Below are 114,354 nucleotides of genomic sequence, written 5' to 3' on the forward strand. Positions count from 1 at the left end.
GCGTCGAAGGTCGGGAAGCGGACCGGAAGCGGACCGGAAGCGGGCAACAGTGGACCCGAAGAGGGCGGGATCTGTCACTGGTTAGGCGGTTTGGCGGGCGCGCCCGCCCGTGCGGCCTCTCTGGCGAGGGTCTTCTCGTGCTCGGGGTTGAGGAACCAGTTGCGCGCCGAGAGCTGCCACCAGCCGCCCGCGAAGCCCAGGACGACCAGGACGGCGATCGGGGCGTAGTTGAACGTCTCCCAGGTCACCGGGGAGACCTGGGGCAGCATGAACAGGACGGTGATGACGACCACCCATGCGACCGCCACCACCCCGATCGCCTTCGACCAGCGGCCCAGGTGCCACGGGCCCCGCACGAAGGCGTCGCCCTTGCGTACACGCAGCAGCGTCGGGATGACGTACGCGATGTAGAGGCCGATGACGGCGATGGAGGTCACGGCCGCGTACGCGGTCACGTTGATCAGGTAGGGCAGGCCCAGCACCAGCGCGCCGCCCGCCGCCAGCCAGACCGCCGCGACAGGCGTGCGGGTGCGCGGGCTGACCGTGTGCCAGACGTGGGAGAAGGGCAGCGCCCCGTCGCGCGAGAAGGCGTAGATCATGCGGCTGTTGGCGGTCACCGACGCCATCCCGCAGAACAACTGGGCGCCGATGACGACGAGCAGCAGCAGCTTGCCGGCGGTCGCGCCGAGCGCGTCGAGCAGGATCTGGGCGGGCGGCGCGCCGGTCGGCGAGGCGAGGGCGGCGTCGTAGGACTGGATGGCGTACGTGAAGCCGAGCAGAAGGACGAAGCCGGCGATCCACGAGGTCCAGATGGACTGCACGATGCCCTTGGGTCCGGCCGTCGACGCGTCGTGCGTCTCCTCCGTCATGTGGGCGGAGGCGTCGTAGCCGGTGAAGGTGTACTGGGCCATCAGCAGGCCGAGCAGGACGACGTACACCCCGCTGCCCCAGCCCGTGTTGTTGACGAACTCGCCGAACACGAAGGACGTCGACTGGTGCTTGTCGGGGACGAAGGCCAGCGCCCCGACGATGACGCCCACCCCGAGCACGTGCCACCACACGCTCACGCTGTTGAGGAGGGCGACGATCCGGACGCCGAAGGTGTTCAGCAGGCCGTGCAGCACCAGGATCCCGGCGAAGAGCAGGACCGTCCGGCCGGGCGTCACCTCGAAGTCGAACTGGAGGTTCAGGTACGCGCCGAGGAAGGACGCGGCCCCGAAGTCGATGCCGGCGGTCACCGCGACCTGCCCGAGCACGTTGAACCAGCCGGTGAACCAGGCCCAGGCCGCGGCCGAGCGCGGGGGCGCCAGCCGGTGCGCCCAGAAGTACAGGCCGGCCGACGTCGGGTACGCGGAACAGATCTCCGCCATCGCCAGGCCCACGACCAGCGTCATCAGGCCGACGGCCACCCAGCCCCAGGTGATCACCGCCGGGCCGCCGGTGTTCATGCCGAACAGGTACAGCGTCAGACAGCCGGACAGGACCGAGATGATCGTGAAGGAGACCGCGTAGTTGGAGAACGCCGACATGCGGCGGGCGAGAACCTGGGTGTAGCCGAGCTGGGCCAGCCGCTCTTCGTCCGAGAGGTTCCCGGGAGAGCTGCCGCCCACAGTGCCGTCATCTGTCATGCCCCCAGCAATTCCCACACCAGGGGGGTGACACACGTCACAACTTGGCCAGAAAGTGCCCTTGCGGCTCCTGGGCGGAAAACGCCGTGGCCCCCACCGGTCGGTCGGTGGGGGCCACGGCGTTCACTCTGGTGAGCCGGCGTCAGCGGGTGCGTCAGCCGTTGCGCTTCCAGCGCGGCTTGTCGTCGCGGCGGCCGGCGCCGGGCGCGGTGCCGCGGTGGTCGTCACGACGGCCGTACGGACGCTCGTGGCCGCCGGAGCGGAAGCCCGGGCGGTCGCCCTGACGGTCGCGGTTGAACGGGCGGTCGCTGCCACGGTGGGTGGACGGGCGCTCGTCGCGGCGGTCGCGGTTGAAGCCACCCGACTGACGGTCGTCGCGGCGGAAGCCGCCGGAGGGACGCTCATCACGACGGTCACGGTTGAAGCCGCCCGAGGGACGGTCGTCGCGGCGGAAACCACCGGAGGGACGCTCGTCACGGCGGTCGTCGCGACGGTCGCGGTTGAAGCCGCCGGCCGGACGGTCGTCACGGCGCTCGAAGGAACGGCCGCCACGGTCGTCGCGGTTGAAGCCGCCGCGGTCGCCGCGGTTGTTGTCACGGTCACGGTCGCGGTTGAAGCCACCACGGTCGTCCCGACGCTCGAAGGAACGGCCACCGCGGTCGTCACGACGGTCGTCGCGACGCTCGAAGGAACGGCCGCCACGGTCGTCGCGGTTGAAGCCGCCACGGTCACCGCGGTTGAAGCCGCCACGGTCGTTGTCGCGACGCTCGAAGGAACGGCCGCCACGGTCGTCGCGACGGTCGTCACGGCGCTCGTAGTTGCCCCGCTCGTCACGGCGCTGACGCGGCTGCTCGTACGCGGGACGCTCGGCGGGCTGCTCGGCGACCGCTGCCGCCGCGGGCACCGCGGCCTCGGCCGGCGCCTCCGCCACCGCGTCCTGCTCCACGAGCGCCTCGGCGGCCGCGACGACGGCCGCCTCCGGGTCCTCGCCACGCTCACGCGCCGCGCGGGCCACCAGACGGTCGGCCTCCTCGCGCAGCTCGCTCGCCCGGCGCTGCGCACGCTCCAGCTCCTTGGTGAGCTGCGAGACCTCGCGCTCGGCCTGCTGCGCCGCGTTGCCCGCGGACTCGGCCTGGACCTCCGTCATCGACCGGGCGCCGGTGATCTCGGCGACCTCCGGGTCGAAGGCGGCGCCGCCCTGGATGATGTGACGCCCCGCGTCGACGCCCGCGTCCTCCATCAGACGGAAGATCTGACGGCGCTGGTGCGGCAGGGAGAGCGAGACGACCGTGCCGGTGCGGCCGGCCCGCGCCGTGCGGCCCGCGCGGTGCAGGTAGTCCTTGTGGTCGCCGGCCGGGTCCACGTTCAGGACCAGGTCGATGCCGTCCACGTGGATGCCGCGGGCGGCGACGTCGGTCGCGACGAGCGCGTTGACGTAACCGTCCTTGAAGTCGGCCAGCGTGCGGGTGCGCGCGCCCTGGGTCATGCCGCCGTGCAGCGCGTCCGCCTGCACACCGGCGTCGCGCAGCTGCTCGGCGATGCGGTCGGCGCCGAGCTGGGTGCGGACGAAGATGATCGTGCGGCCCTTGCGCGAGGCGATCGCGGAGGTGACCGGCGCCTTGTCCTTGGGCTTCACGATCAGAATGTGGTGCGACATCGTCGTGACGTTGCCCTGGGCGCTGTCGACCTCGTGCGTGACCGGGTCGCTCAGGTAGCGCTTGACCAGCGTGGAGATCTCGTTCTCCATCGTGGCGGAGAACAGCATGCGCTGACCGCCGGCCGGCACCTGGTCGAGCAGCTCGGTGACCTCGGGCAGGAAGCCCAGGTCGGACATCTGGTCGGCCTCGTCGAGGACGGCGATCTGCACGTTCTCGAGGGAGCAGGCGCCGCGGTTGATGATGTCGCGCAGCCGGCCCGGGGTGGCGACGAGGATGTCGACGCCGCGCTCCAGCGCGTAGATCTGGTTGCTCATCGACGTACCGCCGCAGACGACCTTCATCTTCAGGCCGAGGACGTCGCCGTAGGGCTGCAGCGCGTCCGCGACCTGCATCGCCAGCTCACGGGTCGGCGTGAGGATGACGGCGCGCGGCTTGCGCTTCTCGGTGTGCCCGCCGGCCAGCGTGGCCAGGGTCGGCAGACCGAAGGAGAGGGTCTTGCCGGAGCCGGTGCGGCCACGGCCGAGGATGTCCTTGCCGGCCAGGGCGTCCGGGATGGTCGCGGCCTGGATCGGGAAGGGGCTGGTCACGCCGTTCTGCGCGAGCTTGCGCACGACGCCCTCGGGGAGACCGAGGTCGGCGAAGGTGAGTTCGGGGGTCTCGACGGAGGCCTCGGCGGCCTCGGTGACCTCGATCGCCGCTTCGTCGATCGTCGCGCCGTCGTTCTCGGGCATGACGGCGTGATCAGTACTGGAAATGGACATGCGAATGCGAAACCTTCCGGAGTCTCTTCGGCACGCGCCCGTCAACTCCGTGTTCGCATTGCAAGGACCGCCTCTATGCGGTCAGCCACGGCAAGGGAGAGTACGCGCCACACGGCGCGCTCTGCAGTGGCGCCGGGCAAATGGGATCAAACGATCTACTACCATACGCACCCCGGTCGCGGAAGGCAAACCGAGGCCATCGCCGCAGCTCAGCACGGTGCCGACACTGGTGCCGGCGCTGGTGTCGGTGCTGATTCCAGCTGGTGTCGGCGGCCGTGCCGAAGGCCCGGGCCCTGGCCGGCTGGACCATGGCTGGACCGCGACTAGACCGGCACACCGGCCTCCGGGGCGGGCTCCCGGTCCACCAGCTGGGGCGCCGTCCCGTCGCCGCCCTCGTGCGCCGACTCCGAGGGCTCGGCGATCGTCGGCTCCGGCGTGGCGGACGGCGGCTGCGGCGTGGGCGCCGACGGCTCCGGGTCCGGGGACCGGGTGGGCGCGGGCGGCTGCGCCCCGCTCGGCTTCGGCACGCCCGGCCTGTCGCTCCGTCCGGGCCGGACCGCCCCGGGCGAAGCCGCGGCGCTCCCGCCCGCCGACGGCGAGGCCGCCGCGGACGCCGAAGCGCTCGCCCGCCCCTCGGCGCCCTTCCCGTGCCCGTGCCTGCCGTCGCCGCCCGCCGCGCCCACGCCGGACCCGCCGCCCGCGCCCCGCGAGTCGCCGCCCCCCGCCTCACCGCCCCGCCGGTCGGCGGAGTGCGAGGGCTGCGCCCGGCCGCCGTCGTCGTCCCCCACGCTCATACAGCCGGCTGCCGCTGCGACGGTCATGACCGTCGCAGCCAGACGGACGGAAAGGTACAAGGGGCGCACGGGGCCACCTCCGGGGCAGACGTAAAAGAAGTCACGGTGCCCAACTCCCCCCGCCCACAAGAGGACACGCACGGGTCGCGCGCCCCTGCGCCGGACGGCTCAGCCGTACCCGAGGGCGTGCAGCCGGGCGTCGTCGATGCCGAAGTGGTGGGCGATCTCGTGCACCACCGTCACCTCGGTCTCCGCGACTACGTCCGCCCGGGTCTCGCACATCCGCAGCGTCGGCCCCCGGTAGATCGTGATGCGGTCCGGCAGGACCCCGGCGTACCACTCGCCGCGATCGGTCAGCGGGGTCCCCTCGTAAAGCCCGAGCAGCTCGGGATCGTCCGCCGGCGGTTCGTCCTCGACGAACACCGCGACGTTGTCCATCAACCGCGTCAGCTCCGGCGGAATCCGGTCCAGCGCCTCGGCCACCAGTTCCTCGAACTCCTCGCGCGTCATCTCCAGCACAGGCCCATTGTCGGGCACGCCGCCTCCGGGGGGAGCGTGCGAACGGCCCGCATATCCGCGCCCGGACCGGGGCATACGCCACCAATGGTCCGTGTCCGCCTCCCCACCGCAGTCCTCCCCGCCGCAGTCCGGCGACGCCTCGAGCCCGCACGGCGCCGGAACACCGTCCCCGAACTCGCCGCCGCCCCACGGCCGTGGCTGCGCGCCTTCGGCCTGACCGCCGTCGTCCTCGTCGGCGCCTGGCTCGGGCTGCTGATCGTCGGGAACGTCCGCGTCCCCGTCGGCCCCATGGACACCACGATGACTCTGCGCCCCTCCTTCAGCGGAGGGACGAAGATCAACGTCTCCCCGCTGGGCGCGCTCAGCCTGGACAGCCACAACGCGCCGGTCCGCCTCGACGTGAACGTCGACCAGCTCGACCCCGCCCGCTCCCAGGCCCTGGTCGACCATCCCGAACGTCTCTCCGGTCTCCAGGACGAGGTCGCCCGGGACGTCGAGCACGGCACCCTCGACCTCGCGCTCCGCTCCTGCGTCGCCGTCGTCTCCGGCGCCGTCACGCTCGGCCTCGCGGTCTACCGCCGGCCGCGCCGCGCCCTCGCCGCCGGCGGCCTGGCGCTCGCCTTGCTGGCCGCTTCGGGCGCCACCGCCTACGCCACCTGGAACCCCAAGTCGGTGCTGGAGCCCCGGTTCTCCGGCCTGCTCTCCTCCGCGCCGTCGCTCGTCGGCAACGCGCGCAGCATCGTCACCGAGTTCGACGTCTACCAGCAGGAACTCGCCCGCCTGGTCACCAACGTCACCAAGCTCTACGACGTGACCTCCACGCTGCCCGTCTACGCGCCGGACCCGACCACCGTGCGCGTCCTGCACGTCTCCGACATCCATCTCAACCCAGCGAGCTGGAAGATCATCAGCTCGCTGGTGGAGCAGTACAAGGTCGACGTCATCGTCGACTCCGGCGACACCATGGACCACGGCAGCGCGGCCGAGAACGGCTTTCTGGACCCCATCGCCACGCTGGGCGCGCCGTACGTGTGGGTCAGGGGCAACCACGACTCCCTCGTCACCCAGCGCTACCTCGAGCGGATGAAGAACGTGCACGTCCTCGACGGCGGCCGCGCGGTCAGCGTCGCCGGACTGCGGTTCGCCGGCATCGGCGACCCGCAGTTCACCCCCGACCGCTCGACCGCGCCGGGCGCCGTCGTGTCGCAGGAGGTGGCGGGCGCACGGCTGGCCGAGGCCCTGCGCGCGCAGCGGGCGGCCGGCGTCCCGGCCGACGTGGCCGTGGTCCACGAGCCCTCGGCCGCCCGCAGCACCGACGGCGAGGTGCCCCTCGTCCTGTCCGGCCACCTCCACCACGAGCAGACGGAGGTCATGAGGAAAGGCACCCGGCTGCGCGTCGAGGGGTCTACCGGCGGCAGCGGGCTGCGGGCCGTGGAGGGCAAGTACCCCGACCCGATCGAGGCGTCGATCCTCTACTTCGACCGCGGCACCCGCCGCCTACAGGCCTGGGACGAGATCAAGCTCGGCGGTCTGGGCCTGACGACGGCCGAGGTGAGCCGCCACCTCCCGAAGGAGAACCAGCCGGGCGCCGCACCCTCCCCCAGCTCCCCCAGCCCGTCCCCCGGCTCAGCCTCCAGCCCGTCCCCCGGCTCGCCTTCCGGCCCGGCCCCGAGCCCCGCTTCGCGCCCGTCCGCCCCGCCCTCCGCTACCCCCTCCCCGACCCCCTCCGGGACCGCCTCCCGGAAGGCCCCGTAAACCGTTTTGGCGATACCCCCCGGCATCCCATATGCTCATGACGTCCCCGACGCGCTGAGAAGCGCCCAGGCGGGCCGATAGCCCTCATCGTCTAGCGGCCTAGGACGCCGCCCTTTCAAGGCGGTAGCACGGGTTCGAATCCCGTTGGGGGCACGCAACACCGTGTGCGACACTGTCGTACGCAACAGCTTGGTCCTGTGGAGCAGTTTGGAGTGCTCGCCACCCTGTCAAGGTGGAGGCCGCGGGTTCAAATCCCGTCAGGACCGCTGAGGTTTCACGTGAAACCTCGTGGCTGGGTAGCTCAGTTGGTACGAGCGATCGCCTGAAAAGCGATAGGTCGCCGGTTCGACCCCGGCCCCAGCCACCAGAACGAAAAACCCTCTCCGGGCTCCGGAGGGGGTTTTCGTCATAGTGCGCCAGGCCGGGTGCACCGGACGGGGGCGCAAGGCGGGCTGCGCCGGGCGGGCCCGCCCAAAAGCGCTCGCCGCTTTTTCGGCCGGGATGAGATCCTGGACCGCGTATGTCTACGCACCCCGCCCCCGGCGCCTCCGTTCCGGGCACTCCCGCCGCCGATGGTTTCAGCGGCCTCGCCTCCCGCCTGACCGAGCTGTCCCTGCGCGATGCGCACCGGCTCGGGCGCAGGCTCGAAGGCGCGCGCAGGATCCGCAAGCCGGAGGCCCGTGCCGCCGTCCTCGCCGAGATCGGGGCGGAGGTCGCCCGGGTCGAGGAACGGGCGGCCCTGCGACGCGGCCGCGTGCCGGCCGTGTCGTACCCCGAGCAGCTCCCGGTCAGTCAGAAGAAGGACGAGATCGCGGCCGCCATCCGCGATCATCAGGTCGTCATCGTCGCCGGTGAGACCGGCTCCGGCAAGACCACGCAGATTCCCAAGATCTGTCTCGAGCTGGGGCGTGGCGTCCGCGGCATGATCGGGCACACACAGCCCCGTCGTATCGCCGCCCGCACCGTGGCCGAGCGCGTCGCGGAGGAGCTGCGGACCCCGCTCGGCGAGGCCGTCGGGTGGAAGGTGAGGTTCACCGACCAGGTGAACCCGGACGCCACCTTCGTGAAGCTGATGACGGACGGCATCCTCCTCGCGGAGATCCAGACCGACCGCGAGCTGCGCGCCTACGACACGATCATCATCGACGAGGCCCACGAGCGGTCCCTCAACATCGACTTCCTGCTGGGCTATCTCGCCCAGCTGCTCCCCCGGCGGCCGGACCTCAAGGTCGTCATCACCTCCGCCACCATCGACCCGGAGCGCTTCTCCCGGCACTTCGGCGACGCACCCATCGTCGAGGTCAGCGGGCGCACGTACCCGGTCGAGGTCCGCTACCGGCCGCTCCTCGAGGAGGACTCCGAGGACTCCGACCGCGACCAGATCACCGCCATCTGCGACGCCGTCGAGGAGCTCCAGGCCGAGGGACAGGGCGACATCCTCGTCTTCCTCTCCGGCGAGCGGGAGATCCGCGACACGGCCGACGCGCTGGAGAAGAAGAAGTTCAGGTTCACGGAGGTGCTGCCCCTCTACGCCCGGCTCTCGCACGCCGAGCAGCACCGGGTCTTCCAGCAGCACACGGGCCGCAGGATCGTGCTGGCGACGAACGTGGCCGAGACGTCCCTGACCGTCCCGGGCATCAAGTACGTCATCGACCCCGGCTTCGCCCGCATCAGCCGCTACAGCCACCGCACCAAGGTCCAGCGGCTGCCCATCGAGCCGATCTCGCAGGCCAGCGCCAACCAGCGCAAGGGCCGCTGCGGCCGCACCAGCGACGGCATCTGCATCCGGCTGTACGACGAGGACGACTTCGTCGCCCGCCCGGAGTTCACGGACGCGGAGATCCTGCGCACCAACCTGGCGAGCGTCATCCTGCAGATGACCGCGGCCGGCCTCGGCGACATCGAGAAGTTCCCGTTCATCGACCCGCCGGACCACCGCAACATCCGGGACGGCGTCCAGCTGCTCCAGGAGCTGAACGCGCTGGACCCCGCCGAGAAGGACCCGCGCAAGCGGCTCACCGAGACCGGCCGCAAGCTGGCCCAGCTGCCGGTCGACCCGCGGCTCGCCCGTATGGTCCTGGAGGCCGACAAGAACGGCTGCGTCCGCGAGGTCATGGTCATAGCCGCCGCGCTGTCCATCCAGGACCCGCGTGAGCGCCCCGCCGACAAGCAGACGCAGGCCGACCAGCAGCACGCCCGCTTCAAGGACGAGACGAGCGATTTCCTCGCCTACCTCAACCTGTGGCGGTACGTCCGCGAGCAGCAGAAGGAGCGGGGCTCCTCCTCCTTCCGGCGGATGTGCAAGCAGGAGTACCTGAACTTCCTGCGCATCCGTGAGTGGCAGGACATCTATACGCAGCTGCGCACGGTCGCCAAGCAGATGGGCATCCACCTGAACGAGGAGGACGCGCCCGAGCAGAGCGTCCACGTCTCCCTCCTCGCCGGTCTGCTGTCGCACATCGGCATGAAGGATGTGAAGGACGGCACCAAGAACGAGTACCTGGGCGCGCGCAGCGCCAAGTTCGCGATCTTCCCGGGGTCTGCCCTCTTCAAGAAGCAGCCCCGGTTCGTGATGTCCGCCGAGCTGGTGGAGACGAGCCGGCTGTGGGCCCGCGTCAACGCGAGGATCGAGCCGGAGTGGGTCGAGCCGCTCGCCGGGCATCTGCTGAAGCGGACGTACAGCGAGCCGCGCTGGGAGAAGGACCAGGCGGCCGTGATGGCGGACGAGAAGGTCACGCTGTACGGCGTCCCGATCATCGCCCAGCGCAAGGTCAACTACGGCCGGATCGACCCGGAGACCTCCCGCGACCTGTTCATCCGCAACGCGCTCGTCGAGGGCGACTGGCGCACGCACCACAAGTTCTTCTCCGACAACCGCCGGCTCCTCAGCGAGGTCGAGGAGCTGGAGCACCGCGCGCGGCGCCGGGACATCGTGGTCGACGACGAGACGCTGTTCGACTTCTACGACCAGCGGGTGCCCGAACACGTCGTGTCGGGGGCTCACTTCGACTCGTGGTGGAAGCACGCACGGCACGAGCGGCCCGACCTCCTCGACTTCGAGCGGGAGATGCTCATCCGGGAGTCGGCGGAGGCGGTCACCAAGGCCGACTATCCGGACTCCTGGCGGCAGGGCCCGCTGAAGTTCCGTGTCACGTACCAGTTCGAGCCGGGCGCGGACGCGGACGGCGTGACCGTCCACATCCCGCTCCAGGTGCTCAACCAGGTCACGGACGAGGGCTTCGACTGGCAGATCCCCGGGCTGCGGGAGGAGGTCGTCACGGAGCTGATCCGTTCCCTCCCCAAGCCGATCCGGCGCAACTACGTGCCCGCCCCGAACTTCGCGAAGCGTTTCCTGGACCAGGCCGTCCCGTTGCAGGAGCCGCTGACGGCTGCCATGGCCCGAGAGCTCAAACGGATGGTCGGCGTCCCCTTCGAGGCCGACGACTTCGACTGGTCGAGACTCCCCGACCACCTGAAGATCACCTTCCGGATCGTCGACGAGCGGCGCCGCAAGCTGGCCGAGGACAAGGACCTGGAGTCCCTGAAGCTGCGGCTGAAGCCGAAGGCCAGGCAGGCCATCTCCCAGGCGGCAGCGGCCACCGCCGAACGGCAGGGCGGCGAGTCCCTGGAACGCTCGGGCCTGACGGACTGGACGATCGGCACCCTCACCCGCGTCTTCGAGACCCGCCGCGCCGGCCAGCCGGTCAAGGCGTACCCGGCACTCGTCGACGACGGGCCGACGGCGAACACCGTCTCCGTACGCCTCTTCGACACGGAGGCGGAACAGGCCGAGGCCATGTGGAAGGGCACCCGCCGGCTGATCCTGCGGTCCATCCCGGTCAACCCGGCAAAGTTCGCATCCGAAAAGTTGACGAACGTTCAAAAGCTCGCGATGTCCGCGAATCCGCACGGCTCCGTCCAGGCGCTGTTCGACGACTGCGCGATGGCGGCGGCGGACCGGCTGATCGCCGACTTCGGCGGCCCCGCCTGGGACGAGGAGTCGTACCGCAAGCTGTACGAGAAGGTGCGCGCGGAGATCGTCGACACGACCGTGCGGGCGGTCGCCCAGGTGCACCAGGTCCTCGCGGCCTGGCAGGCCTGCGAGCGCCGCCTGAAGGGCGTGCGCAGCCCCGTGCTGCTCGCGAACCTGGCGGACGTGCGGGGACAGCTGGACGCCCTGGTGAAGCCCGGCTTCGTGACCTGGGCGGGGCTGCGCCGACTGCCCGACCTCATGCGCTACCTGGTGGCGGCGGACCGGAGACTGCAGCAGATGCCGACCGGCGTGCAACGGGACACCGCGCGCATGGAGAAGGTGCACGAGATGCAGGACGAGTACGCCTGGCTGCTGGAGCAGTTGCCGGCGGGCCGGCCGGTTCCCCAGCAGGTCCTGGACATCCGCTGGATGATCGAGGAACTCCGGGTCAGCTATTTCGCCCACGCGCTGGGCACGGCGTACCCCGTCTCCGACAAGCGGATCGTGAAGGCGATCGACGCGGCGGCACCGTGACGGACCCTGCACGGAGAGTGAGTTCGACCACCGGGCTCACCCTCCTGTACAGTCCTTCTCGCAGCGCAACGCAACATCAAGTGCCGCAAAAGCAAGGTCCTGTGGAGCAGTTTGGAGTGCTCGCCACCCTGTCAAGGTGGAGGCCGCGGGTTCAAATCCCGTCAGGACCGCAGTGAAGGACCGAGGCCCGTTTCCCGACAAGGGACGCGGGCCTCAGCCATGAGACGGACAACCTGCGCGCCACCCCCCACACGGCCCAGCCGGAGGCCGCGCCCGCGGCGGAGCCGCCATCGGAAACAGCAAATCCCGTCAGGACCGCAGTGAAGGACCGAGGCCCGTTTCCCGACAAGGGACGCGGGCCTCACCCATGTGACGGACAACCTCGTTTTCCGCCCACCGGCTGCCGCTACCGCCCTGCGGCGCCCTTGACGGCGTCACATTCGGCCGGTACCCCAGAACTCAGGGCCCGTTCCCCGCGGCGCCCGCGTGGAGGTGGGGCATGACGGCGTCGGTCAGGCACGAGACGCGGGCCCTGCTCCGCGCGCACTTGTCGGCCGCGTCGTCCTACCGGCACCTGACCCGTCACTGCCCGATCTGCCACCGTTTGCTGAAACTGGCGATGGACGGCGCGCCTTGGGGCGTCCAGGCCCCCGCAGGGCCCCCCGAGAGGCTCACGGAGGGCATCGCCGACAGAACCGCCCAGCGGATCACCCAGGAGACCGCCGAGGGCGAGAGCCTCCCGCCCCGCGACACGGACGCGGCGGAGCGGGCCGGCGCAACGAACGCGGCGGACGCCACCGACGCCCGCCCGGTGTGAGTGGTGGGCCGCGGACCGTACCCACGGCCGGACTCCTGTGGCACAGTGAGGTTCAATCGTCTACTAGCGCACGTGACTGGCCGGTAACAAGCCCTTTGGTATGTGACGGGTGTCACTGCATGAGTTTTGAAAACCCGGGTTCTTACCACTCTCCTACAACTGGTCAATTTAATATGTGCAATTGCACCACTCCGGAGGATGCCCCCCGGAACCCTCCCAGAGCCTCCCCAGACTCCGACAAGGTCGCTCACAGAGCCACCTGATACCACCTGGGGAGCGGTCCCAAGCGCGCTCGAGCGCACAAAAAAGATCGCGCCGGACTCCGTGGAGTCCAGCGCGATCGACGACGTCTCCCTATGGGCGAGGGCCCTGTTGGGGCAGGACCCACGTCGCTTGGTGCCTGGTTTCGGGCGTGCGCTCAGGTGGGTGCACCTGGGGATTGCCCGATATGCGGTTGTCAGGCCTCGCTGCGCTGCTGCGGGATACCCGCGAGCAGTGCGCGGACCTCAGCCTCGCGATAACGGCGATGCCCGCCGAGCGTGCGGATCGACGTGAGCTTGCCGGCCTTCGCCCACCGCGTGACCGTCTTGGGGTCGACGCGGAACATCGTGGCGACCTCAGCCGGGGTCAGCAGCGGCTCAGCATCAGGGGTGCGAGCGGTCATGAGCGGCCTCCTCGGGAGAACCGATCGTTCTCGGTTCTTTCCTCTAAATTCTGCACCTTGACCCGCGTTGCCCGAAATGGCGGATGCGGGTCGAGTCGGTTATAGGACGAACGGCTTGTCCTCGGCACTACAACTACACCATCCGTCCAGCCTCGTCGGCCAAACCGATGGAATTGCCCCCCAGGTGTTCATCGGCGACGGAAGCCGATGGACCATGCCATAGCGGACAGTCACACCACTGTGACGATCAGTCACAGGGTGATCGCGAGCCGCCAGACCCCGCAAAGCGTGCAATGCTGAGCTTTCCCCCCACGATGGAGCATAAGTAGGCGGACGGAGTCCTCCCCGGACTCCTTGTCCTATTTTGGCACGAGGAGGGGCAACCGGCGCAAGGGCCGTGTACGTGCGGTCCGTCACCCTTGCGACAAAAGCCCGGATCAGGGACCTACGTCCCGTCAGTTCCGTGAAGTGCCGCCGACCGTACGCTGTTCGACGGCCTCGCGGCCGTGACGTACGTCACCAAATGACAGCGCTGTCGCATCTGTCACATCGTCAGCTCACAGCACGATCGACCCTGGTGCGGTCGGCTCGATCGGCTCGATCGGCTCGATCGGCTCGGCTCGGTCAGTTCGCCGAGCGCCGGTCCCGTACCGACCGCCACCGCTCCACGAGCCGCGCGTACGCCTCGCCCGCCGCCGCGCCGTCCCCGGCCCGCAGCGCCTCGATGCCCTCGGCCACGTCCCTCGCCGAGTGATCTTCCTCGAGATCCCCGGCCGGCAGCATGTGCACCAGGCCGCCGTAATCCAGTTCCACCAGCGAACGCGGATGGAATTCCTCCAGCCAGCGGCCCACGTCCAGCAGGCCCTCGATGAGCGGCCCCTCGTCCATGGAGTCCTTCAGCGTGCGCAGCGACCGGGCCACCCGGCGACGCGCCTGGACCATCGGCGTGCGGTAGCGCAGCACCGGGGCGACCTCCCCGGTCCCCTTCTCGTACGCGCGCTCCTCGTCGGCGACCAGCACGAACCAGTGGAGCGGCACCTGCCAGGCCGCCGTGCGGATCCACGGGCGGGCGTCGGGGTTGCTCTCCAGCCAGCGTTCGTGGTCCTGGGCGGCCTGCCGGCGCACCACCTCGGGGAGCGCCGCCTCCAGCACCGGCCGGGGCAGCTCGTCGTCCACCTCGGCCAGGGCCAGCCAGCCGCGCAGCCGGGTGCGCCAGGGGCAGACGCAGAGCACGCCGTCCACCTCGGTCACGAACGCGTCGCCGCTCTCCTGCACCGGGGCCGCGACCGGCGGGGTGGGCAGCAGTCCGGCCAGCGAGCGGCGCAGCTCGTCCTGGTAGGAGGGCAGCTCGGGACGGCGGGCGTAGCGGGCCCAGTGGGTGCGCTCGGGCTCGGGGAAAGCGGCCAGCGGCTCGTACACGCGCAGATAGACCGCGTACGGGACGATCACCGAGGACACCTTGGGCACGCCCTGTCCCTCCCCTTTCGGCCGACGGGGAAACCCCTGCGAATCGTCCCACGGCGGCACTCCGGGAGAAGGTGATCCCCCGCACTGCGAGATCGGCGGGCCGTGCAGGCTCTACGCTCAGAACACAGGCCCGCCACCCTTACGGTGCCTGTGTCCCGACCGCCGCTAGTCACCCGGGAGTCACCACAGTGACCGACGTATCCGGCGCACCTGCTGATGTACTGCGCACCCTGTTCCACTCGGACCAGGGTGGTCATGAGCAAGTCGTGCTCTGCCAGGACCGTGCGAGCGGCCTCAAGGCCGTCATCGCCCTGCACTCCACCGCTCTGGGCCCCGCCCTCGGCGGCACCCGCTTCTACCCGTACGCGACCGAGGCGGAGGCCGTCGCCGACGCGCTGAACCTCGCGCGCGGGATGTCGTACAAGAACGCCATGGCCGGGCTGGACCACGGCGGCGGCAAGGCCGTGATCATCGGTGATCCCGACACGATCAAGTCCGAAGAGCTGCTGCTCGCCTACGGCCGTTTCGTGGCCTCCCTCGGCGGTCGTTATGTGACCGCCTGCGACGTCGGCACCTACGTCGCCGACATGGACGTCGTGGCGCGCGAGTGCCGCTGGACGACCGGACGCTCGCCGGAGAACGGCGGCGCGGGCGACTCCTCCGTACTGACCGCCTTCGGCGTCTACCAGGGCATGCGGGCCTCCGCACAGCACCTGTGGGGCGACCCGTCGCTGCGCGGCCGCACCGTCGGCATCGCGGGCGTCGGCAAGGTCGGCCACCACCTCGTCCGGCATCTGCGGGAGGAGGGCGCGCAGGTCGTGATCACGGACGTCCGCGAGGACGCGGTGCGCAGGATCCTCGAGCGGCATCCGGAGGGCGTGACGGCCGTCGCGGACACCGAGGCGCTGATCCGGGTCGAGGGTCTGGACATCTACGCCCCCTGCGCTCTCGGAGGGGCGCTCGACGACCACTCGGTGCCGGTGCTGACGGCGAGAGTCGTCTGCGGGGCGGCCAACAACCAGCTCGCCCATCCGGGCGTGGAGAAGGACCTCGCCGACCGCGGGATCCTCTACGCGCCGGACTACGTGGTGAACGCCGGCGGGGTCGTCCAGGTCGCCGACGAGCTGCACGGCTTCGACTTCGACCGGTGCAGGGCGAAGGCGGCGATGATCTTCGACACCACGCTCGGAATCTTCGCACGTGCGAAGGAGGACGGGATTCCGCCGGCCGCCGCGGCCGACCGGATCGCCGAGCAGCGGATGCACGAGGCGGCTCGGGCGCGCGGCTGGTGATCTTCCGGCGGGGCCTCAGGGCGTCCCGTCCGGGGGTTTCGGCGGTACCGGCCGGTGGAAAGTTAGAGAGAACTCTCACTCCTCCCGGCGGGTCGCCCGCCGATAAGTGGTTAAAATCGCCACTGACCAGCGAGGACGGGGCGCTCGAAGGGTGCTGCGCACACGCGCGTGGTACGGGCGACGTACCGTACGGGCGTGGGCTCAGGTACCGTGGGAGCCCTACGACGGGCTCTCCATGGAGAGGCCGTCCTGGATCATGAACGCGTGTCAACCTGGGGCCGTCGAGCCCCGTCGTTGAGGGGGTCGAGCCATGGGGCGCGGCCGGGCCAAGGCCAAGCAAGCGAAGGTCGCCCGCCAGCTGAAGTACAACAGCGGCGGGACTGATCTCTCGCGCCTGGCCGAAGAGCTGGGCGCATCGCCATCGAACATTCCGCCGAACGGTCAACCGTTCGAGGATGATGACGATGAGCAAGACGACGACCCGTACGCCCGGTACGCCGAGCTGTACGGGGACGACGACGAGGATGACGGCGAGGACTCCTCGCAACACCGTCGCGGCGCTTGACCTGGTATTGAGCACTCACCCGGTCGGTGACTTCGGTCGCCGACCGGGTCTTGTGCTGCCCACGTGGTCTCGCCCGCCTTCCGGCGGTGGCGGTCCCCGTGGTCCTGCCGGTCCCCGTGGTCCTGGCGGTCCTGCCAGTCCCAACGGTCCTGGCAGTCCTGCCGGTCCCGCCGGTGCTACGCGGCGTAGTCCCCCACCAGCTCCGCGCCGGTCGGGTGCTCGCCGCGCTCGGTGATCTCGCCGGCGACCCAGGCCTCGACGCCGCGGTCGGCCAGCGTCGCGAGCGCGACGTCCGCCGACTCCTCGGGCACGATCGCCATCATGCCGACGCCCATGTTGAGGGTCTTCTCCAGCTCCAGGCGCTCGACCGAGCCGGTCCTGCCGACCAGGTCGAAGATCGGAGCCGGGGTCCAGGTGGAGCGGTCCACGACGGCGTGCAGGCCGTCCGGGATCACGCGGGCCAGGTTGGCCGCGAGACCGCCGCCGGTGATGTGCGAGAAGGCGTGCACGTCCGTGGTGCGAGTGAGGGCCAGGCAGTCCAGCGAGTAGATCTTGGTGGGCTCAAGGAGCTCCTCGCCGAGCGTGCGGCCGAGCTCGTCGATCCGCGCGTCCAGGGACAGGCCGGCCTGGTTCAGCAGGACGTGCCGGACCAGCGAGTACCCGTTCGAGTGAAGGCCGGAGGCCGCCATGGCGATCACCGCGTCCCCGGTGCGGATGCGGTCCGGCCCGAGCAGCCGGTCGGCCTCCACGACGCCCGTGCCGGCGCCGGCGACGTCGAAGTCGTCCTCGCCGAGGAGGCCCGGGTGCTCGGCCGTCTCGCCGCCGACCAGGGCGCAGCCGGCGAGCACACAGCCCTCGGCGATGCCCTTGACGATGGCGGCGACCCGCTCGGGGTGGACCTTGCCGACGCAGATGTAGTCGGTCATGAACAGCGGTTCGGCGCCGCACACCACGATGTCGTCCATGACCATGGCGACCAGGTCGTGGCCGATGGTGTCGTACACGCCGAGCCGGCGCGCGATGTCGACCTTGGTGCCGACGCCGTCCGTGGCGGAGGCGAGCAGGGGACGCTCGTAGCGCTTGAGGGCGGAGGCGTCGAAGAGGCCGGCGAAGCCGCCGAGGCCGCCCAGGACCTCGGGGCGCTGCGTCTTCTTCACCCACTCCTTCATCAGCTCGACGGCGCGGTCGCCGGCTTCGATGTCGACGCCCGCGGCTGCGTAGCTGGCACCAGTTGTCTCAGACATGACGGTGAGAACTTTCGTGTCGTACGGCGGGTGTGACGGGGTGTGACGTGACATGACGGACTGCGACGGCTGCCGACGGGGCTGCCTACGGACGGCGGATCGCGTCGGACGCGGCCGTGGCGGCCGGACCGGCGGCCAGCTCCGTCTCCAGGAGCTGCTTGCCGAGCAGCTCGGGATCGGGGAGCTCCATCGGGTATTCGCCGTCGAAGCAGGCGCGGCAGAGGTTCGGCTTGGCGATGGTGGTCGCCTCGATCATGCCTTCGAGGGAGATGTACGAGAGGGAGTCGGCGCCCAGGGAGGTGCCGATCTCGTCGATGGTCATGCCGTTGGCGATCAGCTCCGCGCGCGTGGCGAAGTCGATGCCGAAGAAGCAGGGCCACTTCACGGGCGGCGAGGAGATGCGGATGTGCACCTCGGCCGCGCCCGCCTCGCGGAGCATGCGCACCAGGGCCCGCTGGGTGTTGCCGCGCACGATCGAGTCGTCGACGACGACCAGGCGCTTGCCCTTGATGACTTCCTTGAGCGGGTTCAGCTTCAGGCGGATGCCCAGCTGGCGGATGGTCTGCGAGGGCTGGATGAACGTCCGGCCGACGTAGGCGTTCTTCACCAGGCCCGCGCCGAAGGGGATGCCCGACGCCTCGGCGTAGCCGATGGCGGCGGGGGTGCCGGACTCCGGTGTCGCTATGACGAGATCGGCGTCGACCGGTGCTTCCTTGGCGAGCTTGCGGCCCATCTCCACACGGGAGAGGTACACGTTCCGCCCGGCGATGTCGGTGTCCGGACGGGCCAGGTACACGTACTCGAAGACACAGCCCTTGGGCTTCGCTTCCGCGAACCGGGAGGTCCGCAGGCCGTTCTCGTCGATGGCGACGAACTCGCCGGGCTCGATCTCACGGACGTAGGCGGCGCCGCAGATGTCCAGGGCGGCGGACTCGGAGGCGACGACCCAGCCGCGCTCCAGCCGGCCGAGGACGAGCGGGCGGATGCCCTGCGGGTCGCGGCCCGCGTACAGCGTGTGCTCGTCCATGAAGACGAGTGAGAAGGCGCCTTTGACCTGCGGGAGGACCTGGTGGGCCGCTTCCTCGATGGTCAGCGGCTTGCCGTCCTCGTCGACCTGGGCCGCGAGGAGCGCGGTGAGCAGGTCGGTGTCGTTGGTCGCCGCGACGCGCGGCGTGCGGCCCTCCTGCTTGGGCAGGTCGGCGACCATCTCGGCGAGCTGGGCGGTGTTGACGAGGTTTCCGTTGTGACCGAGCGCGATCGAACCGTGCGCGGTGGCGCGGAACGTCGGCTGGGCGTTCTCCCACACGGAAGCGCCGGTGGTCGAGTAGCGGGCGTGACCGACCGCGATATGACCCTGGAGCGAACCGAGTGAGGTCTCGTCGAAGACCTGGGACACCAGGCCCATGTCCTTGAAGACGAGGATCTGCGAGCCGTTGCTGACCGCGATCCCCGCGGATTCCTGACCTCGATGCTGTAGGGCGTAGAGCCCGAAGTAAGTGAGCTTGGCGACCTCTTCACCGGGAGCCCAGACACCGAAGACGCCGCATGCGTCCTGGGGGCCCTTCTCACCGGGGAGCAGATCATGACTGAGTCGACCGTCACCACGTGGCACGCCACCGAGTGTAGGCGAGATCGACCACTGGTCCGAATTGGGGATACCGGCCGGTAACTGGATCATCGGGCGGCCACGGCACCCGTGATCAGCGCGTCCGCCCAGGTCAGGACCGGAATTCGGTGATCCACTCGGGGATCGGACGGGTCCCGGGGGCGGCCCGGCGAGCACCCGTTGCGGGGGTATGAGTGAGCTGTCGCACACCAATAGGGCGGTGGACGGCGGCCGGGTCTCATTTCCTGGTCAGCCGGACCTGGTCGCCGTCGGCCGTGGCGAGGGTCAGCGTGGCGCCGTCGACCTCGGCGGTGAGGGTCCCGTCGGCGAGCGTGCCGGCCAGCGTGCGCTCGAACGCCATGGGCTGCTCCTCGCAGGCCATCCTCGTCGACCGCGCGTTGCTGAACCGCACGCTGTCGCCCGTCACTGCGGCCTTCGCGGTGAAATGGTTGCACCCGTAATTGCCCGCCGCCTTCCCGTCCTCGATCTCGACGTGTGCGCCGGGCGGGGCGCGGTGGACGACCCCGCCGACGGTGACGCTGTCGACGTTCCACCAGACCCCGGTGACGGGCTGCTCTGCGCGCACCGCCCCACTGCCGGGCTGTTCGCCGCCCGCCTTCTCACTCCCGCAGGCAGCGGCGAGCGGGACGAGCACGAGCAGGACGGCGGCGGCCAACGCCGTGCGGCGCCGGGAGCGGTGCGGTTGCGGTTGCGTATCCCCATGTGTGGGGCCGCGCGTGGGGCCGCCGTGTGCGGGGCGGCTGGGCGTGGGGCTGTGCGGCTGCCTGGACATGCCGGTTGGACGGGGCGGGGGGCGTGGTCGGTTCCGCTCCGGCGCCGGGATTCAGGCCATCGGCGGGATCAGGCCATCAGGGGGAGCAGCGCCGTGAGGTCCGCACGCTCGCCGCTCGCCGCGACCTTCGCCTCCTCGACGGCGTCCTGCCAGGTCACCCGGCCGGTCGCCAGCCGGATCCAGGTCAGCGGGTCGGTCTCGACGACGTTGGGCGGGGTGCCCCGGGTGTGCCGGGGGCCCTCGACGCACTGCACGACGGCGTACGGCGGGATCCGCACCTCGGTCGCGCCGCCGGGCGCCCTGGCGGCGAGGGCGTCGGCGAGGAGCCGGGTGGCGGCGGCGAGCGCCTGACGGTCGAAGGGGACGTCCAGACCGGGGACGGCCGCGTTCAGGTCGTCGGTGTGCACGACCAGCTCGACGGTACGGGTGACGAGGTAGTCGGCCAGGCTGATGGCGCCGGTGCGGGTCGCCAGCAGCCGGTCGCCGGGGACGGCGGCGAGGGCGGCGACGACGCGCTCCTCGGTGCGGGCGTAGAGGACGTCCAGGTCGGGGTGGGCCGCGGCGAGCTCCAGGGTGCCCTCGCCGATGTCGGCGGCACGGGCGGCGGTGGCGAACGGCCACTGAAGGAGCGTGAGCTCCGCCTTCGCTGGTTCGTCCCGCTCGATGTTGCGGCTGACGGTCTCCACCGCCATGGTCACGTGAGCGGCCAGCTCCCGCACCGTCCATCCCGCCAGCCGGGTGGGCAGCGCGAGTTGCTCGGGGGTGAGGGAGCCCACGGCCCGCCGTACGTTGCCGAACTGGGCCAGCACCGCGGCACGGGTCCTGACGGGGTCGTAGGCGCGGACGCGCTTCTTGGCCGGAGGCATGACGGCGAGCCTAGTGGCCGCCGGTGACACCGGGCCGTCCCGCCGGCGCGAGGGGGCACCCCCTCGCGCCGGTCACGACGAAGGCCCCGCCCGGGGCACGTGGGAACGTGGGAACGGGCGGAGCCTTCACCGGAGTACGGAGTGCGGGGTACCTGGACAGGTACCCCGGCGACTACGCGAGGAGCGCCGGGATGGTGTCCTCGTGGGCCTTGCGCAGCTCCTCCAGGGACAGCGCGAACTCGCCCTGGAGCTCGACCGTGTCGCCGTCGACGACGCCGATGCGGGTGACGGGCAGGCCGCGCGCCCCGCACATGTCGTTGAAGCGGAGCTCCTCGGACCGCGGGACCGCCACCACGGCACGGCCCGCCGACTCGGAGAAGAGGAGCGTGAAGGCGTCGAGCCCGTCCGGGACGACCAGCCGCGCGCCCTTGCCGCCGAGCAGCGCCGACTCGACGACCGCCTGGACCAGGCCGCCGTCCGACAGGTCGTGCGCGGAGTCGATCATGCCGTCGCGGGAGGCGGAGATCAGGATCTCGCCGAGCAGCCGCTCCCGCTCCAGGTCGACCTTCGGGGGCATGCCGCCGAGGTGGTCGTGGACGACCTGGGACCAGGCCGAGCCGCCGAACTCCTCATGGGTGTCGCCGAGGAGGTAGAGCAGCTGGCCCTCCTCCTGGAAGGCGACCGGCGTGCGCCGCGCCACGTCGTCGATGACGCCCAGCACCGCGACCACGGGGGTCGGGTGGATGGCCGCCTCGCCGGTCTGGTTGTAGAGGGAGACGTTGCCGCCGGTCACCGGGGTGCCGAGCTGCTGGCAGGCGTCGGCCAGGCCGCGGATGGCCTCCGCGAACTGCCACATCACCGCCGGATCCTCGGGCGAGCCGAAGTTCAGGCAGTCGGAGACGGCGAGCGGCTTCGCGCCGGTCGTCGCCACGTTGCGGTACGCCTCGGAGAGGGCCAGCTGCGCGCCCGCGTACGGGTCGAGCTTGGCGTACCGGCCGTTGCCGTCGGTCGCGATGGCGACGCCGAGGCCGGTCTCCTCGTCGATCCGGATCATGCCGGAGTCCTCGGGCTGCGCGAGGACGGTGTTGCCCTGCACGAAGTGGTCGTACTGCGAGGTGATCCACTTCTTGGAGGCCTGGTTCGGGGACGACACCAGCTTCAGGACCTGGTCCTTCAGCTCGTCGCCCGTCTGCGGCCGGGGCAGCTTGTTCGCGTCGTCGGCCTGGAGGGCGTCCTGCCAGTCCGGACGGGCGTAGGGACGCTCGTAGACCGGGCCGTCGTGGGCGACGGTGCGCGGGTCGACGTCGACGATCTTGCCGCCGTGCCAGAAGATCTCGAGGCGGTCGCCGTCGGTCACCTCGCCGATGACGGTCGCGATGACGTCCCACTTGTCGCAGATCTCGAGGAAGCGGTCGACCTTCGCCGGCTCGACGACCGCGCACATGCGTTCCTGCGACTCGCTCATGAGGATTTCCTCGGGCGAGAGAGTCGAGTCCCGCAGCGGCACGTCGTCCAGCGTGACGCGCATGCCGCCGGAGCCGTTGGAGGCGAGCTCGGACGTCGCGCAGGACAGGCCGGCCGCGCCGAGGTCCTGGATGCCGACGACCAGCTTCTCCTTGAAGGCCTCCAGGGTGCACTCGATGAGGAGCTTCTCCTGGAACGGGTCGCCGACCTGCACGGCCGGACGCTTCGACGGCTTGGCGTCGTCGAAGGTCTCGGAGGCCAGGATCGAGGCGCCGCCGATGCCGTCGCCGCCGGTGCGGGCCCCGTAGAGGATGACCTTGTTGCCGGCGCCGGACGCCTTCGCGAGGTGGATGTCCTCGTGCCGCATCACACCGATGGCGCCGGCGTTGACCAGCGGGTTGCCCTGGTAGCAGGCGTCGAAGACGACCTCGCCGCCGATGTTCGGCAGGCCCAGGCAGTTGCCGTAACCGCCGATGCCGGCGACGACGCCCGGCAGGACGCGCTTGGTGTCGGGGTGGTCGGCGGCGCCGAAGCGCAGCGGGTCCACGACCGCGACCGGACGCGCGCCCATCGCGATGATGTCGCGCACGATGCCGCCGACGCCCGTGGCCGCGCCCTGGTACGGCTCGACGTACGAGGGGTGGTTGTGCGACTCGACCTTGAAGGTGACCGCGTAGCCCTGGCCGACGTCGACGACGCCCGCGTTCTCGCCGATGCCCACGAGGAGGGCGTCGGACTGGGGGGCCTTCTCGCCGAACTGGCGGAGGTGCACCTTGGAGGACTTGTACGAGCAGTGCTCGGACCACATGACCGAGTACATGGCCAGCTCGGCGCCGGTCGGGCGACGGCCGAGGATCTCGACCACGCGCTCGTACTCGTCCTTCTTCAGGCCGAGTTCGGCCCAGGGCAGCTCGACGTCGGGGGTCTCGGTCGCGTGCTCGACCGTGTCCAGAGGCGTCCGGCTCATGCGTTGACCAGCTTCTTGAGGATCGAGGTGAAGAAGGGGAGACCGTCGGTGCGGCCGGACCCGATGAGGGGTTCGACGGCGTGCTCCGGGTGCGGCATCAGGCCCACGACGTTGCCCGCCGCGTTGGTGATGCCGGCGATGTCGTTGAGCGAGCCGTTCGGATTGACGTCCAGGTAGCGGAAGGCGACCCGGCCCTCCGCCTCCAGCTCGTCCAGCGTGTGCTGGTCGGCGACGTACCGGCCGTCCATGTTCTTCAGCGGGATGTGGATCTCCTGGCCGGCCGTGTAGTCGGTGGTCCAGGCGGTGTCCGCGTTCTCCACCCGCAGCTTCTGGTCGCGGCAGATGAAGTGGAGGTGGTCGTTGCCGAGCATCGCGCCGGGCAGCAGGTGCGCCTCGGTGAGGATCTGGAAGCCGTTGCAGATGCCGAGGACCGGCAGACCGGCCTTCGCCTGCTCGATGAGGGGCTCCATCACGGGGGAGAAACGCGCGATGGCGCCGGCCCGCAGATAGTCGCCGTAGGAGAAACCTCCGCACAGCACCACGGCGTCGACCTGGTGGAGGTTCTTGTCCTTGTGCCAGAGGGCGACGGGTTCGGCGCCCGCGAGGCGGATCGCACGCTGAGTGTCCCGGTCGTCGAGGCTGCCGGGAAAAGTGACGACGCCAATACGAGCGGTCACTTCGCGGCCCCCGCGACGGCTTCTTCCGACTCGACGCGGACGGTGAAGTCCTCGATCACGGTGTTGGCGAGGAAGGATTCCGCAAGCTCGTGGATGCGGGCGAGGGCGGCCTCGTCGACCGGCCCGTCAACTTCCAGTTCGAATCGCTTTCCCTGACGTACGTCGGAGATGCCTTCGAAACCCAGCCGCGGCAGTGCGCGCTGCACCGCCTGGCCCTGGGGGTCGAGGATCTCCGGCTTGAGCATGACGTCGACTACGACGCGTGCCACTGGCACTCCCGGTGGTGTGGTGCTGAGCAGGCTCCTGCAGGTGTCTCCAACAGGTGTCTTCAGACTACCCGCACAAAATTTCTACGCGAGTAGAGTTGTAGGAAACTACGTGAGCGCCATCACGATCAGGTATCGGACCAGTGCCTTCGTGGAAATTTCAGGGAAAGATCCGGGGTGCGTCCACGTTCCCTATTGCCCCGGGACACGCGGACAGATTTAGTCGGGCTTCACATTGCAATGCCGGGCACTGTACAAATGAATTGTCAATAGCCGATACTTTGCCCCATAACAGGCGAACAGTCGACATCTCCGCGGCGTCCTGGCACGTCATCGCAGAGCTGTCGCACGAAGGGACCGATATTCGTGGCGCAGAAGGTCGTGGTCACTCTCTTTGACGACATCGACGGCTCGGAAGCGGCGGAAACGATCGCCTTCGGGCTGGACGGCAAGTCGTACGAGATCGACCTGAATGAAGGCAATGCCGAGAAACTGCGTAAGGCGCTCGCGCCCTACGTGGACGCCGGCCGCAAGCGGTCGAGGTCCGGCAAGGCGTACAAGCAGACGGAGGTCGCCCCCGACCCCGCCGCCGTCCGCGCCTGGGCCCAGGCGAACAAGATGGACGTGCCGGCCCGCGGCCGTATCCCCAAGAAGGTCTACGAGGCGTTCACCGACGCGCAGTGAGCTGGGCCCCGTGTGCTGGACCCCGAGTGCTGGGCCGACGGCCGGTCACCCGCCCCCGGCGGGAACCGACTTGCGCTGCACCCCTCCCGGTCGGCTAGAGTCTGGAGCACGCCGCCGGGCGAGGCCGAAAGGCCCAGCTCACGGAGTACACGCGGGTGTAGTTCAGTAGTAGAACATCCCCCTTCCAGGGGGAAGGCGCAGTGTGCAATTCCTGTCACCCGCTCCGCATCGCCGATCCGACCACTCTTGTGGATCAGGTAGGCTGGTGCTCGCGCCGATCGGCGGCTGTGCTTGTTAACAGCTGGCGGTCGGAGGCAATGCGGACGTAGCTCAGTTGGTAGAGCGCAACCTTGCCAAGGTTGAGGTCGCGAGTTCGAGCCTCGTCGTCCGCTCGGGAATCAGACCCCGGTCCACTGGGCCGGGGTCTTTTCGTGTGCCCGTGTGCCCGAGTGGCCGAGTGCCAAGTGGCCAAGCCCGAGTGCCTGAGAAGCCGAGCGCCGCGTGTCTGACATTTGTCATACGCGCCGATGACACCTCGCACTGCCGGACCCTCCCCTCCGCGGGGAGGCTCGAGGCATGGACACGAATGAGCACGTGATCGAGGTCACCGACCTCCGGCGTGTGTACGGGGGCGAGTTCGCCGCGGTCCGTGGAATCTCGTTCCACGTGCGCCGCGGTGAGGTCTTCGCGCTGCTCGGCACCAACGGGGCCGGGAAGACGTCGACCGTCGAACTGCTGGAAGGGCTCGCGCGTCCGGACGGCGGCCTGGTCAGGGTCCTCGGCCACGACCCGTACACCGAGCGGACCGCGGTACGGCCGCGCACCGGCGTGATGCTCCAGGAGGGCGGCCTCCCCTCCGAACTGACCGTCGCCGAGACCGCCCGGATGTGGGCCGGCTGCGTGAGCGGCACCCGTCCGGCCGAGGAGGCGCTGGCCCTCGTCGGACTCGCCGAACGGGCCGACATCCGGGTCAAGCAGTTGTCCGGGGGAGAGCGGCGACGCCTCGACCTGGCGCTCGCGGTGCTCGGCGACCCCGAGGTCCTGTTCCTCGACGAGCCGACGACCGGCCTCGACGCCGAGGGCCGGCGCGACACCTGGGATCTGGTGCGCGCGCTGCGCGACGCCGGCACGACGGTCCTGCTGACCACGCACTACCTGGAGGAGGCGGAGAACCTCGCCGACCGGCTGGCCATCCTGCACCGGGGCCGCATCGCCGCCTCCGGAACGCCCGCGGAGGTGACCGGCGCCCAGCCCTCCCGGATCGTCTTCGAGCTGCCCGAGGGGTACTTCGTCGGCGACCTGCCGCCCCTGGGCGAGCTCGGCGTGTGCGGCCACGGGGTCGACGGCCGTGTCGTACGGCTGCGCACGCGGGAGTTGCAGCGGGCGGCGACCGGGCTGCTGGTGTGGGCCGACCGGGCCGGAGTGCAGCTGCGCGGACTGGACGTGCGGTCGGCCTCGCTGGAGGAGGCGTTCCTCGACATCGCCCGCGAGGCGTCGGACGACCCGGAGGGCGACCGGGGCGTCCAGGGCCGCCGGGGCGACCGGGGCCGTCGAGGTGGACGAGGCGCGGAGGTCGCGGCATGAGGGGGCGAACGGCATGGCGGGAGCGAACGGCATGAGCGAGGCGCGCAGGAGCAGCGGGAGCGGCGGGACCAGTGATGTGGGCGGGGCGAGTGGGACGGGCGGGGCGAGCGGAGTGAGTGGGACAGGCGGAGTGGGCGGGGCGAGCGGAGTGAGTGGGACAGGCGGAGTGGGCGGGGCGAGCGGAGTGAGTGGGACAGGCGGAGTGGGTGGGGCGAGCGGAGTGGGTGGGACGGGCGGAGTGGGTGGGACGGGCGGAGTGGGTGGGACGGGCGGAGTGGGTGGGACGGGCGGTATGAGCGGGAGCGGGACGACGGTGGAAGGCGCCGCCGGTCGGGCGGTCCCCCCTGCAGTCACTCAGGCAGCCGCCCGACCGGTCACCACCCCCCTGGGCCGGATGGTCGCCCTCGGGCGGGCCGAGCTGACGCTTCTCGGGCGCAGCAGGAGCACGCTCGCCCTGGCCGCGTTCGTGCCGCTCGTGCTGCCGGCCAGCCTCGCCCAGGTGGTCGACGACATGGACGTGGCGGACGTCGGGCTCACCGCCGGGCTGGTGCTGCTGCCCGCCGCCATCGGGTTCTCGCTGCTGTTCGGGGTGTACCAGGCGCTGTCGTCCGTCTACACCGCCCGTCGCGAGGAGTTGGTGCTGAAGCGGCTGCGCACCGGTGAGCTGAGGGACGCCGAGATCCTCTGCGGATCGGCGCTGGCGGTCCTGGCCACGGGGCTGGTGCAGTCTCTGGTGCTGGTGGCCGGCTGCACCGTCCTGCTCGACGTGCCGGCCCCGAAGGCGCCCCTGCTCGCCCTCCTGGGGCTGTTGTCGGGGCTCGCGATGTGCGCGGCGCTCGCGGCGCTCACCGCGGCCCTGACCCGGACCGTGGACAGCGCGCAGGTCACCACGGCACCGTTCGTGCTGGTGTCGTTGACCGGCTCCGGAATGGCCGTCCCGCTGGAACTGCTCCCCGACCGGCTCGCGTCCGTCTGCGAACTGCTGCCGCTGTCCCCGGTGATCACCCTGATCCGGGGCGGCTGGACCGGAAGCCTGTCCGCCTACGAGGCCCTCGGCGCCCTGGCGACCGCACTGGCCTGGCTCGTGCTCGCGGTGTTTGCTGTACGGCGGTGGTTCCGGTGGGAGCCGAGGCGCTGAGGAGCGGTGGGACGGTGTTCGGCTGGATCCGGGGGTGGCACGGACGCCACTGGTGCGAACGCAGCAAGGCGGAGCGGGTCGAGCTGCAGAGCGTGGTCACCTGGTACCTCACGACCTGGTCCTTCTCCCTGTTCTGGCTGGCGCTGCCGCTGGCGGGCGGGATCGACCGCCGGCCCCTGCCGCTGACCCTCGGCGGCGCGCTGCTCCTCGTGGGAACCCTGCAGTGCGTGGAGGCCAACCGGCTCACCCGGTCGGCCCTCGACCACTATCTGGGGCGGGCCGAACTCCCGCTCCGGGCGCTGCGCCCCGCCGCCGTCCTGCTGGGCCTGGAACTGGCGCTGGCCCTCGCTCTCGCCGCGCTGGGCGGCACCGACGCCGTGGGGGGCAGGCTGATCATCGGCGCGGCGCTGCTGCCCTTCGGGCTGCTGTACGGCCTCGTCGCCCCCGTCCCGGTGTTCCTGCGCCGGTCCGCCGCGCTCGCCGTGGTCCTCATGGCCGCGTTCGCCGGGATCGGGCCGGACCCCTCCGGGATCGTGGCGGTCGGGGTGCTCACCGGGTTCGGTGCGCTGTTCTCACTGCTGGTCGGTCGCTGCGGGGCCTGGAACCTGTCCGTGCTCTGGGAGGCGGAGCGGGCCCGGGAGGTCGAGGCCCGGCTCGCCGTCGCCGAGGAGCGGCTGCGGTTCGGGCGGGATCTGCACGACGTCATGGGCCGCAACCTGGCGGTGATCGCCCTGAAGAGCGAGCTGGCCGTGCAGCTGGCCCGGCGGGGGCGGGCGGACGCCGTGGAGCAGATGATCGAGGTGCAGCGCATCGCGCAGGAGACGCAGCGCGAGGTGCGGGGCGTCGTCCGGGGCTATCGGGAGGCCGACCTCGGGGTCGAACTCGCGGGAGCACAGGGAGTGTTGCGGGCGGCGGGGATAGCGTGCGAGGTGCTCGGGGACGCCGGGGAGCTGCCCGCCGAGGTGCAGTCGGCGCTCGGCTGGGTGGTGCGGGAGAGCACCACGAACGTGCTGCGGCACGGGGACGCCGAGCGGTGTTCGGTGGCCCTGCAAAGGACGGAGGGGTGCGTGGTGCTGACGGTGGAGAACGACGGTGCGCGGCCGGACGCCCCACCGGATACCCCACCGGACGCGCGACGGGGCGACACAGTCCGGCGCGCCGCCAGGGACGACGTCGGCCGGGGCGACGCCGGTGACGACATCGTCGGGGACGGCACGGGCACAGACGGCACGGGCCGGGACGACACCGTCGCGGGCAACGCCGTCGCGGGCAACGCCGTCGCGGGCAATGCCGTCGCGGGCAATGCCGTCGCGGGCAACGCCGACCGGGACGACGTCGGGTCCGGTGGCGCCGGCAGCCGGGTCCTGGGCGGCCTCGTCCCCGGCAGCCGCAGGGGCTCCGGGGCGGGCACGGGCTCCGGGATGGGCACGAAGTCCGGCAGCGGTCCGGTACCCGGCGGCGCGGGCCTTGGCGGGTCGGGGCTCGCCGGGCTGCGGGAGCGGCTCCAAAGGGTCGACGGGACGTTGCAGGCGGGGTTCGTCGGGACGGGCGGGTACCGGGTGGTCGCCCGGGTGCCCCTGAGCGCGAAGAACGCTGTGAAAGAGGTCACTTCATGACGGTGCGGGTGCTGCTCGCCGACGACGAGCACCTCATCCGGGGCGCCTTGGCCGCGCTGCTCTCCCTGGAGGACGACCTGCTGATCGTCGCCGAGGCGGCCACCGGTCCGGAGGCGCTGGCGATGGCCCGGGCCCACCGCCCCGACGTCGCCGTCCTGGATCTGCAGATGCCGGGCGCGGACGGTGTGAAGGTCGCCACATCCCTGCGCACCGAACTGCCCGACTGCCGGGCATTGATCGTCACCAGTCACGGGCGGCCCGGGCACCTCAAGCGGGCGCTTGCGGCAGGTGTGCGCGGGTTCGTCCCCAAGACGGTGAGTGCCCAGCGGCTCGCGGAGATCATCCGCACGGTGCACGCCGGGAACCGTTACGTCGACCCGGAGTTGGCCGCCGACGCGATCTCCGCCGGCGACTCGCCGCTGACCTCGCGCGAGGCGGAGGTGCTCGAACTCGCCTCCGACGGCGCGCCCGTCGCGGAGATCGCCGAGCGGGCCGCGCTGTCGCAGGGCACCGTACGGAACTACCTGTCGTCGGCCGTCTCCAAGCTCGGGGCGGAGAACCGGCATGCCGCGGTGCGGCTCGCGCGGGAGCGGGGTTGGGTATAGTTGGCCTCGCGCCACGGCACGTTAACACCGGCGCGTTGCGGACGTAGCTCAGTTGGTAGAGCGCAACCTTGCCAAGGTTGAGGTCGCGAGTTCGAGCCTCGTCGTCCGCTCCATCGAAAAGGCCCCGGTCATCGACCGGGGCCTTTTCCCGTCAGTCCCAGCCGACGCCCGTGAGGCGCTCGTAGGCCTCGACGTACTTCGCGCGGGTCGCGTCCACGATGTGCTGGGGCAGCGGCGGCGGGGGCTGCTCGCTGTGCCGGTCCCAGCCGGACTCGGCGGAGGTCAGCCAGTCGCGCACGAACTGCTTGTCGTACGAGGGCTGCGCGCGGCCGGGCTGCCACTGGTCGGCCGGCCAGAAGCGGGACGAGTCCGGGGTGAGCACCTCGTCGGCGATGACCAGGTTCTCGTCCTCGAAGCCGAACTCGAACTTGGTGTCGGCGAGGATGACGCCCCGGTCCCGGGCGATGTCGCGGGCGCGCCCGTACACGGCGAGGGTCGCCTGGCGGAGCTGGGCGGCGGTGTCGGCGCCGACCTGACGGGCCACCTCCTCGTAGGAGACGTTCTCGTCGTGCTCGCCGACGGCGGCCTTGGTGGCCGGGGTGAAGATCGGGGCGGGCAGTTCGCTGCCGTCGACCAGGCCCTCGGGGAGGGCGAGCCCGCAGACCGTGCGGGACTCCCGGTACTCGGCGAGGCCCGAGCCGGTGAGGTAGCCGCGGGCCACGCACTCGACGGGGACCATCCGCAGCGACTTGCAGACCAGCGTGCGGCCGGCCCAGTCGGCGGGGGCGCCGGCGGGCAGTTCCGTGCGGAGGACGTGGTTCGGGACCAGGTCGGCGAGCTGGTCGAACCACCACAGGGAGAGCTGGGTCAGGATGCGGCCCTTGTCGGGGATCTCGGTCGGCAGCACCCAGTCGAAGGCGGACGTGCGGTCACTGGCGACCATCACGAGGTCGCCCGCCTCGTTCTGGTACAGCTCGCGCACCTTGCCGGTGTGCAGATGCACCAGGCCCGGCACCTGAAGGGGCTCGGGCTTTTCTACGAATCCGGACACGGTTCCTCCCCGTGGTTCTGTCTCAGTGGCCTGATTGTCCCGTACATCGGGATCAGCCGAGGACAGCGGGGGTGGGGCGGGCGGTGACAAAGGGGTAGGCGGTGACAAAGGGGTGGGCGGGCGAGGCCAGCGGGGCGGGGCGGGGCGAGCGGGCGTCAGGTGTACGGACGTCAGTCGCGTTTGCAGATGCGGTCCAGGAGGTTGGCGGTGGCGCGCTGGATACGGGGGTCCGCGTGGCCGGGGCGGTCCAGGGCCGGGGACCAGGCGAAGGTGCCGGAGGCGAAGACCAGGGCGCCGGAGGGGGCGCGGTAGAGGGAGGTCTCCTGGTGGCGCGGGGCGCCCTTGCTGTCGCGGTACGGGGAGTGGGCGAGGAGGATGCGGTCCTCGTGGGGCGGCAGCGCGGTCCGCGGGAAGTAGCGGTCGGCCTCGCCCGCGACCAGGTGCTCGATGCCGTCGCCTTCGCCCGCCCCGGTCGCCTCCCACAGCCAGTGTCCGGCGTTGCGGACGATCAGCGGGTGCGGCTCGGGCACTCGCCCCGCGTACTGGATGCCGATCAGCTGCTGCTCGGCCCGGTCGATCTCACGCCACAGCACGGGCCGCCCCGGCCCCCTGCGTTTGCGGCAGGTGAGCAGACGGCCCGGAACACCTGCCGGCGAAGGGCCCAACTCGACCTGCCAGTAGAGGGAGTTGGCGGAGAGGAAGACCAGCGAGGTGCCGCTGTCGCGGGCGAGCTCGACGGTACGGCGCATCGGCGTCGACCAGTACTCGTCGTGGCCGGGGAAGACCAGGCCGCGGTAGCGGGTGGGGTCGACGGCACCGACGTGCAGGTCGCGGGCGTCGGCGTAGGCGAGGTCGTAGCCGTAGCGCTCCGCCCAGCGGATGACGTCGTAGGCGTGGCCGACGTGCAGCGGGAGGCCCGCGCCGGCGTACGGGCGGTCGAAGGAGACCGTGGTCGCCGCGTCGGCCTCGCCGAGGAGTCGCCCGTCGTCGTCCCACGCGTGGTAGAGGCTGGCGCCGGTCCGGCCGTCCTCGGGATACAGGTTGTAGGCCTGCCAGGTGACGTCGGGGAGGACCAGCAGCAGGTCGGCGGGATGGTGGTCGCGGACCGTGAAGGGCACGTGCGACCGGTAGCCGTCGACGGTGGTGAGGACGGCGACGTACGCGCCGACGTTCCAGTACGACGGGACCTGCAGTCGCCAGGAGAGCCACCAGTGGTGGCAGGAGACCGTGCGGTCGGCCGTCAGCGGCGGCGGCTGGACGATCCCGGAGAGGCGCGGACTGGTGGTGATCTTGGCCGCGCCGTCGCCGTCGTAGTGGCCGATGCGGTACACGTCGACGCTGAACTCCTGCGGCGGGTCGACCGTGATGTGGAAGTCGACGGCCTCGCCCGGGGCGACCGCGCCGGTGGAGACGAACCCCTTGATCTGACGGCGGACGTCGTCGGCGGACCGGGGAGCGCCGGACCCGGACCCGGGTTTGGCCCCGGGCGCGGTGCGCGGGCCGGGGACGCGGGGGCCGCCGGCGCCCTGTGCCGTGCCGGGGGCCGGGTTCTGGTCCACGTACCAGGGCACGACCTGGCCGGTGTCGTCGAAGTACGTCTCGCTGCCGCGCAGCCAGGGGACCGGGCCCTGGCCGAAGGGGTCGGTCACGGCGTGGGCCAGCGCCCCCGACTCCCATCGGCGGATGTGCTTCGGTTCTGGTCCGGGTCCCATGGTGCTCCCCTCCCCTGCGCCCCGTGGTGGCTCGTACCGATCGTGCCGACTCATGCAAACTCATGCCGACGCGGCGGCCGTCAGCCCATCGCTGTCCGTCCTGCGCCGCTCCTCGGGTGCCCGTCCGTCGCGCGTCCGCCGCGAGCCGTCCTGCGCGCGTCCTCGCCCCGTCCCCTGCGGCTTGTCCTATGTCCCGCGCCCATGCCATGGGCTCGTTCGATCCCAGCACATCACATAACGCGCGCAGACAGTCACGATTCGTTGCGAATTGGCCGAAAGTGGAACCCGGTGCTCCGGTGTGGTCCCGCCGGGCGGGGTGCCGGGCACCTCGCCGCGCAACCGCCCTCAGCCCAGCCGAACCGGCTTCTCGGGGCGTATCCCCAGCTCCACCAGCCAGGTCCGCAACGGGACCGCGTCGCCGTCCTCGACGAGGCTGAGGACCCGGGGGGCGAGGTCCGCCACGCGCTCGCCGTCGACCAGGAGGGCCGGGCCGTCCAGCCAGTCGAGGCCCGGGGTCGCGCCGACGGTGTCCATCGCGGCGCAGCACACCATCGCCGTGACGTGATCGGCGAGCAGCTCCCGGTCGGTGCGCGGCGGCTGGAGGGGGAACAGGGGGAGCGCGTCGTCGTCCCAGAGGGCCGCGTCGGGCCCCTGCCCGGGTGCCGGAGGGCCGACGGGAGCCGCGTCCGCGGTCGCCGCCTCCTCCCTGCCGACCTCGACGCCGATACGCGCGGCGAGGGCGGCGCTGCGGGGGTTGGCGGCCGGCACGTCACCGTCGGGACCGGCCTCGGGCCGCGGGGCCGGTCCCGGGTGCGGAAGCGGCTCGGAAGCGGGCGTGGAAGCGGAGTCGGCGGTGGTTTCGGTTTCGGGAGGGTCGCCCGGCCCCTGGGCACCCTCCGCCGGCGGCAGCGGCAGCGGCGGCAGCGCGAGGGACGGGTCCGCCGACGGGGGCGCGGGGGTCGGGCGGAGGGTGTCCGGTGCGAAACGGCCGTCCGCCGGGGTTGCCGTGTCGGTCAGGTGGTCCAGGACGCGGGCCAGAGTGGGCCCCCCGGCGTGGACGGCGGCCGTGGGGTCGGGGGCCCGACGGACTCCGAGGGCGTCCAGCACCCGGTGGAGGCGGGCCGCGTCGGTGCGCCACTTGCGGTCCACGACCTCGTCCGGATAGTCGTCCCAGGCCACCGGCGACCAGTGCGGGCCGGGCTCGGCGGGACCGCCGTGGAAGAGGCGGGCGGCGAGCAGCGACGCGGCCTCGTCGACCACGCCGGGCTCTTCCAGCAGGTCACAGGCGGGGCGCTCGCCGAGACGGGAGGCGAAGCCTTCGGCCAGGCGGTCGCGGCGGGACAGCTCGGTGAGGGCGGCGACGACTCCCGCGTCCAGCCGGGAGGGCCAGCGGCCCATCCGCCAGGCGGGCAGTGCCACGCGTGTGAGGAGCCGGTCCCAGCCCGCGTACGCCAGGCCGACCTGCTCCTGGGCGACGATGCGCAGCCCGTAGTCCACCGTCTGCGCGCGCTCGGCTGCCGCGGCGGCCACCCCCCGCTCCATCTCGCCGGCGTGCACCTGGCAGCCGCGCAGCATCAGCCGCGCGACCCAGCCGATGCCGGAACAGAAGGGACGCAGGACGGCACTGCGGCCCGCGCGCTCGGCGCAGCCGGCCACCGCGGCGTCCAGCCCGCGCACGTACCGCCGGGCCGCGGCTATGTCGGGATGGGCGGAGGGGCCGGTACCGGCGACGACCGGGGCCAGCACGGCCCGCAGCTCGCCCACCCGCATCCACCACAGGAACGGGGAGCCGATGACGAGCACGGGCGCCGTCGCCGTACGGCGGTGCAGGGGGCCGCGGGAGCCGCCCGGACCGGCTATCTCGTCGGCGCCGCGGGGCGGCGGTGAACCGTGGGCCCGGTGGGTGCGGTCCTCCAGCCAGCTGTCGCAGTCCGGCGTGAGGGCTATCGCGGAGGGCGCCGGCACATCCAGCCGGTCGGCGAGGTCGCGGACCAGCCGGTACAGGTCGGGGGCCGCCTGCTCGGCGACGGCGACCGTGGGGCTGACGGCGGGCCGGGCGCGGGCGACCACGAGCGCGACCGCCCCGGCCGAGAGCAGGACGACGACCGCGACGACGGACACCGCCCAGCGCACGGCGTCCCAGCCCGCGCCCGCGAGATGCCCGGTGGATCCGCCCACGAGCAGGATCACGGCGGCGGCCGCGGGCAGCAGCGCCAGGGCGAGAGCGCGGCTGCGGATACGCAGCACGGCCAGTGCCCGGGCGCGCGCCGCCTGCGCGCCCATCTCCACACCCAGACCGGTCATGACCGGAGCTCACCCCCTCCCTGCAGTCCTGTGTCCCCCGGCTGTCTTCGCAGTGCTCACTCCCCCACTGTGGCACCCGCCACCGACATCGCAATGCCGGTGGGCCAAGTGCCGGAACGACGACCGGGACGCTTGCGCCGCACCCTAGTTGGCACTCCGGCCCCCGTCAGCCGGATAGCTCAGCGCTCACTCGATGGAATGGCTTTGGGGAAAGGTGTATGACACAGGGCAACGATCAGGCCCCGGGTTCCACGGCCCCTCGGTGAGGGGTCCCGTGGAGGCCCGGGGCCTCGGATCAGTCGGCGAGTTGCCTGGTGGGACGCATGGGGGCGCGTGGGGCGGGCAGGGCGCCCGGGGCCGGCCCCGGGCGGAGCGTCACGCGCCCGCCGCCGCCCGCGCGGCGATGTCCGTACGGTGCTGGGAACCGTCGAGTCCGATGCGCGCGACCGCCCGGTACGCGCGCTCGCGCGCCTCACCGAGATCGGCGCCGGACGCGGTGACGGACAGCACGCGCCCGCCTGCGCTGACGACCGCGTCGCCGTCCTGCTTCGTCCCGGCATGCAGCACGTACGCGTGCGGGGCGTCCTCGGCGGCCACCTCGGCAAGGCCCGTGATGGGGTCGCCGGTGCGCGGGGCGTCCGGGTAGTTGTGCGAGGCGATGACGACGGTGACGGCCGCGTCGTCGCTCCAGCGCAGAGGCGGCAGGTCGGCGAGGTCGCCGGTGGCGGCGGCCTTCAGGACACCGGCCAGCGGCGTCCTCAGACGGGCCAGGACGACCTGCGTCTCGGGGTCCCCGAAGCGGGCGTTGAACTCGATGACGCGGACGCCGCGGCTGGTGATGGCGAGGCCCGCGTAGAGCAGCCCGGAGAACGGGGTGCCACGGCGGCGCATCTCGTCCACGGTCGGCTGCAGAACGGTCTCCATGACCTCGTCGACCAGCTTCGGATCGGCCCAGGACAGCGGCGAGTACGCGCCCATGCCGCCCGTGTTGGGACCCTCGTCGCCGTCGAGCGCGCGCTTGAAGTCCTGGGCGGGCTGGAGCGGGACGACGCTCACACCGTCGGTGACCGCGAAGAGGGAGACCTCCGGGCCGTCCAGGAACTCCTCGATGACGACGCGGTCGCAGGCAGCCGCGTGCGCCGCGGCGGCCTCCAGGTCGTCGGTGACGACGACGCCCTTGCCGGCCGCCAGACCGTCGTCCTTGACGACGTACGGCGCACCGAACGCGTCCAGGGCCTCGGCCGCCTCCTCCGGGGTGGTGCAGACGTAGGAGCGGGCGGTCGGCACGCCGGCCGCCGCCATCACGTCCTTGGCGAACGCCTTGGAGCCCTCCAGCTGCGCGGCCTCCTTCGAGGGGCCGAAGACCGGGATGCCGGCCTCGCGCACGGCGTCGGCCACCCCGGCGACCAGGGGCGCCTCCGGGCCGACGACGACCAGTTCGGCGCCCAGCTCGACGGCCAGCGCCTGCACGGCCTCGCCGTCCAGGGCGTCGACCCGGTGCAGCTCGGCGACCTCGGCGATGCCGGCGTTGCCGGGCGCGCAGTGCAGCGCGGTGACGGCGGGGTCGAGGGACAGGGAGCGGCACAGGGCGTGTTCGCGGGCGCCGCTGCCGATGACGAGGACGTTCACGGGGGTCAGCCTAACCGGCGGAGCCCGCGGCGTTTTGTGCGGGCTTCCGAAGAGCGGGGGAGTTCGGGCTTGTGCGTTCCTCCAGGATCCCGCTAGTCGTTGGTGAACTCCTCCACCACCGTCGCGCCAAGCTCGCGCACGATCAGTTCGTAACCCGAGAGGGCCGACTCGTTGAGGTCGGGGTCGTCGTCCTCCGGGGTGTCGTCCTCGGGGGCCACCGGCTCGGGAACGGCCGGGCGGGTCGGCGCGGGTCCGGCGGCGACGGACGCGGGGGCCGCCGCCGAGCCGGGCGCGGACGCCGGGCGAGCGGGACCGCCGGACGCGGCCGTCGCCGGCGCCGGCGACGCGGCCGCGGACATCGCCGCCGACCCTGGCGCACCGCCACCGCCACCGCCGTAGCCTCCCGGACCGCCGGAGCCGCCGTGCCCGCCGGCGTTACCGGTGCCGCTGCTGCCGTAACCGCCCGGGGCGCCGCCGCCCCCTCCGCCGAATCCGCCGCCGAACCCTCCACCGGGCGGGGGCGCCGAACCGCCGGACGGGTCGACGACGGCATCGATCTTCCACTGCACGTTGAACTGCTCGGACAGCGCCTGTCGCAGCACGTCCTCACTGCCGCTGCTCGCGAAGTTGTCCCGGGCGCCGGCGCTGACGAAGCCGATCTGCAGCGTCGTGCCGTCGAACCCGGCGACATGGGCGTTCTGGCTCAGCAGGATCCACGTGAACCGACGGCGGTTCTTGACGGCGTCCAGGATGTTCGGCCAGAGCATCCGGGGGTCGGGACCGCCGGCGGGCACCGCGTACCCGGCGGGCGCGGCGCCCGCCGCGGGCTGCGCGACCGGGGCGGCCGGGGCGGGCGCCGCCGGTGCCGTCGGTGACGCCGGTGGGCGACCGCCGCCGGCGGGCGTGGCCGTGGGCCAGCCGCCGGGCCGGCGTCCGCTGCCCGCCGCGGTGGCGGTGGGCCAGGCGCCGGGGGCGGGCTGGACGGGAGCCTCCTCGACGGGCCGGCCGGCCGGAACCGCCGGAGCAGCGGGCTGGACGGCAGCAGGCGGCGGGGAGGCCTGAACGGGCGCCGCCCCCTGAGCGCCGGTCTCCGGCTCCTGAGGCTGCCCCTGCGCCGGCCCCTGGCCTCGTACGGCAGCGCGGGCCGCCGCGGCCCCGCCGCCGGGCGCGACGGGAGCCCCCGCGGCGACGGCGGGACCGCCGTGCACCTCGGGCCCCGGCACATATCCCATGGCGGGCATGGCAGGCATGGCAGACGCTGCAGGCATGGCAGACGCTGCAGGCATGGCCGGCACTGGCCCCGCCCCCACCCCCGCCTGCACACCGCGCTCGATGCGGTCGAGGCGGGCCATGACCGATCGTTCGTCCCCATAGGCGGCGGGCAGCATCACGCGCGCGCAGATCAGCTCGAGCTGGAGCCGGGGCGAGGTCGCGCCGCGCATCTCCGTGAGGCCCTCGTTGACGAGGTCGGCGGCGCGGCTCAGCTCGGCGGCGCCGAAGACGCCGGCCTGGGCCTGCATACGCTCGATGACGTCGACCGGGGCGTCGATCAGCCCCTTCTCCGCCGCGTCCGGGACGGCGGCGAGGATGACGAGGTCCCGCAACCGCTCCAGCAGGTCGGCGACGAACCGCCGCGGATCGTTGCCCCCCTCGATGATCCGGTCCACCACCTCGAAGGCGGCGGCCCCGTCGCCGGTGGCGAAGGCCTCGACGACGGAGTCGAGCAGCGAGCTCTCCGTGTACCCGAGGAGGGAGGTGGCCATGGCGTACGTCACACCGGCGTCAGCGGCGCCGGCCAGCAGCTGGTCCATGACGGACATGGAGTCACGCACCGACCCGGCGCCGGAGCGCACGACGAGCGGCAGCACGCCGTCCTCGACGGGAATGCCCTCCTGCCCGCACACCTCGCCGAGGTACTCCCGCAGGGTCCCCGGCGGCACGAGGCGGAACGGATAGTGGTGCGTACGGGACCGGATGGTCCCGATGACCTTCTCGGGCTCGGTGGTGGCGAAGATGAACTTCAGATGCTCCGGCGGCTCCTCGACGACCTTGAGGAGCGCGTTGAAACCGGCCGACGTGACCATGTGGGCCTCGTCGATGATGTAGATCTTGTAGCGGCTGCGGGCCGGTCCGAAGAAGGCCTTCTCCCGCAGGTCACGCGCGTCGTCCACACCGCCGTGCGAAGCGGCGTCGATCTCGATGACGTCGATGGATCCCGGCCCGTTCCTGGCCAGGTCCTTGCACGACTCGCACTCCCCGCACGGGGTCGGCGTGGGCCCCTGCTCGCAGTTCAGGCACCGGGCCAGGATCCGCGCGCTGGTCGTCTTCCCGCAGCCACGCGGCCCGCTGAACAGGTACGCGTGATTGACCCGGTTGTTCCGCAGCGCCTGCTGCAGCGGGTCAGTGACATGCTCCTGCCCGATGACCTCGGCGAACGACTCCGGGCGGTAGCGGCGGTACAGCGCGAGGGAAGACACACATACGAGGTTATAGGCGACCACTGACATCGGACCCACGCCCAGCCCCCGGAAAACGCAAGCGCCCCCCACGCACCCGCCAGAGCCGACCTACCCTTGCTGCCTTCCGGCCCTGGGGGAGTTCAGTCAGATAGCGCCGCGTGAGGGGCTTCGCACAGGCTACAGGATCTGAGCGGGGGGAACGAGTTCGCGAGCACTCCTCAACGTCTTGTATTGTTTGCCGCGGAGGATTCGCCTAGTGGCCTAGGGCGCACGCTTGGAAAGCGTGTTGGGGGCAACCCCTCACGAGTTCGAATCTCGTATCCTCCGCCAGTGCCTCACCGGGCACGATGTCGAAGGGCTCCACCGTTCGCGGTGGGGCCCTTCGTCGTGTCTCAGACCTCGTTGTCCTGGTTTTTGTCCACAGCGGGTGTCTCCGGAGTTCCCCAGATGGCTTCGGCGATCTTCCGGGCGACGTCCTTCAGCATGGCGTCCGGCACATGCAGGTACCTCGCTCGCATGCTGTCGGACGTGCCCGGCTCCCACCCCATGATCTGATCAATGACGCGTGCCGGGACACCGAGCAGCATGAGCACGGTGGCGGCCGTGTGCCGGGCGTCGTGCAGCCGGGCGTTCCGGACCCCCGCGTCTTCGAGCAGGCGCTTCCAGTCGTGGTAGTCCGTGTTCGGGCTCAAAGGGCCACCCAGGGGCTTCGCGAACACGTAGTCCGACTCGGTCCACAGGTCGCCGGCCGCCTTACGCTCGCGCTCTTGCGTCTCGGCGTGGGCACGGAGCATGGCGACCAGGGGGCCCGGCAGGGGCACGGCGCGGCGACCGGCGCGGGACTTGGTGTTCTTGGTCTCGCGCCGCACCTGCACCTTGGCCGGGCAGTACCCCGCCTTCCGGCCGCACGGTGAGGCTTCCGGGCATCCGTGCTCGTACCGGGGGCGCAGACGGTTCCGGCGCAGCTTCAAATACTCGTTATCCAGGTCGACGTCAGACCAGCGCAGTCCGAGCGTTTCGCCCTGCCGCAATCCGAGCGCCAGCGCCAGCATCCAACGGGCCGTGTTCCGGCGCTTGTTGGCTTCGAGCAGCAGGCACTGAACCTCTTCCACGGAGTAGGGCTCAACCTCTGATTCGTCCTCTTCCATCCGGGGCGGCTTGGCCAACGCGGCAGCGTTCTTGGCCGCATAGCCACGCCGTACAGCCTCCCCGAGGGCAGTACGGGCGGTGCGGTGAGCCTGGTGAGCAGTACCAGCCTTGCGCGCTCCGTTGGCCTGCATACGGCGATACAGGCTCTCCAGGTGCTCAGGCTGCAAGCGGTCAAGGCGGTGCTTCCCGATACCGGGCACGAGGTGAACCCGAACGGCCACCTCGTAGCCGTCGTACGTGTTCTCGCTGACGGTCGGCTTGGCGATGTTCTCGACCCAGTGCTGAAGCCACTTCTCAACCGTCCACACCTTGCCGGGCTGTTGCGCCGAACCCGCGTCGCGCTGCTTCTCCAGCTTCTTGACTTCCTCGACCAGGTCCTCGCGCGTCTTGCGCGTGAGGTGTCGGCGGTAGGGCTCCCCGTTGTCCTTGTAGCCCATCGGTACACGGGCGTGCCAACGCTCGTCTTTCCCGAAGTAGATCGCGGATTCGCCGTTGGCGCGGCGGGTGCCCTTCTTCTTCTCTGCCACAGGCAGGCTCCTGTTTCTTGGTGTCGGGATGGAGACCGGGGCGGCGGGCTGTCCTGTCCGGGAGTGCCGCCGCACCGGGCGTGGTCAAGCGGCTCGTTTGGCCGCGCGTCGGCGAGCGAGGTATTCGGCGGGTGCGTCTGCGGGGACGCGACGGAGACGACCGATGTCGATGGACTCCAGTTCGCCGGTGCGGATGAGTGCGAAGCACGTGGTGCGCCCGATGCGGAGTCGGCGGGCGGCTTCTTCGACGGTGAGGAGAACCAACGTGGCGTCGTCGTCGGCGGGGGGCGCGAGGGTGCCGTGTTCGTCCAAGGCTCACTCCTGTGGGGCTGAGTTCATGGGCAAGTGCCGCCGCACAAACCGCAAAATCCGCAGAAAAGTCGGGGAGGGTTGCTGACCTGCGGTGATGTGGTGTGCGGGCGGTGGCGGACAGTGCTCCGCAGAAACCCGCGATATTCCGCAAAAATCAGGGGCGGCCAGTGACCGGCCCCGGTGGGTGGGGTGGTGCTCGGTTTTTTGCGGAATATCGCGGGATTGTGCGACGGGCCCCGGCCAGGATGGGGCGAGGGCCGCGTCGCAGGTCAGCGGGGGCGTCCAGGGTTATTGCGGATTTCGCGGTTTGTGCGGGAGGGGTCTGCGCGGGTAGGGGTCACCGGCCGCCGTGGCGCAGGGACGGGTGGGCGGCGAGGCGGGGGGCCGGCGGGCGTCCGCGCTTGCCGGTGCGCTCCGGCTGGTAGGACCGCAGATAGCCGTGGTCTTCCAAGAGCGCGAGGGCCGGTTCGAGATCCGCGACGGTGGGGACCTCGCTGCGGGACAGAACGGTGAAGACATCCCGTCGGCTGACGTCCTCCCATCCGTTGTCCCGCAGCGCTTCCAGCACGCTGCGGGCGCGAGACAGGACCGGGTCGGCGCCCATGACGTCGAACACGGCGAGGGCGTGAGCGGTGTAGTACTCCCCCAGCTCGATCGCCGCGTCCATGGTGGCGGCGGTGACCGGGTGGGCGTAACCGTTGCCACCGTGTTCGGCGAGGTGCAGCAGCGCGGCCATGCGAGCGGTCGCCCCGGCGAGTTTGCCGGCCCAGTTGGAGATGTGGCCCAGCTTGCCGCCACGTGCCTTGAGCTGCGGTTCGATGCGCTGCTGATAGGCGATCAGGGCCGCGTCAGCTTCCGGGGTGAGCTGGATGACGGCCGGGTCGGTCCACTCCGCCAGGGACAGGGTGAGGTCGATGACCCGGGCGGTGTAGGTGGCGGCCGTCTGTTCCGGGACGGGATCGGTGATGATCTGGCGTTCACCGACCGTGGAGGCGGGGAGGGAGTACAGGAACCGGGCCAGCAGTCCGCGCCCCTCGAACCCCTTCACCTTCCCGATGTCGCGCAGCACGTCCGGCTGGACGGCGAGGCCGATGGTCAGGGCGGGGGCGTCGATGTACTCGCGGCGGGTCTGCCGGTTCACCCGCAACCGGTCCCCGGCATGGCCTTTCAGGAAGACTTCCATGTTGGGGGCGCCGGAGTAGCGGCCGGCGATGATGTCGAAGATGCCGCCCTCGGCACTCATCACCGACAGCCGGCCGCCCTGCTCCGCCATGAGCGAGGTGACCGTCTCGGGGGTGGAATCGTCCGCCAACAGGACCGGTTCGGCGGGGACAGTGAGCGTGCCGGCCGTCTGCGCCAGACCGACGGCCGTGGCCACCATCTCCTGCCGCTTGTCGCTGTCGGCGGACGCGGCCTTGGCGGCGGCCTTGTCCGCCGCTTCCTTGGCCAACCGCGCCGTCAGCTCCGCCTCGACAATGACCGGCTGCATCGCGGTCTTGAGCTGTTTCTCCGCCTCGTACAGCGGGTTGGTCAGAAGCGCAAAGACGGCCGACTTTCGGTTGGCGGGCGGGAGCGCCACCACCGTGAAGAGGTTGGTGGGCTCACGCCAGTTGCCGCGCACGTGGACCACCGACCGGCCGCCGGCGGCCGTGGCGAGCACGGCGAGGGCGACCGATCCGGCGAGGTCCACCGGGGTCTGCGTCTCCTCCGCGACAGCCGCCACGTACTCCCCCAGCCAAGCGGGAAGGACGTGGGCGGGGAACGTCGGACGCTCGCGGCGGCCGGTGAGGGGGATGGGGTCTTCCCACACGTCCGGTGCCGTGTCGTCCTCGCCGGGCGGGTCTTCCAGGGTGGGCAGTCCGGCCCACAGGTCGGGACTGTCCACAGGCTGTGGAGTCATGAGGCGGCCCTCCCTTCGGTGGTGGTGTGGGGGCAGATGCCGACAATGACGCGGGCTTGCAGAGCGATGACGGCGGCGCGGCCCCGGGCACGTTCGTGCTCCCCGCAGGCACAGAGCCAGTCCGCGACCGGTACGCCCTGGCACCGGATCTGCAACCCCGGGGTGATGCCGGTGACGGTGACCGTCTGCGGGTCAGAGCCAACGGCAGAAAGGACGCCCTTGCGGGCGACGCCCTTCGGTTCGCCCACGGTCGGCCGTAGCGGGCCCTGTCCGGCGCCCTGAGGGTCGTTCGAGGGGGTTCGGGATGCTTTGCTCATGCCGCACGCCCGGAAGTCGCCTCAAGGCCGTTGGCGACCGCACGGCGGGCGTAGGGCTCGGGGACGCCCACGGCGACGGCGGCGGCCACGACCGCGTCCCCGAGTACGGCCAGTCCGCACGGTCCCGGACAGGCGGTGTGTTGGGCGGCGAGGAACCGCGCGACACCGAACGCCTGTGATCCGGCGCCGGATTCGGTGCGGGCCCGTACGAGGGCGAGGCCGCGTTCGAGACCGGTGCGGACGTAGCGCTCGGTGTGGCGGCACCCGGTGGCCACCGACCGGTCCCACGGGGTGCGGGTCGGAAGGGAAGAGGCCACCTCCCCCGGGGCGGGGGTGGTGTCTTCCTTCACCAGCAGGGCGCGCACGGCCGCCGGGAGGACGGTCATGCGGCTGGTTCCGGGTCCGAGCCAACGGGCGTACTGCATGAGCGACTTGACGTCGACACCGGGCCGGACCGCGTTCGCGGACGGCATGGCGCCCCGGTAGAGCCAGTGCTCACCGCGCGTCGTCGACACGACGCGGGTCGCGGGCAGGCTCTCGTGGGCCCATGCGACGGCCGCCGCGTTGTCCAGGTCGACGACCGTCAGCCCCGCCCCGCCGGGGTGGTAGGCGACGGTCACCGCCTCACGCCATACCGGCGCCCACAGGGGCGAGGTGAGGACGTGCGGGTCGGTGGTCGCGGCGGCCCACGCGTGGCACGGCGCCGGGCACCGGCAGGGGCCCGGCGTCTTCATGTTCGGCCGTCCGCCGCACCGGGGCGGGGTGCCCGCGCAGGTGCGGCAGTTGCCGAACGGGACCTTGCCCGCCCGCAGAGGCAGGACCGGGACACCGGCCGCCGCGAGGGCGAGGGCAACCCGCAGGACTTCGGGCGTCGCGCTCATGCCGCCGCTCCTGACGTCGCCGTGGCGGCGAGGCAGGCAGCACCGATGAACTCGGTGTAGGCGGGCGGGATCGCCTCCGTCAGTTCCTCGCGCACGTCGGTCCACGTGATACCCATGGCCGTCTGGAGTTCCGCCACGGACGGCTTGCCGCCGCCGTTGCCGTACGCCGCGACGTACGGGCCGTCGTAGAAACGGCCGTGCCGGTAACCGCGTACGCGGCCCCGGTGCGGGACGTGCGCCGGCCGCGCGGCCGTCCATCCGCCCAACTCGAAGTTGCGATGCCGAATGACCCCGAGACCGAACATCTCGCCGCACAGCGTCAAGTCCTTGCGGATCTCCGCGCGGCCGTTGGGTTGCTCGATCACGTACGGCAGGCCGGTCCGTTCCAACAGTTCGCGGACGGGGGCGACCAGGTCGACGTGTGCGCGGCCCCATCCCTGTGAGGCGTTGGTGCCGACGGTCAGGGCGCATCCGTGCTGGCACGGCGGGGACGCGTGGACGAACGCGTAGCGGCGGATCTCGCCGGAGGTGATCAGATGGGCGAGGTAGGCGAGGGCGTCACCCCGGTGGTAGGGGAAGGGGTAGTTGGGGCGGTCGGCGATGTCGCAGCCATCCACCGCGAACCCGGCGCGGTGGTAGCCCATGGCGGCACCACCGGCACACGAGAACAGATCCAACAGACGCGGCCGGGGCACTCGCCCCGTTCGGGTGGCAGGCCCCAAGGGGCCCTCGCCGAAAACGCACAGTTCGGTCATGCTGTAGGTCTCCTGTTCTGCTACGTCGGGATAGGGAGACCGTGGGCGGCGGGCTGTCCTTGTCCGGGAGTGCCGCCGCCCACGGGCGTAGCTAGAAGGGCGGTTCGTCGCCATAGCCGCCGGGCCCCCATGGGTCACGACCGGTGTCACGGCGACGCAGCCACCGGGGTCGATGCGGAAGCGGCAGCAGGACCATGCGCCACTCCGTCCAGCAGGGGCAGGGCTCCCACTCGGTGCCCTCGTACTCACCGTCGTAGTGGTTGCCGTAGTCGTGCGGGATGCCGCCCACGCCCTCGCAGTAGGGACAGTCCAGGCGGGGCGTGTCGGTGAGGATGAGCGCGTTGCGGGGCAGCGCGGCGCGCCGGATACGCAGGCGGATCACGGGTGGGCTCCTGTCAGCCGTAGAACTTGTTGCGCTTGATGACGGCCTTGCGGATGTTCACCGTGGTCCCGCCCTTGGCGCCGCCCGCGCTGAACACCTGCACGGCGATCCATCCGCCGAAGACGACAGCGGCGAGAGTGATGAGCTGCGTGATGAGCGCGGTCAGGGCGGTGATGAACGTGGTGAGGATCAGCAGGCCGCCGCACACGGCGAGGAACCCGATGCCCCCGAGGGCGACGTTGACGGCCGCGCGGGAGACGGGCGGCTTGTCGGCGACCGGTTCGGTCTTGGTCGGCTCGATGGCGTAGCCGGTGATGATCCGCCCGTCCGGCAGCACGATGCTCGCCACCGCCGGGATGGTGCCCGGCTGGACGGGCACGAGCGGCGCCGGCGCGACGGGGGCGGGGGTGATGGGGGTGGGGGTGGGGTGGTGGACTTCCACGGCCCGTACGGCGGGTGGGTGGTGGCCTTGCTCGGGGTACATGCGGAATCCCTTCTCGCAGTAAGCCAGGGAGGCGGAGACACCCCCTTGCAGGGGGCCGGTGGAGGGGGTTTCAGGGGTCTGACCTGGGGTGCCTCCCTACCTCCCTGGCTGATCATTTGTGCAGGTCAGGTGCAGGGAGGCGGGCCAGGGAGGGGGTCAGGGAGTTCTCCCTGCCTCCCTGACCCGTCGGGGGCGTGCTCCCTGTCATTCGGCGGTGGAAGCGGAACCTGTCGCGTCGCGGTTGGCGAGGGCACGGGTGAGGCGGTCGCGGCCGACGACCATGCGGCCGTCGGACTTGTACGGCTCAGCGCCGGTGCCGTCCAGGACGCGCTTGAGGTCGATGAACGACCAGCCGCCGTAGGCGTCCGTGTTGAGCGTGGCGAGCCGTTTGAGGACGTCCTGAGTCAGGACGCGGGAGGCGTCGCCGACCACGTTCGCGATGTCGGCGAGCGGGTCACGCTCCTCGCCCCGCTCGATGGCGTGCAGGGTGGTGACGCCGTCGCGCAGCGCCTTGGCCCGGTCGGTGATGGCTTCGGCCGCGTCGTCGTCGATGTAGTGCGTGCGCACGGTGATGGACGACTGTCCGGCCGGGATCGTGATGCCGTCGGAGGCGACGACCAGCGTTCCCCGGTCCAGACCCGGACGGAGCAGGTTCGGTGCCGCCCCGCCGTCGACGGCCTTGTCCCCGAGCGCCATGCGTGCCTGCGACTCGGTACCGAGCGCGAGGGAGGCGCGGGTATGGGCACCCTCGCGAACCAGCTTGGGCAGGTTCTCGTTCGTGGGGTCCTGGGTGCCCTGCCACATCAGCACGTTCACCGCCCGCCCCTGGTTGTGGATCTTCCGCACGGCCATGAAGTACCGCGAATTGGCCTTCGACCCGCCATAGGGGCGCTTGTCGGCGTCCTTGGCCGGGCACATGAACGCCACCTGCGCCTCGTCGACCAGCACGATCAGCGGCGGGAAGGTGGTGCCGGGAGGCGCCTGGATACGGCGGTTCATCTCCTCCACCGCGCCCTCGACCATCTCGGTCACCTGGATCACGTGCTCATCGGTGGGGCCCTGGATCAGGGTGGTGGCAAGGCCGTCGAACATGGCCCAGTCGCCCACGCCCTTGAGGTCGCCCATGAGGAACTGCACCGACTTGTCCAGCGAGAGCCACAGCGCCAGGGAGCGCAGGGCGACGGTCTTGCCCTGGTTGGACAGGCCGGTGATGAGCAGGTGTCGCTGGTAGAGGCTGAGTGCGGCGGCGTCGCCGCGCAGGTCTTGGCCCCACGGGGCGCGGCCCTTGGTGTAGTCGGCGGTCATGGTGTCGTCGGTGACCAGCGGGGACGGGCCGATCGGCTCGTCCAGCGCGCCGGAGTCGGCGACCCACAGCCGGACCGTGCGGGCGGCGGTGGGGATGGTGATGAACACTTCGTGTTCGTGCCGGGTGAGGTTCTCGGCGAGCTTGCGGCGCCGGTTCTGCACTTCGATGGTCGACACCCCCGAGGGAAGGGTGACGTCGACCTCGATGCCGCATCCGGCGATGGTGATCGGTCCGAGCATGGAGGCGCCGGCGTCGCCCATCTCCTTGATGGCGTTGCGCAGTGCGGGGACACCGAGGTCGCGCAGGGCCTTGACGACGATGGACGGGGTGATCGGCTCGCCCTCGCCACTGCGGACGTTCGCGGGAAGTGCCCACTGGGGTGCGGCTTGCTGCTTGCTGCCGACCGTCCACAGGGCGAGCAGGGCGAGGAACGGGCCGATGGTGAGCGCCGGGCCCCACACGATTTGGACGATGCGGATGAGCAGGGCGATGAAGTCGATGGTGGCCGACAGTGGGGTGATGACGTCGCCGATGTCGCCGTTGTTGATGGCCATGACCACCCCGAGGGCGACCAGAACCCCGATGCCCATGCCCGCGCCGACGGCCACGCCCTTGGCGGCCTCCACCGGGGAGTGCAAGAGGTCCATGCGGCGGTGGTGGCGGGCGGCGCGGAAGCGCTGCAACCGCTCCTCCCACTCCTCTGCCGCTTCCAGGTTCCCCGCGGCTTCGGCCGTGCGGATCATCCGCTCGTAGCGGGACCCGGTGCGGCCGTCCCAGGTTCGGCGGGCCACGATCCTTGCCCCGCCCACGACGTAGGCGCCGTGGCGGACGACGACGCGTCCGGTGTTCTTGGTGCGCTCGTCGGTGGCCACCCGCTTCACCGCGCGGCCGGAGCGCACCCACAGCGGCACCGGCCGCGCCGGCGGGGCGTCCGGGACGACGGTCAGCACCGTGGGGGCCGTGTCCGCCACGGGCTCAGCGGCCGGGGCGGGGGTGGTGTCTTTGTGCAGGTGGATGACGTTCTCGGACATGCTGGAACTGCTCCTGACTGCCCCGGCGGGGGCGGGAGGTTGAGGGCGCCCCCGCCCGGCAACCGGGCCGGACGGGGCGGGGATGGCTCAGCGGCCGTGGCGGGCGCGGTTCTCGGCGTGGCTGAGCTGCGAGGCGTCGGTGCGGGGGCCGTCCAGCCAGCAGAAGGGGCGGATGCCGTCGGCGGCCTTGAACACGCGGATGGCCGTACCCGGCACCGCGTGCGGGAGGCCGTAGACCCGCCCACCGGCAAGGGAGGCGAGCAGACGGGCACCGTGGTGCTCGCACCCGTCGGCGCCGGCGCCCCCGGAGTCCAGCACGCTCACCACGACCTCGCCCACGCAAGGGGTGGGGTCTTCCGGGTGCGCAGCCGGGCAACGGTCGTGAGTCATGCTCACCACCAACTCGACTTCTTCTTGGCGGCCTTGGCGCGGGCGGCCTCGGTGATCAGTCGCTGACGCTCGCCGTGCAGCGCCATCAGCTCCGCGTTCAGCCGCGTCTCGGCGGCGGAGCCGATGGAGTCCATGCGGTCCTCGGCGCCGGTCGTGCTGCGGCCCTTGTGGACGCTGCGCGCGCCCCTGGCCATGGCGCGGGTCATCGACAGCCGTTCACGGCTGGTCAGCGGCCACCACTCACCCCGGCGGACCGCTTCCAGCTTCTTCGCGGTCCGCTCGATCTCGCGGTCCAGGCGGCGTATCTCGGAGTTGCCCATGGTCAGTGGCTCCCTTCCGGCCCGTGCGGGTCGGGGTAGGCGCAGGGCACGCAGGTGCCCAGCGAGGTCGGGATGCAGTAGCTGTAGGTGATCCCGCAGAGCGGGCAGGTGCGGCGGGCGAGCATCGCCAGAGCCAGCGCGCCCCACTTGCGCGACGTCATCGGCCGCACCGGCTTGGCGAGGTCGATCCGGTAGAGGTAGGCGACCAGCGGCGGACGGCGATGCCGCCCCCGCATCACCTGAGCGGCCACCGGCTGACCACCCGGACGCAGACCCAGCGCGCGCAGTGCCCGGCGGGTGGCGTAGCCGTCCGGCGCGCACCGCCACGGGTAGGTGGGGATGCCGTAGCGGTCGCCGGTCGGGTCGAAGAACGCGACACGGGCGGCCATCAGGCGGCCTTGGCGGCGCGCTCAGCGAGGATCGTGTCCCGCAGCGTGCGGGCGTTCGCCGGGGACGTGCGGAGCGCGCGGCGGATGCCTTCGGCGGTCACCTTGGCGTGCGGCCAATCGGCCGTCGCCGTGCGTGCCTCGTCCAGGAGTTGAGCAGCGGTCCGGCGCGGCCGGGCCGATCGAGCGACCTCGGGAACCCGACCGGTCGCCCGGCGGGCCGGGGTCGACTCCGCCGCCACCGTCCGCTTCTCGATCGAGGCGACCGGCGCCCGGTCGACCGCCGGGGTGATGACGGGGACGGGCTTGAGCGGAAGGGTCGACTTCGTGTAGTCGACCGCCACCGGATCGGGCACCCGCACCACCGTCGCCGTGATCGGCGGCGGGGTCGATTCCGGCAGGTCAGCCATAGACCGTTTCCTCATGGTCTCGGTAGATTCCTCCGCATTCGTGACCGGTGCGGGAGTCGGGTCGGTGCCGCCGAACATCGACAGGAGCGCGGAGTTCGCACCGGCGGTGACGCGGTCGCGCTGGACGTCCAGCAGCCTCGATCCGAGCGCGGCGTCCCCGACCCCGACCTTGCGGGCGAGCCGCCATGACTTGCGCTCCGACCACTTCTTGACCCGGTCGCTGGGGTGGTGGGCGGCGCGAGCTTGGTGGTAGGCGAGGGCCTGGACGATGTCGGCGGTGCGTCGTTCGTGCTCCGCGTCGCGGCCGTCGGTGTGGACGACGATGCGGCGGGCGAGGAAAGCCATGCCTTCCGCAGAGACGGACATGCCCATCGGGGTGAGGGCGTAGATGACGGTGCGTCCGGGGTCGGGTGCGGCCATGGCGCCCATGACCGATGCGGCGGCCGGCAGCGCCCACAACCCCATCCGCACTATGCGCGGGGACGACTGGCCCAGCATGGTCAGACCCAGCAGCACCAGGGCGAGGACGGCGGTCGCACCCTCGCCGGCGGCCAGCGCCCCCAGCGCGGTGCCCTTGCCGTAGGAGTGCCCGATGTTGCTGTACGTCCCGATGCCGCCGATCACGCCCGTGGCGAGCATGGGCACGAACGCGGCCGACAGCACACCGATCTGAACTTTCGTAAGGGGCTTGCGGGTCCCGCTCATGCCGCACCTCCCAGGGCGAACACGACGGACAGGATGAGCAGGGCGCCGCCCGCGCACGTCAGGTCGACCGCGCGACGCAGGCAGGTGAACTTGGCGACCGCCAACCGGGACAGGCCCGCCACATCGGCGGCGAGGTCCCGGGACGCGGCGGTGTCGGTGATCTGCTCGGGGGTGAGCGTCGCCCACAGCGGGAAACCGTGCCGCCCCTTGATGTTGGGTCGCACCGACCGCAGCAGCAGACCGGCCGCCGCGACCAGCAGCGCCAGCCCGCACCCGCCCGCCACACAGGCGGAGACGTTCAGCGGCAGGTCACGGGCGACCGTCCACGCGCCGGCGAGCACCGCGCCGACGAACGCCAGCAGCAACGCCGTCTTGGCGTCGGTCCGCGCGATCTCCGCCTTCACCTCAGCGTGCGCGGCCGTCAGGTTCTGCGTCACGGCGCTCATGCCGCTTCCCCCGTCCCCGCCCGGTGGCCACGAACGGAACGCAGGAACGGGACCGTACGGGTCAGCGCGTGGGCGTACAGGGCGTCCCAACCGGCGATCTCGTCACCGGCCTCGCCCATCGCAACCAGGTCGGCGAGCACGTCACGGGCCGCGTCCTCACGGGCCGCACGCTCGCCGTCCGTCTCGAACTCCAGCGGGCCCCGGAACAGGTCGACGTCGATGCCGAGCGACAGTTCCGCGAACTCCATGTCGCCGTGCGCTTCCTGGCCGGCGACGAAAGTACGCATACGCATGGTGGTTCTCTCCTCTTGCTACGTCGGGAGGGAGACCGGGCGGCGGGCTGTCCTGTCCGGGAGTGCCGCCGCACCGGATTAAGGGCGGTCACCGCGTATCGCGGCGGGCCCAGCACCCCGGGCGGGAGTCGATCCCGCGCCCTCACGGCTTGATGCCGGGGCAGGTCTTGCGTGATGTCCCCCTTCGGAAACACGAGCTTCCGTTGCAGGCGTATGGGGACGTCGGCCTTTCGGCCTTGCCATCCGGTTGACCAGGAACCCGGTTACCTCGGCCCGCTCTGTCCCGGGCCCCTTGAGGCCGCAAGCGACCCCCATTGGCGTGCATTCGTGCAGGTCAAACCGCTATGACAGAACCTCCCCGAGCTTGCCTAGGGGGGGTTGCCGTCTCGCTTGTTAGGTACCGTAGGCAAACTCCAAGCTGCGCGCAACCCCCTCTCGCGATAGAGTCTGATAGCCCCCCTAGGCGATGTTGGGAGAGACGTGCAAGACGACATGGAGAAGGTCTCTGGGATCACAGATCCCGTTGACCGCGCCAAGACCGCAATCGACCTGATGGCGCGGTATCAGAGCCGAGTGAACGAGCTGTCCCGCATCCGGCGGGAAGCGATCGAAGAGGCGCAGGCTTCCGGCTTGACGCAAGCGGAGATCGCGAAGCGGCTAGGCGTCAGTCGGGGGCGGGTGGGTCAGCTCGCGTCCGCAGGTCCCCCGCCCGAGCGCGTGTTCTTCGGCACGGACCTGGTGACGGTGTCGCTCGGGGGCAAGTACGAAGCGGGCAAGGGCCCTGACCAGAACCCCAGCGAGGTAGTCACTCGGGAAGACCTCAACAACTTCGAGCATCTGCGGAAGCTGTTGGGCGGCATGAAGCTGGACACGCAGTACGAGGTGATTCCGCCGACCGGGATCGTCAACCTCAACCGCGACAACCACGTCGTCGTCTGCGGCCCCCGGCTGTCCCCGATCGTGGCGCAGGTACTCGAAGGTGACGACAACCTTCGGTTTGCCAAGGATCGTGCGTGGCACCTGGTCGACCAGGTGGCCGGTACGGAACACCGGTCACCGCAGGATGAAGATGGGTCGGCCGGCGATGTCGGTTATCTGGGACGCCTCCCCCGTCTCGACGGGAAGGGGACGTTCCTCTACATCGCTGGCATCCATTCCATCGGGGCGAACGGGGTTGTTCACTACCTCGAAAACAACCTGGCAGAGCTTTACCGAGAGGTACGGACTCGCCGCTTCTCCACCCTAATTTCGTGCCGCTACGACCCCAAGACGCTCGAAGTGCTGGAGAGTCGACGCGTCACCCCGCTGTACCGACACGAAGGCTGAGCATGCGCGTCGCAATCGACACCCAACCCGGTGGAGCGGCCCCCAACGAAGATTGGGTGGCCTGCACACCGACTCTCGCCATTGTGCTGGACGGACTCAGCACAGCGGGCCTAGACACCGGATGCCGCCACGGCGTGCCCTGGTATGTGGCGCATCTGGGCAGTCAGCTAATCGCCGGACTGGCAGGGCCGGATACCTCGCTAACAGTTGGGTTGGCGGGTGCCCTCGAACGAGTGGCGGCGCTGCACCCTGCGTGCGATCTCGACAACCCCGGAACGCCGTCGGCCACGGTGGCGATCCTCCGGGAGCGACAGGGTTTTCTTGACCACCTGATCTTGGCTGACTCGCCCATCGTGCTGGAAGGGGCCCGGGAATTTACAGTGCTCACCGACCTGCGGGTGGACGACGTACTTCCCGAGCTACGGACGGAAGTCGAACGGTACGAGACCCATACAGCGGAGCACCGGGCAGCACTCCGCCGACTCGTCACCGCACAGCGACAGACTCGCAACACTTCCACCGGCTATTGGGTCGCCGCTTCCAGCGCGGAAGCGGCGGCACACGCCGTTGTCGGCAGCACCCCCACCGAGGACGTACGCGCCGCCGCAGTTCTCTCCGACGGTGTGTCTCGCCTGGTCACGGAGTACGGCATGGCTACCTGGTCGGAAGTCTTCGCAACGCTTCGCGGTGGCGGACCACAAGACCTGATCGCCGCTGTCCGAAGAGTCGAAGCCAGCGACCCGACCGGGCGACGATGGCCGCGCTACAAGTCCAGCGACGACGCTTCCGTTGCCTTCTGCCAGTGGCGATAACCGCTGGTCAGTGAGGTCAGCCGTTGTTCCAGCCTGTACCCAGCGCACCAATGGCCGCCACTGGTTGCCGCCGTACGCGCGTCCCTTCTGACCTGCACACTGAAACGCGAAGACGTCTCTGTACAGGCAAAATGAAAATCCCACAGCGGAGGTTAGGAATCTGACCACATTGACCGGTTTCCCGTCGACCTAACAAGGCAGGCCGGGTCAATTACAAGAGGCCCACATCGCGCAGACGCTGCCACGCCGTACGGACATGATCCTCCGTGAAGAGGCGCTGCTTGCGGTGATTCCAGCCCCTAATGCAAGCAGTCACGGATTCGGGGTTAGGTGGAGGCGGCACTAGTTCTTCAGCCGCGAACAGGACAGTACTCAATAGCTCCATGCCGAAAGCATCTTCGAAGCCAGCCGTTAGCTTTTGGAATCTAGCGGCAATTTCTTCGAATTCCGGATATTTCCTCAGGAAAACTTCGGCATCGTTCACGGAGTCTTTGTTGAGCTCCAGGATCGCCTGAGCGCCACTAGTTCCGTCACCAAAACCAGTGACGAAATGCCCTTCCATGACCGAAACCGCCCGGTCCAGAATTTGCGAGTACGGGCCGTATATCCCCTTTTCGAAGTGCAGCATAAGGGGCAGATGCAACTTCTGCAGGAAGTAGGCAACCTTGTGTGCTTCAAGTAGCGATACGCGAGGCTCAAATGCCAGCCCCCGCGAAATCCCGCTCTGGATGTAACGGTTGAGTGCAGCGAGGAACGCAGCGCGTTCGCGGGTCATCGCCGGCGGCTTGGTAGCATTTGGCATTGACGTGGCGCTCGGGGCCCCTGATGGCTCCCAGACTCGAACTTCCACGCCGGGAATAGTTCCCAATGCTTGACGAATCAGGGGTTCAACATCGCGCCACGCTAGCCCGCCATTGCCGCATCCAAGAGGCGGAACAGCAATGGACTTAATTCCCCGTTCAACGATTTCGTCACGCAAGGCAACGAGCCCCGAAGCAATATCTTCGATTCGAGATGGCGCACGCCAATGACGCTTCGTCGGGAAGTTGACGATGAATCGCGGGCCGCTCAGTTGCTTGACCTCGTATACGTGCATGCGGCCAACAGTGACGTCGCCGCGATCGCAGGACGCTTTATAGTCCTCGAAGTTATCCGGATAGGCTCGCTTGAACTGCAAGGCGATGCCCTTGCCCATGACGCCCACGGTATTGACCGTGTTAACAAGGGCATCGACATCCGCAAGAAGCAGGTTGCCGGTGCCGCGCGTGATCATCGCTGTCCTTCCCTGAAGGGTTCGTTCGTTACCGCTAGGTCAGTAGTACCACTCACGTCTGACACTCACCGGAATCTCGGCGCCTGCCTCCCCGAACAGGCGTCGCACCTGCTCAGCATGATCTTGATCGTAGGTGGCAGCCTCATGCAGGGCAGTCACGGGAAGGTGCTCGTGCACCAGCAGCTCTGCCATGCGGCGGCGCATACGATCACCATCATCAACAGTGTTCGCCCAGTACCTTGCCCCCATAATCTCCCAGTCAACGACGCTTGGCATCATGCTCAGGTCGGTGAAGTGGTGAGTGATCTCATTCGCGCAATTGCCATCGCTGAACACGTACGGCCTTCCGGATGCCATGACAGCCTCCACGGACGTGACCAGGTAGACGAGGGGAACCTGCCCGTCTTGGTATGTGGACACGCCGCCTCGGCTGATCACATAGAGCATGGGCGATCTCGGGGCGAAGTAGAACGGAACATAATCGGCAGGGCACCCGTGGGGCGGAACGGTTATGCGTCGTGTTCGCCGTTCGGCCTTGACGTCTCTGTCCCCGCACTCCACCGGCACGCCACCCCGGCCCTGCATGACGTTGTCCGAGACCAACTGCTTGTCGGACAGGATGTCTGGCAGGTGGCGCACGTGCGTGAAGTGAAACAGCCGCCGTTCCCCAACGTTCATCACAAGACCTGAGTAGACCACAGTCGCGGATGTTGCCGGGAGCCGTCGCACCGTCAGCCAGCTGCTACAGCAACGGGCTTGAGGGCTCTCCGGGGCGAAGTTCATGGGCGTCGTCACCTCGACTCAGCGCTGCTCCTTGTCCTGGTCTTTGTCCAGTACGCCAAGAGCCTCCACGGTTCACCGTCGTACGCGCACTCCTTCTGATCTGCCCCGCGAACCCCTACGAACGCCCCTGTACGACCGCGCGGACAGTTGGAAAGCGTGTTGGGTTCACACCCTCACGAGTTCGAATCTCGTATCCTCCGCAGCCGCCTGAACAGGCGAAATGAAGAGCCGAGCCGCAATTGCGGCTCGGCTCTTCGGTGTGCGTCGGTTGCAGTTTTGGTTGCGTTACAGGCGACATCCAGGACATCTCGACAAACAGGCAGGCACCCGCCCCCGCGACCCCCGGCGGGCAGTCGGCATCAACCTGCACTGCGGAGGACCTATGGAACTTGGCGGTAGATGTCGCGGCGATTGCCGACGGCCAGGACCCACACGAGCAGTTGGCCGTCCTCAACGGTGTAGACAACGCGGTAGTCGCCGACCCTGAGCCGCCAGCGGGCGCTGTGCCCCTGGAGGGCTTTGATGTCGAAGGAGGCGGTGTCGCCGGCGTCCAGCGCCTTCTGGAGTTCGGCGAGGCGGTACAGGATGCGCAGGGCTTCCGGGCGCGGGACCTTGAGCATGTCCCGCTGAGCGTGCGGCGTGAAGCGCGTGACGTACCCCATGAGGTCAGTCCTGATGGGCGCGCAGCAGGGCGGCCATCTCTTCGAGCGAGACCGACCCCTCCGCACCTTCGGACTCGGCTTCGTCGGCCAGTTGGTTGAGCCACGCCTCCTCGGCGTTCTCCGCGATCTCACGCAGGCGCTGGTACTCCTGGATGTCGATCACGACGGCTTCCTGCTTGCCACGCCGAGTAATGATCGTCGGGGTTTCCTCCCGTCGAGCACGATCGATGACGTCAGCGAGGTGACTGCGGACATCCGCCATGGATTCGATCACCGGTTCACTCATGTCATGAATGTAGCAGATGTACATGACCGCTCGGAGGGTGCGGGGAGGCCGCGGCGACATCGATCTCCGCGGCGTTCTCATCCGCCTCTCGAACACGAGGTGACCCGCGACGCTTCGCCGCCCGGCACTCCACGACGACTCGGCCGCCGATCAGGAACTGCGAAACAAGTCGCTGCGTAGAGCAATGTCTGCGAATCATTGTGTGCAGATCGCAAACACCGGCCGAGAAAACCACTGGTCGTACGGTGCCCGGCCGAGATCAGTAGCCGTTTGCACCACGCCACGTGTTACGGCCTCGGCTCAACTCCGGCCTCGCCGGAAAGGTTCCATGTCGAGGCCAGCCAGGTCAGGTCGGCTCCGGCCTGGTGGCGGGTCGCCCGCTCGCGCGAAAACAGTTCCTCGGTCTTCGTCAGCACCAGCGTGTACGGGCGTCCCTGCCGCCTGGTCTGATGGTCCACGGGCAACTCGGCCGTGTCGATCCTGCTGTGCACGTGCCGCCGCCCGTCCTTCGCCAGCGGCCACTCCAGTGTCCGCCGCGAGCGGGAGCCGAGAAACGTGCCCAGGGTGCCACACAGCTCGCAGCCGCACCCGGTCCACGCCACCGACCAGTCATCCGGGGCGCGCGGCGCCCGTCGCACAAGTGCGCCGAGCCGGTCCCCGCACTCCCGTGCCACCGCTCCGAGCCCCGCCGCCCGGGGCTCGCCCTCCTTCTGTTCCTGCGCCGCGTGGCGCAGCATCGGCAGCAGGCACTCAAGCACTGTGTCCGGGCGGGTGCGCAGCGCTGCCAGGATGCGGCCGCGCAGCTGCGTGTCGGCCGCTTCCAGGATGCGCAGCAGCGGCAGGCTCAGCCGCTCCAACCGCACGCGACGGATCTCGGCCGACCCGGTTTCGGCCCACAGCGGCAGCTCACCGTCCACCTGGGCCCAGACCCCGGTCAACAGCAGCTCCGCGACCGCCGGACTCCGGGCGGAGCGCAGCGCCGCACACAGCTGGGGAAGCCGCTCGGTCCAGTCGTACTGGTGTTCCTCGAAGCGATTCTGCGCGCCGCCGAACCAGCCCTCGGTGACCTGGCCCAGCCACGGGACGCCGTACCGCTTCGCCACCGCGGCCAGGTCGTCCGCGTGTTCCGGAGTGAGGGCGTCGATCCGGAACGGATGAAGGAGCATCGCGGCGGTTCCGGGCGTCTGGAGGCCCTCGGCCACCCGCAGCGCGCTCCCCAGCTGTCCGGGCTGTACACCACTGCCCTTCCAGAACGGCGCGAGGGACTCGGCCGCGGCGCGGGCGCCGTCCCGGTCGCCCTTGGTGACTCGGGCCTGCAGTTCCTCCAGTGCCCACCGCGATCCGGCCTCGCCGCGCGCCGCGAAGGCCCGCTCTCGTGGCCACACCACGACCGCGGCCCGCCGGTACCAACGGTCCAGCGTGTTGCCGTAGTTGCCCATGTAGCCCTCGTACTGGGAGTCATAGGGCTTCAGGTCCGCACTCGGGGTACTGGCGCAGCTCTCGTAGTCGCGGACGTACAGCGAGATCTGCTCGCCGCCGGCGCCGTCCGGACCGGTCCACCAGCCGAGGGTGATCTCGTCGTCGATCAGCTCGCCGAGCTCGTAGTCCTCGTCGGCACCCGCGCCGTCGACCGCAGTTACTTCCTCTCCCTCTTCGTCCTCCTCTTCGTAGCCGTAGTCGTCCCAGGGGTCGTACCCGGCCGGAGTGGCGTCCCAGGTCTCCTTCACCTCGGCGAGGGCGAGTACCGTCTCGCACCCCGCCTGGGCGGCCGCGGCGCGCAGCAGCGCGGCACGCTCCGCGTCGGCGCCCTTGAGCCGGTCCCAGCCGAGACCCCGCTGGGTGTACTCGTGATCGAGCAGGTAGACAAGACGACGGGGCGGAGCGAGGGCCCGGCCGCCGTGGCGCGGCCTGGCCGGTGCGTTGAAGTGTTGCTCCAGGCAGTGCGCCATGTCGTCGAGCGGGCCGGACTCCCGTTCCGGGGCCCCTCGCTCGGCCAGCAGGTTGAACGTGAGGGTCACCCGGTAGCCGCTCCTGACCGGTGTCACCTCGTGCGGGCAGTCGGTGTAGAAGGCCACCAGGCTCAGCTCCGTCTTCGACGCACGGTAGGTCCGGCTCTGCCCGGCGTGCCCGATGACCAGCTCGCCGCCGGTGTGTGCCGAGGGCAGCGACAGCACCAGCGTGCCCACCATGGCGTCGTCCTTCTCCGAGTCCTGGTGGGGGAGGAAGAACTGCCCCTTGCCGTACACGAGGAGCGCGTGCGGCTCGGCCCACAGCCGGGTCGACGCCGGTAGCCCGAGCTCGTCGCGGAAGTACTCCAGCGCGCCGTCGAGCAACGTCGGCCAGGACCGGCCGCCCAGCGTGACCTGGTCCGGCGGGATCTGCCAGGTGTCGCGCACATTGCTGTCGCTCAGGGTGTCCTCCCCCCGGCCGAACAGTGCCGGACGCGCCACCGCGATCAGCTTCTTCACCTGCGGCGCGCGCAGCGGCAGACGCACTGGTCCGACCCCGGCCACCTCAAGGCCGACGCCGTCCGCCGGTGCTTCGAGCCGGGCGCTGAACTCCGCCGCCTTCGACCCGCCAAGCAGCACGCCCAGCCGCTCCCTCGCGCTTTTGGCCATCACTCCGTCCTCCCTGTTCCCGCGGCCGTGTCGCCCCGACCCGACTCTACGGAGCAGCGGGACCGCGGATGGCCGTCTCACCCGTATGGGAACGCCTTCACCCCGCCCCCGCACGGACGGGCGGCCGGGAAACACCCGGCTCGGGCCCGCGTGCCCACGTACGCCCCCCATCCGGGGACAACGGGAACAGCCAACCCCCGCACCTGACGCCCCGGCGCTGCGGAACAATGGCCCCGTGAACGACGACAACGCGCAACTGCTGTCCCAGGTACGGTCGTTGCGGGAGAAGGGCAGCGGGCCGAAGCAGATCGCGCGGGCCCTCGGACTGAAACCGGCCCGGGCGAGTGCGCTGGTGCGCCAGGTGGCCCACGAACAGCAGAGCGGGGCCGCGCCGACCGCGCGCCCGGTGGTGGGATGCTGGGTGAGCGTCGGCTGGAGCACCGGCCTGGAGCTGTCTGGGGCCCCCGACTGGGTGCGTGCCGACGCCGAGAGCGCCGGGGATCCCGAGGTTGCCGGTTTCGCCCAGGTCCTGATCGCCCGACAGGAGCGTGCCAGCCGGGTCACCGTCTGCGGGTTCCTCGTCGACGTCTACTGCCTCGGTGTCAAGGACACCGTCGGCCCGCAGGTGATGGGCGGAGGATCGCTGGACGCCTACGTACGTGACTACTACCGGGCGTTCGACCAACCGCCGCTGCGGATCGGCCTGGAGCAGGCGCAGAGCATCGTGCACGGTGGTGTGGCCTACGCCCGCACCCTCGGCTTCGAGCCCGCGCCGGACTTCGCGCAGGTCTCGGTACACCTCGGCGAGCCCGGCCCGGCCGCCCCGCGGATCGGCTTCGGTCGCCAGGGGAAGCCGTTCTACATCAACGGCCCGCGCGACGACGCCCGGAAGATCGTACGCACGCTGGAGCGCACCTGCGGCGCGGGCAACTATGACTACGTCGTGGGAACGGGGCCCCTGTGATCAGCGACCACGACGAGCGTGACGAGCGTCAGGTACGCCCGACCGAGCACGAGGCGCAGGCCAGCCTGAAGGCGGTGCTTCAGCTGTGCGCGGCGGGCCGACTGCGCTGCAGTGAGAAGACACTCCGCCCGTCCGCGGCGACGGTCAAGGCGGTCGCGGAAGCGCTCAGCGGCGGCGACTTCTACGCCGCGGAACCGATCGCGGCCTTCGCCTGGCCACTGCTGCTCCAGGCCGGCGGACTCGCCGAGCTCGCCTCCGGAAAGCTCGTGCTGACCGCACGTGGCAGGTCAGCGCTGACCAAGCCGGCACACGACACGCTCGCCCTGCTATGGCGGCGCTGGCTCAGCCGCGGCGTGATCGACGAGTTCTCCCGCGTCGAAGCGATCAAGGGCCAGCGCGCGGCGAACGTCCTCACCGCCGTCAAGCCGCGCCGGGCCCAGGTCGGCGCGGCCCTGGCCGCCTGTGCACCCGGTGAGTGGACCGACGTCGACACACTCTTCCGCACCATGCGCAAGGCCGGTCACGATCCCGGGATCGCCCGCACCGAGCGCGCCCTGTGGAAGCTCTATCTGGAAGACCCCGAACACGGCAGCCTCGGCTACGACGGGTTCCACAACTGGGAACTCCTCCAGGGCCGCTACACCCTCGCCGTGCTCTTCGAGTACGCCGCGGTCCTCGGCCTGATCGACGTGGACTACCGGCCGCCGGTGGGCGCCCGCGACGACTACCGCGACAACTGGGGCGCCGACTGGACCGACTGCATCAGCCGCTACGACGGCCTCCTCGCCCTCCGCCTCAACCCGCTCGGCGCCTACGCCACCGAGCAGACCGCCACCTACCTCCCCACCCCCGCACCGGCCGACACCGCCCCGAAGGGCACTGGCGGCCTGAAGGTACTCCCCAACCACGACGTGGTGGCCCTCGACGGACTCGCCCCCGCCGAGACCCTCCTCCTCGACGCCTTCGCCGAGCGCACCGGCGACCGCGTGTGGACCCTGACCCCCGCCTCGCTGCTCACCGCCGTCGACGCGGGCCGCGATCTCGCCGAACTCCGCCACCACCTGAACGCCGCCACCACCGTTCCCCTCCCACAGACGGTCACCACGCTCCTGGCCGACGCCGCCCGCCGCGTCGGCCAGGTCCGCGACACCGGGCCGATGCACCTCATCGAATGCGCGGACGCCGCCGTCGCGGCCCTCCTCGCCACCGACCGCCGCACCCGCACCCACTGCACCCGCCTCGGCGAACGCCACCTCGCCGTCCCCCTCGACAAGCTCCCCGCCTTCCGCAAGTCCGCCCTCGCCCAGGGCTACCCCGTCGGCTGACACACGCCCTCGTGGGCACCGGACACGGACCGGCACAGTTCAGTGGGCCCCGGGTTCAGACCGAGGAAGCTCGTCCAGGTCAAGGGTGAAGGTGCACCCGCCGGTCGGCCCGATCGGGGCCTGCCCGTGCCGTACATGTGGGTGTGCGCCGCGAACTCGACCCGCCCTGCCTTGATGCCTCGTGTCGCCTGTGCGATGCGGAACGCGCCCTCGCTCTCTCCCGCATCCATGGCGTGATGCCCGCGTAGGACCCGGTGGCCAGGCCGAGGCACCCGATACCACCCCACCAGGCGCCTCGCGGGATATACTTGGCCCCACATTTGATATCAGGAGGCGTACATGAGTCGTACGGTTATCGACCTGGACGACGACCTGGTCGCGGACGTGGCCAAAGCCCTCGGGACGAACACCAAGAAGGAGACCGTCAACACCGCTCTTCGCGAGGTGCTGGAGAGTCGGCGTCGCGCCCTGGCTCTCGCCCGGCTGCGGGCCACGGCCGGGGACGGCGCATTCGATCTGGAGCTGTTCGAGAACAAGGGGAACTACCGCCGGTGAACGCGGCCCAGTTCCTGATCGACACCAGCGCGCTCGCTCGGTTCATGCGCGAGGACGCGGAGCAGTACGGCTGGGACCAAGCGGCAGCCGCCGGGCTCATCGCCACCTGCCCGATCACCGAGCTTGAGTTCTTCTACAGCGCCCGGTCGGCCGCCGACAGGGCGCGCGGCATCGAGGACATGCGACTGATCTTCGGTTGGGTTCCCGTCGACGACCGCGCCTACGACCGCGCCTGGCAGGTCCAAGAAGCCCTCACCAAACAGGGAAAGCATCGCAGTGCGGGTGCGGTGGATCTCGTCGTCGCCGCGACGGCCGAGCTGCAAGGGCTCACCCTCCTGCACCGCGACCACGACTTCGCCTGCATCGCGGCAGTGACCGGCCAGGCTCTCCAGTGGTACGGCCCGGAGAGCGGCAAATAGGCGGACGATGGTTGCAGTTCTGGTTGCATTCACCTCCGTACAGCACCGTTCAGGAGCCTCACCCGCCACAGCCGCACCGCAGGTCAGAACGCTCCCGCACACCCCCGAACCCCCGGACGAACATTTGGAAAGCGTGTTGGGTCCACACCCTCACGAGTTCGAATCTCGTATCCTCCGCCAGTGCCTCACCGGGCACGATGTCGAAGGGCCCCACCGTTCGCGGTGGGGCCCTTCGTCGGTGTGCGCCGCGATGCAGCCAGTTCCAGTGGGATACGAAACCACGGGCAAGGGCCACGGAGCCGTGCCGCCAAACCCGGGGAGCAGCCTCAGCCGATCTTCTTGAAGTCAGTGCGCACCGTGACCTCGACCCCGGCCAGGCTGAACCTGATCTCCTCACCGAATCGGTAAGGCACGGCCGACGTGTATTCGTCGCCCTTCGGCACTTGGTAGAGCACGCGCTCCCCAGTCAGCACGTCCACGATCAGATACGTCGGAATCCCGCGCGCCGCGTACTGGTTGAGCTTGCGCCCGTAGTCCTGCCCGACCGTCGAACGGGACACGCTCTCCGCGACGAAAAGCACATGCTCCTGATCGACGAACGCATCTCCCGGGCCGAGCGCGCCCGCGTCCACCACCAGCACATCGGGCTCGGGCGTGTACCCGTCCAGCTCTGGCTCATCGCGCCTTCACGCCCATCACGAGGTACCGCCATCGTACGGGCCGGACGCAGCAAGCCATTGGTCTTCCCACGTGCACGTTTCCAGCGCGCTCGGTGACGGACGTCGCTCTGTCCACGGCCGTCCACCTGGCTCAGGGACGGCAGGGCGACCCCGGTGTTCCCCAGTCCGAGGTGATCCCGGTGCCCGGCGGGGATTCCGTTCCGCAGCGCAACCTCTCGGAGGGGCCGCCGCAGCGCGTGGTCGTGACGAACGCGACCAGGTCGGCTCCGAAGTACACCTCCTCGCCACCGCCCTCGGCAGCGGCATCGCCCTGGCCGTCCTGACCTCGTTCAGCGTCGGCATGACGGACCGAGCCGCACCGGCCGTCACACCGCTCGTGTACGTCACGGTGGTCGCAGGGGCGGGACCTCTCACGCTCGTCGCCACCGCCCTGCCCGGACGCGTGGCGTTGAGGGTCCGGGCGGTGACGGTGGCCACAGCCAAGGATTGAAGATGCGTGGGGACCGGTCAGAGGAGCACGACCAGGACGACGACGGTCACGGCCAGGGGTCCCAGCAGTGCCCATCGGGCGGAGCGGGCGAGGCGGTTGACGCCGGGGGCGAAGTAGAGGGGGGTCAGCACGGCCGACGTGACGCCCATCTGGATCATGGTCACTTTCGCGGACGGGACCACCGACGGCAGCGGCTGCATCCACACGACGGACAGCGCAGCCAGGACAAGGGTGGGGCCGAACGTGATCAGCGCGGCCCAGCTCCAGAAGAACAGAGCGAGGTAACGGCAGGCCGGCCAGTCTGCCAGGTCGCGGGGTTCGACGTTGCGGGTGACGTTCACGGGTCCAGCCTGTGGCCGGCCGCCGGACAGCGACATGAGTGCGACTACCCATCAGGTGCTCGCCGACTACTCACCTCCCGAATGCGCGGACGCCTCCTCACTCGCGTTCGGCGAGGAGGGTGACTTCGTCGAGGAAGGCCTCCGCCAGCAGTTCGGCGTCCTGGCTGCCCGAGTTCGTGGCGACGCTCAGCGTGTGTCCCCGGGTGCAGCCGCCCAGCGCGAAGGTCACCGTGTCGGCCGGGGGCACCATGGGGACGATGGTGACGCGGCGCAACGGCCGCCCGGCCAGGGTCTGGCCCTGTTCGCGCAGGTGGACGTAGGAGCAGGCGGCCGGTGCGTACGCGGGCGCGAAGATCTTTCCGCCGGCCAGGGCCATGGTCGCCCCGGGTACCGCCGCCAGCGTGCCCTCGAGCAGCTTCTCGGAGGTACGCCGGGGCCGGGTGACGGGGGTCAGCAGGCCGGTGCACGCCGTCAGCCGGGCCGCGGGGTCGGACAGGGTCACCGGCGCGGGGACGCGGACGTTGGCGAACGCGTTGCCCAGGAACTCACCGCAGTCCTCCGGGCGTTCGTCGACCGGTACGGACAGCCAGACCTGCCCCGGCTCCCGCCCCGGTTGCCGCCCCTTCTCGCGCCCCGGCCCCTGGTCGCCGTCGGATGCCGTCCGGGGGCCGGGCAGGGCGGGCGAGGCGGCGTCGGCGGCGGAGAGGCAGGCGCGCAGGACGCCCGAGACCGTCGCCAGGAACACCTCGTTGGTGGTCGCCGTGCGGGCGGGCGCGGCGTCGCGCGCGGTCCGCAGTACGTCGGCGCGCAGCCGTACGACCGTGTAGGCCGGCTCCGGCGCCCCCCGGTGCGGCAGGGGGACCGCGCGTCCCGCGGTGAGCAGCCCCGGCGGACCGCCCGGCGAGGGGGCCGGCCGGACCGTCCGCCGTCGGGGTCCCGGCATCGCCAGGGAGGCGGCGACGTCCAGCGGGCCGCCGTCGTCGAACAGGGCCCGCAGCAGGGTCGTCAGCGAACGGCCGTCGAGCAGGCTGTGGTGCATCCGGAAGAGGAGGGAGAACTCCCCCTCGGCGGAGCCCCGCAGCAGGTGCAGGCTCCACGGCGGCCGGTCGGCGGGGAACGGCGTGTGGAACCACAGCCGCACCGCCTCCCGCAGGGTGCCGTCCGCCTCGTCGACCTGCCGGCCCAGGTCGTGGCCGTCCCGTCGCGCCCAGCGGTGCCGGCCGGTCCACCAGGCGAGGCCGGTCCGGGGTCCGCCGGGGGCGACCAGGGTCTGCGTGAGCCGCGGCAGCGCCTTCCAGCGGTCGCCGACGAGCGCCCGCAGCTCGTCCAGCGCGGGCGGGACGCCCGTGAAATCGAGGGCGATCCCGGCGTTGGGCGGGCCGAACGGCCAGCGGGCCATGCCCTCTTCCATCAAGGGCAGATGCGATCCGGGCATGAAACTGCTCCTGTCGTGGGCGTCCCTGGCGGCGGCCGCCCCGCGCGGGGCCGGCCATCGGAGGACGGGGTCCTGTCCCTCCAACGGCCGATCCGGGCGGCGGTCACGTCCTGCGCGGCCCACGGGTGTCAACGCCCGGCCGCGACCGCTCCCTGATGGGGTGACACTGCAGCAGGTTTGCGGACGCGGACCGCGTCGGAGCGCCTTTAATCGGGACTCCGCGTCCGCCTTCGGGCACGCCGTTCCTTGTTCCCCGTCCACCGCCCCGTCCACCGCCCCGGCCCCGCGCCGGACAGGAGTTGTCTGTCGTGCCTGGTCGTCATCCGCATCCCGCGCACATCGCCGTGTTCAACGTTCCGATGCACGGGCACGTCAATCCGACGCTGGGGGTCGTCGAGGAGCTCGTACGACGGGGGCACCGGGTCACCTACGCCGTCACCGAGGAGTTCGTGCACCAGGTGAAGGCGGCCGGCGCCGAGCCCGTCCTCTACCCGGACTCGGGGGACGGCTCGGAGGCGCCGGAGGAGATGGGCGAGGGGTTCGCCCGGGTCGTCGACACGGCGCTGGCCTCCCTGCCCGCCCTGACCCGGGCATTCGACCGGGACCGTCCGGACCTGGTGCTGTGCGACGTCTACGCCTTCGCCGGACTGCTGCTGGCGGCGAGCCGGCAGACGCCGGTCGTCGTGGCGTCCCCCACCCATCTGGCCTACGACGGCATCGTGCCCGAGTTCTTCGGTGTGCCCGGGCTGCCTCAGATCCCGGGCTTCGGGAAGCTGACGGCCGCCTTCGCGGAATACGGCGTGGACGGCGCCCGGATCCTCGAGCTCGTGCACCCGGAACACGCCGTCGCGTTCTTCCCCCGCGCCTTCCAGCGCAGGGCGGACACCGTCGCGGCACGCAACGTCGCCTATGTCGGACCCGCGCTCGGGGACCGCTCCTACCAGGGCTCCTGGCAGCCCCAGCGGCCGGACCTGCCGGTCCTGCTGGTGTCGCTGGGCTCGCAGTTCACCCGGCGGCCGGACTTCTACCGGTCCTGCGTCCAGGCCTTCGCGGAGCTGCCCTGGCATGTGGTGATGTCCGTCGGCCACGCCGTCACGCCGGACGAGCTGGGGCCCCTCCCCGACACCGTCGAAGTCCATCCGCACGTGCCCCAACTGGCTGTGCTCGCCCACGCGGACGCCTTCGTCACCCATGCCGGGATGGGCGGCACGATGGAGGCGCTGCACTACGGCGTGCCGCTGGTGGCGGTGCCGCAGATGGCCGAACAGCGGGTCAACGCCGCCCGGATCGAACAGCTCCGGCTCGGCGTCCATCTGCCGCGCGAGACCGTCACGCCCGAGGCGCTGCGGGAGGCCGTCCTGCGGGTGTCGTCCGACCGGGACGTCCGCGCGGGCGTGGCGGCCATGCGCCGGGAGATCACTGAGGCCGGGGGCGCGGGCGCCGCGGCCGACCTGATCGAGCGGGCCCTTTAGCCCGCAGGCGGGCAGGGCAGGCAGGCGGGCAGGCGGGCAGGCACGAAGTCACGTAGGCAGGAAGGCAGGAAGGCCCCACCTTCACGAACCGACGTCCCTCACCACCCGACCACCCTCACCACCCGACCGTTCTCTCCCCCCCCCACCACCCCGCAGTCACCGCAGGCTCGCGGTCGTCGCCGGGCCCGCCGTCCCGGCAGCCGCGACGCCGGGACCACACGCCGGCCCGGGAGGCCGGGACCCTGTTCCGAGGAGCAACCCCTTGATCCACGCCCTGGCTTCCGACGTCCGTCGCACGAGCACCGCGCGCCCGCCCCACGACGTGCCGGACCGCCGACCGCACCTCTATCTCCGTCAGGTTCGCATGAGCGACCTGGACTCCATGCAGCACGTGAACAACGCGCGGTTGCTCGAGATGATCCAGGACGCCCACATCGACCTGTTCTACCTGCGGCCCGGGCTGCCCGGGCAGGAGATCCGCCCGCGGTTCGTGTACGCGCGCCACGAGCTCGACTACACCGAGCCGCTCGTGCTGGAGCCGGAGCCGGTCACCATCGTCACCACCATCGGCGACCTGCGCCGCTCGTCCTTCCGGGTCACCAGCCGCGTCACCCGTGACACGCGGGTGTTCTGCACCTGCGTCAGCACGGCCGTCGCGTACGACCCCGACGCGCGCTGCTCGCGCCGCCTCGAGGAGGACGAACTCGCCCTGGCCGCCCGCCACGCCACGCCGGAGCCGGGTCGCTGACCTCGGATACGCCCCGGGGCGGTGTCGGACGGCCTCGGCGACGGCCTCGGCGACGGCCTCGGCGACGACTGCGGTGACGGCTGCGGTGACGGCCTCGACCAAGGCGGCTACGGCCTCAGCGCTCGATGCGGACCGGCTTCGTCACGCTCACCTGGTCGACCTCCGACACCCGCACCGTCACCTTCATCTCCCAGTCGCCGGGCATGGGCAGGTTGACGGCGTCGGCGCCCCAGTAGCCGCCCTTGTCGGTGACCTTGGCGTCGAGCGGGCCGACGTCCTGGTCCGGGAGGGTGAAGGAGATGCGCAGCTCGGGCACGGTGGAGAGGCCGCCGTCGGGGCCGTAGACCACGGCCTGAAGGTTGCTGTCGCCGACCCGGCCCGGGTCGAGGGTGACCTGCACCTTGCCCTGGACGCTGCTGACGCCCGGTGAGCCGAAGGAGAAGGGGACGTCGGTCACGGACGCCACGGGCAGTCCGGTGCCCTGTCCGGCAGCCGCCGCCTCGGCCGCCGCCCGGCCCGGCAGGGTCCCGGTGAGCACGGTGGTCAGGACGAGCACGACGACGGCGACGGTGACCTCGACCAGCACGGAGCGGCGCAGCGTCCGGCGCGGGTCGACCGGGGGGCGGGTGGGGGCGCGGGTGGGGGCGGAGGTGCGGGTCGGTTCGTCGGCCGGGGGCGTGGCCACCGTGGGGACGCTTTCCGTCGGGGCGCTTTCCGTCGGACGGCTTCCCGTGTCGGTGTCGGTGTCGGTGTCGGTGTCGGCCGCCGCGGCCGCCCGTCCTCCCACCGGTTGCGGCACCCGGGCCTCGCTCTTCGCAGCCGCCTCGGCCGCCTCGGCCGTCACGTTCCCAGGCGTCGTCGCCGTCCCCGCCGTCGTTGCCGTCGTCGCGCCGCGGACCGTCCGTCGCGACCATGCTCCCGCCATCAGCAGGAGCGTGATCGCGGCGAGCTTCGCGAGCAGGACCCGGCCGTACGTCGTGTCCGTCAGCGCGGACGTGGAGCCGAGACCGCGCCAGGACTGGTAGACGCCGGTGACCACCAGGACGACGACCGAGAAACCGGCCGTCCGGGAGAAGCGGGTGACCACGTAGGAGGGGACGGAGGCGCGGTGGAGCAGGGTGAGGAGGGCCGTCAGGCCACCCAGCCAGGCCGCCATCGCCAGTAGGTGGAGCACCGAGGACGTCATCGCCGTCGGCACCTGGATGCCGGCCGACGCGTGCTCCGCGGCGGCCCAGGTCAGGGTCAGGGCCACGGCCAGCGCGCCGCCGGTCACGAGGGACGCTCGCGAGGGCCGCTGCCCTTGTGGGAGCGCGCGCTGCCGCAGGAGGAGGGCCGCGACCGCCGCCAGCAGTACGAGCCGCGCCACCAGGGCCAGGCCGGGGCGGGTGCCGAGGGTGCGGGTGAGGCCGGAAAGGTCCAGGGCCTGTGCCGGGCCGACGCCGGTCTCGTAAGGGGCGCGGAGCAGGAGCAGGAACACCGTCGATCCGGTGAGCGCCCACCAGCCGGCCATCAGCAGCCTGCGCAGCGGGCGGACGTCCGGCGGGCCGCAGACGGCGACGAAGGCCCCGGTGCCGATGAGGAGGGCGGCGGCGAGGTAGGCGAGGTAGCGGCCGATGTTGAACAGGCCGCTGGTGGCCGGGTTCTCCACCGAGGTGCTGGGCAGGGCCGGCGGGACGGCGGACGGCTTGCCCACGGAGAAGGTGAAGGCGCCGGCGATCGGGTGGCTGTCCGCGGACACCACGCGCCAGGCCACCGTGAACGTGCCCGTGCCGAGCTTGCGGGGCAGGGTGACGCGCGCCGTGTCGGCGCGGTCGTCGGCGTGGCCCGCCCGGCCCGTCTTCACCCGCCGGTTGTCGGGGTCGAAGACGCGGAAGGAGTCGTCGAGCAGGCCCACCGACTCGGTGAAGGTGAGCGTGATCGAGCCGGGGGACGTCTTGACGACGCTCCCGTCCGCCGGGTCGGCGCTGCGCAGGGCCGCGTGGGCGGAGGCCGGTCCACTGCCGAGGCCGAGCAGGATGAGCACGGCGCCCAGCAGCATCAGCGCCTGGAGCCGCCGTCGACGGCCGGCGCGCGGCCCACCGCAGACCCTCACGGCACCGACCCCTGCGGGTCCGGGGCCGGGGCCGTAGTCGTGCCGGCCGTGGGGTCGCCCGCCATCGCGCCCTTCGCTCACGTCACCGCTCCGTCTTGCTCGAGACTCGAGACCCGCGTACTCACGTACCCCGTACTTCCGTACGTGCGGATAGGTACGCGTGCAAGGGCCATCCGGTTCACCGCGAGGCCTTACGGGTGGACGGGGCCGTCACGCGGGGAAGGCTACCTCCCGGCGCAGAAACGCCAGCTGGGCCTTCTTCTCGGGCAGATACACGTCCGGCAGGTCGATCTCGGGCAGGGTGACGACCGGGCCCGCCACGAAGCCCTGCCGCAGGAAGCGGGCGATCGCCTTCTCGTTGCGCACGTCGGGGTCCACCACGACCCGCGGCCGGTCGAGGACCAGCAGGACGTACGCGGTGAGCACGCCCATCAGCGCCGAGGACCAGCCGCTGCGCGCGCCCCGCGCGCCCGCCGGCGCGAGGAGCAGATGGATGCCGAGGTCGCCGGAGGTCACCTCGTAGCAGTCGCCGACCCGGTCCGCGGTCGGCTCGTAGGTCTGGAAGAGGGCGACCGGGACGCCGTCCAGCTCGACCAGGAACGCGTGGTGGGTGTCGAGGCCGGCCATGTGCGCGTAGACGTCGGCGACCTGGTCCCGCGTCAGGCCGTTCATGCCCCAGAACGCGGCCCGCTCCTCGCGGACCCAGCCGTGGACGACGTCCGCGTCGGCCTCGGCGTCGACGGGACGGACGCCGACGACGCCGAACCCGCCGACCGTCTGCTGGTGGACGTACTGAGGTGTGGGGGTGTGGTCGGGGACGTCCTCGGGGACGTCGTGCGGCGTGGGCAGGCATGCGCCCTCCGGTGCCGAGGAGTCGTCCTGCGGCGCGAAACATTCGTAGTCCGTTACGGAACGGTCAGCCATCGTCGCTCTCCTTCTTCAGCCGCGCCCAGTCGGTGACGACGGGGGCCAGCTCGCCCTCGAGCCACCAGGGGAGCTGGTCGTGGTGGTGGGGATGCCCGGGGACGCCGGACGCGCCGTGCGGGACGATCCACCGGCTGTCCTCGCGGCGGGCCAGGTCCCACACATAGCGGGCGGCGGGGCCGCGGGCGGAAAGGTCGGTCCAGCCGGGCACCGAGGACGTGCACAGCACGCAGTCGTGGTCGCCGTCGAGGGCCGGTCCCCGGTACGCGGGGTCGGGCAGTGCCCGCCAGGGGGCGAGGCGGTGGGTGTCGCCCCAGCGGGCGGCCGGCTGCCCGGCCGCCTCCTCGAGGGCCTCCCGCACCAGCCGCGCCCGGTCGACGCCGTACAACTCCTCGGCGCGTAGCAGGTGTTCGAGGGCGAAGCCGATCCGGGGGAGGAGCGCCAGCCAGGGCAGGAGGACGTCCGGGTAGGCGGGCGGGGCCGTCAGGGCGGCGAAGGCCGGGTGCGCGGCGAGCCGGCGGACGACGGCGCCGCGCAGGGCGGCGTACCGGCCCGCGTCCTCGCTGTCGGCGTCCATACGGCGGTCCCAGCGCAGCAGCCGTTCGCGGAGTGCGGCGGCCGGGCCGGTCAGGCCGTCCAGTGCGGACACGTGTGCCAGCAGCGGCTCGGCGGAGGCCAGATGGGTGTCCGTGTGGACGGCCGCCATGTCGGACGCGGACCACTGCCGCCGCCCCGCCAGCAGCGTCCGGATGCGCTCGGCGCGGTGCGGCGCGGCGAACTCGACGCCCAGCCGCGCCGCGAGGCCGCGCTGGTTGGCCATCACGGCGACGCCGTCGGTCAGCCCCGCGCGGGGCGTCTCGTGCCAGCCGGTCCACTCGTGGCCCGGCTCCCAGGCGGGCACGACACGGGCGCCGTTGGCCGCGTCGCGGCGCGGCACCCGGCCCGCGACCCGGTGCAGCAGACCGCCCTCGGTGTCGGCCGCCTGCACGACGTTGACGGGCTCGACCCACTGGTCGAGAGCCCGGTCCACGTCGGCCACCCGGCGGGCCCGCAGCAGCGGGAGCAGCGTCTGGAAGCCGAGGTCGGACGTGACGCGAGGCGGATAGCGCAGACTCACCGCGAGCGGGAAGCCGGGGGCGTCGTCGGGTGAACCCGGGGCGCCGGCGACTGCGTCTGCTTCGGAGGCGCCGGGGACTGCGTCGGGGATACCGGAGGTGCCGTCGTCGAGGCCTTCCGGGCCTCCGGCGATCACCGGGCCCCGTTCGGTCTCGAGCACCTCCACCTCGACGGGCTCCTCCCCCGCCACCCGCACGAGTTCGGTGTGCCGGGACACTCTCCGCCAGCCGCCGTCCGGGCCGAGCGCCTCGACTCCGGCGCCGGTGCGGCGCAGCCGTTCGCGGTAGAGGTCCTGGTAGTCGGCCATGGCGTTGGTGATGGCCCAGGCGACGGTGCCGGTGTGCCCGAAGTGCGCGATGCCGGGGACGCCGGGGACGGCGAGTCCGACGACGTCGAACTCGTCGCAGGCCAGGCGGATCTGCTGGTACACGCCGGGGTCCTCGACGAACCGGTGCGGGTCGCCGGCGATGACCGGCTGCCCGGTGACCGTGCGGTCGCCGCTCACCAGCCAGCCGTTGCTGCCGGAGGTGCCGGGCCCGTCCGTGGCGAACAGACCGACCGCTTCGGGGCCGAGGTGGCGGGCGGCCTCCTCGCGCCAGAGCTTGGCGGGGAACCCTGCGAACAGGAGGTGCGTGGCCAGCCAGACGGCCAGCGGCGTCCAGGGTTCCCAGCGGCCGGGCGTGAGACCGGCCCGCGCGAACTCGGGGGCGTGGCCGGGGGCGTGGCCGGCGCGCGCCGTCTCCCGCAGGCCTTCGTTGACGCCGTCGACGTACGCGCGCGTCCAGTCGGCGGTCTCGGGGTCGCGCCGGTCCAGGTCGTCGAAGCAGCGGCGCGCGGTGTCGTCGAGACGGGCGCGGCGCACGAGAAGGTCCCAGGAGAGGGCCTCGGGTCCGAGGAAGGACGCCGAGGAGCCCCGTGCGCGGTGACGTTCGACCTCCAGCTGCCAGGCGCGGTCGCGTGCGGTGACCAGCCCCTGAAGGCGGGCGAGCGACCGGGCGTCGTCGGCGCGCAGATGCGGGACGCCCCACGCGTCGCGGTAGATCTCGGTGGTCACCCTGCGTCCCAGCTTTCCCATAGTACCTATAAGGTTAGGCTATCCTAAGTTCTTGCGCGGAATCGTATGTGAAGGGTGGAAAACGAATGGCACAGGGGCGGGGCTGGGAGGGTGCGGTCCTCAAGTTGATGCGGGCGAAGGACTTCACCCTCACCGTGACGGCTGCGGAGGACGTCACCGACGACTACCGCCGGCTGCACATGTCGGACGGCGGACTGCTCGCCGCGACCGGCGTCCACCCGACGATCTGGGTGCGGCTCTGGTTCGAGAACGCCGGCCGGCCGCACCAGCGGGCCTACACGCTGGTCGACCCCGACCCGGCGGCCGGCGCCTTCAGCCTGGAGTTCGCCCTGCACGACGGCGCGGCCAGCGACTGGGCCCGCGCGGCGAAGCCCGGCGACACCATCGACGCGACCGTCCAGGGCACCGGCTTCGTGCCGCCGGCCCCGGCTCCCTCGCACGTCCTCGTCATCGGCGACCCGGCCTCGCTGCCCGCCGTCAACTCGCTGCTCGGCGAGGGCGAGGGCGCGCTCGGCTTCGCACCGGCCACCGTCTGGTTCGAGGGCCAGGCCGACGGCGGGCTGCCCTTCCGGACCGACCCCGCCCGCCACGAGATACGGCACGTGCCCCGGCGCGAGGCCGGCGCGGAGCTCGTCGAACGGGTCAGGGCCGAGCTGCCCGAACTGCTGTCGGCCACCCCCGAGCCGTACGTCTGGATCGGCTGCGATACCCACACCACCCGGACGCTGTCGGCGTACGTGCGCAAGGAGCTCGGCGTCCCGAAGGAGCGGGTGCACGCCCTGGGGTACTGGCGCGCGAGCTGACCGCCCAGGCGGGATCATCGATTCATGGACGTCACCCTTCACCTCTCCCAGGATCCCGAGGCCGACGAGCTCCTCGGGCGGTCCCCGCTCGCCGCGCTGGTCGGGATGCTGCTGGACCAGCAGGTTCCGATGGAGTGGGCGTTCAAGGGCCCCCGGACGATCGCCGACCGGCTCGGCGCCGACGACCTGGACGCGCAGGACATCGCCGTCCAGGACCCGGAGGCCTTCGCCGCGCTGCTCTCCGACAAGCCGGCCGTGCACCGCTACCCCGGCTCCATGGCCAAGCGCGTCCAGCAGCTCTGCCAGTACCTCGTCGAGCATTACGACGGTGACGCGGCAGCCGTCTGGCAGGACGTCGCCACCGGCAAGGAGCTGCTCGCGCGCCTCGAGGAGCTGCCCGGGTTCGGCAGGCAGAAGGCGCAGATCTTCCTCGCGCTGCTGGGCAAACAGCTCGGCGTGCGGCCCACCGGCTGGCGGGAGGCCGCAGGCCTCTACGGGGAGCCGAAGTCCTTCCGGTCCGTCGCCGACATCACCGGACCGGAGTCGCTGGGCAAGGTCCGGGCGCACAAACAGGAGATGAAAGCGGCGGCGAAAGTCGCGAAGGCCGGAAAAGCGGTGGCAGCCGGGAAAACCGGGACAGCGAGGAAAGCCGGGAAACAGGCCGAGAAACAGAAACCGACCAGCTGACTCCTGCCCCTGCCCCTGCCCCGTCGGTAACGCTTTCATCCCCGCCTTCGCCCCCCGGCCACCCTGCTCCGAACAGGTGATTCTCCCGCCCGGCATGCTGAACGTCGGGCGTGTCGCGGGGAGATGACCTCTCATGAACACCGCACGAAGGCACCCGCGCAGCCGCACCTGGCTGCGCGTGCTCGTCGTGCTCGTCGCCCTGCTCACGCCTGGCGCTCCCGCCGCGTTCGCCGCGCCGCCGGCCACCGCCTCGGAGATCGTCGAATACGACGTCCACGCCCCGCCGCTGCGCCCGGCCTCCTGTCTCCGCCGCTGCGCCGTCCCGCCGCGGCCGGCCCTTCTCCCGCCGGGCACCCCGGCGACCCGGCTGTTCTCCTCGCCGCCACGGCCCTCGCACACCCACACCCCGCGCCCCTGGTCCGCCCTGCGCACGGTGGTTCTGCGCTGCTGACCGACGCCGTCCCTCGGACCCGTCTGCCAGCACCCCAGCACTCAGCACCTTGCGAGGAACCACCATGCCCACAGACCCGTACGCCGTCCTGCGCGCCCTGCTCCGCGCGGAAGCCGCCCGCACGGCTCCCAAGCCTCCCGCCCGGCAACCGACGCATCCGCAACAGCCGCTGGGGAAACGAGAGCGGTAACGGTTGCTATCGGGGGGCGGAGATGGGGGGCGGGAGAGCAGGCCCACAGGTCCCGGGTGCGGGAGAGCGGGGACCGCGAAGGCCCCGGGGGAATCGACCCCCGCCCCCGCCCCCGGTCCTGGTCCCGTCGGCGGCTAACGCCTTCTGCGGGTCGTCCCGAAGAGGGAGCGGGTGATCTCCCGACCGAGCTGGGTGCCGACCGAGCGGGCCAGCGACTTGAAGATCCCGCTGCCGACCACCTGTTTCCACGACGGAGGGGTCGGAGCTGCTCGGGTTGGAGTGTGCTCGAGAGCGTTCTGGTGAGTGGGTGTGGGTGGTCTGTGCCGGGTCGTGCGTCTGGGCTGTGGGGGCGGGTCTTCCGTGGCCCGCAGCGGGACGCCGTGCCCGAGACCGCCGAGGGCGTAGAACTGGGCGGGGAAACCCGTTGCCGTCCATTTCTGGCCGACTTCCGCCGCCCGCCCCCGCACCCGGTCGTTCGCCTCCCCCGGCGCCGAGACCCCCGACAGATCGCCCTTGACGTCGGCCAAAAACACCGGCACCCCCTGCGCCGAGAGCTGTTCGGCGATCAGATGGAGCGTCTTCGTCTTCCCGGTGCCGGTGGCGCCCGCGACCAGACCGTGCCTGTTCAGCATGGGGAGCGGGATGCGGACCGCGGCCTCGGGCAGACACTTCCCGTCCCACAACAGGGCGCCCAGGTCGAGGGCGGGCCCGCTGAAGGCGTACCCGGCGGCGATGTCACCGGCGTTCGTCGACTCGCTCACAGCAGCCCCTAGTTCCGTTATGCCACTGTTCATCACGTCTTTTCCAGCGTCGCACTCCGTCTCCATGGCTGCGCCCGGAACGTCGGGACCGGTAGGCTTTCCGTGTGATCTTCAAGCGCATCGGAAACGGCCGGCCGTACCCCGACCACGGCCGGGAAAGCACCCGGCAGTGGGCGGACGTCGCACCGCGCCCGGTCCGCCTCGATCAGCTGGTGACCACCAAGCAGCAGCTCGACCTGGAAACCCTGCTCGCGGAGGACTCCACCTTCTACGGCGACCTGTTCGCGCACGTCGTGAAGTGGCAGGGCGACCTGTACCTGGAGGACGGACTGCACCGCGCGGTGCGAGCGGCGCTCCAGCAGAGACAGGTGCTGCACGCCCGCGTCCTCGAGCTGGACTGAGCCCCGCCGGGCCGCCGCCCGCACCTCCGCCACGCCGGCCACGCGTCCCCGCGCGTCCGTCGGACATCGGGCGGGTCGGCCTCAGCGGGCTTCTTCCGTGCCGCATACGGGCTTCGCCGGACCTCCGTCGAGGCCTCGACGAGGCCTGGAGCGGCTGGCGCATTGACCCTTTCGGGTTCTTTCTCGCACCCCACGCGGCGTCGGATGATCGTTTATTAGTCACGGCAGCCCGGGCGCACTACGCTGCGCCCATGAGCATGCTGACTCCCCCCGGCATGGGCGGCAAGTACCGGATCACGGGGGACAAGTACCCCCGCATGCGTCCCCATCGTCGACGCGGCCGGCTTGCCGTCGTGGTCGTCGGCTGCGGCGCCGTGCTCGGCGTGGCGGGCTGGGGCACCCTGCAGCTCATCGACGTCTTCACAGGCGGCGGGGGCACTGCCACGGCTGCGTCCGGCTGCTCGAAGACCACGACGAAGGCGGGTCCCGCGGCCTCCGCCTCCGCGTCCGCCGCAACAAGCGGAGGCACGGGCACCGGCGCGGGCACGACAGCCGGTGCCCGTACTGGTGCCGGTGCCGGCCCCGGTGCGGTGCCCAAGCCCGCCCAGATCACGGTGAACGTCTTCAACGCCACCACCCGCAGCGGCCTCGCCAAGACGACCGCCGACGAGCTGAAGAAACGCGGCTTCAGGATCGGCGAGGTGGGCAACGCCGCCAAGCAGTACGACAAGAAGGTCACCGGGACCGGGGTGCTGCTCGGTCCCGCGTCCTCGCTCAACACCTCGCTGCCGGTCCTCGCGACGCAGCTCGGCACCGCCGAGCGCCGCACCGACGCCGCCCGCAAGGGCACCACGGTCGACCTGATCATCGGCAACGGCTTCAAGGCCCTGACGAGCCGGCCCGAGGCGGCCAAGGCCCTGACGGCGCTGGCCGCCCCGCGCCCGACGGCAGGCGCCACCACGAAGAAGGGCTGCTGACGCCCGACTCACCGGCCGGCCGTCAGAGATCCGGCCGCCCGGCGCGGCGCCCGGAGGCTACTCGGCCGCCCCGTACAGCCGGTCTCCCGCGTCGCCCAGACCCGGCACGATGTAGCCGTGCTCGTTGAGGTGGTCGTCGACGGCCGCCGTGACGACGGTGACCGGGCCGCCCGCGAGCTCGCGCTCCATGACCGCCACGCCCTCCGGGGCGGCGAGCAGCACCACGGCCGTGACGTCGTCGGCGCCGCGCCGGATCAGCTCTCGGATCGCGGCGACCAGGGTGCCGCCGGTGGCCAGCATCGGGTCCAGGACGTACACCTGGCGGCCGGAGAGGTCCTCCGGCATGCGCGTGGCGTACGTGGACGCCTCCAGCGTCTCCTCGTTGCGGATCATGCCGAGGAAGCCCACCTCGGCCGTCGGCAGCAGCCGGACCATGCCGTCCAGCATGCCGAGGCCCGCGCGCAGGATCGGCACGACCAGCGGGCGCGGGTAGGAGAGCTTGACGCCGGTGGTCGAGGCGACCGGCGTCTTGATGTCGACCTGTTCGGTGCGCACGTCCCGCGTGGCCTCGTAGGCGAGCAGGGTGACCAGTTCGTCGGCCAGCCGGCGGAAGGTCGCGGAGTCCGTGCGCTGGTCGCGCAGCGTGGTGAGTTTGTGAGCGACCAGGGGGTGGTCGACGACGTGGAGACGCATGTCGACAACAGTAACCGGGCCCGTCCTGCCCGGCGCCCCCACACTCGGTGAACCTTTCCCCCGGGCTTTCCCTCCTTCCCCCGGTCCTTCCCCGGCCCCTCCCTCGTCCTTCCCTCGTCCTTCCCTCGGCTTCGGCCGTTCGCTGGCCTCGCACCGGCCGTCGGAGGGAGGGAAACAGGGAAAAGTGGGAGGTAGTCATGGAGACGGACCGGGGTACCCGGGGTGGTGTGCTGATGCCTGACCTGCCCGACCCGACCGACGGCGACTCGCCGATGAGGCCGCCCGAAACCGACGCGGAGCGCCGTCGGCGCCGCGCCCGGTTCCTGCGCGAGCTGGCCGAGGCCCGTGCACTGCGCGACCGGGTCCAGCCGCGACGCGCCAAGACCGCCCGCCTGCGCCACGCGATGCGTATGCGCACGTTCCGCTGGTAGAACCGCCCATGCCCCGGCCACGGCCAGGCCATGACCCGGCCGTGCGGCGTACCGGACTTGGGGCATACGGGGAAGATCACCACCGTCACGGGTGTCACGCGTGCGCCGCACGGACAGGCATGCGTGGGCGCACGGGAAAGCCGCGTACGATCCGCTCGTGGCGGCAACGAGCGCGCTGGTGAGTCGGTCACGGACGTGACCACGACCGTGACCACGGGTGTGACCACAGCCGTGCGATCAAAACCACCGGACACAGGGAGCCGAAGAGGTCCCCTGGACGCCTTGTTTCTGCCACGATTCCGAGTGGGCGGGGCTCGGAGCCCGAGTTCTCCGCCCACAACCTCCGCCGGGGGGAACCCCAACCGGCACGCCTAGGACCAGTGGGAGAGTCACGGTGTACTTCGCCGCACTGCTCGCGCGCACCGAAGACGGGTGGGAAGCGAGCGACACAGAGCTCGACGATGTGGAGACCCTGTCGGATCTGGCCGACCTGGCCCGGGAGGCCTCTCCGGACGAGGACACGGTGCTCGTGCTGATCGAGCAGGAGGACTCCTGGTTCGGGGTCGTCCGCATCGACGGCGAGGAGGATCCCCGCATCTACGTCTCCGACGCCGCTGCCGCCGCCCGCAGCTCGTACGGCGAGATCCTGCTCACCGACGAACTGCTCGGAAGGGATCCGGATGACGACGACCTGGACGCCCTGGATCTCGACGGCACCGAGGACGGTGAGGACGAGGACGAGGACGAGGGCTCCGACGTCGCCAAGAGCGGCGGCTCCGCGGAAGCCGTGCCGCACGGCCCGGTCGGCGACGCCGCCATCCTCGACGACCTCGGCGTCAGCGAGAAGGAACTGAAGGCGCTGTCCGACGACGCGCTCTCCGAGATCGCCGACGCCCTGGGCGCTTCGGCGGTCCTGGAGACGGTCCGCTGACCGCACCGGAGGCGCCGGCCGACCCCGTACGCGCCCCCTGGCGAGCCGCGATGCGGCTCGCCCTGGACGAAGCCCGGCTGGCCGCCCGGGGCTCAGACGTCCCGGTCGGCGCCGTGATGCTGGCTCCTGACGGCACGACGGTCCTCGCCAGAGGCCACAACGAACGCGAGGCCGGCGGCGATCCGACGGCCCACGCGGAGGTGCTCGCCGTCCGGCGGGCGGCCGAGGTGACCGGCGCGTGGCGGCTGTCCGGCTGCACGCTCGTCGTGACCCTCGAACCGTGCACGATGTGCGCGGGCGCGATCGTGCAGTCTCGGGTGGACCGGGTCGTCTACGGCGCCCGCGACGACAAGGCGGGCGCGGTCGGCTCCCTCTGGGACGTCGTCCGCGACCGACGGCTCAATCACAGGGCCGAGGTGATCGAGGGCGTGCTCGCGAAGGAGTGCGCGGAACTCCTCACGGACTTCTTCCGCGAGCGCTGATCCGGCCGCCGCAGAACCGATTTCAAACCGGGCCGCACCTTGCTGTAAGGTCTCCCTCGGTAGCGTGTCCGAGCGGCCGAAGGAGCTCGCCTCGAAAGCGAGTGTGGCGCAAGTCACCGAGGGTTCAAATCCCTCCGCTACCGCTCTCACACCCTCTTGATCAGCGGAAACGCAATCAGGAGGGTGTTTTGCGTGCGCCGCGTGCCGCCGTTCGGCTGTTCATCGCACGGCTCCCCGGAACGGTTCAAGAACGCGCCACAGGCGATCAAAAGCGGTATGTAAATCGCACTTGCGGATACACTCGCCGCCGTCAGCGGGGCCCGAGCGGCCACATACAGGGGAGGCCAGGTGGCGGTGAACGCCAAGAAGATCGCCGTCTACGTGCTCGTGGTGTTCGTGCTCTACGTGATCATCACGGACCCGGCGAAGGCGGCGGACTACGTCCAGATAGGCTTCGAGGGCATATCGGACGCGGCCCAGGCCATCGGTGACTTCTTCACCTGGCTCGCCGACGGGGCGCGATAGCCGAGACCGTCGTCGCACGTACTGGGAGTGCCCATGATCCGCCACCTGGTCCTTTTCAAGCTCAACGAGGGCGTCGAGCGCGACGACCCCCGGGTGGTGCAGGGTGAGGCGGCCTTCCGGGCCCTGGGCGGACAGATCGACGAGCTGCGCTTCTGGGAGCTGGGCTGGAACATCAGCGAGCGGCCCATCGCCTACGACTTCGCGATCAACTCGGCGGTCGAGGACGCGGACGCCCTCAAGCGGTACCTCGAGCACCCGGCCCACCAGGCGGGCGTCGCGCTGTGGCGGGAGTTCGCCACGTGGGTGGTCGCCGACTACGAGGCCTGAGCCGGCCGGACGCCGATCCTCCCTTCCGAACGGAGCCCTCCGCCGGACCGGCGGAGGGTTTTTGCGTGCCCTCGTGCGAGGTCGGCGCCCACCTCCACCCCTCAACACGGTGTTATGGGGTGCTTGCACACAGTGCACATGTCTTGTGATGCTATGACCGCTTTTGATGGATGAGTTGACCGATGTTGTTGACCTGACGAAGAGGTGGCGTTGACCGTGTCGGCCAGTACTGCGCCGCCTCAGACAGAGGCACCCCCGGCAGTCGTCCCGGAGTCGGCCCCTGCATCCGTTCCCGGCCCGGTCTCGGGCCCAGCCGCAGGCCCGGCCTCGGTTCCGGTCTCGGGCACGGTCCCGGCTTCGGCCTCGACCCCGGCGCCCGCCATGGAGGCCGCCATGGAGGCCGTGGCGGGCGTGGAGGCCATGCAGGCCGTGGCGGCCGTGGCGGCCGTGGCGGCCTCACAGACCGCTCCGGTCCCGGAGGTCCCTCCAGCCCCGGAGCGCCGCCGCGGCGCCGACACCCGTGCGCTGACCCAGGTGCTGTTCGGCGAGCTCAAGGAGCTCCAGCCGGGCACGCCGGAGCACAACCGCGTGCGCGGAGCGCTCATCGAGGCGAACCTCCCGCTCGTGCGCTACGCGGCCGCCCGCTTCCGCTCCCGCAACGAGCCGATGGAGGACGTGGTCCAGGTCGGCACCATCGGCCTGATCAACGCCATCGACCGCTTCGACCCGGAACGAGGCGTGCAGTTCCCGACGTTCGCCATGCCCACGGTCATCGGCGAGATCAAGCGGTACTTCCGGGACAACGTCCGCACGGTGCACGTACCACGCCGGCTCCACGAGCTGTGGGTGCAGGTCAACAGCGCGACCGAGGACCTGACGACCGCCTTCGGGCGCACCCCGACGACGGCGGAGATCGCCGAGCGGCTGCGCATCGGCGAGGACGAGGTGCTGTCCTGCATCGAGGCGGGCCGCTCGTACCACGCCACGTCGCTCGAGGCGGCCCAGGAGGGCGACGGCCTGCCCGGCCTGCTCGACCGCCTCGGCTACGAGGACCCGGCGCTGGACGGCGTGGAGCACCGCGACCTCGTCCGGCACCTCCTGGTCCAGCTCCCGGAGCGCGAGCAGCGCATCCTTCTGCTGCGCTACTACAGCAACCTGACGCAGTCCCAGATCAGCGCGGAGCTCGGCGTCTCCCAGATGCACGTCTCCCGCCTGCTGGCACGCAGCTTCCAGCGACTGCGCTCCGCCAACCGCATCGAGGCGTGACCCGACGCCGGCACCCGGCACCCTCCGTTCGCGGTTCCCCCCTTCGGCGCCGCGCGACACGTCACTCGATGGGGTATCGCAAGCACGACCGACCGGTCACCGCTGAGAGCGAATCGCCCACCTTCGCCCTTCTCGGCGGATCCCTGCTGAGAAACCGTCACACCCCCTTTTTCCAGGGCTGATTCATCACTCACATGTCGACATGTCTCTACAGCGTGTTGCCGACATGTGACATTCTGCCGGAAGAGCGTTTGCCGGGGCTTCGGCTCCGGTATTCAGGTGAAGGCTGACGTTCCTCAAGCGGGGGCGTTGCGCCGCGACCGTCCCGCGACCCAAAGGGGGTGGCATGTCCGCAGAACAGGGCAGCTCGAAGGTGCTCACGCTCACGCTCACGCCGAGCGAGTCCGCGCCCGTCGCGCCTGTCGAGCCCGACGTGCTCGACGACGTCACAGCCCCCGAGGCCCCCGCGGCCCCGGCTCTCACGGCCACGGGGGCCATCGACACCCGCACCCTGTCCCGCTCTCTGTTCCTGCGACTGGCCACTCTCGCCGAGGACAGCCCCGAGCGCGTGTACGTCCGCGACACCCTCATCGAGCTCAACCTCCCGCTCGTGCGCTACGCGGCGGCCCGCTTCCGCTCGCGCAACGAGCCGATGGAGGACATCGTCCAGGTCGGCACCATCGGCCTGATCAAGGCGATCGACCGCTTCGACTGCGAACGGGGCGTGGAGTTCCCGACGTTCGCGATGCCGACGGTCGTGGGCGAGATCAAGCGCTTCTTCCGCGACACGTCGTGGTCGGTGCGCGTGCCGCGCCGGCTGCAGGAGCTGCGGCTCGCGCTCACCAAGGCCAGCGACGAGCTCTCGCAGAAGCTGGACCGCTCCCCGACGGTCGCCGAACTCGCCGCGGTGCTGGGCGTCTCCGAGGAGGACGTCGTCGACGGCCTCGCCGTCGGCAACGCCTACACGGCCTCCTCCCTGGACTCCCCGGCTCCGGAGGACGACGGCGGCGAAGGCTCCCTCGCCGACCGCCTCGGCTACGAGGACACCGCGCTCGAGGGCGTCGAGTACCGCGAGTCGCTGAAGCCGCTGCTGGCCAAGCTCCCGCCGCGCGAGCGCCGCATCATCATGCTGCGCTTCTTCGCCAACATGACCCAGTCGCAGATCGGCGAGGAGGTCGGCATCTCCCAGATGCACGTCTCCCGCCTCCTCACCCGGACGCTGGCCCAGCTGCGCGAGGGCCTCATCTCCGACTAGGGCGTGTTTCGAAAGTAGCGTCGTCTGCCCGAAGGGCAGGCCCGGCGGCGTCTGGTGCGTGCGATCGCAAGGCGGAGGGTCGCCCCGATACTGGTTGTATCGGGGTGATCCCGACAACGCGGCTGGAGGTCCCCTCCGGGGGAGGGCGTGCCAGGCGTCGCCGGGCAGACGGGACTCTCGAAACACACCCCAGGACCTGACCGGTCGGCGCACAGGGGTTGTCAGCTGCTCGCTCTGGAGCATGCATAACGTCGTTTCAGCTCGATCGTGCGATGGTCGGCTTCTGGGCTTGCGGCGCGATGGGTCGTTCGGGCTACGGTGACCGTGCGGTCTGGGACGCCGGGTACGGCGCCGGTGTGCGGGGCCCCCGGCTCCACCAGCGAGACGGCCCGGGGCCTCCCCGTCACCTTTGGCCGTACCCATATGTCCAGGTCGTGCGGAAGCCGGCCTCCCGGGTTCGGACCACGCACCGGATGCGTGTCGCTGCCCCGGGGTCGAGTACGCCGGTAACCGGTGCGCCCAAGACCGTCCGGGGCGTGCGGCTGAGCAGGACCCACTTCTGCTCAGTCCACAGGAACGGTTCCTGACTGACGGTGCGTCAGGCACACTGGCGCGATGCGCAGTCCGACACGGGTACATGGCCGCCGGGGCGCCCTCTGGGGCGCGTCGGCGGCCGCCGTCTTCGCGGTGGGCGCGGCGGGCCTGCTCGCCGGATGCGGCGGAGACGGCGGTAGCGGCGGCTACGTCGCCCTCGGCTCGGCGGGCGATTCGGCCCGGACGGGCGGCCCCGGGCGGCCGACGGGCGGGATACGGCTCGTTCCACTGGACGGCGAGAGCGGATCCCCCACCGGAAAACCGGGCCGGGATCCGGGTCCGCGCCAGGGTCCGGGTTCAGGTCCTCGTCCGGGTACGACGGCCCGGGCTCCCGGCGCCGGCAGCGGCGCCGATGGCAATGCCGATGCCGATGCCGGGGGAGACAAGGCAGCGGGCACCTCGGTCGTCTCGGGGCCGGACGCCGCGGACGACCCCGTCGGCGGCACGCCCCCGAACCCACCCCCGGATGCGCCCCAGGGCTCACCCTCGCCCTCGCCCGGCCCCACGGCCCCGTCCGGACCACCGTCGGGCGAACCCGCCGTCCTCACCGTGAGTGGGCCGGTCCGCGTGAGCACGGAGCAGCGGTGGTGCGAGGACGTGACCCTCGTCTTCCACAACTCGGGTGGCAGAGCCGTCGGTTCGGGCACGGTCGACTTCGGCACCCATATCGTCGACGGACTCGGCATCGACTGGGCCACGCGCGATTCGACGGTCCCGCTCCCGACCCCGATCCGCGCGGGCGCACGCCGGGAGCAGACCTGGACGGTGTGCGTCGACGCGTGGCGCGTACCGCTGGGCATGCACATCGAGACCCGGGACGTCTCGGTGCGGTGGCGCTGACAAACTCCCGCGCGGTGCGCCGGGCGGGACGCCGGTTGTGCCTCGGCACCTCGGTGGCGGCGCGATGAGGGACGTACCGGTGCAGGGGGAGAGCGCGGTGCACAGGGTCGTCCGAGCCGCGGTGGCGTCGGGGCCTCCCTACGCGGGGGACGGCCCGGTGCCGCACCGCTGGCGGAAAGCCGTGCCCCTGACGCCGGATGCGCCTTGGCGTGGTGCGCCCGCGGCGGCTTCCCGTTGCGAAGGCGCTGAGCGCTGAGCCCTGAGACGGCAGCGGAGAGCGAGCCTCCGTGGCAACCACCGCCGTGCCGACCAGGCCACGGACGACCAGGCCTCGGGAAACCGGATGTCGGGCAACCGCGGGCGGCCGGGCGTCGGGCGGGGCCGTTACCCGCCCGCCGACTGGGCGGCGGGCGGCGGGTGGAGGCATGGGCCGTGCACCCGTCGCGCGGGTGCACGGACGAGCGGACGTCCGGACGTCCGGACGTCCGGGCTACTTCAGCGCCAGCCAGGCGACCGCTGCGACGATCACCAGCGCGGCGACGACGCCGACGATCAGGCCGATGCGGGGGCCGGCCGGCGCGGGAGCCGGCGCGGCGGCCCGGGGAGCGCCCTCGTCGACGAACGCGCGGAACATCTGGGTGCTGCCGGCGGGGTCGTGGTTGCCCTGGGGGCCCTGGGTGTTAGCCATGGGCCGAGACACTAGCGAAGACGGGTGGTCGGGCCCAAGTGCGGGTCGCGCGGAGCGCCCTGCCCAGTCGGCGGGACCGGCCCCGACCCGGTCCCTGCCCGGCCCCGACCCGGTCCCGGTCGGGGCGTCGCTCGGGCCGCCCAAGCCGCCACCAGCCCATTTACCCCCGCAATACTTGCCTTTGCCAACTTTTTGCGGCCGCAGAGCCCTTGTTTATTTGCCTGTAGCAACCAACCTCTCCTATGGTTGCCTCGAGCAACGAATCCGGGAGGTGTGATGGCCGAGCAGGCGCAGTACGAGGAGCTGGCGCGTCAGCTCAGGGCCTTCGGGGCCGTGAAGCGCGGCCTCGGACGGATCCTGCCGCAGGACTGCTCGGCCGGCTCGGCCGCGGTGCTGGCACTGCTGGGCAGCCACGGCGACATGCGAATGAGCAATCTGTCCGAGCTGCTCGCCGTCGACATGTCCGTGACGAGCCGGCACGCCGCGCACCTGGCCGAGCGAGGCTGGATCACGCGCTCCCCCGACCCGGCGGACAAACGCTCACGCATCCTGCACCTCACGCCCGAGGGTCACGCGATGCTCGCCGACCTGTCCCGCCGCAGCACGAACCTGCTGGCCGATCGGTTGGGCGACTGGACCGACGCCGAGGTCGGCCGGCTCATCGGGCTGCTGACCCGGCTGCGCGCCAGCTTCGGCGACTGCCGGAGCACCTCCCACCGACCGCCGTCCGCCGCGCCCCCGCCCGAGCCCGAGCCGCCCGAGCCCCGGCCACCCGCCCAGCGGCCGTCTGCACCCCCGATCCCTGTTCGCGAACGCGAACGGATGCAGACCGATCCAGCACCCGTACAGCCGTACCCCCGTACACCCGCACAAGCGACGTAGGAGAAGGAAGCTCATGGCAACGACCACACCAGCCGGTGTGCGGGCCCACGCGAAGCACGGCGGAGGATCCCACGGCTCCGCCGCGGACGCTCCGATGACCCACCGGCAGATCATGGAGGCGCTCTCCGGGCTGCTGCTCGGCATGTTCGTGGCGATCCTGTCGTCCACGATCGTCTCCAACGCCCTCCCCGAGATCATCGGCGACCTCGGCGGCGGACAGTCCGCCTACACCTGGGTGGTGACCGCCACCCTGCTGTCGATGACGGCGACGACCCCGCTGTGGGGCAAGCTCGCCGACCTGTACAGCAAGAAGGCGCTCGTCCAGATCGCGCTCGTCATCTACGTGCTGGGTTCGGCGGCCGCCGGGCTCTCGCAGAACGCGGGCATGCTGATCGCCTGCCGTGTCGTGCAGGGCGTCGGCGTGGGCGGTCTCTCCGCCCTGGCGCAGATCGTCATGGCGGCGATGATCTCCCCGCGTGAGCGCGGCCGTTACTCCGGTTACCTCGGGGCCACCTTCGCCGTGGCGACCGTCGGCGGTCCGCTGCTCGGCGGCGTCATCACGGACACCTCCTGGCTGGGCTGGCGCTGGTGCTTCTACGTCGGCGTCCCCTTCGCCGTCATCGCGCTGATCGTGCTGCAGAAGACGCTGCACCTGCCGGTCGTGAAGCGGGACGTGAAGGTCGACTGGGCCGGCGCGTTCTTCATCTCGGCCGCGGTCTCGCTGCTGCTGGTCTGGGTCACCTTCGCCGGCGACAAGTACGACTGGCTGTCGTGGCAGACGTACTCGATGATCGCGGGCTCGGTCGTGCTCGCGCTGCTGTTCGTGCTCGTCGAGAGCAGGGCCGCCGAGCCGATCATCCCGCTGCGCCTGTTCCGCAACCGCACCATCACCCTGTCGTCGATCGCCTCGATGTTCGTGGGCGTGGCGATGTTCTCCGGGACCGTCTTCTTCGCCCAGTACTTCCAGCTGGCCCGGGACGAGTCCCCGACGATGTCGGGCATCATGACGATCCCGATGATCGGCGGTCTGTTCGTCTCCTCCACCGTCTCCGGGCAGTTCATCACCCGCACCGGAAAGTGGAAGGCGTGGCTGGTCAGCGGTGGTGTGCTCATCACCGCGGGCCTCGGGCTGCTCGGCACGATCCGCTACGACACGGACTACTGGAAGACCGCGCTCTTCATGGCGCTGCTGGGTCTCGGCGTCGGCATGATGATGCAGAACCTGGTGCTCTCGACGCAGAACCAGGTGGACCCGTCCGACCTCGGCTCGGCCAGCTCCACGGTCACGTTCTTCCGTTCGCTCGGCGGCGCGATCGGCGTCTCGGCGCTCGGCGCCGTCATGGCGAACCGCATCACCGGCTACGCCGAGGACGGCATCGCCGGCCTCGACCCGAAGTACGCCGCCCTCGCGTCCGGCTCCGGCTCCTCCGGTCAGATCCCGGACATGGACAAGCTGCCCGTGCCGCTGCGCACGGTCATGGAGAGCGCGTACGGCCACGGCATCGCCGACGTCTTCATGATCGCCGCGATGCTGGCGCTGCTCGCCTTCCTGATCACCCTCTTCATCAGGGAGGTCCCGCTGCGGACCAAGGGCGCGCTGGCACAGGCGGCGGAGGACGACACCCCGGCAGGCGCGAAGACCCCGGCCGGCACGGAGACCACCCCGGCGGGCACGGAGACCACCCTGTCCGGCGTGGAGACGTCGGCCGCCACGGCGACACTGTCCGGCGCGGAGACCGCCCTGTCCGGGACGGAGACCGTCGAGCCCCAGGAGACCCCCTCGAACGGCATCTCCGTGCACGGCTTCGTCCGAGGTGCCGAGAACGCGCCCGTCCCGCAGGCCGCCGTCACCCTGATCTCACTGACCGGACGGCAGCTCAGCCGGCACGTCGCGCGGTCCGACGGGTCCTACGCGGTGGACGCGCCGGGCGCGGGCTCGTACGTGCTGATCGCCTCCGCGGACGGCTTCCAGCCCCAGGCCTCCACGATCGTGGTGAACGGCGCGGAGCCGGTGGCCTACGACATCCTGCTCAGCGGGACCAGCGGGCTCACCGGTGTGGTGCGGGCCGCCGGGTCGGGCGAGTGCGTCAAGGACGCGATGGTGATCGTCACCGATGTGCGCGGTGATCTGCTGGCCACCGGGACCACCGGTGAGCAGGGCGGGTTCTCCTTCACGGAGCTGGTGCCGGGCGCGGTGACCGTGGCGGTGAACGCCGCCGGGTTCCGGCCGCGCGCCCTGCCCGTCGAGATCGGCGGCACCGGCGTGACCCGTACGGAGGTCGTCCTCGACGCGGGCTCCCAGCTCCGCGGCGTCGTCCGGGCGCCCCACGGTCCGCTGGCCGACGCGCGCGTGACGCTCGTGGACGCGGCGGGCAACGTGGTCGGCACCGCCACCACAGGCGCCGACGGCGCCTACGCCTTCGCCGACCTCGACGGCGGCGAGTACACGGTCATCGCGACCGGATACCCGCCGGTGGCCACCGCGCTGACGGTCGCGGGAGCCGGCGTCGACGGCCACGACATCGAACTCGCCCACCCCGGCGAGCAGTAGCCGGGGGCCGCGCGCGGCCAGGACGAGGACGAGAACGAGGACGAGGACGCAGGGCAGGCCTGGTGCAGGCAACCGGCCAGGCTGTCGCAGACATCGCTCCGGCCCGGTGCGGGGTACGTCCCCGCACCGGGCCGTTTCCAGTCGAGGAGTACGTGAGATGGGACTGACTGCGAAGATCCGCACGCGGGACGGGTGGGCCGTGTCGCACGCGGTCGTCACGGTGACCGACATGACGGGCGGCCAGGTGCTGCGCGCGGAGGCCGACGCGGAAGGGGCCGTGCGGGACGCGACCGTACTCGCCCCCGGGGCCTACACGGTGATCGTCACCGCCGTCGGGTACGCGCCCGCGGCCCGCAGCGCGATCGTCACGGCGAGCGGAAGGGCGGAGGTCGGGACCGTGCCCCTGACCCGGCAGGGCGGCTCGGAGCTGCCCCCGCCCGGCCCCTGGACCGTCGATCCGGCGCACTCCGCCGTCGCAGCAGTTGCCCGGCACCTGGGCATCTCCAGCGTGCACGGCAGGTTCACGGAGTTCGCGGCGGCCGTCGAGGTCGCCCCGGACGACGTCACGAAGTCCCGGGTGGAGGCGGTGATCCGCGCGGCCTCCATCGACACCGGCAACGCCGTGCGCGACGCCCATCTGCGCTCGGCGGACTTCCTGGACGTCGAGCGGTACCCGGAGATCGTCTACCGCTCGGACGGACTGGCCCCGGCCGGCCCCGACCGCTGGACGGTCCACGGTGAGCTGACCATGCGCGGCGTCGCCCGCCCGGTGGAACTGGACCTGGCCTACCTCGGCACGGGCTCCGACCTCTGGGGCGGCACCCGGGCCGCCTTCCGGGCGACCGCGCAGCTGCGGCGCGAGGACTTCGCCATGAACTACAACCAGGTCGTCCAGGCGGGCATCGCGGCCATCGGGACGACGCTGAAGGTGGAGCTGGACGTCCAGGCGGTACAGGGGGACGCGCTGCCGCAGCTCGAAGCGTGATCACGGGCACACGGGCGCAGCGTCCCACGGGCACACGGGCACACGGGCACACGGGCACAGGGGAGCGACGACAGCCACGGGCAAGGCGGCGACTGCCATGGGCATCGCGACGGCCGCAGGCGTAGGCACAGCGGGGTCAGCCTGATGGGACTTCACGCGGCCTAGGCTGAGGGCATGGCACCGAACATCGCGACGAACACCAAGGTCTCCCTGGACGAGCTGCTGGACTTCGTCCGTCCCCGCCACCGGGCGATCCTGCTGACCCGGCGTGCCGACGGCAGCCCCCAGGCGTCGCCGCTGACCTGCGGGGTCGACGACTCGGGGCGCATCGTCGTCTCCACGTACCCCGAGCGGGCCAAGACGCGCAACGCCAAGCGGGACGCGCGCGTCGCCGTCCTCGTGCTCAGCGACGACTGGAACGGGCCGTGGGTCCAGATCGACGGGGCCGCCGAGGTGGTCGACGCCCCCGACTCCGTCGAACCGCTCGTGGAGTACTACCGCAACATCGCCGGCGAGCACCCCGACTGGGACGAGTACCGGCAGGCCATGCGGAAGCAGGGCAAGTCGATCATCCGGATCACCCCGGAACGGTGGGGCCCGGTGGCCACCGGCGGCTTCCCGGCACACCTGGTCACCGACACGGGCGAGTAGGCCGGACCGCCCTGGTCACCCGCGCGGGCGAGTGAGCCGGACCGCCCCGGCTCTCGGCCTGGGTGCCCGGCCCTCCACTGGACGGTCCGTCAGCCGCGCTCGGCCATCGTCTCGATGCCCGCGATCAGCAGGTCCAGGGCGAAGTCGAAGTCCCGCTCCCACATCTCCCGCACCGTGTCGCCGCCGCGGGCCGCCATGACGTCCTCGGCCTCCTTGACCACGTCGGCGGCCGGCGGAACCCGGCCGGCCTCGCTCATCGCGTGGCGGAAGTAGTCGTCCGGGGTCATGCCGACGGCCGTGCAGCGGGCGAGGAAATGGCCCTCGACGGTGCCGAAGCCGTACACGAACTGGAAGACGGCGGCGATGGCCGCTTTGAGGCCGCGCGTCGGGATCCCGGTGCGGCGGACGACGCGCTGGACGACGCGGCAGAAGGCGAGGTGGTCGGGGCCGACGTTGAGGAACGAGCCGGCGAGCGGCGACAGCCAGGGATGCCGGACCAGCAGGTCGCGGTAGGCACGGGCGAGCGTGCGCAGCTGGTCGCGCCAGTCCACGTCGTCGTCCGCCGGATCGGGCAGCAGCTCCGCCAACTCGCCGAAGGCGGCGTCCAGGGCGAGTTCGAGCAGGTCGTCCTTGGTGTCGACGTACCAGTAGACGGACATCGCCGTCACGTTCAGCTCGGCCGCCAGTCGCCGCATGGAGAACCCGGCCGGCCCCTCGGCGTCCAGCAGCCGCACGGCGGCCTCGGTGATCCGGTCCCGGTCCAGCCCGGAGGGTCGGCCCCCGCCACGGCCGCGGCGCCGCGCCTTGCCTTCCAGCCACACGCTGGTGTGCGCGGCGGGATCCTTGGCGGTCTCGGCCATCGCACGGCACCTTCCTGCACTCGCCGGTCACTGGGGACGATGCTAAGCGGCGGCCGGCGTTCCGCAGCCGGGCGGGCCCCGCCCGGGCTGGGGCTTCACCGTCCCGGAAGACGGCGACAGGGCGGTGGCACCAAGCCACCGCCCTGTCGCCGCGAACCCGCTGCTTCGAGCCCGTCCTCGGGACCCTCGTCAGCTGCCCGACTTCTGGGTCAGGTCGTAGAAGGTGGACGAACCGACCGTCACCTTCTTGAAGTTGGCCTCGACCCAGGACGCGATCTGCGACGACGTACCGCTGCCGCCGCCCATACCGCCGCCGGAACCGCTGCTGATGAAGTAGTGGATCTCACCGTCGGCCACGTACTGCTTGAACTGCGCCGGCGTCGGGGACGGGTCGGTGCCGTTGAAGCCGCCGACCGCCATCACCGCGTCACCGGTGGCGAGTTGGTAGCTCGCGGCGTTCTGGGCGCCGACCGCCGCCGCGGCCCACGTGTACTTCCCCGAGTCGGCCTCCAGGAGCTTCTTGGCCTCGGCCGAGACGCTCGCGCCGTTCAGCAGGCCGCCGACGCCACCGCCGCCGCGCATACCGCCGCCGCCCCCGTCACCGGTCTGCCCGCCGGGCATGCCGCCCTGCTGGTTCTGGCCCTGGCCCTGCATACCGGCATTGCCGCCGCCGGGGAAGCCGCCCGTGCCGCCGCCCTGCTGGTTCTGCCCTTGGCCTTGCCCCTGGCCCTGCCCCTGCGTGTTGCCGGTGCCGTTGCCGTTCTGCTGGCTCTGGCCGCCGGGGCCACCGCCGTTGCCGCCGAAGCCGCCCCGGCCGCCGCCACCTCCCGGACCGCCGCCCATCATGCTCGCGCCGGCCGGACCGGCGGTGACGATGGATCCGGTGTGGCCCTCCTGCAGCGTGCTGAGGGTATACGCCGTCGGACCGGCCAGCGCGGCCATGAGGCCGACGGAGGCCGCGGCGAGCGCGAGTTGCCGGTTGACGCGGCCCGCGAAGACCAGGCCGAGCGCGGCGGTCAGCCCGCCGAGCAGCACCAGCCACTTCAGCCAGGGCAGGTAGTCGGGCGTGCGGTTGAGCAGGACGTAGCTCCAGGCCGCCGCCGCCACGACCGAGGCCGCGAGGGTCGGCGCGGCCCAGATCTCCGACCGCTTCTCCCACAGGAGACCGGCGCCCATGCCGATCACGGCCGCCGTGTAGGGGGCGAGGGCCACCGTGTAGTACTGGTGGAAGATGCCCGCCATGTAGCTGAAGACGGCCATGGTGATCAGCAGCGAGCCGCCCCAGACCAGGAACAGGGCGCGGGTCGTCGACGTCCGGCTCAGCTTCCGGGCCGCCACCAGACCGCCGGCCAGCAGGATCAGCGCGGCCGGCAGCAGCCAGGAGATCTGGCCGCCGATCTCGGAGTTGAACATCCGGTCCCAGCCGGTCTCACCCCACTGGCCGGTGTTCCCGCCGCCACCGCCGCCGCCGACGCTGCCGGTCTCCTCGCCGTTGAGGCGGCCGAGACCGTTGTAGCCGAAGGTCAGCTCCAGGAAGGAGTTGTTCTGCGAGCCGCCGATGTACGGGCGGGAGGAGGCCGGCCACAGTTCGACGATCGCGACCCACCAGCCGCCGGACACGATCACCGCGCCCGTGGCGACGGCCAGCTGCCCCAGCCGCTTCTTCACCGGCACCGGCGCGCAGACCGCGTGGACGAGCGCGAGCGGCGGCAGGATCAGGAACGCCTGCAAGGTCTTGGCGAGGAACGCGAAGCCGATCGCGACCCCGGCCCACACCAGCCACTTCGTCCGGCCGTCCTCGACTGCGCGAGCCGTGAAGTAGCAGGCCACGGCCATCAGGAGGGCGAGCATGGCGTCCGGGTTGTTGAACCGGAACATCAGCGCGGCGACGGGGGTCAGGGCCAGCACCGCGCCGGCGATGAGACCGGCCGCGGGGCTGAACCGGCGGCGCACCGAGGCGTACACGACGGCGACCGTGCCGACGCCCATCAGCACCTCGGGCGCGAGGATCGCCCACGAGCTCAGGCCGAAGATCCGCACCGACAGCGCCATCGGCCACAGGGAGGCCGGGGGCTTGTCGACGGTGATGGCGTTGCCCGCGTCCAGCGAGCCGAAGAACAGGGCCTTCCAGCTCTGACTGCCGGCCTGGACGGCCGCCGAGTAGAAGGAGTTGGCATAGCCGGAGGCGCTCAGGTTGTAGAGGTAGAGGAGGAGCGTGGCGGCCAGCAGGCCGAGGAGCGCCGGGCGGGCCCAGCGCGGGTCCTCGGGGCGGCCCCGCCACAGTCTGCGGTGCAGGGGCTGCTTCGGCTCACCCGAGTCGGGGGCCGGGACGACGGTTTCCCGCGCGGACGCCGGGGAGTGCTCCGGCGGCGCGCCCCAGGCGGCCGTCGGCTGGTCGAGGTGGGTGGTCATCGGGCGTCCCCCGGGTCGGTGTCGTGGGGGCGCACCGGCTGCATCCGCAGGGTGGCGTCCCTCCAGGTGCCGTCCGCGGCTTCGCCGGCGCGGAGATGGGTCGTGGATACGGACGTGGACGTGGACGTGCTCATGGACGTGCTCGTGGACGTGGACGTGGACGTGGTCCGGGCGGTGCCGTGCGGATGGGCTACCGGCCGCTGCGGCGGGCCCGAGCGCTGGGGCAGCGGCCCGAAGTGGCCGCCGGCCGGCGCGGACGAGGTCGCCGGGTGCGTCGCCGGGTGCGTCGTGGGCGTGGTCGTCGGGTACGTCACTGAGGGCGGGCCCGCGGGTGAGGCAGGGATGGCGGCGGCCCCGGTCGTCGTCGCCGGGTCGTCACCGTCGCGCCGGTCGGGGAACACCCACACGCGGAAGAGCAGGAAGCGCAGCACCGTCGCCGCGAGGTTGGCCGCGACGAGGGCCGCCAGCTCGGTCGCGTGCGCGGGGTCGGAGGTCGCCGCGTTCAGCGCGACGAGCGAGCCGCTGGTCAGCGCCAGGCCGATACCGAAGACGACCAGGCCCTGCGCCTGGTGCTTGACGGCCCCGCCGCGTCCCCGCACCCCGAAGGTGAGGCGCCGGTTGGCGGCGGTGTTGGCGACCGCGGACACCAGCAGGGCGAGCGCGTTGGCGATCTGCGAGCCGCCGAACTGGCGGAAACCGCTGTAGAGAAGGAGGTAGAAGAGGGTGGACAGTCCGCCGACGACGCAGAACCCGACCAGCTGACGGGCCAGGCCGCCCGGCACGTCCTGGATCTCGCGGTCGCGCGGGTCGTCGCCGAACGGACGGCGGAGCCGGTCGAGGGACAGCGAACCGGTGGCCAGGGCCTTGCCCACGCGCCACACCCCTTTCAGGTCGTCGGTCGCCGTCTTCACGATGTGCACCGTGGAGTCCGGGTCGTCGACCCAGTCGACCGGCACCTCGTGGATACGGAGGCCGGCGCGCTCGGCGAGCACCAGCATCTCAGTGTCGAAGAACCAGCCGGTGTCTTCCACCAGGGGAGCAGAATCCGTGCGACGTCACGCCGGATCGCCTTGAACCCGCACTGCGCGTCCGAGAAGCGGGCCTGTAGCGAGCCGCGCAGGATCAGGTTGTAGGCGCGGCTGATGAACTCCCGCTTCGGCCCGCGCACCACCCGGGAGTCACGGGCGAGCCGGGAGCCGATCGCCAGGTCGGAGTGGCCGGAGATCAGCGGCGCCACCAGCGGCAGCAGCGCGTTGAGGTCGGTGGACAGGTCCACGTCCATGTACGCGAGGATCGGGGCGTCCGAGGCGGACCAGACGGTCCGCAGGGCTCGGCCGCGGCCCTTCTGCTCGAGCCGGAAGTTCCGCACCTCCGGGATCCGCGCCTCCAGCCGGCGCGCCACCGAGGGGGTCGCGTCGGTCGACGCGTTGTCCGCGATGGTGATGCGGAAGGAGTAGGGGAACGTCCGCGTCAGGTGGTCGTGCAGTCTCCGGACGCAGGGCTGGAGGTCCTTCTCCTCGTTGAAGACGGGGATCACTACGTCCAGGACAGGCGTACCGGCTGTGGCGGCCGGGAGGTGCTCCCGCGCCGGCAGGGTGCCGGGAGAAGAGTCGGTTCGCATGTCGTCGACTTTCGTCAGGCGCCCTGTTGCACCCATGTGGTGGCACTGTGCTCGACCTGTGAGTCGAGTTGCCAGCTCGTTTCGGGTGCGGGCTGGGGCACGGCCGGGCCGAGCGCGGGCAGGTGCACGGTGAACACGGTCTGTCCGGGCACGCTGTCGACGGTCACGGCGCCGCCGTGCGCGGTCGCGACAGCCTGCACGATGGCGAGGCCGAGGCCGGTCGAGCCGGACGCGCGGGAGCGCGAGGAGTCGCCGCGCGCGAACCGTTCGAAGACATGCGGCAGCAGGTCGGGCGGAATGCCCTGGCCGTTGTCCTGGACGTCCACGCACAGCCACGGCCCGCGGCGCTGCACGCGCGCGGTGACGGTGGTGCCGGGCGGGGTGTGCGTCCGGGCGTTGGCGAGGAGGTTGACGAGGACCTGTTGAAGTCGCGCCGAGTCGGCGGAGACCAGGGCCGGCTCGTCGGGCAGTTCGAGGCGCCAGGCGTGCTCGTCGCCGGCGACGCGGGCGTCGCTGACGGTGTCGATGACCAGGGGGACGAGGTCGGTCTGCTCGAACTGCAGGGGCCGGCCCGCGTCGAGCCGGGCGAGCAGGAGCAGGTCCTCGACGAGGAAGGTCATCCGGCCGGCCTCGGACTCGATGCGGCCGAGCGCGTGCTTGGTGTCGGGCCCGACCTCCTCGCGTCCGCGCCGGGTCAGCTCGGCGTAGCCGCGGATGGAGGCGAGGGGCGTGCGCAGCTCGTGACTGGCGTCCGCGACGAACTGCCGGACCCGCATCTCGCTCTCCTGGCGGGCGTGCAGCGCGCCGTGGACGTGGTTCAGCATCCGGTTGAGGGCCGCGCCGACCTGCCCGACCTCGGTGTGCGGATCGGTCTCGGACTCCGGCACCCGCTCGCTGAGGTTCACCTCGCCGGTGTGCAGGGGGAGTTCGGAGACCCGGGTGGCGGTGGCGGCGACCTTGCGGAGCGGCCGGGTGGCGACGCCGACCATGACGGTGCCGGCGAGGCCGGCGGCGAGGAGACCCGCGACGGTCAGACTGATCTCGACGACGATCAGGGTGTTGATGGTCTTGTCGACGTCGGCCGTGGGGATGGCCACGTAGTAGGCGGAGGTGTCGTTGCTGGCGTACTTGACGAGGTAGTCGCCCAGTCCGGGGATCGTCACGGTGTGCGTCTTGTCGTCCCGGGAGACCGAGTTGAGCGCTGTCTTCTGGGCTTTCGTGAGCTCCTTGCTGCCCATCGAGAAGTCCTGCGACTTCACGCCGCGCGCGGCCTCGGTGATGGCGCCGTTCACGACCTTGGCCGCGATGGTGCTGTCCGACTGGGGGCCCGTGACCAGCTGACCGAGCTGCCGGCCGGGCGTGGTGGTGTCGGTCTTCGCCGACGGGCCGGGCGGCCCGGCGAAGCCGTCGCGGGGCGCCGCACGCGCCGCGACCTCGCCCAGCCGCTCGTTGAGCTGGCCGTACAGATGGTCCCGGAGCACGAGGGTGGTCACCGTGCCGATCACCGCGCAGACGACGGCGATCAGGGTCACCGACACGACGACGAGCCGGGTCCGCAGGGTGCGCGGCTTTCCCGCTCGTCTCTTCTGCGGACGCGGCCGTCGTCGCCCGTTCATGACGCGGCGGGCTTGATCAGGTAACCGGCCCCACGACGGGTGTGGATCATCGGCTCACGGCCCGCGTCTATCTTGCGCCGCAGGTAGGAGATGTACAGCTCGACGACGTTGGCCTGACCGCCGAAGTCGTACGACCACACCCGGTCCAGGATCTGCGCCTTGCTGAGCACGCGCCGCGGGTTGCGCATCAGGAAGCGCAGCAGCTCGAACTCGGTGGCGGTGAGGTGGATGTCGGCGCCGGCCCGCGACACCTCGTGGCTGTCCTCGTCGAGGGTCAGGTCCCCGACCACCAGCATGGAGTCGGACCGCCGGTCGGCGGCGCCGGTACGCCGGATGAGCCCGCGCAGCCGTGCCACGACCTCCTCGAGGCTGAACGGCTTGGTGACGTAGTCGTCGCCGCCGGCGGTGAGCCCGGCGATCCGGTCCTCGACGGCGTCCTTGGCCGTGAGGAACAGCACCGGGACGTCCGGCAGCTCACGCCGCAGCCGCCCCAGGACCGTCAGCCCGTCCATGTCGGGCAGCATCATGTCGAGGACGACGGCGTCGGGCCGGAACTCACGGGCGGTCTGGATCGCACCCGTGCCGTCACCGGCACTCCGGATCTGCCAACCCTCATAGCGCAGGGCCATGGACAGCAGCTCGGTGATCGACAGCTCGTCGTCCACCACAAGCACGCGGACGGGGCTCCCGTCCGGCCTCAGCAGTTCGGTGCGCCCCTGGGGCGAGGTCGTGGTCATGGTGAACACCCTGTCGGGGCCCGCTGAGAGCACTCTTTCACTTGTCTGTGATTTCTCTGAGAAACGCACAGGCGCCTCTCAGGCAACACCTGGGAAGCGCTTGCTCCGCGTTTTCTCCGTGCTTGGTTTCCGCGCTTGCTCCGCTCCAGCCCCGCCCCTCGCCCTGGGGGGCGAATTGCCCGCGAACACCCGATCTTGCGGCGTCGGGGTGCGACGTCGTGGTGCGACGCCGGGCCCACTCCCCGAAGATCTCATGGGCCGCCGACCGGGAGCCCGGCTGTGATCCACCTTGGCGACGCACAGGAACGGGCGGGATCGCGCCTCCGTCAGAACAGGCCGTCCTGACGGTGCTCCGTCCCCCTGAACCGCCGTACCGGAAAGCCCACTTCGCCGCTCCCCGCAGGGACCAGCTCCCACCCTCGCATCAACCGCGTGTCGAGCACGACCACCCCACCCCGGTCGGCCGCGGCCGGGTCGGCGGGCTGGGGCGGATCGGCGGATCGGGGCGGATCGGCGGCCGGAAGCGGGACGACGTCCGGACTCGGGCCGACGGCCGGACTCGGGCCGACGGCCAGATGCAGGTCGGGGCCGACGGCCGCCACCAGCTCGCCACTCACCGAGCCGCCGGGCACGAGCTCGCTCACCTCACCGTACGCGGCCGGAGCCCCGGCGAGCCCGAACGCCCGTACATGGTCGACGGATCGGAACGGCGCGGGCTCCAACGACTCGGGCCAGTCGCCCAGTTGAACGGCCCGGCCGTACACCTCGCGCAGCTCACCCGCCCGTTCCTCCTCCCCCGTCGGCAGCGCGGACCGCACCGCCCGCTTGACGGCGTACGGAACCCGGTCCGGCACGCGCAGCGCGGCCCGCAACAGTTCCTCGGTGCGGCGGGCTGCCATCAACGGCCCGACGCCGAGCCAGCTGAAGCAGACCGCGCCCTGCTCCAGCAGTCGCACGGGCCCCCGCTCGGCGGCAGTGATCCCCACCTTGACGAGCCCGGGCCCGAACCAGGCGAGGTACACCCGGTAGGGGCGCGGGTCGTCGGCGATCCCGTCCGCCGCGACGGAGTGCGCCCGGTCCAGCCGCGCGCACTCCTCGCACCGGGCCCCCGTGCTCCTTCCCGGCACGGCCGCCCGCACCGGACACGGATTCCCCCGAGCCCCGACACACTGCCGCACACCGCCCGCCACCACGCCGAACGAGACCCGCTTGCCCCAGGTCAGCGGGCTAGGACGGGCCCCGTCCCAGATCAGCGCGGGGCCCTCCGCCGCCGACCACCGCAGCCCCGCACACCTCCATGCCCGTGCCATCACCCGCAACGCTAGGCCCCGGCACCGACAGCGCGGTGACGGCCGTGCGCCCGCGCCCGGCGAGCCGGCACCCGACACACCCCGGATGACCTTCCCGGGCCCACGGATCCCGTACCCGCATCCCCCATTCCGACCGCGGGCGCACCCCCGGCGGCTTGCCCCACCCGGCGAGATGCAGCCCCCAGGTGACCAGCGCGGCCAATCCGAGGACGACACCGCCGACGACCAGCGCGGGCACCGAGCCGACGCACACACCGACGCCCGCCGCGGAGCCCCCGACGGCCACGATCGCCACGCCGGTCCATCCGGCGATCGTGTGCCCCTCGTCGTATCCATGCCCGGCCATGAATCCCTCACTATCTAAGAAGTTCATACTGGAAACCTCTTACAAGGTAAGACAAACCGAAAGCGGATAACAAGGACCCAGCACGAACCCGTCCCCGTCCCACGAGCCACCGCCCCCGCAGCTCACGCAGCTCCCTCAGCCGAGCTCACGCACTCGAACGCCCCGGAGAGGAACCGGCCCCGCGATGACACCAGAGCCGCCGCCTCCGTCCCCCCGCCCCGCAGCCACCCCCGCCGAGGCGCTCTCCGCGATGGACGACCTCATCGCGGCCAGCATGATCGGGCAGCAGGAGATGGCCCAGCGCCTGGGCCTGAACGTCACCGACCTGACCTGCTTCGGCTACGTCCTTCAGGCCGGCGAGGACCTTCTGACGGCCGGCGACCTCGCGGCACACGTCCAGGTCACGACAGGCGCCGTGACCGGCATCCTCAACCGTCTGGAACGCGCCGGCTACGTCACCCGCCGGGCCGACCCCCAGGACCGCCGCCGGGTCCGCGTCGCGGCCGTCCCCTCGGCGGTGGCCAGGGTCTACGCCCTCTACGAGCCGCATTACGCCCGCCTGAACGCCCTCTTCGCCGAATACTCGGTGGAGGAGATCGCCGTCCTGACGGACTGGTTCACCCGCGCGACCGCCCTCGCCAACGCCTACCGCGAGGAACTGCGCCTCAGCCACGACCGGAGCGAGTGACCCCCGGCGACCAGGACCCCCGTCGACCAGCGCTCTAATCAAGGATGTGATTAGTCATTTCTTTGAGTAATCTACTCTCGAGGAGACGGACGGCCGAACCGGGACGAGGGGGCAGCCTCGATGGCCTTGCGACATGCCGTGCTGGCGGCGCTGCTGGACGGCGAGTACAGCGGATACCAGCTGGCGAAGGCGTTCGATGTCGGCGTGGCGAACTTCTGGCACGCCCTGCCCCAGCAGCTGTACGCCGAGCTGGCCAAGCTGGAGGGGGAAGGGCTGGTCGCCGGTCGGCAGGTGATCCAGGAGACGCGGCCCAACAAGCGCCTGTTCCACGTCACCGACGCCGGCCGCGCCGAGCTGGAGAAGTTCGCCGCAGCCGTGGCGAAGCCCTCGTTCATCCGCGACGACCTGCTGGTCAAGGTCCAGGTCGCCGACCGCATCGGTACCGCGTCGGTGATCGAACAGCTCGAGGAGCGGGCGTCCGCGGCCGAGGGCAAGATCGAACTGCTCGGCAAGCTGCTGCGACAACTGCGCGGCGAGCAGGACGAAGCGGAGTTCCTCCTCAGAGGCGAGCGGATCGGGCCGTACCTGACCTGCCTGCGCGGCCTCGCATTCGAGCAGGGCCACCGGGACTGGTGCCTGCGGATCGCGACTGTCCTGCGGGAAAGGCGGACGACTCATGCACAACGGTGACTACCTGCGCTATGTCGCCCTGGGCGACAGCCAGACCGAAGGGCTCGGCGACGGCGACGACACCCTGGGCCTACGCGGCTTCGCCGACCGGCTCGCCGAGCACCTCGCCGCCGTCAACCCCGGTCTCCGGTACGCCAATCTGGCCGTACGAGGGCGTACCGCCGGCCAGGTCCACACCGAACAGCTGGGGCCGGCCCTGGCTCTGCGCCCCGACCTGGCCACCGTCGTCGCCGGTGTCAACGACCTGCTCCGGCCCCGGTACGACGCCGCGGAAGTGGCAGGGCACCTGGAGGACATGTTCGCCGCCCTCACGGCCGCCGGCACCCACGTGGTGACGCTGACCTTCCCCGACGTCGGAAGGATCATGCCGCTGGCCCGGCCCGTCAGGTCCCGCGTGTTCGACCTCAACACCCGCATCCGTGCCGCGGCCGCCCGGCACGGGGTCACCGTCGCCGAGACCGGCCGACAGACCGCCACCACCGACCCACGGATGTGGACCGCGGACCGCCTCCACGCCAGCCCCCTCGGTCACGAACGGATCGCCGCAGCCCTCGCCCACGCCATCCACCTGCCCGGAACCGACGACACCTGGACACGCCCCCTGCCACCGCAGAGGGTTCCCTCGCGCCGACAGGCAGCAGGAGCCGAACTCCGCTGGGTGGCCGCACACCTCGGCCCCTGGCTCGTACGCCGCCTGCGCGGCCGATCCTCCGGCGACGGCCGCACCGCCAAGCGCCCCCAGCTCCTGCCCGTGACTCCCACGCCCGACTCCGCCGCGCACACCGGTCGACGCGAGTCTCCTTAGCGTGCGACGGCGTCGGGCCCGGCGGGCACCCCGGTCTTGCCTCCAACGGCCCGGCGTTGTGCGGCATGCCGGAGGCCCGGATTCGGTTTCTCCGGATGTCGGCCCGTGTGCACTCGGCGGGGCTTGTCGAACCCGGCTACGACGCCGTCGCCGGATGACGCGCCCGTCACATACTCCAGCGGGTACTTCCTCGGGGCAGGCATCGTCCGGGCTCCTCTCATGAGACCCATCTGACCTGCTGTCATCTTTCCCCGCATCTCGGGGGAACCTCAAACCGGCCCGATGTCCTGCCGGCCCCACGCCAGGAAGGCGTTGCAGACCGCCGGGTCGGCTTGTTCCGCCGACGTCGCCCCGAGCGCGCGACCTCCGGCACCGAACCCGCGAGTGCGGCCCGCCGGGCTACCAGCCGGGAGCGCCGGGCGGTACGGGCGTCCGGTCGGCGGGGGTGACGCCGGTGGCGGCGAGAATCCGTTCGGCCGAGGCGTCGTTGTCGTCCCGTACGGCCATGGCCATCGCGGCGCGAGCGAGCGAGGGAGCCGTCTGCGGAGGGATCACCAGGAACATGAAGTGGTCCTGATCGCCCCGAGTGACGATCATGGTGTCGTCGCTGACGGCAGCCCAGTCGATGCGGACGGTACGACCGTCGACGAGAAGATGGCCCGGCCTCTCGTCCCAGGCGCCCGCGTCGAGGCCGACACGGGCGAGTGGACCCAGCCGGGCACTCAACACGGCGAGCAGTCCGGACAGTTGACTCCCGAGATCACGTGACCGCGGCCACCACGCGCCGTCGAACGTCCCCGTGCGCCGGGGCGTCGTCTCCATCCGCAGGACCGCGGTGCCGGGGAGTATCGGCTCCCTGCTGGTGTCCGCCAGGAGGGAGCCCGGGAGCAGCGGGATCGTGGGGATCACGGGGACTCACCTCAGTCCCTTCCAGGTGCTGCGTCTCCGCAGGGTCGCCCCGGGGGCGGCCTTGGTGGAAGGCGGCGGCGCGATCGCGTGCTGCCGGTTCGCCAGGTGGACGATGAGCACACCCAGAGCGATCATCGCCATGACGACGACCAGGGTCACAAAGGTCTCCATGGTCCTCACATCCCCATCAGCGCAGGGCCGGGCCGCGACGGGTGCAACGGCTCGACTCCGCCCTCGGCCATGACTCCCGGGCTCCGTGGACGCGCGGCCGGATCGCGGGCCCCGTGCCCTCCCTCGGAGTCCCAGACCGCTTCCCGGGCCCGGTCGGTCTCGGACGCCGTCCGCAGAAGTACGGCCTCCTCCATCAACCGGCTCGCGGTCGACGTGCCCCACGGGTCGCTCGCGGCGGCCATCAGCCAGGCGGCCATGACGGGGTCCGTCCACGGCGGGACCACCAGCAGGTTCCAGCGGCCCGTGCGGTAGGAGAGCAGCAGCAGTTCGTGCGGGTCCTGCTCGGCCAGGAACCAGCCCACCTTCACGACGTGACCGGCGACGGGCACCTTGCGCGGGAGGACCGGCCACTGGGTGGGGTTCACCGTGACCCTGGTGATCCGCCCCCACAGCGGATCCAGTACCGCCGTCAGGATCGGCAGTTCCGCCGCCAGATCACGGGAGCGGGGCCACCAGGCGCCGTCCAGAAGAGCCGGCGCGGCGCAGACGGGGGCCAGCGACAGGCGGAGAGAGGAAGAAGTAGTGGAGGACAGCCGATCTTCGAGTATCGGCGAGAGGGAAATGGTCGCAGTCATGACGCGAACCCTGCCCCGAGCCGACCGTGGTCGGCCCGGCCTATGCGATCGCCGAAAACGACACGAGCATGGAAGCCGGTGCGCGGAATATCCTCGGTACTTCGAGCCTACTCCCCGGCCACGCCGAACGGACCCGGGCCGTCGGCGGGGGGACCGTCGCCCCTGTGCTCCTCCTCCGCACGGACCCGCTCCAGGGGCACTGTCCGGAGAGGCGCCGTGTGATCACCCAGCCGGAGGCGCGGCAAACGGTGCCCGGTATCGAGGCGACGTCCCGCACGGTGGCCCGGACGGCGCACTGTCCGGGAGAACGGCTGGTCACACGCACTCACAGGGGCTTCGGGCGGAGTAGGGTCGGAATACCGGGAGCACTTCGCGCACCGACTTCCCTGCTGGTGCCGTTCTCGGTGAGCGACAGGACCGGAACGTCCAGGACGAGCCCGGGGACAGGTTCGCGCCATGACCGCGACCAGCAGAGGTACGACCCCCACCGGACAGGACCGCCCCGGCGCGCTCGGCCCGAGGGAGGTGAGGACGTGGAGACCGTCGTCACAGCGGTACTGATCATCGCCGTGATCGCCATGGGAATCGCCCTGATCCATCGGCTCAACGCGCAGCACGACGCAAGGATCGCGGCCTACCGCTACGGCGAGGCGCTGCCGGGAGCCGGCCGCCTGCGGGCGAAGAACCGACGAGCGGCAAAGCCTTCCGCGTCGCCCGCTGTCGACGGCGCCGAGCCGGGCGGCACCGCGGATGACGCGGCCCGCTCCCCGAGGGAAGCCGTGAGCAGGCCGGAACGGCTTCACCCCGCGGAGTCACCGGACCCGCCCCCTGCCGGGAACGTCGACGTGCGTCTCGTCGCCTCGTCCCCCGAGGCCGCGCGCAAGGTCGCGGAGGTTCTCCGCCGCTGCTTCGCCTCGTCCGAGCAGCGCAGCTATCCCGTCGGCACGGTGGCCGGCGGAACCCGCCTCCACCTCACGGTGGACACCGCTCGCGCAGCCGAGCCTGCGCGCTCCTGGCTGGTCACCAGTCGGTCCTCCGGAAACGACCGTACGCAGACTGACGAAACCTGACCAACGAGAACCAAAAAGCACCATATGCCCGGAATCTTCACCAGGGCTACCATGAAAGCGGGTCGGCACACTCTCACGTGCGACCGGCCCGTAAGGGCGACCCCGGTGTGTCTACGCCGGGGTCGTTGAAGCACCACGGGCACGGCCGTCGGGAGCAGGGCGCGATCCGTTCCGCCCATGGCCACCGACGGCCACTTCGTTCAAGACCGGTATCCCTGCCCTGGCCCGCTCATCGGTCGACGTGCTCCCGCCGCCCCAGCCGCAGCCGCAGCCGCCCAAGGCTCTTGGGGTGACCGACGTTCGGGGCGACATGCCGCCCCATGGCGTAATCGGCTCGTCGGGCCGGTAGGCGATGCGAGCCTGTGACGGTCGACTGCGCCGTGCCTCGCTGCTCGCCGCTGCCTGCCGGGTGGATCCGAGAGGAGCAGGGTGCGTCGCGCGTCGGGGCGCCGCGTCGGGCGCCACGTCGGGACCCGTGGTCGGGATGCCGGAAGCTCCGACGCCGTCCGGTCGGCACCGCCCGCACCGGCTGCGGTTCGACGAGTCCAGGGGAACCGGGCCGCCCGGTGAACACCGCGTGGACGCTGCCACCCCGTGATTTCCCCCTGCCCGGGACGAAGGAAAGAAGACAGCCATGACGGACGGTGGGCGGCAGCCGGACCGGGTCGGGGTGGACCGGTCGGAGGGATTCGGCGAACGGCTGTTGGGGGTGCTGCTGGACCGCGCCCACGAGATGCCGCCGCAGTTGATCGCCCCACTCGTCGCGGAAGAGGTGGCCAGGGTCGGGGGACGGGACGTCTCCATCCTCCTGCAGGACTACGAGCAGGTGCTGCTGGTGCCGCTGCCGGGACGGAGGCTGAAGCTCAGCGGCCCCGAGCCGGTCGAGAACTCCCCCGCAGGCGACGCGTTCCTGAGCCGCAGAACCGTGGAGGTGCCGCAGGACGGCAGTGTGCGGATGTACCTGCCGCTGCTGGACGGCAGCGACCAGATCGGGGTGATGGCCGTCACCCTGGACAGCGTCGATGACGACGACAGGCGATTGCTGCGCAGACTCGCCGGCCTGGTCGCGGACATGATCGTCACCAAGGACGCCTACACCGACCAGTTCTTCCAGGCCCGCCGCAGTGCGCCGATGAGTGTGGCCGCGGAGATCCAGTGGTCGTTGCTGCCCCCGCTGTCCATGACGGTGCCGCAGGTCGAGGTGGCCGGCATCCTGGAGCCCGCCTACGACGTGGCCGGCGACAGCTTCGACTACGCCCTCAACGGCGACATCCTGCACGTGGCCATGATCGACGCGATGGGCCACGGACTGGACGCGGCGACCATGGCGACGGTGGCCATCGGCGCCTATCGCCACACGCGACGGGCCCATACGGATCTGTCCCAGGTGTATGCGTTCATGGACAGGGCCATCAATGAGCAGTTCGGCCAAGACCACTTCGTCACCGCTCAGATGATGATCCTCGACGTGACCACAGGCCGGCTGCAGTGGGTCAACGCCGGCCACCCGGCTCCGTTCCTGATCCGTGACCGCGCTGTGGTGGACCGGCTGGAGAGCCCGACCACGCTGCCGGTCGGCTTCGGCGGTGAGGAGCCGGTGGTCAGCGAGCGGATGCTGGAACCCGGGGACCGGTTGCTGTGCTTCACCGACGGCCTGTTCGAGGAGCACCAGGCCGGTGGAGAACAGTTCGGTGAGGAGCAGTTGATCGAGTGGACCAATCGGATCCTCCGCGACCGCCCCCAGGTACGGGCTGTGGTACGAGCGCTCTCCCACGCCCTGAAACAGGAACGCGGCGGCACCACGACCGACGACGCGACCATCTTCCTCATCGAGTGGCGAGGCGGCGACGCCCATCACCTCACCACCCTCGATTGAGCCCGCCGACGATCCACCGACTCCCTCGCCGAAGCCTGCCGCTGCCCCATGGTCCGCACGCGAGGTCGCTCAGGACGGGATCGGCGCGTCGACGTACGTCCTGGCGATGTCGGTGATGAAGTCGCGCCTGCCGTCCGGGGTGAGGGCCTGCGCCTGGCGGTGGTCGTACCTCGCGTTGTGGTGCCACACCTCGAACGGCTTCTCCAGGCAGAGATCGCCGGCGAACCGCTCCAGGTACACCACCCCCGCCTCGGGGCTGTCGGCGAACCGCAGGATGGAGAACTGCCCTGACAGACCCGGATGAGCGCCGGCCGTGTACGGAAGGACCTGCACCGTGATGTGCGACTCCGCGCTGAGTGCCTTCAGGTGCTCCAGCTGTTCACGCATGACGTCCGGGCCGCCGACGACTCGGCGCAGGGCCGATTCGTCGATGAACCCAAACAGGCCGATGTAGACGCCGTCGGAGAGTTCGCCATAGGGGTGCCACCAGCCCCGCTCACCGGATTCCCTGGCCATCTCCATCAGGGAGTCGATGACCTGCTGGTCCGTCACTTCGGCCCCTGAACCCGTGTTGTCTGAGAGTCGGCCGGAGTCCGGAGTGTCCCTGGGCGCGCCCCACAGTTGTCAGGTTGATCAGGTTGGTCGGACGACGCGCTTTTGCCTATGGGCATCCTCGGCGGCTGAACAGCCCGTTCCGGGGCGTTGACGCCACCCGTTGACGCCAAAGGCCCCGCCGGATGCACCGGCGGGGCCTTTGATCTGTGTGCACTCGGCAGGATTCGAACCTGCAACCTTCTGATCCGTAGTCAGATGCTCTATCCGTTAAGCTACGAGTGCTTGTTATTCTGTTTTTCTGTCTTTGCTTCCCGGCCCTTCCGGCCCGATCGCGGCGACAGGAAGAACATTACATGACTGCCGCCGACATGTGAAATCCGTTAGCCGTACCCCTTGTGACCTGCGGAAACATCCTGAACGGGCCCTGCGGGCGAGGGCGGGGACGACGAAGCCCCGATCGGGTGGACCGGGGCTTCGGTGATCGAGCGGAGGCGGAGGGATTTGAACCCTCGATGGGATGTAAGTCCCAAACCGCATTAGCAGTGCGGCGCCATAGACCGGACTAGGCGACGCCTCCAGCACAACCGCTCGCGTGCGTGCGAGTGGTGCGTGCAGATGATGACACAGTCGAGCGTGGTGTCACCAATCGACGTCCACGGTACTAGGCAGTCGGGTCGCAGGGCAAAGCGCTTCTTCGGGCGCAACGTCGCCGTCGGCCCGGCGTTAGTCCCGGCATGTTCCAGGTCACCCCGCTTCGACGCCTCGCCGTCACCGCCTCTGCCGTCTGCGCCGTCGTGATCACCTCGTCGGCCGCGGGCCCCGTCAGCGCGTACGCCGCGCGTCCCGGGAGCGTCGGCACGACGGCGGGCGCGTCCGCCACCGCCGGCGGACGTGCCCCGCTCGCGCCGCCGCCGGTCCGGGAGGAGGACCGGATGAGCGGCGATCACCTCACTGTCACCGTCCGGCACAGCGGTAGGCGGACGGACGGTACGTTCGAGGTGTACTGCCACCCCGACCGCGGCAGCCACCCGGACCCGGGCGGCGCCTGCGGGGCCGTGGACCGCAACACCCGGTGGGGCAGGGACGCCTTCGCGCCCGTGCCGGGCGGCGAGCTCTGCACGATGCGGTACGGCGGGCCGGCCACCGCCCATGTCACCGGCCGCTGGGCCGGACGTCCCGTCGACGCGACGTTCGACCGCAGCAACGGCTGCCAGATCGAGCGGTGGGACCGGTTCGTGCCGCTCCTCCCCGGCCCGCGTCCGGCGGGCGCGGTCGGCGTGGCGGAAGCACCGGTTCCGTAAAGGTCGCGCGGAGGTCCCGCGAAGTCGGGCGGCGCCGGGCGCGGGACTCGGAGCGGACCGACGTGCGCGGGGACCGGTCAGGGCGGGTCGGGGCGGGGCCGGACATACGTTCTGGGTCACTTCGTCGTGCGAGCTCGCTCTCATCCGGCGTCACCGGCGGGACCCCAGCCCTTAGACTCCCTCGCGTGACACGCTGCGGACCGGTTGGCACTATGGCCCGAGCGGTCGGCAGAGTGCGGTAACAGGGAGGAAGCGACTCGTGAGCAGCAGGCCATCCCGAGGCGCTGCTCGCCTCGCAGCCATACTCGACGCGCTTCCCGACGCGTTGGTCCTGGTCAACGCCAACGGGACGGTCGTCAACGCGAACACCATCGCGCTCGAGGCGTTCGAGACGCCGGGTACGGCTCTGGTGGGGCGGGGGCTGCTCGATCTGCTGCCGCAGTTCGACTCCAAGCTCATCCCGGGGTCCATGCGGCGCCCCGACCACATGGACCCGCGCGGGCGGACCAAGCCGACCCGGATGGTCGCGCGCCGCACCGACGGCACCGAGTTCCCGGTCGAGGTCACCAGCGCCAACCTGGAGAACGGCCAGCAGGCCTACGACGGCTACGGATACTCCTCCGCCTCCGACGAGCTGCTGATGCTCGTCGTGCGCGACCTCTCCGGCACCGTCGACACCGAGGCCGAGCTGGCGCGCTCGCAGCGGCAGACCGAGATGATCCTGCGGGCCGCGGCCGAGGGCGTCGTCGGCACCGACACCGACGGGCGGATCGTGCTCGTCAACCCGGCCGCCGCCCAGATACTGGGATATCGGGCGAGCGATCTCGGCGGCAAGGAGCTGCACACCCTGGTGCTGCACTCGCGCGGAGACGGCTCGCCCTTCCCGTACGACGAGTCGCCGCTCGCCGACACCCTGCGCTCCGGGCGCAAGCACCGGGTGCGCGGCCAGGTGCTGTGGTCCAAGGGCGGCGACCGGGTCTCGGTCGACCTGACGACCGCGCCCGTGCGTGACGGCGACCAACTCGTCGGCGCCGTCATGACCTTCACCGACCGCCGGCCCTACGACGCCCTGGCGGAGGAGAAGGAGTCCGTCGAGCAGCGACACGCGAACGAGCTGGAGAAGCTCTCCGAGGAGCACGCCGCCGACCTCACCGCACTGCGCCAGCAGCACGTCGCCGAGCTCGAGGAGCTGCGCGGGCGCCACGAGGAGCAGATCGCGGCCGGCGAGGAGCGTTACGCCGCGCTCGGCGAGCGGGAGAAGGACCGGTACGAGGCGCTCGCCGGGCGGCACGAACAGCTGCTCACCCTGCTCGGGGGTTCCCTGCGCGGACCGCTGGACGAGCTGCGCCGGGAGCTGGCCGCGCTCGCCGCGGACGACGCCGGACAGCTCTGGCCTGAGGCCAACCAGGTGCTGCACCACCTGTCCGCCGGCTATTCGCGAATCACCACCCTCATCGACAACGTGCTCGGATACCAGCGGCTCGACACGGGGGCGGAGACCGTCGTCCGGACGAAGGTGATGCTCGACGCGGTCGTCGCCGCGGGCGTCGACGGCGCGGTGGAGCTCATCGGGCCCGGCCGGGTCCAGTTCGCCGTGCACGCGCCGCCCATCGAGGCCGAGGTCGACGTGCGGCTCCTCGCGACCGCGCTCGCGCATCTCGTGGCGGACGTCGCCGGCGTCGACGCCACCGGCAACGCGCCCGTCTCGGCGGGCGGTTACATGGACAACACCGTCGTGGTGGCGGCCGCCCAGCGCGGCGAGGTGGTGCGCATCGAGGTGCGCGGACCGTACGCCGGCGGCGACCCCGTGCACGAGCCGATCGTGCGGGGGATCGTCCGGGCCCACGGGGGCGTGCTGCAGACGCACGAGGTGCCGGGCATGAGCGGCAGCGCGTACGTGCTGGAGGTGCCGTTGGGCGGTGGGGCGGGGGCCGTCGCGGCTCCGCCGGCCGCTGCGCTGCCCGCCCTCACGGTGGGCGACGGCGCGGCGGGACAGCACGAGGGCCCGGCCGAGCAGGCCGCCGGTGGACGGCGGCGGGCACGGCGGTCCTCCGTGGACGCCTTCCTGGAGAGCGACGTCCCCGAGGCGGAGGGCGGCGCCGACGCCGACGCGACGGTGCCGACCGGACGCCGGCGCAGGCATGGCGCGCCCGCCGCGGAGACGCCGGGCGAGTTGCCGCCGGCGGTGGGCGAGGTCGAGGGGTTCGAGGGGCGGCCCGAGGGGTCCGAGGGTGCGGGCGGCACCGGACGGCGGCGTGGGCGTTCCGCCGAGCTCGCCGTCGCGGGGGCCGACTCCGGAGTGAGCGAGGGCGCCGTCGTCATGGCCGCTGAGCACGCGGCGGGCACGGCGGCTTCGGGGACGGGACTCGGCGGCACCGTTCCGCCGCAGGGCGTACCGGCCCAGGGCGTACCGGCTACGGACGGGCGACGTGCCCTGCACGCGGCCGACGGTCAGCAGCCGCAGAACGCCCTGCCACCGGCGCTGCCGGCTCTCGCGGGCCCGTCGGCCGAGGCGGCCCCCGCGATGACCGGCGCGGACACGACCGGCACAGACCCGACCGGCGCGGACACTGGTGCGGGCTCCCAGGGCGACGCCGAGGCGGAGGGCGGACAGCCGACCGGGCGCCGTCGGCGTGCGCTGGCCGCCGCGAACGAGCGTGCCGCCGCGCAGGAGGCGGGGCCCCGCACGGTCTTCGCCCTGCCGCCCGCGGAGGCGGACCGGACCACGGACGTTGCCGGTAACGTTCCCGGTAGCGCTCCCGGCCCTGTTTCCGGCGGATCCGGGCCAGCTCACGTCCAGGGCCAGGATCAGGGGCAGGGGCAGGGGCAGGGGCAGGGGCAGCCCGACGGTCCCGTTCCGGTACCGGTTGCGGGCGTGATGCAGGCTCCGGGCCTGGTCCAGGCGCCCGGGCAGGCACCCGGGCAGGTGCCGGCGGCCGCTCAGGCCCCGATGCCGTCTCAGGCCCCGATGCCGGCGCAGGCGCCGATTCCCGCGCAGGCCCATGCACCCGTGCCGGATTCCGGTCCCCTCGGGGACTCCGGCGCCGACCACGGACGTCATGACGCCGTCCCGCACGACCAGGCCGACGACCACACCCCGCCCCAGCCGCACCCGACCAGCGCGCCGACCGGCCGCCGGCGACGGGCCGTCGGCCAGCCCGCGGAAGCCGTCCCGGGCCAGGCCCAGGCGCAGGGTGTGCAGCCCGGTTCCGTCGCGCAGCCGGTGCCCGGGCAGGGGTTGCCGCTCCCCGCCGAAGCGCCTGCCGCGGCCTCCCCGGCCGTATCGGCCGTGTCGACCCCCAGCACAGGCACCCCGCTGCCGCCCGAGGCCGTCGTCGGACAGCCGCGCGCGGCACAGCCGTTGCCCGCCGAGGCCGCCATGGCCGCGTCCGTCGACCCCAACTCGACGCAGGGGCGGGCCATCAGCGTGCGGACGCTGGGGCAGGGCGTGCCCTTCACCCGGCAGGCCGCCCAGGTGCAACAGGTCCAGCAAGCCCAGCACGTGCAGCAAGCACACCAGGTGCAGCATGCCCATCAGGCCCCGTCGGCGCAGCGCTCCCAGCCCGGCCTGCCGTCCCCGCAGCCGACCTCCACACCTGCCCCGCACACCCCCGCCCCGCACACCCCGGGCGGGTCCGGGCGGCGCCGCAAGCTGGGGACCCCGCCCGACCCGGCGACGCGTCCGGAGCAGACGGCCCGGCCGCACCCGTCGGGCGAGCAGAGCACCGGCCCGCAGCCGACGGGGGCGACGCGGGCCGTGGCGGCTCCGACTCAGCATGCCGCCCCAGCCCCAGCCCCCGCGCCCACGCCCATGCCCGCTCCCGCTCCCGCTCCCGTCTCGTCACAGCAGTCCCAGCCGTCAGCCCCGACCCAGCCGTCTCAGCAGTCCCAGCCGTCCCTCGCGGGTCAGTCGCGGCTCGTGGCCGGTGGGACGGGCACCGAGGGGGCCGGACGGTCGTACGCCATAGGCGCCCCGGACGAGAACGCCGCCGAGGGACCCGAACCGCTGGACGGACCCGGCGGTGCCGTCGAGGTGGCGGATCCGCCGCGCCCGCAGCCGTTGGACGACGAGCTGCCGCCGGAGCCGCTGGACAACCCGCGTCGGCTGCTGGTGTGGCCGGCGCCCGACGTCAGCACCCAGCAGGCGCTCAGCGACCGCGGCTACCGTCCGGTCATCGTGCACTCGCGCGAGGAGGTCGACGCGCAGATCGCCGCGTTCCCCGCGGCGCTGTTCGTGGACCCGCTGACCGGGCCGATCACCCGCACCGCGCTGCAGTCGCTGCGGACCGCCGCCGTCGCCGCAGAGGTGCCGGTGCTGGTCACGGCCGGGCTCGGGCAGGCGACGCGCGAGGCGGCGTACGGCGCCGACCCCGCCGTCCTGCTGAAGGCGCTCGCGCCGCGCGACACCGAGCAGCATCCGCCTCGGGTGCTGCTCATCGAGGAACACGCCGAGATCGCACTCGCGCTGACCTCGACGCTCGAGCGGCGCGGAATGCAGGTGGCGCGTGCGGCGAGCGACGCGGACGCCGTCGCGCTCGCCGGACAGCTGCGGCCGAACCTGGTGGTGATGGACCTGATGCAGGTGCATCGTCGGCAGGCCGGGATCCTGGACTGGCTGCGGGCGAACGGGCAGCTCAACCGCACCCCGCTCGTCGTCTACACGGCCGCCGTCGACCAGGCGGACCTGCCGCGGCTGGCGTCGGGGGAGACGGTCCTCTTCCTCGCCGAGCGGTCGACCAGCCCGGAGGTGCAGAGCAGGATCGTGGACCTGCTGGCGCGGATCGGCACCAACTAGGCACCCGACCCTTCGTACAGGGTCCGTGTGATCCCACGTCTCCCGTTCCCGCGCCCGCCGCCGTTCCCGTGCCCACGCCTGCTGCCGTTTCCGTTCCTTCTTCCCGGTCCCGGTCGGCGGCGGAGCGTCCGCGGCGGTCGTGGCCTGGATCGCGTCGGTCGCCCGTTCGGACCCGCGGCCGGCCTGCTCTTCTCCGCTCCCCCCGGGGGGAGCGGAGGGTCGGCGCCGGGCCGGACGACCACGGCCGTCCGCCGATGAACACGCCGATGAACACGCCGGTGACCCGCTGAGCCGCCGGACGGGCGGGTCAGCGGGTCAGGGGTCAGCGGGTCAGAGGTCAGGGGGTCAGGGGTCAGGGGTCAGGGTGCTGACCTGCTCCGCTTCACGCGTCAGAGGCGCGTGACGTCCAGGTTGCCCTCGGCGTACTGCCTTCGGAGTACCTTTTTGTCGAACTTGCCCACGCTCGTCTTCGGGACGGCCTCGATGATCGTCCAGCGCTCGGGGAGCTGCCACTTGGCGATGCCGCCCTCGGCGGCGAGGAAGGCGCGCAGGGACGTGAAGTCGGCGGTGGAGCCCTCCTTGAGGACGACCGTGGCCAGCGGGCGCTCGCCCCACTTGTCGTCCGGGACGGCCACGACGGCGGCCTCGGCGACGTCCGGGTGGGACATCAGCGCGTTCTCCAGGTCCACCGACGAGATCCACTCGCCGCCGGACTTGATGACGTCCTTCGCGCGGTCGGTGAGGGTGAGGAAGCCGTCGGGGGAGATGGTGCCGACGTCACCCGTCTTGAGCCAGCCGTCCTCGCTGAACTTGTCGGCGGGGCGCAGGGGTTCGGCGTCGGGGCCGTTGTAGTAGGCGCCGGCGATCCAGGCGCCGCGCACCTCCAGCTCGCCGGCCGATGTGCCGTCCCAGGGCAGGCGTTCGCCGCCGGGGCCGGTGAGGCGGGCCTCGACGCCGGCCGGGAAGCGGCCCTGGGTGAGGCGGTAGCCGAACTCCTCGTCGGTGCCGACCGCGTGGGCCGGCGGACGGGCGATGGTGCCGAGCGGGGAGGTCTCCGTCATGCCCCAGGCGTGACAGACCCGCATGCCCAGCCCGTCGAAGGCGGTCATGAGGGCCGGCGGACAGGCCGAGCCGCCGATGGTGACCTGCGTGAGGCTGGAGACGTCCCGCGGCTTGGCGGTCAGCTCGGCCAGCAGGCCCTGCCAGATGGTGGGGACGGCGGCCGCGTGCGTCGGCTTCTCGCTCTCGATCATCTCGGCGAGTGGCGCGGGCTGCAGGAAGCGCTCCGGCATCAGCATGTTCACGCCGGTCATGAAGGTGGCGTGCGGCAGGCCCCAGGCGTTCACGTGGAACTGCGGGACGACGACGAGCGAGGTGTCCTGGTCGGTCAGACCCATCGACTGGGCCATGTTGACCTGCATGGAGTGCAGGTAGATCGAACGGTGGCTGTAGACGACGCCCTTGGGGTCCCCCGTGGTGCCCGAGGTGTAGCACATGGAGGCGGCCTGGCGTTCGTCCAGCTCGGGCCAGTCGTAGGCGGTCGGCTTGCCCGCGACGAGGTCCTCGTACTCGTGCACGCGCGCGTGGGCGCCGTCGAGGAGGGAGCGGTCGCCGGGTCCGGAGACGACGACGTGCTCGATCGTCTTGAGGTGCGGGAGCAGCGGGGCGAGCAGCGGCAGCAGGGAGCCGTTGGCTATGACCACCTTGTCGGCCGCGTGGTTGACGATCCACACCAGTTGCTCGGGAGGCAGGCGCAGGTTGAGGGTGTGCAGCACGGCGCCCATCGCGGGGATCGCGAAGTAGGCCTCGACGTGCTCGGCGTTGTTCCACATGAGGGTGGCGACCCGGTCGTCGCCGGACACCCCGAGGTCGTCGCGCAGGGCGTGCGCCAGCTGGGCGGCACGGTCGCCGATCTCGGCGAAGGAGCGGCGGTGCGGCTCGCCCTCGCCCGTCCAGGTGGTCACCTGTGACGAGCCGTGGATCGTGGCCCCGTGCGTCAGGATCCTCGAGATCAGCAGCGGTACGTCCTGCATGGTGCTCAGCACGGCGTCCTCCCAGGGCGGCGACATTGCCTACGCGGTGGTAACGGTTGTGCTGATTCTGC

At 71.4% G+C, this 114,354-nt stretch carries 99 protein-coding genes, 11 tRNA genes, 1 other RNA gene and 3 pseudogenes; 53 read left to right on the forward strand and 61 right to left on the reverse strand.

Translation table 11 applies throughout. The annotated features are described in order from the left end of the window. Positions 1-74: 74 nt before the first annotated feature. The 4 genes from QA802_RS20055 to QA802_RS20070 all read right to left on the reverse strand — a co-directional run bounded on the left by QA802_RS20055 (position 75) and on the right by QA802_RS20070 (position 5,360). The gene (locus QA802_RS20055; protein ID WP_334524546.1) at positions 75-1,628 is read right to left on the reverse strand and encodes an amino acid permease; all 1,554 of its coding nucleotides are present in this window, start codon (positions 1,626-1,628) and stop codon (positions 75-77) included. A gap of 154 nt (positions 1,629-1,782) precedes the next feature. Beyond that, positions 1,783-4,047, reverse strand: coding sequence for a DEAD/DEAH box helicase (locus tag QA802_RS20060; RefSeq protein WP_334524547.1), 2,265 nt, complete (start codon positions 4,045-4,047; stop codon positions 1,783-1,785). A gap of 323 nt (positions 4,048-4,370) precedes the next feature. Next, complete coding sequence (locus tag QA802_RS20065) at positions 4,371-4,910, reverse strand: hypothetical protein (RefSeq protein WP_334524548.1); 540 nt, start codon at positions 4,908-4,910, stop codon at positions 4,371-4,373. 99 nt (positions 4,911-5,009) lie between these two features. Further along, positions 5,010-5,360, reverse strand: coding sequence for a metallopeptidase family protein (locus tag QA802_RS20070; RefSeq protein ID WP_319172251.1), 351 nt, complete (start codon positions 5,358-5,360; stop codon positions 5,010-5,012). 84 nt (positions 5,361-5,444) lie between these two features. On the opposite strand from QA802_RS20070, the gene QA802_RS20075 reads away from it, so the two are divergent. The 7 genes and pseudogenes from QA802_RS20075 to QA802_RS20105 form a co-directional block, all read left to right on the forward strand. After that, positions 5,445-7,115, forward strand: a complete 1,671-nt coding sequence (locus tag QA802_RS20075) for a metallophosphoesterase family protein (protein ID WP_334524554.1) — start codon at positions 5,445-5,447, stop codon at positions 7,113-7,115. An 80-nt stretch (positions 7,116-7,195) separates the two neighbouring features. Beyond that, a tRNA-Glu gene (locus QA802_RS20080) sits at positions 7,196-7,268 on the forward strand. Between the two features lie 38 nt (positions 7,269-7,306). Continuing rightward, positions 7,307-7,381, forward strand: a tRNA-Asp gene (locus tag QA802_RS20085). A 24-nt stretch (positions 7,382-7,405) separates the two neighbouring features. After that, a tRNA-Phe gene (locus QA802_RS20090) sits at positions 7,406-7,482 on the forward strand. 153 nt (positions 7,483-7,635) lie between these two features. Further along, positions 7,636-11,622 carry an ATP-dependent RNA helicase HrpA gene (gene hrpA, locus QA802_RS20095; protein WP_334524557.1) on the forward strand — a complete coding sequence of 1,329 codons (3,987 nt, stop codon included), beginning with the start codon at positions 7,636-7,638 and terminating at the stop codon, positions 11,620-11,622. Positions 11,623-11,717: 95 nt separating this feature from the next. Then, positions 11,718-11,792 (forward strand) — tRNA-Asp (locus tag QA802_RS20100). 329 nt (positions 11,793-12,121) lie between these two features. Next, positions 12,122-12,289, forward strand: a pseudogene (locus QA802_RS20105) (DUF6274 family protein); the annotation flags it as partial. A gap of 607 nt (positions 12,290-12,896) precedes the next feature. Here QA802_RS20105 and bldC read toward each other — a convergent pair. Further along, complete coding sequence (bldC, locus tag QA802_RS20110; protein ID WP_003949541.1) at positions 12,897-13,103, reverse strand: developmental transcriptional regulator BldC; 207 nt, start codon at positions 13,101-13,103, stop codon at positions 12,897-12,899. A 624-nt stretch (positions 13,104-13,727) separates the two neighbouring features. Continuing rightward, entirely contained in the window at positions 13,728-14,570 is an 843-nt protein-coding gene (locus QA802_RS20115) for a DUF8083 family protein (RefSeq protein ID WP_334524560.1), read from the reverse strand. Between the two features lie 188 nt (positions 14,571-14,758). On the opposite strand from QA802_RS20115, the gene QA802_RS20120 reads away from it, so the two are divergent. Continuing rightward, positions 14,759-15,862, forward strand: coding sequence for a Leu/Phe/Val dehydrogenase (locus QA802_RS20120; RefSeq protein ID WP_334524563.1), 1,104 nt, complete (start codon positions 14,759-14,761; stop codon positions 15,860-15,862). Positions 15,863-16,172: 310 nt separating this feature from the next. After that, positions 16,173-16,427, forward strand: a complete 255-nt coding sequence (locus QA802_RS20125; RefSeq protein ID WP_057576334.1) for a DUF3073 domain-containing protein — start codon at positions 16,173-16,175, stop codon at positions 16,425-16,427. A 176-nt stretch (positions 16,428-16,603) separates the two neighbouring features. On the opposite strand, the gene purM is transcribed toward QA802_RS20125, so the two are convergent. The 7 genes from purM to purS form a co-directional block, all read right to left on the reverse strand. Then, the gene (purM, locus tag QA802_RS20130) at positions 16,604-17,671 is read right to left on the reverse strand and encodes a phosphoribosylformylglycinamidine cyclo-ligase (RefSeq protein WP_319172258.1); all 1,068 of its coding nucleotides are present in this window, start codon (positions 17,669-17,671) and stop codon (positions 16,604-16,606) included. 85 nt (positions 17,672-17,756) lie between these two features. Then, entirely contained in the window at positions 17,757-19,283 is a 1,527-nt protein-coding gene (gene purF, locus QA802_RS20135) for an amidophosphoribosyltransferase (RefSeq protein WP_319172259.1), read from the reverse strand. A 232-nt stretch (positions 19,284-19,515) separates the two neighbouring features. After that, positions 19,516-19,953, reverse strand: a complete 438-nt coding sequence (locus QA802_RS20140; protein WP_334524567.1) for an META domain-containing protein — start codon at positions 19,951-19,953, stop codon at positions 19,516-19,518. Positions 19,954-20,138: 185 nt separating this feature from the next. After that, positions 20,139-20,936: a maleylpyruvate isomerase family mycothiol-dependent enzyme gene (locus tag QA802_RS20145; protein WP_334524570.1), complete on the reverse strand. Its 798-nt coding sequence runs from the start codon at positions 20,934-20,936 to the stop codon at positions 20,139-20,141. A gap of 172 nt (positions 20,937-21,108) precedes the next feature. After that, positions 21,109-23,367, reverse strand: coding sequence for a phosphoribosylformylglycinamidine synthase subunit PurL (purL, locus tag QA802_RS20150; RefSeq protein ID WP_334524572.1), 2,259 nt, complete (start codon positions 23,365-23,367; stop codon positions 21,109-21,111). Continuing rightward, complete coding sequence (purQ, locus tag QA802_RS20155) at positions 23,364-24,044, reverse strand: phosphoribosylformylglycinamidine synthase subunit PurQ (RefSeq protein ID WP_306950843.1); 681 nt, start codon at positions 24,042-24,044, stop codon at positions 23,364-23,366. The genes purL and purQ overlap by 4 nt, the downstream gene beginning before the upstream one ends. Next, positions 24,041-24,313 (reverse strand): phosphoribosylformylglycinamidine synthase subunit PurS, encoded by a 273-nt coding sequence (gene purS / locus QA802_RS20160; RefSeq protein ID WP_319172264.1) that lies wholly within the window; start codon positions 24,311-24,313, stop codon positions 24,041-24,043. The genes purQ and purS overlap by 4 nt, the downstream gene beginning before the upstream one ends. A gap of 363 nt (positions 24,314-24,676) precedes the next feature. On the opposite strand from purS, the gene QA802_RS20165 reads away from it, so the two are divergent. From QA802_RS20165 to QA802_RS20200, 8 genes are all read left to right on the forward strand, one after another. Further along, positions 24,677-24,994: a histone-like nucleoid-structuring protein Lsr2 gene (locus tag QA802_RS20165; RefSeq protein ID WP_107443208.1), complete on the forward strand. Its 318-nt coding sequence runs from the start codon at positions 24,677-24,679 to the stop codon at positions 24,992-24,994. Positions 24,995-25,145: 151 nt separating this feature from the next. After that, a tRNA-Gly gene (locus QA802_RS20170) sits at positions 25,146-25,217 on the forward strand. 96 nt (positions 25,218-25,313) lie between these two features. Further along, positions 25,314-25,386 (forward strand) — tRNA-Gly (locus tag QA802_RS20175). Positions 25,387-25,570: 184 nt separating this feature from the next. After that, on the forward strand, positions 25,571-26,578 hold the full coding sequence (locus QA802_RS20180; protein ID WP_334524579.1) for an ABC transporter ATP-binding protein: 1,008 nt from the start codon (positions 25,571-25,573) through the stop codon (positions 26,576-26,578). Between the two features lie 394 nt (positions 26,579-26,972). Continuing rightward, positions 26,973-27,716: an ABC transporter permease gene (locus tag QA802_RS20185; RefSeq protein WP_334524582.1), complete on the forward strand. Its 744-nt coding sequence runs from the start codon at positions 26,973-26,975 to the stop codon at positions 27,714-27,716. A gap of 14 nt (positions 27,717-27,730) precedes the next feature. Then, complete coding sequence (locus QA802_RS20190) at positions 27,731-29,332, forward strand: sensor histidine kinase (RefSeq protein ID WP_334524585.1); 1,602 nt, start codon at positions 27,731-27,733, stop codon at positions 29,330-29,332. Then, positions 29,329-29,937, forward strand: a complete 609-nt coding sequence (locus QA802_RS20195; RefSeq protein WP_319172267.1) for a response regulator — start codon at positions 29,329-29,331, stop codon at positions 29,935-29,937. Before QA802_RS20190 ends, QA802_RS20195 begins: the two co-directional genes overlap by 4 nt. A gap of 37 nt (positions 29,938-29,974) precedes the next feature. Beyond that, a tRNA-Gly gene (locus QA802_RS20200) sits at positions 29,975-30,050 on the forward strand. Positions 30,051-30,088: 38 nt separating this feature from the next. Here QA802_RS20200 and QA802_RS20205 read toward each other — a convergent pair. The 6 genes from QA802_RS20205 to ffs all read right to left on the reverse strand — a co-directional run bounded on the left by QA802_RS20205 (position 30,089) and on the right by ffs (position 39,263). Continuing rightward, positions 30,089-30,988 carry a phosphoribosylaminoimidazolesuccinocarboxamide synthase gene (locus QA802_RS20205; protein ID WP_334524588.1) on the reverse strand — a complete coding sequence of 300 codons (900 nt, stop codon included), beginning with the start codon at positions 30,986-30,988 and terminating at the stop codon, positions 30,089-30,091. A gap of 170 nt (positions 30,989-31,158) precedes the next feature. Further along, a complete protein-coding gene (locus tag QA802_RS20210) occupies positions 31,159-32,700 on the reverse strand; it encodes a N,N-dimethylformamidase beta subunit family domain-containing protein (RefSeq protein WP_334524591.1) in 1,542 nt (513 codons plus the stop codon). A gap of 345 nt (positions 32,701-33,045) precedes the next feature. Then, positions 33,046-35,004 carry a M48 family metalloprotease gene (locus tag QA802_RS20215; protein WP_334524594.1) on the reverse strand — a complete coding sequence of 653 codons (1,959 nt, stop codon included), beginning with the start codon at positions 35,002-35,004 and terminating at the stop codon, positions 33,046-33,048. A gap of 375 nt (positions 35,005-35,379) precedes the next feature. Beyond that, entirely contained in the window at positions 35,380-36,633 is a 1,254-nt protein-coding gene (gene purD / locus QA802_RS20220; RefSeq protein WP_334524597.1) for a phosphoribosylamine--glycine ligase, read from the reverse strand. 92 nt (positions 36,634-36,725) lie between these two features. Further along, positions 36,726-39,110 carry a DNA polymerase III subunit gamma and tau gene (locus tag QA802_RS20225; protein WP_334524600.1) on the reverse strand — a complete coding sequence of 795 codons (2,385 nt, stop codon included), beginning with the start codon at positions 39,108-39,110 and terminating at the stop codon, positions 36,726-36,728. Positions 39,111-39,164: 54 nt separating this feature from the next. Beyond that, an RNA gene (gene ffs, locus QA802_RS20230) (signal recognition particle sRNA small type) lies at positions 39,165-39,263 on the reverse strand. Between the two features lie 71 nt (positions 39,264-39,334). On the opposite strand from ffs, the gene QA802_RS20235 reads away from it, so the two are divergent. After that, a tRNA-Ser gene (locus QA802_RS20235) sits at positions 39,335-39,422 on the forward strand. Positions 39,423-39,484: 62 nt separating this feature from the next. Here QA802_RS20235 and QA802_RS20240 read toward each other — a convergent pair. The 14 genes from QA802_RS20240 to QA802_RS20305 all read right to left on the reverse strand — a co-directional run bounded on the left by QA802_RS20240 (position 39,485) and on the right by QA802_RS20305 (position 51,080). Beyond that, positions 39,485-40,768, reverse strand: a complete 1,284-nt coding sequence (locus tag QA802_RS20240; RefSeq protein ID WP_334524603.1) for a tyrosine-type recombinase/integrase — start codon at positions 40,766-40,768, stop codon at positions 39,485-39,487. A gap of 84 nt (positions 40,769-40,852) precedes the next feature. Then, positions 40,853-41,080 (reverse strand): excisionase family DNA-binding protein, encoded by a 228-nt coding sequence (locus QA802_RS20245; protein WP_037725924.1) that lies wholly within the window; start codon positions 41,078-41,080, stop codon positions 40,853-40,855. A gap of 337 nt (positions 41,081-41,417) precedes the next feature. Continuing rightward, on the reverse strand, positions 41,418-42,980 hold the full coding sequence (locus QA802_RS20250; RefSeq protein ID WP_443042151.1) for a YfjI family protein: 1,563 nt from the start codon (positions 42,978-42,980) through the stop codon (positions 41,418-41,420). A 313-nt stretch (positions 42,981-43,293) separates the two neighbouring features. Beyond that, positions 43,294-44,178, reverse strand: coding sequence for a bifunctional DNA primase/polymerase (locus QA802_RS20255; RefSeq protein ID WP_334524610.1), 885 nt, complete (start codon positions 44,176-44,178; stop codon positions 43,294-43,296). After that, complete coding sequence (locus QA802_RS20260; RefSeq protein WP_334524613.1) at positions 44,175-44,822, reverse strand: DNA methylase; 648 nt, start codon at positions 44,820-44,822, stop codon at positions 44,175-44,177. The genes QA802_RS20255 and QA802_RS20260 overlap by 4 nt, the downstream gene beginning before the upstream one ends. A gap of 202 nt (positions 44,823-45,024) precedes the next feature. Further along, entirely contained in the window at positions 45,025-45,315 is a 291-nt protein-coding gene (locus QA802_RS20265; protein WP_334524616.1) for a hypothetical protein, read from the reverse strand. 13 nt (positions 45,316-45,328) lie between these two features. Beyond that, a complete protein-coding gene (locus tag QA802_RS20270; RefSeq protein WP_334524619.1) occupies positions 45,329-45,799 on the reverse strand; it encodes a hypothetical protein in 471 nt (156 codons plus the stop codon). Between the two features lie 204 nt (positions 45,800-46,003). Further along, complete coding sequence (locus QA802_RS20275; RefSeq protein ID WP_334524622.1) at positions 46,004-48,136, reverse strand: FtsK/SpoIIIE domain-containing protein; 2,133 nt, start codon at positions 48,134-48,136, stop codon at positions 46,004-46,006. An 87-nt stretch (positions 48,137-48,223) separates the two neighbouring features. After that, entirely contained in the window at positions 48,224-48,526 is a 303-nt protein-coding gene (locus tag QA802_RS20280; protein ID WP_334524625.1) for a hypothetical protein, read from the reverse strand. Between the two features lie 2 nt (positions 48,527-48,528). After that, positions 48,529-48,846 carry a hypothetical protein gene (locus QA802_RS20285; protein WP_334524628.1) on the reverse strand — a complete coding sequence of 106 codons (318 nt, stop codon included), beginning with the start codon at positions 48,844-48,846 and terminating at the stop codon, positions 48,529-48,531. 2 nt (positions 48,847-48,848) lie between these two features. After that, a complete protein-coding gene (locus QA802_RS20290) occupies positions 48,849-49,235 on the reverse strand; it encodes an RRQRL motif-containing zinc-binding protein (protein WP_334524631.1) in 387 nt (128 codons plus the stop codon). Continuing rightward, on the reverse strand, positions 49,235-50,347 hold the full coding sequence (locus tag QA802_RS20295; protein ID WP_334524634.1) for a conjugal transfer protein: 1,113 nt from the start codon (positions 50,345-50,347) through the stop codon (positions 49,235-49,237). The genes QA802_RS20290 and QA802_RS20295 overlap by 1 nt, the downstream gene beginning before the upstream one ends. Continuing rightward, entirely contained in the window at positions 50,344-50,793 is a 450-nt protein-coding gene (locus QA802_RS20300; protein ID WP_334524636.1) for a Pycsar system effector family protein, read from the reverse strand. Before QA802_RS20300 ends, QA802_RS20295 begins: the two co-directional genes overlap by 4 nt. Further along, complete coding sequence (locus tag QA802_RS20305) at positions 50,790-51,080, reverse strand: hypothetical protein (RefSeq protein ID WP_334534770.1); 291 nt, start codon at positions 51,078-51,080, stop codon at positions 50,790-50,792. Before QA802_RS20305 ends, QA802_RS20300 begins: the two co-directional genes overlap by 4 nt. A gap of 486 nt (positions 51,081-51,566) precedes the next feature. Here QA802_RS20305 and QA802_RS20310 point away from each other — a divergent pair, with 486 nt between their 5' ends. Together QA802_RS20310 and QA802_RS20315 are read left to right on the forward strand one after the other, a co-directional pair. Beyond that, the gene (locus QA802_RS20310; RefSeq protein WP_334524639.1) at positions 51,567-52,412 is read left to right on the forward strand and encodes a sigma-70 region 4 domain-containing protein; all 846 of its coding nucleotides are present in this window, start codon (positions 51,567-51,569) and stop codon (positions 52,410-52,412) included. 2 nt (positions 52,413-52,414) lie between these two features. After that, entirely contained in the window at positions 52,415-53,224 is an 810-nt protein-coding gene (locus QA802_RS20315; protein WP_334524642.1) for a hypothetical protein, read from the forward strand. 211 nt (positions 53,225-53,435) lie between these two features. Here the strand turns inward: QA802_RS20315 and darG are convergent, their stop codons facing one another. The 5 genes from darG to QA802_RS20340 all read right to left on the reverse strand — a co-directional run bounded on the left by darG (position 53,436) and on the right by QA802_RS20340 (position 58,846). Next, a complete protein-coding gene (gene darG / locus QA802_RS20320; RefSeq protein ID WP_334524645.1) occupies positions 53,436-54,497 on the reverse strand; it encodes a type II toxin-antitoxin system antitoxin DNA ADP-ribosyl glycohydrolase DarG in 1,062 nt (353 codons plus the stop codon). Between the two features lie 39 nt (positions 54,498-54,536). After that, entirely contained in the window at positions 54,537-55,175 is a 639-nt protein-coding gene (gene darT, locus QA802_RS20325) for a type II toxin-antitoxin system toxin DNA ADP-ribosyl transferase DarT (RefSeq protein ID WP_334524648.1), read from the reverse strand. A gap of 485 nt (positions 55,176-55,660) precedes the next feature. Further along, positions 55,661-55,942: a type II toxin-antitoxin system RelE family toxin gene (locus QA802_RS20330; protein WP_334524651.1), complete on the reverse strand. Its 282-nt coding sequence runs from the start codon at positions 55,940-55,942 to the stop codon at positions 55,661-55,663. A 4-nt stretch (positions 55,943-55,946) separates the two neighbouring features. Then, positions 55,947-56,228, reverse strand: coding sequence for a type II toxin-antitoxin system Phd/YefM family antitoxin (locus tag QA802_RS20335; RefSeq protein WP_334524653.1), 282 nt, complete (start codon positions 56,226-56,228; stop codon positions 55,947-55,949). A gap of 287 nt (positions 56,229-56,515) precedes the next feature. Further along, complete coding sequence (locus tag QA802_RS20340; protein ID WP_334524656.1) at positions 56,516-58,846, reverse strand: 2OG-Fe(II) oxygenase; 2,331 nt, start codon at positions 58,844-58,846, stop codon at positions 56,516-56,518. Between the two features lie 235 nt (positions 58,847-59,081). On the opposite strand from QA802_RS20340, the gene QA802_RS20345 reads away from it, so the two are divergent. The 4 genes from QA802_RS20345 (at position 59,082) to QA802_RS20360 (ending at position 62,109) form a co-directional block, all read left to right on the forward strand. Next, a complete protein-coding gene (locus tag QA802_RS20345; RefSeq protein ID WP_334524659.1) occupies positions 59,082-59,810 on the forward strand; it encodes a hypothetical protein in 729 nt (242 codons plus the stop codon). Further along, on the forward strand, positions 59,807-61,135 hold the full coding sequence (locus tag QA802_RS20350) for a helicase-associated domain-containing protein (RefSeq protein WP_334524662.1): 1,329 nt from the start codon (positions 59,807-59,809) through the stop codon (positions 61,133-61,135). Before QA802_RS20345 ends, QA802_RS20350 begins: the two co-directional genes overlap by 4 nt. 339 nt (positions 61,136-61,474) lie before the next feature. Then, on the forward strand, positions 61,475-61,690 hold the full coding sequence (locus tag QA802_RS20355; protein ID WP_334524665.1) for a type II toxin-antitoxin system VapB family antitoxin: 216 nt from the start codon (positions 61,475-61,477) through the stop codon (positions 61,688-61,690). After that, positions 61,687-62,109, forward strand: coding sequence for a PIN domain nuclease (locus QA802_RS20360; protein ID WP_053752750.1), 423 nt, complete (start codon positions 61,687-61,689; stop codon positions 62,107-62,109). The genes QA802_RS20355 and QA802_RS20360 overlap by 4 nt, the downstream gene beginning before the upstream one ends. Positions 62,110-62,435: 326 nt before the next feature. Here QA802_RS20360 and QA802_RS20365 read toward each other — a convergent pair whose 3' ends face one another. After that, positions 62,436-62,777, reverse strand: coding sequence for a Uma2 family endonuclease (locus tag QA802_RS20365; RefSeq protein ID WP_334534771.1), 342 nt, complete (start codon positions 62,775-62,777; stop codon positions 62,436-62,438). 352 nt (positions 62,778-63,129) lie between these two features. Here QA802_RS20365 and QA802_RS20370 point away from each other — a divergent pair, with 352 nt between their 5' ends. Then, complete coding sequence (locus tag QA802_RS20370) at positions 63,130-63,279, forward strand: hypothetical protein (RefSeq protein ID WP_443042152.1); 150 nt, start codon at positions 63,130-63,132, stop codon at positions 63,277-63,279. A gap of 17 nt (positions 63,280-63,296) precedes the next feature. Here QA802_RS20370 and QA802_RS20375 read toward each other — a convergent pair whose 3' ends face one another. Together QA802_RS20375 and QA802_RS20380 are read right to left on the reverse strand one after the other, a co-directional pair. Further along, the gene (locus QA802_RS20375) at positions 63,297-63,620 is read right to left on the reverse strand and encodes a hypothetical protein (protein ID WP_334524674.1); all 324 of its coding nucleotides are present in this window, start codon (positions 63,618-63,620) and stop codon (positions 63,297-63,299) included. Between the two features lie 97 nt (positions 63,621-63,717). Next, positions 63,718-65,055 (reverse strand): wax ester/triacylglycerol synthase domain-containing protein, encoded by a 1,338-nt coding sequence (locus QA802_RS20380; protein WP_334524677.1) that lies wholly within the window; start codon positions 65,053-65,055, stop codon positions 63,718-63,720. A gap of 308 nt (positions 65,056-65,363) precedes the next feature. On the opposite strand from QA802_RS20380, the gene QA802_RS20385 reads away from it, so the two are divergent. Both QA802_RS20385 and QA802_RS20390 read left to right on the forward strand, forming a co-directional pair. Then, on the forward strand, positions 65,364-66,527 hold the full coding sequence (locus tag QA802_RS20385; protein WP_334524680.1) for a macrolide family glycosyltransferase: 1,164 nt from the start codon (positions 65,364-65,366) through the stop codon (positions 66,525-66,527). Between the two features lie 364 nt (positions 66,528-66,891). Next, positions 66,892-67,275 (forward strand): acyl-CoA thioesterase, encoded by a 384-nt coding sequence (locus QA802_RS20390; protein WP_319165637.1) that lies wholly within the window; start codon positions 66,892-66,894, stop codon positions 67,273-67,275. Between the two features lie 115 nt (positions 67,276-67,390). Here the strand turns inward: QA802_RS20390 and QA802_RS20395 are convergent, their stop codons facing one another. From QA802_RS20395 to QA802_RS20405, 3 genes are all read right to left on the reverse strand, one after another. Further along, positions 67,391-69,313, reverse strand: a complete 1,923-nt coding sequence (locus QA802_RS20395) for a copper resistance CopC/CopD family protein (protein ID WP_334534772.1) — start codon at positions 69,311-69,313, stop codon at positions 67,391-67,393. Positions 69,314-69,577: 264 nt separating this feature from the next. Then, positions 69,578-70,291, reverse strand: coding sequence for a GNAT family N-acetyltransferase (locus tag QA802_RS20400; RefSeq protein WP_334524685.1), 714 nt, complete (start codon positions 70,289-70,291; stop codon positions 69,578-69,580). Beyond that, positions 70,284-72,461: a penicillin acylase family protein gene (locus QA802_RS20405; protein ID WP_334534773.1), complete on the reverse strand. Its 2,178-nt coding sequence runs from the start codon at positions 72,459-72,461 to the stop codon at positions 70,284-70,286. The genes QA802_RS20400 and QA802_RS20405 overlap by 8 nt, the downstream gene beginning before the upstream one ends. A gap of 86 nt (positions 72,462-72,547) precedes the next feature. Here QA802_RS20405 and QA802_RS20410 point away from each other — a divergent pair, with 86 nt between their 5' ends. The 4 genes from QA802_RS20410 (at position 72,548) to QA802_RS20425 (ending at position 74,613) form a co-directional block, all read left to right on the forward strand. Then, a complete protein-coding gene (locus QA802_RS20410; RefSeq protein WP_334524688.1) occupies positions 72,548-73,285 on the forward strand; it encodes a siderophore-interacting protein in 738 nt (245 codons plus the stop codon). A gap of 24 nt (positions 73,286-73,309) precedes the next feature. Then, complete coding sequence (locus tag QA802_RS20415; RefSeq protein WP_334524691.1) at positions 73,310-73,972, forward strand: HhH-GPD-type base excision DNA repair protein; 663 nt, start codon at positions 73,310-73,312, stop codon at positions 73,970-73,972. Between the two features lie 133 nt (positions 73,973-74,105). Beyond that, a complete protein-coding gene (locus QA802_RS20420) occupies positions 74,106-74,423 on the forward strand; it encodes a hypothetical protein (protein WP_334524694.1) in 318 nt (105 codons plus the stop codon). A gap of 64 nt (positions 74,424-74,487) precedes the next feature. Further along, positions 74,488-74,613, forward strand: coding sequence for a hypothetical protein (locus tag QA802_RS20425; protein ID WP_334524697.1), 126 nt, complete (start codon positions 74,488-74,490; stop codon positions 74,611-74,613). 359 nt (positions 74,614-74,972) lie between these two features. Here the strand turns inward: QA802_RS20425 and QA802_RS20430 are convergent. Continuing rightward, positions 74,973-75,407 (reverse strand): annotated as a pseudogene (locus QA802_RS20430) (helicase HerA-like domain-containing protein); the annotation flags it as partial. Positions 75,408-75,478: 71 nt separating this feature from the next. Between QA802_RS20430 and QA802_RS20435 the strand changes: the two are divergent. Together QA802_RS20435 and QA802_RS20440 are read left to right on the forward strand one after the other, a co-directional pair. Continuing rightward, the gene (locus QA802_RS20435; protein ID WP_004943146.1) at positions 75,479-75,775 is read left to right on the forward strand and encodes a type II toxin-antitoxin system VapB family antitoxin; all 297 of its coding nucleotides are present in this window, start codon (positions 75,479-75,481) and stop codon (positions 75,773-75,775) included. A 275-nt stretch (positions 75,776-76,050) separates the two neighbouring features. Further along, positions 76,051-76,752, forward strand: a complete 702-nt coding sequence (locus QA802_RS20440; protein WP_334534775.1) for a LytR C-terminal domain-containing protein — start codon at positions 76,051-76,053, stop codon at positions 76,750-76,752. Positions 76,753-76,809: 57 nt separating this feature from the next. On the opposite strand, the gene upp is transcribed toward QA802_RS20440, so the two are convergent. After that, complete coding sequence (gene upp, locus QA802_RS20445) at positions 76,810-77,445, reverse strand: uracil phosphoribosyltransferase (protein WP_319165646.1); 636 nt, start codon at positions 77,443-77,445, stop codon at positions 76,810-76,812. Positions 77,446-77,678: 233 nt separating this feature from the next. On the opposite strand from upp, the gene QA802_RS20450 reads away from it, so the two are divergent. The 9 genes from QA802_RS20450 to QA802_RS20490 all read left to right on the forward strand — a co-directional run bounded on the left by QA802_RS20450 (position 77,679) and on the right by QA802_RS20490 (position 84,096). Further along, positions 77,679-77,876 carry a hypothetical protein gene (locus QA802_RS20450; RefSeq protein ID WP_334524705.1) on the forward strand — a complete coding sequence of 66 codons (198 nt, stop codon included), beginning with the start codon at positions 77,679-77,681 and terminating at the stop codon, positions 77,874-77,876. A gap of 394 nt (positions 77,877-78,270) precedes the next feature. Next, positions 78,271-78,807, forward strand: a complete 537-nt coding sequence (locus QA802_RS20455) for a tRNA adenosine deaminase-associated protein (protein WP_334524707.1) — start codon at positions 78,271-78,273, stop codon at positions 78,805-78,807. Between the two features lie 50 nt (positions 78,808-78,857). Next, positions 78,858-79,289, forward strand: coding sequence for a tRNA adenosine(34) deaminase TadA (tadA, locus tag QA802_RS20460; protein ID WP_334524709.1), 432 nt, complete (start codon positions 78,858-78,860; stop codon positions 79,287-79,289). Between the two features lie 58 nt (positions 79,290-79,347). Beyond that, positions 79,348-79,432: transfer RNA gene (locus tag QA802_RS20465), tRNA-Ser, on the forward strand. Between the two features lie 205 nt (positions 79,433-79,637). Further along, positions 79,638-79,814: a hypothetical protein gene (locus tag QA802_RS20470; protein ID WP_173985603.1), complete on the forward strand. Its 177-nt coding sequence runs from the start codon at positions 79,638-79,640 to the stop codon at positions 79,812-79,814. A 33-nt stretch (positions 79,815-79,847) separates the two neighbouring features. Beyond that, positions 79,848-80,141, forward strand: coding sequence for a Dabb family protein (locus QA802_RS20475; RefSeq protein ID WP_334524712.1), 294 nt, complete (start codon positions 79,848-79,850; stop codon positions 80,139-80,141). Positions 80,142-80,345: 204 nt separating this feature from the next. Beyond that, a complete protein-coding gene (locus QA802_RS20480) occupies positions 80,346-81,407 on the forward strand; it encodes an RNA polymerase sigma factor SigF (RefSeq protein ID WP_443042153.1) in 1,062 nt (353 codons plus the stop codon). 346 nt (positions 81,408-81,753) lie between these two features. Next, positions 81,754-82,662, forward strand: coding sequence for an RNA polymerase sigma factor SigF (locus tag QA802_RS20485; RefSeq protein ID WP_057576391.1), 909 nt, complete (start codon positions 81,754-81,756; stop codon positions 82,660-82,662). Between the two features lie 615 nt (positions 82,663-83,277). Beyond that, complete coding sequence (locus QA802_RS20490) at positions 83,278-84,096, forward strand: hypothetical protein (protein ID WP_334524718.1); 819 nt, start codon at positions 83,278-83,280, stop codon at positions 84,094-84,096. A gap of 490 nt (positions 84,097-84,586) precedes the next feature. Here QA802_RS20490 and QA802_RS20495 read toward each other — a convergent pair whose 3' ends face one another. Continuing rightward, positions 84,587-84,784 (reverse strand): hypothetical protein, encoded by a 198-nt coding sequence (locus QA802_RS20495; RefSeq protein ID WP_319165675.1) that lies wholly within the window; start codon positions 84,782-84,784, stop codon positions 84,587-84,589. Positions 84,785-85,060: 276 nt separating this feature from the next. Between QA802_RS20495 and QA802_RS20500 the strand changes: the two genes are divergently transcribed. The 4 genes from QA802_RS20500 to QA802_RS20515 all read left to right on the forward strand — a co-directional run bounded on the left by QA802_RS20500 (position 85,061) and on the right by QA802_RS20515 (position 89,853). Then, complete coding sequence (locus QA802_RS20500; protein WP_334524722.1) at positions 85,061-85,666, forward strand: MarR family winged helix-turn-helix transcriptional regulator; 606 nt, start codon at positions 85,061-85,063, stop codon at positions 85,664-85,666. A 94-nt stretch (positions 85,667-85,760) separates the two neighbouring features. Then, positions 85,761-88,217, forward strand: a complete 2,457-nt coding sequence (locus tag QA802_RS20505; protein WP_503461620.1) for an MFS transporter — start codon at positions 85,761-85,763, stop codon at positions 88,215-88,217. A gap of 157 nt (positions 88,218-88,374) precedes the next feature. Further along, positions 88,375-89,202 carry a YceI family protein gene (locus tag QA802_RS20510; protein ID WP_334524727.1) on the forward strand — a complete coding sequence of 276 codons (828 nt, stop codon included), beginning with the start codon at positions 88,375-88,377 and terminating at the stop codon, positions 89,200-89,202. Positions 89,203-89,376: 174 nt separating this feature from the next. Continuing rightward, positions 89,377-89,853 carry a PPOX class F420-dependent oxidoreductase gene (locus QA802_RS20515; protein ID WP_334524729.1) on the forward strand — a complete coding sequence of 159 codons (477 nt, stop codon included), beginning with the start codon at positions 89,377-89,379 and terminating at the stop codon, positions 89,851-89,853. Between the two features lie 89 nt (positions 89,854-89,942). Here QA802_RS20515 and QA802_RS20520 read toward each other — a convergent pair whose 3' ends face one another. The 7 genes and pseudogenes from QA802_RS20520 to QA802_RS20550 form a co-directional block, all read right to left on the reverse strand. Then, a complete protein-coding gene (locus QA802_RS20520; protein WP_334524731.1) occupies positions 89,943-90,713 on the reverse strand; it encodes a TetR/AcrR family transcriptional regulator in 771 nt (256 codons plus the stop codon). A 189-nt stretch (positions 90,714-90,902) separates the two neighbouring features. Continuing rightward, positions 90,903-93,125 carry a glycosyltransferase family 39 protein gene (locus QA802_RS20525; RefSeq protein ID WP_334524734.1) on the reverse strand — a complete coding sequence of 741 codons (2,223 nt, stop codon included), beginning with the start codon at positions 93,123-93,125 and terminating at the stop codon, positions 90,903-90,905. Next, positions 93,122-94,746 (reverse strand): annotated as a pseudogene (locus QA802_RS20530) (bifunctional glycosyltransferase family 2/GtrA family protein). Before QA802_RS20530 ends, QA802_RS20525 begins: the two are co-directional and overlap by 4 nt. A gap of 14 nt (positions 94,747-94,760) precedes the next feature. Next, positions 94,761-96,362, reverse strand: a complete 1,602-nt coding sequence (locus tag QA802_RS20535) for a sensor histidine kinase (RefSeq protein WP_334524736.1) — start codon at positions 96,360-96,362, stop codon at positions 94,761-94,763. Then, positions 96,359-97,099 carry a response regulator transcription factor gene (locus QA802_RS20540; RefSeq protein ID WP_334524739.1) on the reverse strand — a complete coding sequence of 247 codons (741 nt, stop codon included), beginning with the start codon at positions 97,097-97,099 and terminating at the stop codon, positions 96,359-96,361. Before QA802_RS20540 ends, QA802_RS20535 begins: the two co-directional genes overlap by 4 nt. Before the next feature lie 326 nt (positions 97,100-97,425). After that, positions 97,426-98,409, reverse strand: a complete 984-nt coding sequence (locus QA802_RS20545) for a DUF2797 domain-containing protein (RefSeq protein ID WP_334524742.1) — start codon at positions 98,407-98,409, stop codon at positions 97,426-97,428. Continuing rightward, on the reverse strand, positions 98,327-98,755 hold the full coding sequence (locus QA802_RS20550; protein WP_334524745.1) for an HGxxPAAW family protein: 429 nt from the start codon (positions 98,753-98,755) through the stop codon (positions 98,327-98,329). The genes QA802_RS20545 and QA802_RS20550 overlap by 83 nt, the downstream gene beginning before the upstream one ends. Before the next feature lie 184 nt (positions 98,756-98,939). Here QA802_RS20550 and QA802_RS20555 point away from each other — a divergent pair, with 184 nt between their 5' ends. The 3 genes from QA802_RS20555 to QA802_RS20565 all read left to right on the forward strand — a co-directional run bounded on the left by QA802_RS20555 (position 98,940) and on the right by QA802_RS20565 (position 100,938). After that, positions 98,940-99,443: a MarR family winged helix-turn-helix transcriptional regulator gene (locus QA802_RS20555; protein WP_334524748.1), complete on the forward strand. Its 504-nt coding sequence runs from the start codon at positions 98,940-98,942 to the stop codon at positions 99,441-99,443. A 120-nt stretch (positions 99,444-99,563) separates the two neighbouring features. After that, a complete protein-coding gene (locus QA802_RS20560; protein ID WP_334524751.1) occupies positions 99,564-100,133 on the forward strand; it encodes a PadR family transcriptional regulator in 570 nt (189 codons plus the stop codon). Further along, a complete protein-coding gene (locus QA802_RS20565) occupies positions 100,120-100,938 on the forward strand; it encodes an SGNH/GDSL hydrolase family protein (protein ID WP_334524753.1) in 819 nt (272 codons plus the stop codon). Before QA802_RS20560 ends, QA802_RS20565 begins: the two co-directional genes overlap by 14 nt. A 399-nt stretch (positions 100,939-101,337) precedes the next feature. Here QA802_RS20565 and QA802_RS20570 read toward each other — a convergent pair whose 3' ends face one another. From QA802_RS20570 to QA802_RS20580, 3 genes are read right to left on the reverse strand one after another with little or no spacing between them, the layout of a single operon-like run. Beyond that, positions 101,338-101,844 (reverse strand): DUF5994 family protein, encoded by a 507-nt coding sequence (locus QA802_RS20570; protein WP_443042285.1) that lies wholly within the window; start codon positions 101,842-101,844, stop codon positions 101,338-101,340. 9 nt (positions 101,845-101,853) lie between these two features. Beyond that, positions 101,854-102,018, reverse strand: coding sequence for a hypothetical protein (locus QA802_RS20575; protein ID WP_334524759.1), 165 nt, complete (start codon positions 102,016-102,018; stop codon positions 101,854-101,856). A gap of 5 nt (positions 102,019-102,023) precedes the next feature. After that, positions 102,024-102,653 carry a DUF5994 family protein gene (locus tag QA802_RS20580; RefSeq protein ID WP_334524762.1) on the reverse strand — a complete coding sequence of 210 codons (630 nt, stop codon included), beginning with the start codon at positions 102,651-102,653 and terminating at the stop codon, positions 102,024-102,026. Between the two features lie 779 nt (positions 102,654-103,432). On the opposite strand from QA802_RS20580, the gene QA802_RS20585 reads away from it, so the two are divergent. Together QA802_RS20585 and QA802_RS20590 are read left to right on the forward strand one after the other, a co-directional pair. Further along, positions 103,433-103,723, forward strand: a complete 291-nt coding sequence (locus QA802_RS20585; RefSeq protein ID WP_334534777.1) for a hypothetical protein — start codon at positions 103,433-103,435, stop codon at positions 103,721-103,723. Positions 103,724-104,357: 634 nt separating this feature from the next. Then, positions 104,358-105,599, forward strand: coding sequence for a PP2C family protein-serine/threonine phosphatase (locus tag QA802_RS20590; protein WP_334524765.1), 1,242 nt, complete (start codon positions 104,358-104,360; stop codon positions 105,597-105,599). 69 nt (positions 105,600-105,668) lie between these two features. Here the strand turns inward: QA802_RS20590 and QA802_RS20595 are convergent, their stop codons facing one another. The 3 genes from QA802_RS20595 to QA802_RS20605 form a co-directional block, all read right to left on the reverse strand. Further along, a complete protein-coding gene (locus QA802_RS20595; protein ID WP_334524768.1) occupies positions 105,669-106,151 on the reverse strand; it encodes a DUF5753 domain-containing protein in 483 nt (160 codons plus the stop codon). Positions 106,152-106,363: 212 nt separating this feature from the next. Then, positions 106,364-106,436, reverse strand: a tRNA-Arg gene (locus QA802_RS20600). A gap of 204 nt (positions 106,437-106,640) precedes the next feature. Beyond that, positions 106,641-106,731, reverse strand: a tRNA-Ser gene (locus QA802_RS20605). A 157-nt stretch (positions 106,732-106,888) separates the two neighbouring features. Between QA802_RS20605 and QA802_RS20610 the strand changes: the two genes are divergently transcribed. Both QA802_RS20610 and QA802_RS20615 read left to right on the forward strand, forming a co-directional pair. After that, positions 106,889-107,455, forward strand: a complete 567-nt coding sequence (locus QA802_RS20610) for an SSI family serine proteinase inhibitor (RefSeq protein WP_334524771.1) — start codon at positions 106,889-106,891, stop codon at positions 107,453-107,455. A 259-nt stretch (positions 107,456-107,714) separates the two neighbouring features. Next, positions 107,715-112,250, forward strand: coding sequence for a PAS domain-containing protein (locus tag QA802_RS20615; protein ID WP_334524774.1), 4,536 nt, complete (start codon positions 107,715-107,717; stop codon positions 112,248-112,250). A 389-nt stretch (positions 112,251-112,639) separates the two neighbouring features. On the opposite strand, the gene QA802_RS20620 is transcribed toward QA802_RS20615, so the two are convergent. Continuing rightward, positions 112,640-114,319 carry a long-chain fatty acid--CoA ligase gene (locus QA802_RS20620; RefSeq protein ID WP_334524777.1) on the reverse strand — a complete coding sequence of 560 codons (1,680 nt, stop codon included), beginning with the start codon at positions 114,317-114,319 and terminating at the stop codon, positions 112,640-112,642. Between the last annotated feature and the right edge of the window lie 35 nt (positions 114,320-114,354).

The sequence above is a fragment of the Streptomyces sp. B21-105 genome (assembly GCF_036898465.1).
In the GTDB taxonomy this organism is placed as follows: Bacteria; Actinomycetota; Actinomycetes; order Streptomycetales; family Streptomycetaceae; genus Streptomyces.

Bases quoted from the DNA above. Each gene is read 5' to 3' on its own strand.
- QA802_RS20475 (WP_334524712.1), top strand. From the start codon at position 79,848: ATGATCCGCCACCTGGTCCTTTTCAAGCTCAACGAGGGCGTCGAGCGC.
- QA802_RS20285 (WP_334524628.1), bottom strand. From the start codon at position 48,846: ATGGGCAACTCCGAGATACGCCGCCTGGACCGCGAGATCGAGCGGACC.
- QA802_RS20590 (WP_334524765.1), top strand. From the start codon at position 104,358: ATGACGGACGGTGGGCGGCAGCCGGACCGGGTCGGGGTGGACCGGTCG.
- QA802_RS20280 (WP_334524625.1), bottom strand. From the start codon at position 48,526: ATGACTCACGACCGTTGCCCGGCTGCGCACCCGGAAGACCCCACCCCT.
- QA802_RS20610 (WP_334524771.1), top strand. From the start codon at position 106,889: ATGTTCCAGGTCACCCCGCTTCGACGCCTCGCCGTCACCGCCTCTGCC.
- QA802_RS20505 (WP_503461620.1), top strand. From the start codon at position 85,761: ATGACCCACCGGCAGATCATGGAGGCGCTCTCCGGGCTGCTGCTCGGC.
- QA802_RS20335 (WP_334524653.1), bottom strand. From the start codon at position 56,228: ATGAGTGAACCGGTGATCGAATCCATGGCGGATGTCCGCAGTCACCTC.
- QA802_RS20550 (WP_334524745.1), bottom strand. From the start codon at position 98,755: ATGGCCGGGCATGGATACGACGAGGGGCACACGATCGCCGGATGGACC.
- QA802_RS20440 (WP_334534775.1), top strand. From the start codon at position 76,051: ATGGGCGGCAAGTACCGGATCACGGGGGACAAGTACCCCCGCATGCGT.
- QA802_RS20260 (WP_334524613.1), bottom strand. From the start codon at position 44,822: ATGGGCTACCACCGCGCCGGGTTCGCGGTGGATGGCTGCGACATCGCC.
- QA802_RS20580 (WP_334524762.1), bottom strand. From the start codon at position 102,653: ATGACTGCGACCATTTCCCTCTCGCCGATACTCGAAGATCGGCTGTCC.
- QA802_RS20300 (WP_334524636.1), bottom strand. From the start codon at position 50,793: ATGAGCGCCGTGACGCAGAACCTGACGGCCGCGCACGCTGAGGTGAAG.
- darT (WP_334524648.1), bottom strand. From the start codon at position 55,175: ATGAACGTTGGGGAACGGCGGCTGTTTCACTTCACGCACGTGCGCCAC.
- QA802_RS20495 (WP_319165675.1), bottom strand. From the start codon at position 84,784: ATGGCTAACACCCAGGGCCCCCAGGGCAACCACGACCCCGCCGGCAGC.
- QA802_RS20575 (WP_334524759.1), bottom strand. From the start codon at position 102,018: ATGGAGACCTTTGTGACCCTGGTCGTCGTCATGGCGATGATCGCTCTG.
- tadA (WP_334524709.1), top strand. From the start codon at position 78,858: ATGCGGCTCGCCCTGGACGAAGCCCGGCTGGCCGCCCGGGGCTCAGAC.
- QA802_RS20145 (WP_334524570.1), bottom strand. From the start codon at position 20,936: ATGCCTCCGGCCAAGAAGCGCGTCCGCGCCTACGACCCCGTCAGGACC.
- QA802_RS20305 (WP_334534770.1), bottom strand. From the start codon at position 51,080: ATGCGTACTTTCGTCGCCGGCCAGGAAGCGCACGGCGACATGGAGTTC.
- QA802_RS20560 (WP_334524751.1), top strand. From the start codon at position 99,564: ATGGCCTTGCGACATGCCGTGCTGGCGGCGCTGCTGGACGGCGAGTAC.
- QA802_RS20620 (WP_334524777.1), bottom strand. From the start codon at position 114,319: ATGTCGCCGCCCTGGGAGGACGCCGTGCTGAGCACCATGCAGGACGTA.
- QA802_RS20125 (WP_057576334.1), top strand. From the start codon at position 16,173: ATGGGGCGCGGCCGGGCCAAGGCCAAGCAAGCGAAGGTCGCCCGCCAG.
- QA802_RS20500 (WP_334524722.1), top strand. From the start codon at position 85,061: ATGGCCGAGCAGGCGCAGTACGAGGAGCTGGCGCGTCAGCTCAGGGCC.
- QA802_RS20410 (WP_334524688.1), top strand. From the start codon at position 72,548: ATGGCACAGGGGCGGGGCTGGGAGGGTGCGGTCCTCAAGTTGATGCGG.
- QA802_RS20545 (WP_334524742.1), bottom strand. From the start codon at position 98,409: ATGGCACGGGCATGGAGGTGTGCGGGGCTGCGGTGGTCGGCGGCGGAG.
- purM (WP_319172258.1), bottom strand. From the start codon at position 17,671: ATGTCTGAGACAACTGGTGCCAGCTACGCAGCCGCGGGCGTCGACATC.
- QA802_RS20425 (WP_334524697.1), top strand. From the start codon at position 74,488: ATGCCCACAGACCCGTACGCCGTCCTGCGCGCCCTGCTCCGCGCGGAA.
- QA802_RS20520 (WP_334524731.1), bottom strand. From the start codon at position 90,713: ATGGCCGAGACCGCCAAGGATCCCGCCGCGCACACCAGCGTGTGGCTG.
- QA802_RS20535 (WP_334524736.1), bottom strand. From the start codon at position 96,362: ATGAACGGGCGACGACGGCCGCGTCCGCAGAAGAGACGAGCGGGAAAG.
- darG (WP_334524645.1), bottom strand. From the start codon at position 54,497: ATGATCACGCGCGGCACCGGCAACCTGCTTCTTGCGGATGTCGATGCC.
- QA802_RS20565 (WP_334524753.1), top strand. From the start codon at position 100,120: ATGCACAACGGTGACTACCTGCGCTATGTCGCCCTGGGCGACAGCCAG.
- bldC (WP_003949541.1), bottom strand. From the start codon at position 13,103: ATGACCGCTCGCACCCCTGATGCTGAGCCGCTGCTGACCCCGGCTGAG.
- QA802_RS20370 (WP_443042152.1), top strand. From the start codon at position 63,130: ATGACGGACCGAGCCGCACCGGCCGTCACACCGCTCGTGTACGTCACG.
- QA802_RS20420 (WP_334524694.1), top strand. From the start codon at position 74,106: ATGAACACCGCACGAAGGCACCCGCGCAGCCGCACCTGGCTGCGCGTG.
- QA802_RS20525 (WP_334524734.1), bottom strand. From the start codon at position 93,125: ATGACCACCCACCTCGACCAGCCGACGGCCGCCTGGGGCGCGCCGCCG.
- QA802_RS20555 (WP_334524748.1), top strand. From the start codon at position 98,940: ATGACACCAGAGCCGCCGCCTCCGTCCCCCCGCCCCGCAGCCACCCCC.
- QA802_RS20055 (WP_334524546.1), bottom strand. From the start codon at position 1,628: ATGACAGATGACGGCACTGTGGGCGGCAGCTCTCCCGGGAACCTCTCG.
- QA802_RS20195 (WP_319172267.1), top strand. From the start codon at position 29,329: ATGACGGTGCGGGTGCTGCTCGCCGACGACGAGCACCTCATCCGGGGC.
- QA802_RS20400 (WP_334524685.1), bottom strand. From the start codon at position 70,291: ATGGCTGACCGTTCCGTAACGGACTACGAATGTTTCGCGCCGCAGGAC.
- QA802_RS20295 (WP_334524634.1), bottom strand. From the start codon at position 50,347: ATGAGCGGGACCCGCAAGCCCCTTACGAAAGTTCAGATCGGTGTGCTG.
- QA802_RS20060 (WP_334524547.1), bottom strand. From the start codon at position 4,047: ATGTCCATTTCCAGTACTGATCACGCCGTCATGCCCGAGAACGACGGC.
- QA802_RS20315 (WP_334524642.1), top strand. From the start codon at position 52,415: ATGCGCGTCGCAATCGACACCCAACCCGGTGGAGCGGCCCCCAACGAA.
- QA802_RS20485 (WP_057576391.1), top strand. From the start codon at position 81,754: ATGTCCGCAGAACAGGGCAGCTCGAAGGTGCTCACGCTCACGCTCACG.
- QA802_RS20490 (WP_334524718.1), top strand. From the start codon at position 83,278: ATGCGCAGTCCGACACGGGTACATGGCCGCCGGGGCGCCCTCTGGGGC.
- QA802_RS20250 (WP_443042151.1), bottom strand. From the start codon at position 42,980: ATGACTCCACAGCCTGTGGACAGTCCCGACCTGTGGGCCGGACTGCCC.
- QA802_RS20255 (WP_334524610.1), bottom strand. From the start codon at position 44,178: ATGAGCGCGACGCCCGAAGTCCTGCGGGTTGCCCTCGCCCTCGCGGCG.
- QA802_RS20450 (WP_334524705.1), top strand. From the start codon at position 77,679: ATGCCTGACCTGCCCGACCCGACCGACGGCGACTCGCCGATGAGGCCG.
- QA802_RS20380 (WP_334524677.1), bottom strand. From the start codon at position 65,055: ATGCCCGGATCGCATCTGCCCTTGATGGAAGAGGGCATGGCCCGCTGG.
- QA802_RS20210 (WP_334524591.1), bottom strand. From the start codon at position 32,700: ATGGGACCCGGACCAGAACCGAAGCACATCCGCCGATGGGAGTCGGGG.
- QA802_RS20390 (WP_319165637.1), top strand. From the start codon at position 66,892: ATGAGCGACCTGGACTCCATGCAGCACGTGAACAACGCGCGGTTGCTC.
- QA802_RS20340 (WP_334524656.1), bottom strand. From the start codon at position 58,846: ATGGCCAAAAGCGCGAGGGAGCGGCTGGGCGTGCTGCTTGGCGGGTCG.
- QA802_RS20270 (WP_334524619.1), bottom strand. From the start codon at position 45,799: ATGTACCCCGAGCAAGGCCACCACCCACCCGCCGTACGGGCCGTGGAA.
- QA802_RS20515 (WP_334524729.1), top strand. From the start codon at position 89,377: ATGGCACCGAACATCGCGACGAACACCAAGGTCTCCCTGGACGAGCTG.
- QA802_RS20330 (WP_334524651.1), bottom strand. From the start codon at position 55,942: ATGGGGTACGTCACGCGCTTCACGCCGCACGCTCAGCGGGACATGCTC.
- QA802_RS20075 (WP_334524554.1), top strand. From the start codon at position 5,445: ATGGTCCGTGTCCGCCTCCCCACCGCAGTCCTCCCCGCCGCAGTCCGG.
- QA802_RS20355 (WP_334524665.1), top strand. From the start codon at position 61,475: ATGAGTCGTACGGTTATCGACCTGGACGACGACCTGGTCGCGGACGTG.
- QA802_RS20540 (WP_334524739.1), bottom strand. From the start codon at position 97,099: ATGACCACGACCTCGCCCCAGGGGCGCACCGAACTGCTGAGGCCGGAC.
- QA802_RS20415 (WP_334524691.1), top strand. From the start codon at position 73,310: ATGGACGTCACCCTTCACCTCTCCCAGGATCCCGAGGCCGACGAGCTC.
- hrpA (WP_334524557.1), top strand. From the start codon at position 7,636: ATGTCTACGCACCCCGCCCCCGGCGCCTCCGTTCCGGGCACTCCCGCC.
- QA802_RS20510 (WP_334524727.1), top strand. From the start codon at position 88,375: ATGGGACTGACTGCGAAGATCCGCACGCGGGACGGGTGGGCCGTGTCG.
- QA802_RS20275 (WP_334524622.1), bottom strand. From the start codon at position 48,136: ATGTCCGAGAACGTCATCCACCTGCACAAAGACACCACCCCCGCCCCG.
- purL (WP_334524572.1), bottom strand. From the start codon at position 23,367: ATGAGCCGGACGCCTCTGGACACGGTCGAGCACGCGACCGAGACCCCC.
- QA802_RS20215 (WP_334524594.1), bottom strand. From the start codon at position 35,004: ATGACCGGTCTGGGTGTGGAGATGGGCGCGCAGGCGGCGCGCGCCCGG.
- QA802_RS20395 (WP_334534772.1), bottom strand. From the start codon at position 69,313: ATGCTGCTGGGCGCCGTGCTCATCCTGCTCGGCCTCGGCAGTGGACCG.
- QA802_RS20185 (WP_334524582.1), top strand. From the start codon at position 26,973: ATGGTCGCCCTCGGGCGGGCCGAGCTGACGCTTCTCGGGCGCAGCAGG.
- QA802_RS20180 (WP_334524579.1), top strand. From the start codon at position 25,571: ATGGACACGAATGAGCACGTGATCGAGGTCACCGACCTCCGGCGTGTG.
- upp (WP_319165646.1), bottom strand. From the start codon at position 77,445: ATGCGTCTCCACGTCGTCGACCACCCCCTGGTCGCTCACAAACTCACC.
- QA802_RS20290 (WP_334524631.1), bottom strand. From the start codon at position 49,235: ATGGCCGCCCGTGTCGCGTTCTTCGACCCGACCGGCGACCGCTACGGC.